The sequence below is a fragment of the Paenibacillus chibensis genome (genome assembly GCF_004001045.1).
Taxonomy (GTDB): Bacteria; Bacillota; Bacilli; order Paenibacillales; family Paenibacillaceae; genus Paenibacillus_AQ; species Paenibacillus_AQ chibensis.
Window position 1 is genome coordinate 1 of the sequence record NZ_BIMK01000005.1, and the last position, 115,343, is coordinate 115,343.

100 protein-coding genes (1 of these 100 running past the window's edge) are annotated in these 115,343 nt (G+C 53.8%); 64 read left to right on the plus strand and 36 right to left on the minus strand.

What is annotated here, in order from left to right:
* Positions 1-133: 133 nt before the first annotated feature.
* The 5 genes from PCH05_RS05050 to PCH05_RS05070 all read right to left on the minus strand — a co-directional run bounded on the left by PCH05_RS05050 (position 134) and on the right by PCH05_RS05070 (position 4,834).
* Positions 134-1,441 carry a sensor histidine kinase gene (locus PCH05_RS05050; protein ID WP_127601281.1) on the minus strand — a complete coding sequence of 436 codons (1,308 nt, stop codon included), beginning with the start codon at positions 1,439-1,441 and terminating at the stop codon, positions 134-136.
* Complete coding sequence (locus PCH05_RS05055; protein WP_127601282.1) at positions 1,434-2,120, minus strand: response regulator transcription factor; 687 nt, start codon at positions 2,118-2,120, stop codon at positions 1,434-1,436. Before PCH05_RS05055 ends, PCH05_RS05050 begins: the two co-directional genes overlap by 8 nt.
* Positions 2,121-2,320: 200 nt before the next feature.
* The gene (locus tag PCH05_RS05060; protein ID WP_127601283.1) at positions 2,321-3,592 is read right to left on the minus strand and encodes an MFS transporter; all 1,272 of its coding nucleotides are present in this window, start codon (positions 3,590-3,592) and stop codon (positions 2,321-2,323) included.
* A 298-nt stretch (positions 3,593-3,890) separates the two neighbouring features.
* Positions 3,891-4,322, minus strand: a complete 432-nt coding sequence (locus PCH05_RS05065; RefSeq protein WP_246049365.1) for a DoxX family protein — start codon at positions 4,320-4,322, stop codon at positions 3,891-3,893.
* On the minus strand, positions 4,316-4,834 hold the full coding sequence (locus PCH05_RS05070) for a cupin domain-containing protein (RefSeq protein WP_246049366.1): 519 nt from the start codon (positions 4,832-4,834) through the stop codon (positions 4,316-4,318). The genes PCH05_RS05065 and PCH05_RS05070 overlap by 7 nt, the downstream gene beginning before the upstream one ends.
* 433 nt (positions 4,835-5,267) lie before the next feature.
* On the opposite strand from PCH05_RS05070, the gene PCH05_RS05075 reads away from it, so the two are divergent.
* Positions 5,268-5,969 (plus strand): Na-translocating system protein MpsC family protein, encoded by a 702-nt coding sequence (locus PCH05_RS05075; RefSeq protein ID WP_127601285.1) that lies wholly within the window; start codon positions 5,268-5,270, stop codon positions 5,967-5,969.
* A 23-nt stretch (positions 5,970-5,992) separates the two neighbouring features.
* Here the strand turns inward: PCH05_RS05075 and PCH05_RS05080 are convergent, their stop codons facing one another.
* On the minus strand, positions 5,993-6,832 hold the full coding sequence (locus PCH05_RS05080) for a lipoate--protein ligase family protein (protein ID WP_127601286.1): 840 nt from the start codon (positions 6,830-6,832) through the stop codon (positions 5,993-5,995).
* 24 nt (positions 6,833-6,856) lie between these two features.
* On the minus strand, positions 6,857-7,654 hold the full coding sequence (locus PCH05_RS05085; RefSeq protein WP_127601287.1) for a GNAT family N-acetyltransferase: 798 nt from the start codon (positions 7,652-7,654) through the stop codon (positions 6,857-6,859).
* Between the two features lie 216 nt (positions 7,655-7,870).
* Here PCH05_RS05085 and PCH05_RS05090 point away from each other — a divergent pair, with 216 nt between their 5' ends.
* Positions 7,871-8,458: a TetR/AcrR family transcriptional regulator gene (locus PCH05_RS05090; protein WP_127601288.1), complete on the plus strand. Its 588-nt coding sequence runs from the start codon at positions 7,871-7,873 to the stop codon at positions 8,456-8,458.
* A gap of 24 nt (positions 8,459-8,482) precedes the next feature.
* Entirely contained in the window at positions 8,483-9,238 is a 756-nt protein-coding gene (locus PCH05_RS05095; RefSeq protein WP_371860514.1) for a glycosyltransferase, read from the plus strand.
* 65 nt (positions 9,239-9,303) lie between these two features.
* Here PCH05_RS05095 and PCH05_RS27885 read toward each other — a convergent pair whose 3' ends face one another.
* Positions 9,304-10,134 carry a methyl-accepting chemotaxis protein gene (locus PCH05_RS27885; protein ID WP_127601290.1) on the minus strand — a complete coding sequence of 277 codons (831 nt, stop codon included), beginning with the start codon at positions 10,132-10,134 and terminating at the stop codon, positions 9,304-9,306.
* A 232-nt stretch (positions 10,135-10,366) separates the two neighbouring features.
* Between PCH05_RS27885 and PCH05_RS05105 the strand changes: the two genes are divergently transcribed.
* Entirely contained in the window at positions 10,367-11,416 is a 1,050-nt protein-coding gene (locus PCH05_RS05105; RefSeq protein ID WP_164766546.1) for a hypothetical protein, read from the plus strand.
* A gap of 266 nt (positions 11,417-11,682) precedes the next feature.
* Positions 11,683-11,907, plus strand: coding sequence for a cold-shock protein (locus PCH05_RS05110; protein ID WP_127601515.1), 225 nt, complete (start codon positions 11,683-11,685; stop codon positions 11,905-11,907).
* A 164-nt stretch (positions 11,908-12,071) separates the two neighbouring features.
* On the opposite strand, the gene ald is transcribed toward PCH05_RS05110, so the two are convergent.
* Positions 12,072-13,199 (minus strand): alanine dehydrogenase, encoded by a 1,128-nt coding sequence (gene ald / locus PCH05_RS05115; protein ID WP_127601292.1) that lies wholly within the window; start codon positions 13,197-13,199, stop codon positions 12,072-12,074.
* Between the two features lie 148 nt (positions 13,200-13,347).
* Between ald and PCH05_RS05120 the strand changes: the two genes are divergently transcribed.
* The 7 genes from PCH05_RS05120 to PCH05_RS05150 all read left to right on the plus strand — a co-directional run bounded on the left by PCH05_RS05120 (position 13,348) and on the right by PCH05_RS05150 (position 23,118).
* Entirely contained in the window at positions 13,348-15,102 is a 1,755-nt protein-coding gene (locus tag PCH05_RS05120; RefSeq protein WP_246049367.1) for a PucR family transcriptional regulator, read from the plus strand.
* 145 nt (positions 15,103-15,247) lie between these two features.
* Entirely contained in the window at positions 15,248-16,249 is a 1,002-nt protein-coding gene (locus PCH05_RS05125; RefSeq protein WP_127601293.1) for a glycosyltransferase, read from the plus strand.
* Positions 16,250-16,345: 96 nt separating this feature from the next.
* The gene (locus tag PCH05_RS05130; RefSeq protein WP_127601294.1) at positions 16,346-18,088 is read left to right on the plus strand and encodes an ABC transporter ATP-binding protein; all 1,743 of its coding nucleotides are present in this window, start codon (positions 16,346-16,348) and stop codon (positions 18,086-18,088) included.
* Positions 18,075-19,982 carry an ABC transporter ATP-binding protein gene (locus tag PCH05_RS05135; protein ID WP_127601295.1) on the plus strand — a complete coding sequence of 636 codons (1,908 nt, stop codon included), beginning with the start codon at positions 18,075-18,077 and terminating at the stop codon, positions 19,980-19,982. The genes PCH05_RS05130 and PCH05_RS05135 overlap by 14 nt, the downstream gene beginning before the upstream one ends.
* A 196-nt stretch (positions 19,983-20,178) precedes the next feature.
* On the plus strand, positions 20,179-21,402 hold the full coding sequence (locus PCH05_RS05140) for an ABC transporter substrate-binding protein (protein WP_127601296.1): 1,224 nt from the start codon (positions 20,179-20,181) through the stop codon (positions 21,400-21,402).
* A 31-nt stretch (positions 21,403-21,433) separates the two neighbouring features.
* On the plus strand, positions 21,434-22,300 hold the full coding sequence (locus PCH05_RS05145) for a carbohydrate ABC transporter permease (RefSeq protein ID WP_127601297.1): 867 nt from the start codon (positions 21,434-21,436) through the stop codon (positions 22,298-22,300).
* Positions 22,300-23,118: a carbohydrate ABC transporter permease gene (locus tag PCH05_RS05150; protein ID WP_127601298.1), complete on the plus strand. Its 819-nt coding sequence runs from the start codon at positions 22,300-22,302 to the stop codon at positions 23,116-23,118. The genes PCH05_RS05145 and PCH05_RS05150 overlap by 1 nt, the downstream gene beginning before the upstream one ends.
* Before the next feature lie 150 nt (positions 23,119-23,268).
* Here PCH05_RS05150 and PCH05_RS05155 read toward each other — a convergent pair whose 3' ends face one another.
* A complete protein-coding gene (locus PCH05_RS05155) occupies positions 23,269-23,925 on the minus strand; it encodes a DedA family protein (RefSeq protein ID WP_127601299.1) in 657 nt (218 codons plus the stop codon).
* 290 nt (positions 23,926-24,215) lie between these two features.
* Between PCH05_RS05155 and PCH05_RS05160 the strand changes: the two genes are divergently transcribed.
* Entirely contained in the window at positions 24,216-24,782 is a 567-nt protein-coding gene (locus PCH05_RS05160) for a hypothetical protein (RefSeq protein WP_127601300.1), read from the plus strand.
* A gap of 91 nt (positions 24,783-24,873) precedes the next feature.
* Here PCH05_RS05160 and PCH05_RS05165 read toward each other — a convergent pair whose 3' ends face one another.
* Both PCH05_RS05165 and PCH05_RS05170 read right to left on the minus strand, forming a co-directional pair.
* A complete protein-coding gene (locus tag PCH05_RS05165; RefSeq protein WP_127601301.1) occupies positions 24,874-25,008 on the minus strand; it encodes a DUF4023 domain-containing protein in 135 nt (44 codons plus the stop codon).
* A gap of 71 nt (positions 25,009-25,079) precedes the next feature.
* Positions 25,080-25,805 carry a MerR family transcriptional regulator gene (locus tag PCH05_RS05170; RefSeq protein WP_127601302.1) on the minus strand — a complete coding sequence of 242 codons (726 nt, stop codon included), beginning with the start codon at positions 25,803-25,805 and terminating at the stop codon, positions 25,080-25,082.
* Between the two features lie 114 nt (positions 25,806-25,919).
* Between PCH05_RS05170 and PCH05_RS05175 the strand changes: the two genes are divergently transcribed.
* The 5 genes from PCH05_RS05175 (at position 25,920) to PCH05_RS05195 (ending at position 30,858) form a co-directional block, all read left to right on the plus strand.
* Entirely contained in the window at positions 25,920-26,624 is a 705-nt protein-coding gene (locus PCH05_RS05175) for a CPBP family intramembrane glutamic endopeptidase (protein ID WP_127601303.1), read from the plus strand.
* Between the two features lie 284 nt (positions 26,625-26,908).
* Positions 26,909-27,862, plus strand: coding sequence for an ABC transporter permease (locus PCH05_RS05180; RefSeq protein ID WP_127601304.1), 954 nt, complete (start codon positions 26,909-26,911; stop codon positions 27,860-27,862).
* The gene (locus PCH05_RS05185; RefSeq protein WP_127601305.1) at positions 27,859-28,803 is read left to right on the plus strand and encodes an iron chelate uptake ABC transporter family permease subunit; all 945 of its coding nucleotides are present in this window, start codon (positions 27,859-27,861) and stop codon (positions 28,801-28,803) included. Before PCH05_RS05180 ends, PCH05_RS05185 begins: the two co-directional genes overlap by 4 nt.
* Positions 28,800-29,558, plus strand: coding sequence for an iron ABC transporter ATP-binding protein (locus PCH05_RS05190; protein WP_127601306.1), 759 nt, complete (start codon positions 28,800-28,802; stop codon positions 29,556-29,558). Before PCH05_RS05185 ends, PCH05_RS05190 begins: the two co-directional genes overlap by 4 nt.
* Positions 29,559-29,886: 328 nt before the next feature.
* A complete protein-coding gene (locus PCH05_RS05195) occupies positions 29,887-30,858 on the plus strand; it encodes a siderophore ABC transporter substrate-binding protein (protein ID WP_127601517.1) in 972 nt (323 codons plus the stop codon).
* 188 nt (positions 30,859-31,046) lie between these two features.
* Here the strand turns inward: PCH05_RS05195 and PCH05_RS05200 are convergent, their stop codons facing one another.
* Both PCH05_RS05200 and PCH05_RS05205 read right to left on the minus strand, forming a co-directional pair.
* Positions 31,047-31,379: a branched-chain amino acid transporter permease gene (locus PCH05_RS05200; protein ID WP_127601307.1), complete on the minus strand. Its 333-nt coding sequence runs from the start codon at positions 31,377-31,379 to the stop codon at positions 31,047-31,049.
* The gene (locus tag PCH05_RS05205; RefSeq protein ID WP_127601308.1) at positions 31,379-32,071 is read right to left on the minus strand and encodes an AzlC family ABC transporter permease; all 693 of its coding nucleotides are present in this window, start codon (positions 32,069-32,071) and stop codon (positions 31,379-31,381) included. The genes PCH05_RS05200 and PCH05_RS05205 overlap by 1 nt, the downstream gene beginning before the upstream one ends.
* A 203-nt stretch (positions 32,072-32,274) precedes the next feature.
* On the opposite strand from PCH05_RS05205, the gene PCH05_RS05210 reads away from it, so the two are divergent.
* From PCH05_RS05210 to PCH05_RS05245, 8 genes are all read left to right on the plus strand, one after another.
* Entirely contained in the window at positions 32,275-33,435 is a 1,161-nt protein-coding gene (locus PCH05_RS05210) for a winged helix-turn-helix domain-containing protein (protein WP_164766547.1), read from the plus strand.
* Positions 33,436-33,492: 57 nt separating this feature from the next.
* Positions 33,493-34,812, plus strand: coding sequence for an MFS transporter (locus PCH05_RS05215; protein ID WP_127601310.1), 1,320 nt, complete (start codon positions 33,493-33,495; stop codon positions 34,810-34,812).
* Positions 34,813-34,922: 110 nt separating this feature from the next.
* A complete protein-coding gene (locus tag PCH05_RS05220) occupies positions 34,923-35,453 on the plus strand; it encodes a cysteine hydrolase family protein (protein ID WP_127601311.1) in 531 nt (176 codons plus the stop codon).
* Between the two features lie 75 nt (positions 35,454-35,528).
* Positions 35,529-35,732, plus strand: coding sequence for a hypothetical protein (locus PCH05_RS05225; RefSeq protein WP_127601312.1), 204 nt, complete (start codon positions 35,529-35,531; stop codon positions 35,730-35,732).
* Entirely contained in the window at positions 35,729-36,745 is a 1,017-nt protein-coding gene (locus PCH05_RS05230) for a S66 family peptidase (RefSeq protein WP_127601313.1), read from the plus strand. The genes PCH05_RS05225 and PCH05_RS05230 overlap by 4 nt, the downstream gene beginning before the upstream one ends.
* A gap of 203 nt (positions 36,746-36,948) precedes the next feature.
* Positions 36,949-37,266, plus strand: a complete 318-nt coding sequence (locus tag PCH05_RS05235; protein WP_127601518.1) for a cupin domain-containing protein — start codon at positions 36,949-36,951, stop codon at positions 37,264-37,266.
* Between the two features lie 212 nt (positions 37,267-37,478).
* Positions 37,479-38,222 carry an ABC transporter ATP-binding protein gene (locus tag PCH05_RS05240; protein ID WP_246049384.1) on the plus strand — a complete coding sequence of 248 codons (744 nt, stop codon included), beginning with the start codon at positions 37,479-37,481 and terminating at the stop codon, positions 38,220-38,222.
* Between the two features lie 3 nt (positions 38,223-38,225).
* Positions 38,226-39,881 (plus strand): hypothetical protein, encoded by a 1,656-nt coding sequence (locus tag PCH05_RS05245; protein ID WP_127601315.1) that lies wholly within the window; start codon positions 38,226-38,228, stop codon positions 39,879-39,881.
* Between the two features lie 65 nt (positions 39,882-39,946).
* On the opposite strand, the gene PCH05_RS05250 is transcribed toward PCH05_RS05245, so the two are convergent.
* Positions 39,947-41,035 (minus strand): glycosyltransferase family 4 protein, encoded by a 1,089-nt coding sequence (locus PCH05_RS05250; protein ID WP_246049368.1) that lies wholly within the window; start codon positions 41,033-41,035, stop codon positions 39,947-39,949.
* Positions 41,036-41,277: 242 nt separating this feature from the next.
* On the opposite strand from PCH05_RS05250, the gene PCH05_RS05255 reads away from it, so the two are divergent.
* Positions 41,278-42,000 carry a YheC/YheD family protein gene (locus tag PCH05_RS05255; RefSeq protein ID WP_281278747.1) on the plus strand — a complete coding sequence of 241 codons (723 nt, stop codon included), beginning with the start codon at positions 41,278-41,280 and terminating at the stop codon, positions 41,998-42,000.
* A gap of 138 nt (positions 42,001-42,138) precedes the next feature.
* The gene (locus tag PCH05_RS05260; protein ID WP_127601316.1) at positions 42,139-42,627 is read left to right on the plus strand and encodes a hypothetical protein; all 489 of its coding nucleotides are present in this window, start codon (positions 42,139-42,141) and stop codon (positions 42,625-42,627) included.
* Positions 42,628-42,758: 131 nt separating this feature from the next.
* On the opposite strand, the gene PCH05_RS05265 is transcribed toward PCH05_RS05260, so the two are convergent.
* On the minus strand, positions 42,759-44,453 hold the full coding sequence (locus PCH05_RS05265) for a methyl-accepting chemotaxis protein (protein WP_127601317.1): 1,695 nt from the start codon (positions 44,451-44,453) through the stop codon (positions 42,759-42,761).
* Between the two features lie 436 nt (positions 44,454-44,889).
* Between PCH05_RS05265 and PCH05_RS05270 the strand changes: the two genes are divergently transcribed.
* The 7 genes from PCH05_RS05270 to PCH05_RS05300 all read left to right on the plus strand — a co-directional run bounded on the left by PCH05_RS05270 (position 44,890) and on the right by PCH05_RS05300 (position 53,310).
* On the plus strand, positions 44,890-46,296 hold the full coding sequence (locus PCH05_RS05270) for a cytochrome ubiquinol oxidase subunit I (protein WP_127601318.1): 1,407 nt from the start codon (positions 44,890-44,892) through the stop codon (positions 46,294-46,296).
* On the plus strand, positions 46,283-47,299 hold the full coding sequence (cydB, locus tag PCH05_RS05275) for a cytochrome d ubiquinol oxidase subunit II (protein WP_127601319.1): 1,017 nt from the start codon (positions 46,283-46,285) through the stop codon (positions 47,297-47,299). The genes PCH05_RS05270 and cydB overlap by 14 nt, the downstream gene beginning before the upstream one ends.
* Entirely contained in the window at positions 47,299-49,035 is a 1,737-nt protein-coding gene (gene cydD / locus PCH05_RS05280; RefSeq protein WP_127601320.1) for a thiol reductant ABC exporter subunit CydD, read from the plus strand. Before cydB ends, cydD begins: the two co-directional genes overlap by 1 nt.
* Entirely contained in the window at positions 49,036-50,805 is a 1,770-nt protein-coding gene (gene cydC, locus PCH05_RS05285) for a thiol reductant ABC exporter subunit CydC (protein WP_127601321.1), read from the plus strand.
* Positions 50,806-50,939: 134 nt separating this feature from the next.
* Entirely contained in the window at positions 50,940-51,098 is a 159-nt protein-coding gene (locus PCH05_RS05290) for a hypothetical protein (RefSeq protein ID WP_164766545.1), read from the plus strand.
* Positions 51,099-51,326: 228 nt separating this feature from the next.
* Positions 51,327-51,914 carry a TetR/AcrR family transcriptional regulator gene (locus PCH05_RS05295; RefSeq protein ID WP_127601323.1) on the plus strand — a complete coding sequence of 196 codons (588 nt, stop codon included), beginning with the start codon at positions 51,327-51,329 and terminating at the stop codon, positions 51,912-51,914.
* Between the two features lie 124 nt (positions 51,915-52,038).
* On the plus strand, positions 52,039-53,310 hold the full coding sequence (locus PCH05_RS05300; protein ID WP_127601324.1) for an MFS transporter: 1,272 nt from the start codon (positions 52,039-52,041) through the stop codon (positions 53,308-53,310).
* A gap of 189 nt (positions 53,311-53,499) precedes the next feature.
* Here PCH05_RS05300 and fumC read toward each other — a convergent pair whose 3' ends face one another.
* Complete coding sequence (fumC, locus tag PCH05_RS05305) at positions 53,500-54,891, minus strand: class II fumarate hydratase (protein ID WP_127601325.1); 1,392 nt, start codon at positions 54,889-54,891, stop codon at positions 53,500-53,502.
* A gap of 302 nt (positions 54,892-55,193) precedes the next feature.
* Here fumC and PCH05_RS05310 point away from each other — a divergent pair, with 302 nt between their 5' ends.
* Positions 55,194-56,459, plus strand: a complete 1,266-nt coding sequence (locus PCH05_RS05310; protein ID WP_127601326.1) for an alkaline phosphatase — start codon at positions 55,194-55,196, stop codon at positions 56,457-56,459.
* Between the two features lie 88 nt (positions 56,460-56,547).
* Here PCH05_RS05310 and PCH05_RS05315 read toward each other — a convergent pair whose 3' ends face one another.
* Positions 56,548-58,092, minus strand: coding sequence for a DHA2 family efflux MFS transporter permease subunit (locus tag PCH05_RS05315; protein WP_127601327.1), 1,545 nt, complete (start codon positions 58,090-58,092; stop codon positions 56,548-56,550).
* Between the two features lie 19 nt (positions 58,093-58,111).
* Entirely contained in the window at positions 58,112-58,747 is a 636-nt protein-coding gene (locus tag PCH05_RS05320; RefSeq protein ID WP_127601328.1) for an HlyD family secretion protein, read from the minus strand.
* A 178-nt stretch (positions 58,748-58,925) separates the two neighbouring features.
* Here PCH05_RS05320 and PCH05_RS05325 point away from each other — a divergent pair, with 178 nt between their 5' ends.
* The 4 genes from PCH05_RS05325 to PCH05_RS27190 all read left to right on the plus strand — a co-directional run bounded on the left by PCH05_RS05325 (position 58,926) and on the right by PCH05_RS27190 (position 61,267).
* Positions 58,926-59,480 carry an NAD(P)H-dependent oxidoreductase gene (locus tag PCH05_RS05325; protein WP_127601329.1) on the plus strand — a complete coding sequence of 185 codons (555 nt, stop codon included), beginning with the start codon at positions 58,926-58,928 and terminating at the stop codon, positions 59,478-59,480.
* Positions 59,481-59,492: 12 nt separating this feature from the next.
* Positions 59,493-59,939: a hypothetical protein gene (locus PCH05_RS05330; protein WP_127601330.1), complete on the plus strand. Its 447-nt coding sequence runs from the start codon at positions 59,493-59,495 to the stop codon at positions 59,937-59,939.
* Positions 59,940-60,144: 205 nt separating this feature from the next.
* Positions 60,145-61,137: an alpha/beta hydrolase gene (locus PCH05_RS05335; protein WP_127601331.1), complete on the plus strand. Its 993-nt coding sequence runs from the start codon at positions 60,145-60,147 to the stop codon at positions 61,135-61,137.
* A complete protein-coding gene (locus tag PCH05_RS27190) occupies positions 61,109-61,267 on the plus strand; it encodes a hypothetical protein (RefSeq protein ID WP_164766548.1) in 159 nt (52 codons plus the stop codon). Before PCH05_RS05335 ends, PCH05_RS27190 begins: the two co-directional genes overlap by 29 nt.
* 130 nt (positions 61,268-61,397) lie before the next feature.
* On the opposite strand, the gene PCH05_RS05340 is transcribed toward PCH05_RS27190, so the two are convergent.
* From PCH05_RS05340 to PCH05_RS05350, 3 genes are read right to left on the minus strand one after another with little or no spacing between them, the layout of a single operon-like run.
* Entirely contained in the window at positions 61,398-63,245 is a 1,848-nt protein-coding gene (locus PCH05_RS05340; protein ID WP_127601332.1) for an ABC transporter ATP-binding protein, read from the minus strand.
* Positions 63,229-64,983, minus strand: a complete 1,755-nt coding sequence (locus tag PCH05_RS05345) for an ABC transporter ATP-binding protein (RefSeq protein ID WP_127601333.1) — start codon at positions 64,981-64,983, stop codon at positions 63,229-63,231. Before PCH05_RS05345 ends, PCH05_RS05340 begins: the two co-directional genes overlap by 17 nt.
* Positions 64,984-64,992: 9 nt before the next feature.
* Positions 64,993-65,412 carry a hypothetical protein gene (locus tag PCH05_RS05350; protein WP_127601334.1) on the minus strand — a complete coding sequence of 140 codons (420 nt, stop codon included), beginning with the start codon at positions 65,410-65,412 and terminating at the stop codon, positions 64,993-64,995.
* Positions 65,413-65,719: 307 nt separating this feature from the next.
* Here PCH05_RS05350 and PCH05_RS05355 point away from each other — a divergent pair, with 307 nt between their 5' ends.
* The 3 genes from PCH05_RS05355 (at position 65,720) to PCH05_RS05365 (ending at position 70,077) form a co-directional block, all read left to right on the plus strand.
* The gene (locus PCH05_RS05355; RefSeq protein WP_127601335.1) at positions 65,720-67,633 is read left to right on the plus strand and encodes a cache domain-containing sensor histidine kinase; all 1,914 of its coding nucleotides are present in this window, start codon (positions 65,720-65,722) and stop codon (positions 67,631-67,633) included.
* Complete coding sequence (locus PCH05_RS05360) at positions 67,630-68,928, plus strand: ABC transporter substrate-binding protein (protein WP_246049370.1); 1,299 nt, start codon at positions 67,630-67,632, stop codon at positions 68,926-68,928. Before PCH05_RS05355 ends, PCH05_RS05360 begins: the two co-directional genes overlap by 4 nt.
* A gap of 75 nt (positions 68,929-69,003) precedes the next feature.
* Positions 69,004-70,077 carry a LacI family DNA-binding transcriptional regulator gene (locus tag PCH05_RS05365; protein ID WP_127601336.1) on the plus strand — a complete coding sequence of 358 codons (1,074 nt, stop codon included), beginning with the start codon at positions 69,004-69,006 and terminating at the stop codon, positions 70,075-70,077.
* A gap of 206 nt (positions 70,078-70,283) precedes the next feature.
* Here PCH05_RS05365 and ade read toward each other — a convergent pair whose 3' ends face one another.
* Both ade and PCH05_RS05375 read right to left on the minus strand, forming a co-directional pair.
* Positions 70,284-72,056: an adenine deaminase gene (gene ade / locus PCH05_RS05370; RefSeq protein WP_127601337.1), complete on the minus strand. Its 1,773-nt coding sequence runs from the start codon at positions 72,054-72,056 to the stop codon at positions 70,284-70,286.
* Positions 72,057-72,080: 24 nt separating this feature from the next.
* Positions 72,081-73,403: an NCS2 family permease gene (locus PCH05_RS05375; protein ID WP_127601338.1), complete on the minus strand. Its 1,323-nt coding sequence runs from the start codon at positions 73,401-73,403 to the stop codon at positions 72,081-72,083.
* Positions 73,404-73,677: 274 nt separating this feature from the next.
* Between PCH05_RS05375 and allC the strand changes: the two genes are divergently transcribed.
* Positions 73,678-74,892, plus strand: coding sequence for an allantoate deiminase (gene allC, locus PCH05_RS05380; RefSeq protein ID WP_127601339.1), 1,215 nt, complete (start codon positions 73,678-73,680; stop codon positions 74,890-74,892).
* Between the two features lie 102 nt (positions 74,893-74,994).
* Here the strand turns inward: allC and PCH05_RS05385 are convergent, their stop codons facing one another.
* Both PCH05_RS05385 and PCH05_RS05390 read right to left on the minus strand, forming a co-directional pair.
* On the minus strand, positions 74,995-76,197 hold the full coding sequence (locus PCH05_RS05385) for an AGE family epimerase/isomerase (protein WP_127601340.1): 1,203 nt from the start codon (positions 76,195-76,197) through the stop codon (positions 74,995-74,997).
* Positions 76,197-77,135: a glycoside hydrolase family 113 gene (locus tag PCH05_RS05390; RefSeq protein ID WP_127601522.1), complete on the minus strand. Its 939-nt coding sequence runs from the start codon at positions 77,133-77,135 to the stop codon at positions 76,197-76,199. Before PCH05_RS05390 ends, PCH05_RS05385 begins: the two co-directional genes overlap by 1 nt.
* A 415-nt stretch (positions 77,136-77,550) precedes the next feature.
* On the opposite strand from PCH05_RS05390, the gene PCH05_RS05395 reads away from it, so the two are divergent.
* The 4 genes from PCH05_RS05395 to PCH05_RS05410 all read left to right on the plus strand — a co-directional run bounded on the left by PCH05_RS05395 (position 77,551) and on the right by PCH05_RS05410 (position 81,582).
* Positions 77,551-78,825, plus strand: coding sequence for an ABC transporter substrate-binding protein (locus PCH05_RS05395; RefSeq protein ID WP_246049371.1), 1,275 nt, complete (start codon positions 77,551-77,553; stop codon positions 78,823-78,825).
* A gap of 146 nt (positions 78,826-78,971) precedes the next feature.
* Positions 78,972-79,856 carry a carbohydrate ABC transporter permease gene (locus PCH05_RS05400; RefSeq protein ID WP_127601342.1) on the plus strand — a complete coding sequence of 295 codons (885 nt, stop codon included), beginning with the start codon at positions 78,972-78,974 and terminating at the stop codon, positions 79,854-79,856.
* A gap of 3 nt (positions 79,857-79,859) precedes the next feature.
* Entirely contained in the window at positions 79,860-80,702 is an 843-nt protein-coding gene (locus PCH05_RS05405) for a carbohydrate ABC transporter permease (RefSeq protein ID WP_127601343.1), read from the plus strand.
* Positions 80,703-80,802: 100 nt separating this feature from the next.
* Positions 80,803-81,582 (plus strand): response regulator transcription factor, encoded by a 780-nt coding sequence (locus PCH05_RS05410; protein WP_127601344.1) that lies wholly within the window; start codon positions 80,803-80,805, stop codon positions 81,580-81,582.
* A 96-nt stretch (positions 81,583-81,678) separates the two neighbouring features.
* On the opposite strand, the gene PCH05_RS05415 is transcribed toward PCH05_RS05410, so the two are convergent.
* Positions 81,679-83,529 (minus strand): LTA synthase family protein, encoded by a 1,851-nt coding sequence (locus PCH05_RS05415; protein WP_246049372.1) that lies wholly within the window; start codon positions 83,527-83,529, stop codon positions 81,679-81,681.
* Positions 83,530-83,931: 402 nt separating this feature from the next.
* On the opposite strand from PCH05_RS05415, the gene PCH05_RS05420 reads away from it, so the two are divergent.
* Positions 83,932-86,142, plus strand: a complete 2,211-nt coding sequence (locus tag PCH05_RS05420; RefSeq protein WP_127601345.1) for a methyl-accepting chemotaxis protein — start codon at positions 83,932-83,934, stop codon at positions 86,140-86,142.
* Between the two features lie 208 nt (positions 86,143-86,350).
* Here PCH05_RS05420 and gdhA read toward each other — a convergent pair whose 3' ends face one another.
* On the minus strand, positions 86,351-87,730 hold the full coding sequence (gdhA, locus tag PCH05_RS05425) for an NADP-specific glutamate dehydrogenase (protein ID WP_127601346.1): 1,380 nt from the start codon (positions 87,728-87,730) through the stop codon (positions 86,351-86,353).
* A gap of 289 nt (positions 87,731-88,019) precedes the next feature.
* Between gdhA and PCH05_RS05430 the strand changes: the two genes are divergently transcribed.
* The 3 genes from PCH05_RS05430 to PCH05_RS27985 all read left to right on the plus strand — a co-directional run bounded on the left by PCH05_RS05430 (position 88,020) and on the right by PCH05_RS27985 (position 91,354).
* On the plus strand, positions 88,020-90,326 hold the full coding sequence (locus tag PCH05_RS05430) for an ATP-dependent DNA helicase (RefSeq protein ID WP_246049373.1): 2,307 nt from the start codon (positions 88,020-88,022) through the stop codon (positions 90,324-90,326).
* A gap of 88 nt (positions 90,327-90,414) precedes the next feature.
* On the plus strand, positions 90,415-90,924 hold the full coding sequence (locus PCH05_RS27980) for a Gfo/Idh/MocA family protein (protein ID WP_307719508.1): 510 nt from the start codon (positions 90,415-90,417) through the stop codon (positions 90,922-90,924).
* Positions 90,824-91,354: a Gfo/Idh/MocA family protein gene (locus PCH05_RS27985; RefSeq protein ID WP_307719509.1), complete on the plus strand. Its 531-nt coding sequence runs from the start codon at positions 90,824-90,826 to the stop codon at positions 91,352-91,354. The genes PCH05_RS27980 and PCH05_RS27985 overlap by 101 nt, the downstream gene beginning before the upstream one ends.
* Before the next feature lie 11 nt (positions 91,355-91,365).
* Here the strand turns inward: PCH05_RS27985 and PCH05_RS05440 are convergent, their stop codons facing one another.
* Positions 91,366-92,046, minus strand: coding sequence for a CidB/LrgB family autolysis modulator (locus PCH05_RS05440; protein WP_127601347.1), 681 nt, complete (start codon positions 92,044-92,046; stop codon positions 91,366-91,368).
* The gene (locus PCH05_RS05445) at positions 92,043-92,417 is read right to left on the minus strand and encodes a CidA/LrgA family holin-like protein (RefSeq protein WP_127601348.1); all 375 of its coding nucleotides are present in this window, start codon (positions 92,415-92,417) and stop codon (positions 92,043-92,045) included. The genes PCH05_RS05440 and PCH05_RS05445 overlap by 4 nt, the downstream gene beginning before the upstream one ends.
* A gap of 123 nt (positions 92,418-92,540) precedes the next feature.
* On the opposite strand from PCH05_RS05445, the gene cidR reads away from it, so the two are divergent.
* The 5 genes from cidR to PCH05_RS05470 all read left to right on the plus strand — a co-directional run bounded on the left by cidR (position 92,541) and on the right by PCH05_RS05470 (position 100,275).
* A complete protein-coding gene (gene cidR / locus PCH05_RS05450; RefSeq protein WP_127601349.1) occupies positions 92,541-93,440 on the plus strand; it encodes a cidABC operon transcriptional activator CidR in 900 nt (299 codons plus the stop codon).
* Between the two features lie 182 nt (positions 93,441-93,622).
* Entirely contained in the window at positions 93,623-94,111 is a 489-nt protein-coding gene (locus tag PCH05_RS05455; RefSeq protein WP_127601350.1) for a MarR family winged helix-turn-helix transcriptional regulator, read from the plus strand.
* Entirely contained in the window at positions 94,105-95,841 is a 1,737-nt protein-coding gene (locus PCH05_RS05460; RefSeq protein ID WP_127601351.1) for an ABC transporter ATP-binding protein, read from the plus strand. The genes PCH05_RS05455 and PCH05_RS05460 overlap by 7 nt, the downstream gene beginning before the upstream one ends.
* On the plus strand, positions 95,838-97,718 hold the full coding sequence (locus PCH05_RS05465; protein ID WP_127601352.1) for an ABC transporter ATP-binding protein: 1,881 nt from the start codon (positions 95,838-95,840) through the stop codon (positions 97,716-97,718). Before PCH05_RS05460 ends, PCH05_RS05465 begins: the two co-directional genes overlap by 4 nt.
* A gap of 292 nt (positions 97,719-98,010) precedes the next feature.
* Positions 98,011-100,275: a 5'-nucleotidase C-terminal domain-containing protein gene (locus tag PCH05_RS05470; protein ID WP_371860515.1), complete on the plus strand. Its 2,265-nt coding sequence runs from the start codon at positions 98,011-98,013 to the stop codon at positions 100,273-100,275.
* Positions 100,276-100,342: 67 nt separating this feature from the next.
* On the opposite strand, the gene PCH05_RS05475 is transcribed toward PCH05_RS05470, so the two are convergent.
* Positions 100,343-100,780: a ferritin-like domain-containing protein gene (locus tag PCH05_RS05475; RefSeq protein WP_218030509.1), complete on the minus strand. Its 438-nt coding sequence runs from the start codon at positions 100,778-100,780 to the stop codon at positions 100,343-100,345.
* 180 nt (positions 100,781-100,960) lie between these two features.
* Between PCH05_RS05475 and PCH05_RS05480 the strand changes: the two genes are divergently transcribed.
* Entirely contained in the window at positions 100,961-101,899 is a 939-nt protein-coding gene (locus PCH05_RS05480) for a DNA-3-methyladenine glycosylase family protein (protein WP_164766549.1), read from the plus strand.
* 24 nt (positions 101,900-101,923) lie between these two features.
* Here the strand turns inward: PCH05_RS05480 and PCH05_RS05485 are convergent, their stop codons facing one another.
* A complete protein-coding gene (locus tag PCH05_RS05485; RefSeq protein ID WP_164766550.1) occupies positions 101,924-102,580 on the minus strand; it encodes a TetR/AcrR family transcriptional regulator in 657 nt (218 codons plus the stop codon).
* 280 nt (positions 102,581-102,860) lie between these two features.
* Between PCH05_RS05485 and PCH05_RS05490 the strand changes: the two genes are divergently transcribed.
* The 3 genes from PCH05_RS05490 (at position 102,861) to PCH05_RS05500 (ending at position 107,047) form a co-directional block, all read left to right on the plus strand.
* Positions 102,861-105,080, plus strand: coding sequence for an MMPL family transporter (locus PCH05_RS05490; protein WP_127601355.1), 2,220 nt, complete (start codon positions 102,861-102,863; stop codon positions 105,078-105,080).
* Positions 105,081-105,187: 107 nt separating this feature from the next.
* Positions 105,188-106,285: a nitric oxide synthase oxygenase gene (locus PCH05_RS05495; RefSeq protein WP_127601356.1), complete on the plus strand. Its 1,098-nt coding sequence runs from the start codon at positions 105,188-105,190 to the stop codon at positions 106,283-106,285.
* Between the two features lie 300 nt (positions 106,286-106,585).
* Positions 106,586-107,047 carry a hypothetical protein gene (locus tag PCH05_RS05500; RefSeq protein WP_246049386.1) on the plus strand — a complete coding sequence of 154 codons (462 nt, stop codon included), beginning with the start codon at positions 106,586-106,588 and terminating at the stop codon, positions 107,045-107,047.
* Between the two features lie 99 nt (positions 107,048-107,146).
* On the opposite strand, the gene PCH05_RS05505 is transcribed toward PCH05_RS05500, so the two are convergent.
* The 3 genes from PCH05_RS05505 to PCH05_RS05515 all read right to left on the minus strand — a co-directional run bounded on the left by PCH05_RS05505 (position 107,147) and on the right by PCH05_RS05515 (position 110,441).
* The gene (locus PCH05_RS05505) at positions 107,147-108,364 is read right to left on the minus strand and encodes an NAD(P)/FAD-dependent oxidoreductase (RefSeq protein WP_127601358.1); all 1,218 of its coding nucleotides are present in this window, start codon (positions 108,362-108,364) and stop codon (positions 107,147-107,149) included.
* A gap of 156 nt (positions 108,365-108,520) precedes the next feature.
* On the minus strand, positions 108,521-108,838 hold the full coding sequence (locus PCH05_RS05510; protein ID WP_127601359.1) for an antibiotic biosynthesis monooxygenase: 318 nt from the start codon (positions 108,836-108,838) through the stop codon (positions 108,521-108,523).
* Positions 108,839-108,893: 55 nt separating this feature from the next.
* The gene (locus tag PCH05_RS05515) at positions 108,894-110,441 is read right to left on the minus strand and encodes an FAD-dependent oxidoreductase (protein WP_127601360.1); all 1,548 of its coding nucleotides are present in this window, start codon (positions 110,439-110,441) and stop codon (positions 108,894-108,896) included.
* A 137-nt stretch (positions 110,442-110,578) separates the two neighbouring features.
* Here PCH05_RS05515 and PCH05_RS05520 point away from each other — a divergent pair, with 137 nt between their 5' ends.
* Positions 110,579-111,517 (plus strand): aldo/keto reductase family protein, encoded by a 939-nt coding sequence (locus tag PCH05_RS05520; protein ID WP_127601527.1) that lies wholly within the window; start codon positions 110,579-110,581, stop codon positions 111,515-111,517.
* A 140-nt stretch (positions 111,518-111,657) separates the two neighbouring features.
* Complete coding sequence (locus PCH05_RS05525) at positions 111,658-112,071, plus strand: MerR family transcriptional regulator (protein ID WP_127601361.1); 414 nt, start codon at positions 111,658-111,660, stop codon at positions 112,069-112,071.
* Between the two features lie 79 nt (positions 112,072-112,150).
* Here PCH05_RS05525 and PCH05_RS05530 read toward each other — a convergent pair whose 3' ends face one another.
* Positions 112,151-113,263 carry a GGDEF domain-containing protein gene (locus PCH05_RS05530; protein ID WP_246049374.1) on the minus strand — a complete coding sequence of 371 codons (1,113 nt, stop codon included), beginning with the start codon at positions 113,261-113,263 and terminating at the stop codon, positions 112,151-112,153.
* Positions 113,264-113,626: 363 nt separating this feature from the next.
* Here PCH05_RS05530 and PCH05_RS05535 point away from each other — a divergent pair, with 363 nt between their 5' ends.
* Positions 113,627-115,343, plus strand: partial view of a methyl-accepting chemotaxis protein gene (locus PCH05_RS05535; protein WP_164766551.1) — the 5' portion only. The gene runs 221 nt beyond the window's last position; 1,717 of the gene's 1,938 nt are visible here — the first part of the coding sequence; its start codon is at positions 113,627-113,629; its stop codon lies beyond the right edge, outside the window.

The window sequence follows — 115,343 nt, forward strand, 5'->3', positions numbered from 1 at the left end:
TTTTTATTATCGCAATGTAAACTTAACGAAACCTTAAGCTTGTTTGCCAGCTCCCCAGAAACTACAAAAAGCCGTCCTTTCATGCCCCTAAAAGGGTGAAAAGACGGCGGTTCATGCGGTTCATGCTCAGGATTTATTTTGGAAGCCGGATCCGGAAAATCATGCCCTTCGGCTGGTTATGCAGCGCCTGAATGGTGCCGTGATGGCTGTCAACGATCCACTGCGCGATGGACAGGCCCAGTCCTGAACCTCCGGTTTCGCGCGAGCGCGCCTGGTCTTCGCGATAGAAGCGGTCGAAGATGCGCGACAAGCCCTCCTCACTGATGCCAATGCCGGTGTCGCTGACCTCGATGTACGCTTTGTTTTCCTTGACGGACGTACTGATGCCGATGCTGTCATGCTTGCCGGTATATTTCAGGGCATTGTCCAGCAGGATCACCAGCAGCTGATGCAGACGGGCCGGATCGGCTTCGATCCGCGTCTTGCTGTGCAGCCTCAGCCACATATGCTTCTCCGACAGCTCGGCGATCTCGGCATACGGACTGCATACCTTATGGACGAACTCATCCAGATCGATGGACTGCTTCTCCAGCTGCGTTTCGGTGGAGTCGGCCCTGGCAAGCGTCAGGAGGTCGGTCGTGAGCCGCGAGAGCCGCCGCGTTTCGGAGAGGGAGAGGGCGATATTTTCGAACGTATCCACAATCCGCTTCTCCGGCGTCGTCTGCATCAGCTCCAGCTTGTTCTGGATAATGGTGAGCGGCGTTCGCAGCTCATGCGAGGCATTTTCCACGAATTCCACCTGTTTGTCCCACGAGCGGATGATCGGCTTCATCATTTTCCGCGACAAAATAAAGCTGGCGCTGATGGACAGCAGGATGAAAATAACCGAGCAGATAATGATGATCTGTTTGAAATTGTCGATCAGGTTCTGCTCCGAGTCCACATTGACCATGAGCTGAATGTAGGCCCCTGCCTGCGAGGGATGGGGCACGGAAATCGTCCGGAAGTGGTAGGAGCCGCTTACTTTCACGTTTGAAATGGCGCCTACGGTCGAAGGGTCGAATTTCATGTCGCTGAAGTAATTTTCATAATTGATGAAGCCGATCTGCTGAATGTTGACGATCTTGCCGTCTTTATCCCATAGGATCGGAATAACCCGCGGATTGAAGACGGGCCGCCCTCCTTTGTCGGGAGGGGGAGGGAAGCCGGTTTTATCCGCAAACGGGTCCTTGTCCGGGCCCGCGCCGTTGCCTTCGCCTTTGCCGTCGGTTTCGATCATCATTTTGTAATTGTTCAGATCATTGTCCGTTTTGGCATACAGCGTGGTCTTGATCTGGCTGAAAATGATGGTGCCGAAGATGCCGAAGAGGAGGGTGAACGCGATCAGGGTATAGACCATAAAGCGCAGCTGCTGACTGCGGATCACCTTGTTTTTATTCATGGTCGTCCTCGCTCTCGGACAGCATGTAGCCCATGCCGCGGATTGTCTTGATGTATTTGTCATAGCCGAAGGCTTTGAATTTTTTGCGCAGGTTGCTGATATACACCTCGATGACGGTGTTGGTGGTGCTCGAATCCATGCCCCAGACGCGGTCGAAGATCTGTTCTTTGGTCAAAATCATATTTTTGTTGTTGATCAGATACTCCAGCAGGTCGATTTGCTTCCCGTTCAAGAGGACTGATTCCTCGCCGATCTGGACGCCGCGGCTTTTGAGGTTCAGCTTGAGGTCCTTGAATAGGAGCGTGTTTTCCTTGAAGCCGCCGAACGAGCGCCGCAGGATCGCCTCCAGCCGGAGCAGCAGCTCTTCGCGGTGGAAGGGCTTGACGAGGTAGTCGTCTGCACCGGACTTAAAGCCGCGGATTTTGTCATCGATGCCGTCCTTGGCCGTGAGAATCAGGACCGGAGTGGAAATGCCCTTTTGCCGGAGCTGCCCGAGCACTTCGTATCCGTTCATGTTCGGCATCATGATATCGAGAATGATGACATCGTAGATATTCTGCTCCGCCATGTATAAGCCTTCTTCCCCGTCAAAAGCCTGCTCGGCTTCAAACAAGTCCCGCGTCGTTTCGCATACCGTATCGGACAGATGTTTATCATCCTCAATGACAAGAAGCCGCATACCGTTTCACCTCTTTTGTAAAATTGTTCCCCGCAGGAAAACGACTGTGGCCGCATCCCAAAGGGATTAGCCGCTGCTTTAGCGAAAGTTGAGCTGCAGGGAGGGATGAAAATTGCCGGGGACCGGTTAAACATCCCTGATATCTAAAAATAAACAATTCCGCTCGAATGTCAAATCTGCCCAAGAAAAAAAGCCCGGCATCAGCCGGGCATTTCCGTTTGGAGTTTATGCTGGAGTTCATGCTGATGCTTTCGGTTCAGCGAAGGCAGCACGATCAGGTAATACACGCTGACGATAAAGATGCAGATGGCCAAAATCCAGTACAGTCCGGCCACAGAGACGATTTTAGGAAAGGCAATGGCTAGGAATCCGAGCGCGATTGCCTGGCCTGTCGTGCCCAAAGGCTCAATCCACGAGCTGACCCGTCCCATGCTCTGCGGTTCGACCAGCTCAGGCATCCACCCGCCGAGCACGACGTTGATCGGTGCGAGAATGATGCCGAGCAGCACCATCATGCCAAGGTATACCTGAATATGGGCAAAGCTGCCGAGTGCGATCGTCAGAAAGCCGATGAGGAAGAGACCGGTAATCAGGACGCCCACTTTGCCGGCTTTTTTAATGACCAGCGTGCTGATGGCGCTGCCGATCAGGTACCCGATGCCGAGGAATACCATGACCAGCGGGGTATAGACTTGATAATGCTCCGGACTGAGCTTGTATTTCATGGTGAAGAGGGGCAGGATCGAGAACACGCCGTTCACGATGCCGAAGAAGAAGAAGCCGAGAATGATCGCGAGCAGCAGCCGGGACCGGACAATATACTTGAAGCCTGAGCCGAAGTCGGCGAGTATGCTTTTCATCCCCAGATCCTTCAGGCTCGCTTTACCGTTGGGCTGGCGGACATGCTGGGGAAAGCGGCAGGCTGCCAGCAGAATGCCTGAGACGATAAAGCTGGCCATGTCGATCATGATGGCACCTTCGATGCCCAGATAGTAGTAAGCGGCCGATCCCATGCTCATACCGAACAGCATGAATATGCCGGCGATCGACATGTTCAGGCTGGAAGCCTGAACGTATTGTTCGGGTTTCATGATCCCCTGCAGCAGGCTCATTTCTGCCGGCGCAAAAAATTTCGAGACGGCGCTTCGCAGGAAGAGCAGCGCAAATGCGGCGAAAATCCAGTCTTCATGCACGGCCAGAAGCAGTACGACGGACAATCCGGCCCGTATCCAGTCGCTGTAAACGGCGATGCGCTTGCGGTCCAGCCTGTCGGCCAGCACGCCGATGAACAGGAATACCGCCAGTGTAGGAAGGGAGTACATCAGCTCGGCGACCGTGGCATAGGCAGGCTGGCTGCTGAAACGGTCAATCAGGTAAAACGCGAAAGCCATGTTGCCGACCATCGTACCGAGCTGCGAAGCAAAGGTGGCCAGAAACATTCTTACGAATAGCGAGTTGCGAAAGAGTTCCATGCGGGGGATGCCTCATTTCTTTTTTATTTGTGGATTATGATCCTTCGAAGGTCGATTCTTAGGATGGGGTTTCGCATGATGCTACATATTTGTATTGTACGAGTGGAACATCCATGTGCAGTTCATCTGAAATCAGTGTACTGCGATTTGCTGCGGTTGAATAACGGCGCAAGAATGATGTTGTTCTCGGTCTCTGGACCGAGGCGGGCAGAATGAGGGGAAACGCCTGGATCCCAGCCAGGCGGCATAAGAAAAGCCGCAGCTTGGGAGCTGCAGCTAACGCGTCTTTTAAAGGTATCTAATATGCCGGGGTTCCGCGTCCGCGCGAGCACCAGAGCACCCACCAGATCAGGAGCGGCTGAAAGATCAGCCGAATCCATAGCGCCGCAGGCGGTGTCGAGCCGAACCCCGGTGCTGGAATATGTTTGACGGCGGCATAGATGTTCGCAGGGAATACGAGGACCAGGTACAGCGCAATCAAGGTGCCGGTCAGCTTCATGGTGCCTGGGATAAGCAGAAGCACGCCAAGCGCAAGCTCCATCACGCCCGTGACATAAATAATAGGCAGTCTCAGCGGGACAAAGTCCGGCAGCATCTGGGCGAAGCCGTCAGCCTCAATAAAATGGAACACGCAGGCAGCAGCAAAGAAAAATGAAAAAAGAATGCGGGCAACCCGTTTGGCGGTTCGGGTACGGGCAAAATCACCTTGGCTTGAAATCGCGATCACCATCCTTCCTTGACGGGTTTCCAAGCATCTTTCAGCGGTCCGCTTGCACCAAACAGCGGGTCGGTGCGGGGAAGGGGCACATGCCGGATTTCTTCCAGCACGCGCGGGCGTTCATCGGGTTTGCCGGTACACATATTATAATCCATGCCATCCGGATACGCGCCGACGACGCTGAAGTCGGGGGAGGAAGAGATTTTTTGGTGTCCGGTGCCTGCGGGAAGCACGACCACGTCGCCTGCACGAAGCTCCACCCTCCGTCCGTTTTCGCCGCCAAGCTGAAGGATGGCCGTGCCACCGGCGACGCCGAGTACTTCGTGCGTGATGCTGTGGTAATGATGATAGCCGAACACCCCGTTCGTCCAGCTGTTCAGCCAGCCGTTCTGATTGAATATGCGCTCCGCTTGGGCAGGGTTATCCCGCAGCACCCCCCTATAGACCAGTACGGGCAAAGTAGGGTTATTGGGAATGCTACCGTCATCCTTGAAATAAAACGTATTGATTTCAGCTCCGTACAATGCAGATCCCTCCAAATTAACCGATATAGGTATGAAATAGGTATAAAGTGGTACAAATGTATGATTGTCATTAAACGGATATGGATGAGCTTGAACCCTTCTGGAACGAAGGACCCTTTTTTTTCTAGGGGCATTTGTGCTATAATGCATGAGGAATATATAACTTTATACTTTGTGGGTAAATGAATGAATATATCCTTGGATAAAAGTCACTTTCATGGCCTAACTTCTCTTCATATGTTAAGGGAATGTTAGGCCTTTTATTGTTTTAAGGCCCGACATTTCCGGTCAAATCAAGTCCGGCAATCAGGGTGAAGGCCCGCCCGCTACTTCGTAATCAGGAGGGAAAGAAGGATCCGTTTCCAGACCGCATGGCAGTTTGTAAGGTTCTGCCTTTAGAAGTGCAACCAGACCATGGAACGGGTCAAATTCAATGGACCAATTACATAATCAATCATTTCAACAAATTATCGCCAGTTACACTGGCAAGCTTTTGCGAGACCATTTTGGCAAAGGACCGGAATCGGTTGTGGTCTCGATCGGGCATACATCGATAACCATTCATTTGCGCAATTTCCTGACTCCGGCGGAAAGGATTCTGCTTGAGCAGCAGCAGGAAGAACTGGTCATAACAACCAGGGACAAGCTCATGCTGGCGGTCACCCCGGAAATCTTGCAGTATCTGCAGGATGTCCTCGGCGTACATGCGGAAGAGTGTTACTATGATTGGAATTTCATTCAGGGAACGGGGATGATCGCGGTCGTTAGCCCGGAGCTGATCAGGTATACACCTGCTCCGGCGTATGATTCCGGCAGACAGGAAATTGAGGCCGAGCTGAACCGGATCAGCGCCCAAGTACAGAAGGAGCCGTGCAGCACGGCTTCATATGAGATGAATCCGCGGACGCTGCTGTTCATCCGGAGCGGCGTGCTGCTGCCGATGGAGCGGGAAATGATCCTCCTCGGCCAGGGGGATACCCTGAAACGGGTGAAACGTAAACTCGAAAAGGAATACATTATGAGCAGCCGTGTCCTGGAGGGCCTTCTTCAACATCGGATCAGCGACTGCTTCATCGACTGGAATTATGCATTGGATAAAAGTATCGTCATGTTAACGTTAAACCCGCACCGGTGATCAGCCGTGCGGGTTTTTCGTCTTTATTTCGGTGAGTACCTCAGTCTGAGCCGTTCCGCCATGTCATGGATTTCCCGGGATCCGGGCAGGACGAGCCGCGCCGCCGAAGCAGCCATACCTTCCGCGGTTTGCCGGCCGCGGATGACATCTTTGACTGCCTGCGCGAACTTCTCGGATGCTTTCGAGCCTATGTCTGTCAGTTCCTCCAGCGAAGCCGTGCTCCCGCCTTCGACGAGCGGGTAGTCCGCTGCATCCGCTCCGGCGCCCGCCAGGTCGTAAAAGTCTCTGACGAGCTGCGCCCGCTCCCGGCCCGAGCCCTCAGCTACGACAAAGGCCTGCACGACAAAGGCATGAGCCTGCCTGCGCTGCGCGATGCCGCAAAATTTAAGCCCGCCAATGCTGAGGTCAAAGTCGCCCGGGCAATAAGCCCCGGCGACTTCGCCCTTATTCACCTCACAACCGGTCGAAGCCAGCGCTTCGCGAATCAGGCTGTACATCCGCTCGAAGTCGCCGTGGAAGCGTTCATCGCCGGGGCCATCCTTCGGCATAATCAGCGACAGGTTCACGACGCCAAGATCGAGTGGCACCGCGGCACCGCCGGAATTGCGGATGGCGGTAGGGTATCCCCTTTGCTCCAGCCAGGCTCTGGCCTTGGCTGCCCCCGGCAGACGGCTGTCGCGGAGGCCGATGATGAAGGAGCGCGGATGACGCCAAATATGGCACAGCGGGGGTCCGCCCCGGCCGGTTTCTTTGCAGAGCAGCTCGTCCAGTGCAAAGGAATACAAGGGATCCTGCTGTGTGTATTCATTCATTCGGTCCAAAATGAGCATGGAACCGTAAACGTCATGGTTTATATCGGACATCGGGATGACTTCCTTTCGCAAGCATTATGTCCGGCCTTCCGCCGGAACGACAAATTGAATGATGGACTGCATGGCACAGGTCTCGTAACCGATCGAGCGGTATAACCGGATGGCGGCCTCGTTATCCGCGAAAACATTCAGGTACACATGCGGTGACACGGCCGCTCCCGCGCGGGTCAGCTCCGCGCATATCAAGGTCCCGAGTCCCTGTCTTCGAAAGGCGGGAATCGTCCCGATATTGCCAAGCTCGACGTACTCCCCGCCGTAAATGTGGTACCCGCCGACGGCTGCCAGCTGCCCGTCCTCCATGACCCCAAAGAAGGGATACTGCAGCTCTTCCACGGAAAAGGCCATGGTGCCGAGCTCTTTCATTATGGCATCGATCCGTCCGAAATGGGATGGTTCCAAGCGGAGCACGCGCGAATCGGCCGGGGGAGGCATCTGCCGGTGCACGTGCTTCATCAGAAGCAGGTTCTCCGGAGGCTTGGCGAATGCCAGCTGTCCGCTCAGACCGGCCATGTCCTCTTCATGCACGATAAAGCTGCCGGTCACGCCGTCCGGCAAACCAAGATCCTCTTTTACGAAAGCGAGCACGGACCGGAAATCAAACGACGCTTGCGCCGGGAACACGGAAAAAGCATGGAAGGACAGCCCCTGCAGATAAGCCAAAACGCCCAGTAGCGTACCCTTCTCGTTAAATTGCCCGTAATGCGTCGCGTTAGCCCGGCGGGACGTCAAATAGGAATAATACAGAAAATGTCTTTCCCGGTCGAGCGAAGCGAGGATGGCTTCCCGTTCTTCCGGTGTAAGTGTGCGAATCATGGTTTTGCTCCTATCCTGGTTCTTTGTTGATGTCCTTTCATTACACTCCCTATTCGACATGATGCAGGGCATCTCCTTGCCGGGAGCCGTCCTGCGCATGGAGCGGAAACCGCTCAAAGTGCAAATAGATCAACGTACGTATTGCCAACAGGTAAAATATGGATTATAATTTAAACAGACCGATCAGTCGGTCTTAAAAATAAGAAGGGTTGTCCCATGAAAAAAACCAAAGATGATGCAGAATTGACGAAACAGGCCATTGTGGAGGCTGCTAAGGGGCTTTTCTCAGCCAAGGGCTACGCCGCGACCTCCATGGCGGATATTTGCTCCGCTGCCGGATGCAGCCGGGGCGGTCTGTACCACCATTTTGACAGCAAAGAGGACTTGTTTATTTATTTGGCCGATCAGGCGTTTACCGTTTCCTGGGAGCAGTGGGGGGAGGTGGCCCGGGATGGGATGACGGCTACGGAGCAGCTGTACCTGTATGCCGATTATTTCGTCGACACGCTGCAGAAGCCGCTGAACAAGGCGGGGGAGGAATTTTTGAGCCGGATTGGTCCGGACTCCGAAGCGGGGCAGAGGTTTATCGGGATTCTTCAAACGTACATGCAGCGCTTTGAAAGCCTGGTGCGTACCGGCTTGGAACGGGGCGAATGGAAGGGCGACAATCCGCAGGAGCTCGCGATGATCATTCTGGGATACTACTCGGGTCTGAGCGACAGCATTCCGATGATGGATAAGGCAGACGCGAAAAAGCTTTATCGTAAAGCAACGATGCTATTACTCGAAGGGATCAAACAATAAATTATTCCTTGAGGAGAGATGTGCATGAGCACGCATTTTGCATCCGATACCGATCCGGAAATCAAATTTTCGATCATTATTCCGGCCAGGAACGAAGAGAAATATATCGGACGCTGTCTGGAATCCCTGGCCGCGGCCGCGTCGGCATTTCCGGGGCAGGTCGAAGCAATTGTCGTCCTGAACCGCTGCACCGACCAAACCGAAGCCATCGCCAAGTCATTTGGGGCGGTTACCCTGGTCAACGACAGCAAAAATTTATCCCTGATCCGGAATGCCGGCATTCGTGCTGCCAGAGGGGAAATCGTCGCGACAATCGATGCGGACAGCTGGGTGGCGGACAATATGCTTATCGAGATCGACCGGATGCTGGCGACAGGCCAGTACATCGGAGGTGGTGTCAGGACGGCGTTTGAACGCAGCTCCCTCGGCATCGCGATGTCGGCGCTGGTGCTGATCGTACCGCTTCTTATCAAATACGGAATGGTATCGGTGGGTCTCTTCTGGGGATATAAAAGGGATTTTGAAGCCATAGGCGGCTTCAATGAGAACATGCTGATGGCCGAGGATGCGGAGTTCGCCTGCCGTATGAAGAAATGGGGCAAGAAAAACGGCAAAAAGTACGGCACCGTCACGAAGTCCGTCATGACGACCTCGTGCCGGAAGTTCGATCAAGGCGGGGACTGGGTGCTGGTGAAGCGTCCTTGGATCGTGCTTGCCTACTTGAAAGGGACGGACCGCAAGCATGCGGACGAAACCTATTACGAAATGGAATATAAGTAATCGAACGTTCAGCCTGAAAACAAAACCGGGACACTTCCATTGAAGTCGTCCCGGTTTTTCCTTAGTTAATGGTGGCCCGTAATCAGCCCGCTGACGAATTTCTTCATGTCCTCGCCCGCATGGTTCAGCTGCTCGATAACCTCCATGAATTCCGTCACCAACACGGCCTGCTCCTGCGAGGAGGAGGCGATTTGGGTGAAATCGGACTCCATCTGACGGATGGAATGCTGCACGCTGCCGAGTGTATCGGAGATTTGCTGCGTTGCGCGCTTGGTGTCCTCGGACAGCTTGCGGACTTCCTTCGCCACCACATGAAAGCCTGCTCCCAGCTGACCGGCGCGCGCGGCTTCAATGGAGGCGTTCAAGCCGAGAATGTTTGTCTGCGACGAAATGTTGCGAATGAAATCGATCGTTTTATTGACCCTTGCGGACTCCTGCACGGCATTTTTGGAATTGTCCAGGATGTGCTCGCTGGTGGCGGACAGCTCTTCGGAATGCGCGGCCACGTTCTGCACCATATCGACCAGACGGCTGGAGATCCCTTCAATCCGCTTCATGTATTCCTCCAGCCGTTCCTGGTTCTCGTAGCTTTGCGCCGTGGCCAGCACCCCGATGACCTGCCCAAGCTCGTCCCGGATCGGAATGGCCGAAGCCAGAATACGGTTGCCGTAGATTTCGGCCGGAAGCTGCGTTGTGGAATTCTTTCCGGAGAGAGCGGTCTTCAAGTTTGCATCCTCTTCCGGGATCGGATCCCCGGCTTTAATCCCGAAATCGATTGTATCCGACGGCTCGTACAGCAGAAACTTATCCCGATCGGTCACTCCAATCATCATTCCTCCGCCGGTAATCTGCTTAATATAAGGCACCGCCGTCATGATGATATCCAAGATGTTCATGTTCTGTACCTCGCTTCCTATTATTTTGTTACCAATGAAATTGCGTCCTGGCATGTAATACGCTACACACTATATCGTCGAAATCCGGCGTAAATGTGAGGAAAACGGCATAATCCAAATGTTTACATGAATAATTCTGGGATAAGGACAGCGGATATTGTATATTTAGGATAAAAAGCTTTGAATGCTAGCATTTGTAAATATTGGCGATGAAAAGGCGGGTGAGTATATTATGACGTCACGGAATTCCCTTCAACGTGCAGCACTGCTGTTTGTAGTCTTCGCGGTCCTCATTCTGTCGGTGGACAGCTACGCTGTGCGGACGACGCCGCTGGGCACGAATCAGGAGATTGTGAATGCTGCGCTGCTGTTCGATGTTGTGATTGTGATTCCTTTGATGTACGGACTGCTGATCGTCCGGAAAAAGGGGCAAAGCATGCTGAAGGTGCTGCAGGCTGTCATTCCATGCGCCGTCTTGGCCTGGATTGCTCTTCCCGATTCCGGGCGGGATTTGCTGACCGAGGCGCCGCCAGCGTTAAAGGCTGCCATGACGGTTCTGGAGGGGCTGTTTGTGATGGTTGAAGTCCGGTTGGCATACGGCTTCATCCGGCGTTTCCGAGGGAATGTAAAGCTTTACGGCAGTGCGGCGGAGGCGATTCGTATGAGCCCGTCCCGGCGGCAGGCCAAGCCCTCGGCATTATCTGCCCTGATGGTGAACGACTTGCTGATGGTGTACTATTTGTTCTTTTCCTGGAAAATGAAACCGACCATTACTGAGCCGGGGACAGCAACCTTCTCCTATCACCGCAAAACAGGCCAAACCGTCTTGGCCGCGGTCTTCACGCATGTGATCTTAATTGAAGCCTTCGGCATGCACCTCTTGGTCAGACAGTGGTCGGACGTTGCGGCCTGGATCCTATCGGCAGCCGACTTGTGGCTCTTATCGCTGCTGTGGGCGGACTGCCGGGCATCGGCGATCCAGCCGCTCGAGGTATGCGGGAATCGGCTCCGCATCCGGTACGGTATGCGCATCCAGGCCGATGTACCTTATAGTCGAATAACTTCGGTGGATACCGCGCTTGAGTTCCATCCGAATAAACAAGAGAGCAGGGCAGCCGCCCTTTCAGGCGTGACGCCGAACGTGCGGATCATTCTGACCGAGCCGATGACGGTGCAGACGCTGCTGTTTCTTCCGCGAAAAGTTACCGCCATCTATCTCGCGCTGGATGACCCTTCCGCTTTTGTGCAAGCTGTACGGCAGAAATGCCAAGATGGTGCATAGAATGAAAATAGGGAAAAAGATATCCCTTTGAGGCGACGCAGCGGTCTGAAGGGGAGAAAGTCATCCATGTGTAAGACTTGAAATCCTGGCAACATAATTCAGCGTTTCCGGGTCATACTAAGGAAACAGCTGGATAAATTGAACTAAAGAAGGCGTAGCTGCTGCTGCTGCTCCTGAATGAGGAAATATAATTCCAGGAGACAAATATCACTTTAGTTCAATTTATAGGGATGCTGCGAAAATATAGGATGAGGACGGGATTTGCGATGTACTTCGGAAAAAAAGCGGTTGAGGAAATTCCTGAGGCGGACACGATGATCTGGTCCTGCTCCAACGAGGACTGCAACGGCTGGATGAGGGATAACTTTGCTTTTGAACAGGAGCCCCTGTGCGTCCACTGCAGCTCCCCCATGATCAGCAGTACGAAGATGCTGCCCTTGGTCGTCAATGACCATCCTATTAAAATGCTGAAGAGGGGCACTTTGATCTAAGCTGCCGGCCATCATATCCAAAGCGTCCATTGACGTACATGCCAGAAGATCAGACCGCGTTTAGATGAAGTTTTTGCTTGCAATCGGATCTCTTAAGAAAGGAAACAGGGCCTCCGCTGAGGGGGCCCTGTTTCTGTACTGCGCTTGCACATGCGCATTGTTCGCTATATGGTAACTTTACTGAGTGCCTTTTCCGCCGGGATGTAGTCGTACCCGAGATCGCGGGCTACCGCTTCATAGGTTACATGTCCGCCAAGCACGTTTGCGCCGCTGCGGATGGCCGGATTGGCGGTCAAAAGCTGCTGCAGATCGGTGTCTGCAAGCTTGAGGGCAAACGGCATCGTTGCGTTGGTAAGCGCAAGCGTCGAGGTGCGCGGTACCGCACCCGGCATATTGGCAACGGCATAATGCACGACGCCGTGCTTCACATAGGTTGGATTGTCGTGGGTGGTTATATGGTCGATCGTTTCCACCACGCCGCCCTGGTCGATGGCCACATCGACGATGACCGAGCCGGGTTTCATCGTTTTGACCATGGTTTCCGTCACGAGCCGGGGCGCCTTGGCTCCGGGAATGAGCACGGCGCAGATCAGGAGGTCGGTTTCGGCGACTGCTTTGGCGATATTGGCGGGACTGGATACGAGCGTGCTGATCTGATTGCCGAAGATATCATCCAGTTGGCGCAGGCGCGGAATGCTCAGGTCGAGCAGGGTCACATCGGCGCCGAGTCCTGCGGCGATCTTGGCGGCGTTCATGCCGACGATACCTCCGCCGATGATGGTCACCTTGCCGCGGGACACGCCGGGAACGCCGGACAGCAGGATGCCTTTCCCGCCGTGCGGACGCTCCAGCAGCTGTGCTCCGATCTGGGCGGCCATGCGGCCGGCGACCTCGCTCATCGGGGTCAGCAGCGGCAACGTGCCGTTCACGTTCACCGTTTCATAGGCGATGGCATGCACGCCGGAGGCCACCAAGGCTTTGGCCAGTTCAGGTTCCGCGGCCAGATGCAGGTAGGTGAACAGGATCAGACCTTTGCGGAAATACCCATATTCGCCCGGCAGCGGCTCTTTGACCTTCATGATCATATCCGCCTGATTCCAGACGTCCTTCGCTTCACTCACGATGACGGCTCCGGCTTCTTTATATTCGTCGTCGGTGAATCCGCTTCCAATTCCAGCGTTATGCTCCACGAGCACGTTGTGCCCATGCTGGATAAATTCCAAGGCACCTGCCGGGGTGACGGCGACGCGATTTTCGTTGTTTTTGATTTCCTTTGGTATTCCGATGTTCATGACAGATCACCTCTAACGTTAGATTGTGGCGCATTACATCCATTACAGAACCATTAAAGCGGTATTCTGTATTTTTTCTCCATGTATCCAAAGTGTACAATCGATCGTTTTCCGCTGCATCATACGTCTTGTCAAGGAAATAGATCACATGACAGGACATAATGTTCACCCGGACGATGGCGGAGCGCGTATTGAAAATGGTTGGCTAAACTTCTATAATGTCTCCATTAAACCAAGGGGATGTGACGGCAAAATGGGCGGTTTTACGCTTTACGTCAAGGATGTGCTGCAGCGTCCCGTATTTCAGAGAGCCCGATTGATCGCTGGCGCGGGCGGCACCGGCCGCAAGGTCGGCTGGGTTCACATTCTGGAGATCGCGAACGTGGCCCCTTTCGTGACGAAAAATGACCTCATCCTGACCACTGGCCTCTGGCTCCGCCATTATGAGCAGCAGCGCCTGTCCTATATGCAGCAGCTCATACGCCAGGAAGCGGCGGGGTTATGCGTCGAGCTCGGTACAAGCATCGAGAACATTCCCGGCGAGATTCTGGAGCTCGCGGACGCATCGGATTTCCCGCTCATCGTGTTCGAGCAGCCTGTCCGCTTCGTGGAAATTACCCAGGATATCCACGGACTACTGATCAACCAGCAGCATCAGATGCTGAAGGATCTGGAGGCATTTTCACGCAGGCTGCAGCAGATTACCCTGCAAAGCACCGACGTGAATGCTGTTCTCCATGTATTATATGAATACACCGGACAGCAGGTTGTGTACCATTCGACCGTCGATACGAATAAATTTGTCCCCCGCGTCGTTACCGCGTCTTCGGCGGATGAAATCACCGCCGTTTACAGACGACAAGTGGAGGCGAGCGAAACGGCCCAGCAGGAAGCGGGGGTGTTTGCCCTGCCGCAGGATCGTTTGCTGCTGACGCAGCCGGTGATTTGCCTCGGCCAGACGCTTGCGCATGTCGGACTCATCATTTCCCCCCACCAGGCGCAGGACCGTATCACGCTGCTGCTGGATTATACGGCGAAATCGCTCGCTTCACTTCTGCTTAGGATGCTTTTTCTCGAGGAAAAAATGCTCCGCGACCAAAATCAGCTCATTCAGGACATTTTGAACCAGCAGGCCCGGGATGAAGAGGAAGCGCGGGCGCGCATGGGACTGCGGCCCTCCAAGCAGGGAGAGATGTGGTTTGCCGCGGGAGTGATTGAGACGGAGGTAACCGGAGGCGACGGGGAGCTGGACCGGGACAAGGTAGAATCGGATCAGCAGGATCTGCTTGTCCGGCTGCGGGCGCTGTTAAAGAAGCATGCCCTGCACAATCTGCTGATGCAGAAGGGTCCCCGCATCTATATGCTTTGCGCGCGCGAGAAGGCTGCGAGGGATGATAAGCCCGCAGAGCTGCAGCAGACGCTGCGCAAAATCGTGGAGCGTCTGCAGCTCCCGGCGGCACCTTCCCTGCGGCTGCAGGCCGGTTTTGGGCTGATCCGCACCCGGATGACGGATATGCATAAAGGCTTTAAGGAAGCGGAGCAGGTGCTGGAAGTATCGGGCTCCGTGGCAGCGGTACAAGGCGGATTATTTTACGACCGGATCGGGGTGTACCGGCTGCTGAAGTCGATTCCGGCCGAGACGCTGGCGTCTTTTATCTCGGATCAGCTGGGGCCGCTGATGGCCTATGACCAGGAGCATCATCTCCATCTGCTGCAGACGCTGGACATGTATCTGAAATGCATGGGATCGAAGAACGACACGGCCAAGGCGCTGTTCATTCACCGGCAGACACTGTACAACCGGCTGGATAAGCTGACGGAAATTTTGGGCGAGGATTACCTGGAGCCGGAACGGCGCGTGTGCCTGGAAATGGCGCTGCTTGCGCTGCCGCTGTTATCGTAAGCAGTGAAAGGGAATCATTCATAAAATGCAAATATAAAGATAGGCTCAGGCAATATGGACAGTGCTTAATAGAGAACAAACCTAGCGACCATACTGTTACATGCTCAGCTTGTTTATGAGCCAGAAAGCAAAGAGGACATCGAATATGAAAAAAGTCGGACTCGTCATGAGAAAAATCCAGTTTAGCGAAAATCAGGGGCCGCGCGTGTTCGCGGACCGGCTGAAGGCCATCGGCGAGGAGCTGGGCGTGGACATCGTGTTCATCTCCCCGGAGCGCCATGTCAGCGGCTATGACTGGGTACCGGGTTACGAGCATGAGAAAGGCGATCTGGTTAACTACGATATCGTGCTGGACCAGATTTACCAGAACAACATTGAGCATGTCATTTATACGGTTTCAGGTTTTACCTATTTGAAGATGTTTCTGGAGAAAAGCGTCCTGTTCCCGCACAGCTTTCCCGATCCCGCGCTGACGGGATATGACATGATGAAGCCTTTTTACCAGATGGTCGATAAGGCGATCGTTCAGACGGAGTTTCTGAAGGAGGAATTTGCCCGCAATTTCGGCGTGACCGATGTGAATGTCATTCCGATCGGGTTCAGCGAAAGCTTGGCGCACAAGCATTTTGATCCGTCGCAGATCGTGGATAACCGCATTCTCTGGATCGGACGCGATGAGGAGAACCGGCGCCCCGACCTGGTACTGAACTACGCGAAGCTAAATCCGGATAAGGAAGTGTTCATGGTGTTCGGCGGCCAGCGGTACCGGGAGAGCATGAAAAAGTACGACATTCCGGATAACGTTCGGCTGCAGTTTGCCCTCAGCCAGGACGAAGTGTTCGCGCTCATGAACTCGGCCAAGGTGTATTGGAGCTGCTCCCGGTTCGATACGTTTGCAATGCCGCTGACCGAAGCGCTCGCGATGGGCAAAATCGTCGTCAAGCCGGAGCATCCGTGCTACCGCCATATTAATGCAAGGCACTCGTTTTCCGGGAATGAGGAGAATTGGTTTGAGCTGGTGAACATGGCTGCCGCAGCGCCGCAGTCTTATTCGATGGATAACCGGCATTATGCGTTCGACCAGTTTTCCAGCCGGGTGATGAAAGAAGGATACAAGAACTTTTTTGATGCCTGGCTCAGAGATTGACGGAAATCAATTAATCGGGGAATATGTATATATATACATAATTACGGTATTCGGGATGTTGAATCCTTAATCTGATGCGCAAAGGTGTGTTCATCCATGTCCTTTCTTGGCAAATACGCCCGCAAGTACGGCAAAATGTTCGCACTGGCGGTGCTGTTCCTGATGGTGGAGGCGTTTTGCGATCTGCTGCAGCCGACGATCATGTCCAAGGTCATCGATGACGGCGTGGCCGCGGGCAGCATGAACAAGGTGTTCACGCTGGGCGGGATCATGCTGCTGGTGACGGGCGTCGGCGCCGTATCGGCGACCATCCGCAATATCGTCTCCAGCCATGTTTCGCAGCGGTTCGGTGCGGAGCTCAGGTCCGACCTGTTCCGCAAGATCCAGTCCCTGTCGTTTGAGCATATGGACCGGTTCGACCGGGCCTCGCTTGTTACCCGCCTGACGAATGACGTTACGCAGGTACAGAATTTCATGAACGGACTCATGCGCTTCTTCGTAAAAGCCCCTCTCCTGGGGATTGGTGCTCTGATTATGGCGCTGCGCCTGGATATTCACCTGTCCGTGGTGCTCGTTGTGGTTGTGCCGGTGGTGGCGATGCTGATCGTGCTGAATATGAAAATCAGCTTTCCGTTTTTTATCCGCGTTCAGCGCGCCCTGGACCGGGTGAACGGAGTCATGAGGGAGTATTTGTCCGGGGTTCGTGTTGTAAAAGCGTTCAACCGGTTCGACTATGAGGTGGATAAGTTCCGGTCGGCCAACGAAGAGCTGTCGCAGCGCTCCACGACGTCGATGCGGGTCATGTCCGTTTTCGGACCGGGCATTTCGCTGGTGGTGAATTTCGGCATCATAGCCGTGCTGTGGCTTGGCGGCCTGCGGGTCGACAATAACCAAATGCAGGTCGGCAGTATCATTGCATTCATCAACTATATGACGCAAATCTTATTCTCTCTGATGATGATATCGAACGTGTTCAATATGTTTGTCCGTGCGAAGGCATCTGCCGGCCGGATCGGGGAAGTCATGGACGAAGAGGGCGGCATGCCGGGTGAAGCGGTCAAAGCAGCTCCCGCGGCGGAACGCGGCCGGATCGACTTCGAGCATGTCAGCTTCGCATATGCAGGTTCGTCGGGGGACCCCGTCATCCGCGACTTTACGCTGACCTGTCTGCCGGGACAGACGATAGGCATTATCGGTTCGACCGGCGCGGGCAAAACCTCGCTGGTGCACCTTATTCCGAGGTTCTACGATGCAACCTCCGGCACGGTCAAGGTGAACGGAGTCGATGTCAAGGAGATGGATCCGAAGGTGCTGCGTGAATCCATCGCCATCGTTCCCCAGAAGATCATGTTATTCTCGGGCACGGTCGAAAACAATCTGAGATGGGGCAAGGAGGAAGCTTCGGACGAAGAGCTGACGCTGGCGGCGAAGATGGCGGAAGCCCATGAATTTATTATGGCTTCCCCGGAAGGCTACAGCAGCCGGATCGGTCAAGGCGGCGTCAACTTCTCCGGCGGCCAGAAGCAGCGCCTCTCCATTGCGCGCGCGCTGGTCAGACAGCCGGAGATTCTGATCCTGGATGATTGCACGAGTGCGGTGGACGTAAATACGGAGTCCCGGATCAAACAGGCGTTGAAGACGTACGCCAAGGGATTAACTTGTATATTGATTGCCCAGCGGATTACTTCCGTTATGGATGCGGACCGGATCGTCGTGATGGACCGCGGGGAAATCGCGGGCAGCGGCACGCATGAGGAGCTTATGCAGAGCTGCCGGGTGTATCAGGAGATCTATCAGTCCCAAATGGGAAAGGAGATGCAGCCGTATGCCGCAGAATAATGCAGCGGGGGAACAGCAGGCTCCGATGCCTCCGGGAGCTCCGGGCGGAAGACCCGGCCCCGGCGGCCCGATGAGGGGCATGATGGGCAGAGGTCCCGGCGGAAAACCCAAGAATTTTGGGGGAACGCTCCGGCGTTTATGGGGTTATATCGGAGGGGAGCGGAAGCTTCTGTCGCTGGTCCTGTTGTTTATTGTCATCGATGCGGGCGTGACCTTGCTCGGTCCCTACTTGATCGGCAGATCGATAGACGCCATGTCTCCGCTGGGCGGAGGCGTGAATTTCAGCCTGCTGCAAATTCTGATCATCGTCCTGGCCGCGGCTTACGTAACGGACGCCGTGCTGACGTTCCTGCAGGGCTGGATGGTGGCCGGCATTTCGCAGCGGATCGTCGCCTCATTGCGGCGCGCGCTGTTTGGCAAGCTGCAAAAGCTGCCGGTCGCCTATTTCGACGCCCGCTCGCATGGCGAGGTGATGAGCCGGCTCACCAACGATATCGACAATGTCAGCTCCACCATATCCCAATCGACCGTACAGCTGATGTCCGGGGGAATTACCATCCTCGGGTCGCTTGTGATGATGATCATCCTGAGCCCGATCCTGACGTTGGCAAGCCTGATTACCGTGCCGATCGTGTTTCTGCTGACACGCACCATTACACGCAGAACCAAAGTGCTGTTCAAGGAGCAGCAGAACCAGCTCGGCATGCTGAACGGGCACATTGAGGAGAGCATTTCGGGCATGGAAGTCGTCAAGGCTTTTAATCATGAGGATAAGGCGATATCGGATTTCGAAAAGGTGAACCAAAAGCTGTTCGAGGTCGGCCTGAAAGCGCAAATCCGCTCCGGCTTTATGATGCCGATGATGAACGTAATCAACAATATCGGATTTGCGGCCGTGGCGATCGTAGGCGGTCTGCTGGCCGTCAAAAGCCTGATTACGATCGGCGTCATCGCCAGCTTCATCAGCTACTCCCGTCAGTTCGGCAGACCGCTTAACGACCTGGCCAACATCTATAACCTCCTGCAATCGGGAGTTGCCGGGGCGGAGCGCGTGTTCGAGGTGCTGGATGAGAAGGAAGAAACCGCGGATGCCGCCGATGCGAAAAAGCTCAATCAGATTGCGGGCGAGGTCGAGTTCGATCAGGTCAGCTTCGGCTACCGGCCGGAGATCCCTATTCTGAAAAATATCACGTTTACCGCGAAGCCGGGAAGCAGCACGGCTCTGGTCGGACCGACCGGGGCAGGCAAGACGACGATCGTGAATCTGCTGACACGCTTCTATGATGTGACGGGCGGATCGGTGCGTATCGACGGGACCGATATCCGCGAATATACGAGGGACAGCCTGCGCCGAAGCTTTGGCTTCGTGCTCCAGGACACGTACCTGTTCTCGGGGACGATCAAGGAGAATATCAAGTACGGCAAGCCGGAAGCGACGGACGCGGAGGTGCGGGAGGCAGCGGCCATGGCCAATGCCGATGTATTCATCCGGCGACTGCCGGAAGGCTACGACACGGTGTTGTCCGAGAATGGCGGCAATCTCAGCCAGGGACAGCGCCAGCTGCTCGCCATCGCCCGGGTGCTGCTCGCGCGCCCGTCCATTCTGATTCTGGATGAAGCCACAAGCAGCATTGACACCCGCACGGAGCTGCATATCCAGGATGCCCTGCTGCATATGATGCAGGGCCGGACGACATTCATCATCGCACACCGGCTGAACACGATCCGCGATGCCGATACGATCATGGTCATCGACCACGGAGAGATCATCGAACAGGGCAGCCATGAGGAACTGATGCGGCAGCAGGGCTTCTACGCCCGCATGTTCGACAGCCAATTCAAAAATCTGGAGCACGCCCCGGAAACGGATGCTTCAAAACTGCATGAAATATAGACCAGGAAGACGCCGGAATACCGGCGTCTTTTTTTATATATTCCTGATCGTACTGCCTCCAAAGCTGAAAAGATGACGGATGGAATCCCCCGAAATCCCGGCACATCTCATTTTCTGGCAGGCGTCATTTAGTTTAAAACGTTTTCGTAAAGGGTATTTCCATAGAGAGAAGCTTACAATTTGAGGGGGGTCCAGCATGAAAAAAGGAAGACTTCTTCTGGCCTGCGTCCTGCTTGTCTCGATGCTGTCGGGATGCGGAAGCAGCGATGGGGCGGAAGGGAAGGTCAAGCTCGAGTTTTTTCAAAACAAACCGGAAGCGAAAGGCTCCTTCGACAAGCTGATCGCGAAATTCAATCAGACGCACCCGGGCATCGTGGTCAGCCAGATTAACCCGCCCGATGCGGAAACGGTGCTCAAGACGCGCGTTGTCAAGAACGATATCCCCGATGTCATCGCCCTCGGCGCGACCGATACGTACTCCATCCTCGCACAGAGCGATATTTTCACCGACCTGACGCAAAGCAAGCTCCTGGATACCATTGAGCCCAATTATATCAAGATGCTGAAGGACATCACCGGCATGGATCGAGTGACGGCGGTTCCCTATGCAACCAACGCCAACGGCATTATGTACAACAAGACCATTTTCAAGGAGATGGGCCTTTCCGTTCCGAGAACATGGGACGAGCTGATTGCTACGGCGCAGAAGGTGAAGGACAACGGCATGATCCCGTTTTATCTTACATACAAGGATGATTGGCAGACGAATCTTCCGTTTAACGCGCTGGCCCCGAACCTAGTCGGCATCGATTTCTTCAAGCAGCTGCGTGAAGGGAAGGTCACGTTCAAGGAGAAATTCCGCGAGGTGGCGGAAAAGCAGCTGAAGCTGCTCGACTACGGACACGGGGACAACTTCGGCAAAAATTATGCCGACGGCAACCGTGCCTTCGCCAAGGGCGAGGCCGCGATGTACATTCAAGGGAGCTGGGCGATTCCGGAGATCCGCAAAGCGAATCCGAAAGCCGACATCGGCTTCTTCCCGTTCCCGACGGGCAATGATCCGGACCAAATCAAGCTGATCTCAGGGGTGGATACGCTGCTGACGATATCGGAGGACACCAAGCATAAGAAGGAAGCAGAAGAGTTCATTTCCTTCCTGCTCGAGCCGGAGAATATCGGGCAGTACATACAGGAACAGACCGCTTTTGCCGCCGTCAAAGGCGTGAATCAGGAGGATCCCGCGGTTGCCGGCCTGCTGCCTTATTTGAAGGAGGGCAAGGTGCTGGATTTCGCCGACCACTATTTGCCTGCCGCGATGCAGCTGAACTCGATCGTGCAGGGATTTTTGCAGAACCGGAATATCGACGGCTATTTGCAGACGCTCGACCGCGAGTGGGACAAGGTGCAAAGCCGCAAGTAAACCAACGCACGGATCAAAGGAGGAAGGAAGAATGACGAAGCGACTCACGGCTTTTTACTGGATGACCGTGCCTGCTGTTATCTTGTTTTTCATCTTCATGACGCTGCCGGCCTTGCAGGGCGTTTATTATTCGTTCACCAACTGGAACGGCTTCGGCAAGCATTACGACTTTGTCGGCTTCAAAAATTACGTCAATATTTTCACGGATAACAATGTGGGCAATGCCTACTGGTTCACGTTCAAATTTGCGATCGTCACCACGATCCTGATCAATATACTGAGCCTTTTGATTGCGCTCGGACTCAATGCGAAGATCAAGTTCAGAAACTTTTTCCGCGGCATTTACTTTTTGCCGAATATTTTGAGCGTGCTGATCGTCGGGTATATTTTCAACTATCTCTTTTCAAACGTCTTTACGATCTGGGGCAAAAACTCAGGTATCAGCGCCTTCTCAACCAATATTCTCGGCAACGAAAATCTGGCCTGGATCGGAATCGTCATCGTGGCGGTGTGGCAGGGGATTGCGTTCAACACGATTCTGTACCTGGCCGGACTGCAGACCATCCCGACCTCTCTATATGAAGCGTCCAATCTGGACGGGGCCAGCCGCTGGCAGGAGTTTTGGAAAATCACGTTCCCGCTGATCGCGCCGTTCTTCACCATCAACATGGTGCTCGCGATGAAAAACTCGCTGATGGTCTTCGACCAGATCATTGCCTTGACGAACGGCGGACCGGGCCGGGCGACGCAGTCGATTTCGCATCTGATCTATACCGGCGGCTTCCAGGGCGGGGAATTTGCCTACCAATCCGCGAACTCGGTCATTTATTTCATCGTGATTGCCGTCATCTCGGTGCTGCAGCTTAAATTCCTCCAGGGAAGGGAGACGGATATGTAATGCGAACGAAAACCAACTGGCTTGTCCTGATCCTGATTGCCGTCGGCACGATTCTGATTTTATTCCCGCTGTACATGACGCTTACGATCGCGCTGAAAAATCCGGAGGAAATGACGCGCTCGGTCTTCGCCATTCCGACGACATTCCACTGGGAGAACTTCCGGAATGCCGTGAACATGACGCACTTCTTTCAGGCGTTCCGCAACAGCGCACTCGTGACCTTGTGCACGGTGGTGCTGACGCTGCTGACCAATTCGCTGGTGGCTTACGCCATCGCCCGGAACATGAACCGGAAGTTTTTTAAAGGGTTGTATTTTTACTTTATCAGCGCGATGTTCATCCCGTTTCCGATCATCATGCTCCCGATCGTCAAGCTGACCTCGGCGCTGCATATGACCAATCTCGTGGGCCTGACGATTCTGCATACGGTGTACGCGCTGGCGTTTAACGTTTTCGTCTACGTCGGCTATATCCGCTCGATTCCGGTCGCGCTGGAAGAGGCGGCTACAGTAGACGGAGCGGGCACGTGGGGCACGTTCTGGCGCATCATTTTCCCGCTGATGGGTCCGATCAATGCCACGGTCGGCATTCTGATCTGCCTGTCGACGTACAACGACTTCCTGCTCCCGCTGATCATTATCAGCGACCAGAATTCGTATACGCTGCCGCTGGTGCAGTATATTTTCCAGGGACAGTTCAATACCGACTTCAACCTGGCCTTCGCTTCATACCTGATGGCGATGCTGCCGATGATTATTATCTATCTGTTCGCGCAGAAGTGGATCATCAACGGGGTGACACAGGGGGCGGTGAAGTAGATTTTAATTTTGAGGGGTACCCCGGTGGCTGCCAGCTGCTGGGATACCCCTTTTGTGTTCTGAGGCGTCGCCTCGTCCTCTACGCTGCTTCGTGCGTATTTCCGCATTCCGATCAGAGCAGAAGAAGAATGTCTTTTTAGATTGTAAATGTTACTCCAGCTCTTTGTCTGGCTTGCTGCCGCTGCCCGCAGAAGAGGATCTGCTCCGTAAACGTCTGAAAATCTTTTCTTTGTTTTTCTTCAGCAGCACAAACAGGGTGATCAGCACCGCCAGCACGACCATCGTGGCCGCAAAATACCGGGAGGCGACATGCAGCAGCTGCTCGATGTTCGGGCCAAAGATTTTGCCGACCGAGACATATACCAGCACCCATGCCAGGCCGCCGATATAGTTCAGCACGAAAAAGGTGCGCTGCGGCACTTTCAGCACGCCGGAGACGTACCCGGTGAAATGACGCAGTCCCGGCACGAAGTAGCTGATCAGAATCAGCTTGTTGCCGTATTTGCCGAACCATGCCGTCACCTTCGCGAGGCGCGCCTGGTTCAGTAATACGTATTTTCCGTACTGCTCAAGAAAAGGCGTTCCCAGCCTGTAGCCGACGAAATACGTAATCGTTGTGCCGATAATGGCACCGATATACGAGTAGAAAATGATAAAGGGAATATGAAAATTGCCTAGCGAGGACATGTGGCCGGAAATCGCCATCGCAAGCTCACCCGGGAAGGGGAGGGCCAGCGATTCCGAAAATAAACCGAAAAACAGCACTAAATAGCCGTATTGTTCAAAGAGATTGCTCATCCATTCCATGCGTATGCTCCTTTACCGGGGGGACTGTATCATGATACGCATCCCACGCCTGTTCATAGATCCATCAGAATACATGATTTCTGGAATCAAAACCTGCATTTTGTTCCATTCTAAAGAAATCAGCACCGGGCCGAAACTGACCGAAGGCTAGGATGGAACTGGACCTTGGTCGTGCAGCAGGTGCTGCTTTGTTATTGATTTAGACGACCGGGGGAGGTTCATCCCTGCAGGGGAATAGAAACACGGGTCATATAGTCATACATCCAAGAACACTGGCTAGGAGGATGGACATGTTTTTTTTGCCAAAAAGAGTAGTTGCGTTGCTGATACTTCTGTTCTTTACCTGTGCGGAGAATGATTGGGTTCAGGCTTCCGCCGATCCGAAGAGTGATAGGGAGAAGGAGGCCGAAGCTCTTTACCGTCAGTACGGCTACACCTCGGTCGAAAAAGCCAAGGCGGACTGCGAAAAAAAATTCGGCTCAACCATGCCGCTGCCCCGCAGTAAGCCGAAAGTCTCCTTTACCCACGCATATGGCCGATGCAATTTTAACGAGAAAGATCCGATGAACAATGAGCTGGAATTGGAATATATCCATATGCATCAGAGCGGCCATCATTACAAGGTAGAAGTGAGGCCTGTCGAATATAAAATTCGAAGTTCATATCCCGAACGTATGCGGACGGTTTCTCTTCACAACGGCTCCAAGGCAGAGTTCTGGATAACTCCGGGTATAAGAGGGTTCTATGTTCTGTTCTTCGATAAATACCAATGGCAGTATATTGTCAGTGTGGACAAACGAATCGGGACGAATACCCCCGAAAAGCTGCTGACGGAAATCGCCGATTCGCTGGAGTAGTCAGGCAGACTTCAACGGATATGAACGCAAAAAGGACCCTCCTTCGAGGGTCCCTGATGTGATGACCGATTTTTCACGATCATTCGACGGGTTACTTATTGGTCCCGTGCTGCTTTGTCGGCAGCTGGGAGTTCGGCTGGCCTTTGCCGTAATGCTCCTGGTTCTTGCGCTGCTTTTCCTGCTGCTCGTGGACTTTCTCCACAAATTCATGCGTGTTGTCCGTCATCCGTGCTCAATCCTCCTTCGTCATCGAAAATGGCATTCCTTGTTACGATGTCCGAATTCGGCGGCTTGGATTCATGCGGGAGAGAGGCATTCCTCCACAAACTGAAGCACTTCCGCCCGGATCGGAACCAGGCCCTGCTGCGCGGAGGCCGGATCTTTCCGAAGCTCCCAGAACTTGTCCATCAGTTCCCGGTCGCCGCCGAAGGTCAGCATGGACAGCCGCTCGATCTCGTCCGCGATGGCTTGTCCCTCCGCCGATGCCGGCGCGATTCCCTCCTTCAGGCACTGCTCGATCCGGGCGATGACCCGTACCCATTCGCGCGTCGCCTCATCGCTATTTTCCAGCCTCGGCATGCGCTCCTTCAGAACCGCGAGTTCCTTTTCGTCAAAATATTCCTCCCAGCTTACCGTCCGTTCCTTGGATTGCTTCACGAGCGGCAGCAGCGCCTCCCAGCGGATTTCGCCTTCCGCCTCCAGCAAATTCAGCAGTGAGTTCGTGTTGTTCAAGCTCTCCTGTAGCTGCGCCTGCTGCTGCCTCAAATGCTTTTGATGCGCTTCCAGCAGTTGACCGATGGACAGCTCGTCCAGCAGCCGCCGGATATCGGCGAGCGGCAGCGAGAGGGATTTCAGCAGTGATATTTTTTCCAGCCGCAGCAGGTCTTCGTCGGTATACATGCGTCTGCCGCCAGCCTCTTTTTTGCTGGGGCCCGCGAGCCCGATCTGGTCGTAATAGCGGATCGTGCGCACGGATATGCCGAGTTTGCCGGCCGCTTGTCCGGTGGTCCATTCATGATTCATAGTTAGTTCATCCTCTTTTTCCTGAAATGATGCTTGCAGGTTACGCTGCGTTACCTTGTAGACTACTCCCTATCGATAGAAAAAGCACGAACAACCATAGGGGGTATACAAAACATGAATGATGCAAAAAACAACTTTTGGCGCAAGGATCCGTGGTCGTACAAGGAGCTGCTGGCCATGCTGGCGTTGGTCTTTCTCCTCGTACCTTGGCTTATTGAGAATCACGTACAAGCTCGGCTGCAGCAATTTTTTCATCATGATTTATACGCAGGGACACTTACCGGGCTGATCATGGGCATCGTGTTTACGGCAGGGGTGTACTGGATTGCGCTCGTTCCGAAAAAAAAGAGCTTGTCCGCCGTCGGCATGCGCCCTTTCCCGGCACGTTACTGGATCTTCGTCGGATTGTGGTCCCTTGCCGTGTTGGCGTCTGCCGTGCTGATCCTGCTCGTGATGTCCTGGTTTGGGGGAAGCTATGAAAACGATAAGACAGAAAGCATTCAGAGCCAGGTTTCCGCATTCAGCATCCTCATCGGCATCTTGTCCGCGGGCGTCGTTTCGCCGGTATATGAGGAAATATTTTATCGTGGTTTCCTGTACCGCTGGTTCCGGACGCGCATGGGAAAGGGATGGGGCTTGATTCTCAGCTCGGCGGTGTTCACGGCGGCGCACATTCCCACCTACAATACCCTTGCCCTCAATTTCGTGAGCGGGCTGATTTTCGCATGGACGTATGAGAGAACGCATTCCATTCTTCCCGGCATTCTCATCCACGGATTGACAAATACGATCGCGGTTCTGCTGACCGCATTTGCATAAATTGTATACATTTTTTTGCATGAAGTCACGGTGCGGACAGGCTGTAATCCTTGCGATTACGGCCTTTTTGGCTTGTTATTAGTTTTGTGTCAAACCCCGGAATCCTTGATTTAATTCACTTTTAGCGGTTGACAATCCCTGGTCAGCTGGTAGAATGATAACTAAATCGATCTAAATGAGAATGAGTATCATTCTTAATATATGTAGTTTTATGCATATAAACTGGATGGATTGCAGCTAGCGTTTCCTTCGTTCAACTTATTATGGAAAGAGTCGAATTCCTTATGAAAATCAGGTACTTGTGGATAGCATTCATACTTTTATCGATCATATCCCTGTTCGTCGGAGTGAAAGACATTACGCCGTGGGATCTTATGCATCTGACTCCGGAACAGCAGCAGGTACTGTGGATCAGCCGGTTTCCGAGGCTTGTGAGCATTATTATCGCGGGTACCAGCATGAGTATTATCGGTCTGATTATGCAGCAGCTGACCCGCAACAAATTCGTCTCGCCAACGACGGCGGGAACGATGGATTCAGCAAGATTCGGCATTTTGGTGGCCATGATGCTGTTTTCCAATGCGACCACGCTGGAGAAGATGCTGATCGCCTTCGTATTCGCGCTGCTGGGTACCTTCATTTTCATGCGGATTCTTGACAAGGTGAAGTTCAAGGATACGATTTTCATTCCGCTGGTGGGACTGATGTTCGGCAATATCGTCAGCTCGATCACAACCTTTTTTGCTTACAAAAACGATTTGATCCAGAACATGTCGGCCTGGCTGCAGGGAGACTTCTCTACCGTGCTGAAGGGACGCTACGAAATGCTCTACATCAGCATCCCGCTGCTGATCATCGCCTATCTGTACGCCAACCGCTTCACGATTGCGGGTATGGGCGAGGAATTCGCGGTTAACCTGGGGCTGAATTACAAAGCCGTCGTCAATATCGGTCTGGTGCTGGTTGCAGCGGTATCCTCGGTGGTCATTCTGACGGTCGGCACGATTCCGTTTCTCGGGCTGGTCGTTCCGAACATTGTCACGATGTACCAAGGCGACCATTTGAAGAAAAATCTCACGCATACCGCTCTGCTTGGAGCCGTGTTCGTCCTGTTCTGCGACATTTTGGGCCGGATCATCATTTTCCCGTATGAGATTTCAATCGGCCTCACGGTCGGCGTGCTGGGCAGCGCGATCTTTATTTTCCTACTCCTGAGAAGAAAGGCTTATGCGTCATGAAAAAAAAGCTGATTTTTCTATCCGTCATCGCGCTTGCGCTGATCGCCGTGTTCATGCTTATCCAGGCCGGCGGCCACTGGGATTACATTCTGCCCCGCAGAGGCAAAAAAGTGCTGGCGATGATCATTACAGGCGGGGCGATCGCTTTTTCCACCGTCGTATTCCAAACCATTACCAACAACCGCATCCTGACGCCGAGCATTATGGGACTCGATTCGCTGTATATGCTGTTCCAGACCTTCATGGTATACATATTCGGTTCCGCCAGTTTGAACATGATGGGGAAGAATGTGAATTTCATCATCTCGGTCGGCCTGATGGCGCTCTTCTCGATGGTCTTCTACAAGCTGCTGTTCAGGCGCGAAGGACAGAATATTTACTTCCTGCTCCTGCTCGGGCTGATCTTCGGCACCTTGTTCCAGAGCCTGTCAACGTTTATGGAGGTGCTGATCGACCCGAACGAATTCCAGATCGTGCAGGATAAAATGTTCGCGAGCTTCAACAACATCAACACCGAGCTGCTCGTGCTGTCGATCGTGCTGATGGCGGGTGTCGCGATTTATTTCGCGCGTTATGCCAAGTATCTCGATGTCATTGCTTTGGGAAAAGACCAGGCGGTCAACCTGGGCGTGGACTACGACAAGGTCGTCAAAAGAATGCTGGTCGTGGTGGCGATTCTGATCTCCATCTCGACGGCGCTGGTCGGTCCGATCACGTTCCTCGGCCTGCTCGTGGCCAACGTCAGCTACCAGTTCATGAAAACATTCAAGCATCACTTTCTCATCATCGGAGCCATGCTGCTCAGCGTCATTGCCCTTGTGGGCGGCCAGCTGCTGGTCGAGCGGGTCTTCACCTTCTCCACCACGCTGAGCGTCATCATCAATCTGGCCGGAGGAGTGTACTTCCTCTACCTGCTGCTAAAGGAGAGTAAATCGTCGTGATCGAGGTCAAAAATGCAACCAAACTGTACAATGGCAAGCCCGTCCTGGATGACGTATCCGTCTCCATCCGCAAAGGGAAAATCACGTCCTTTATCGGCGCAAACGGCGCAGGCAAGAGCACGCTCCTGTCCCTGATCAGCCGCCTGATCAAAAAGGACGGAGGCGACATCCTGATCGAAGGCGAGTCCGTCGACAAATGCAAGAGCAGCGATCTTGCGAAAAAAATATCGATCCTCAAGCAGGCCAACCATATCAACGTGAGGCTTACGATCCGCGAGCTGGTCAGCTTCGGGCGGTTCCCGTACTCGCAGGGCAAGCTGAAGCCGGAGGACTGGGCGTTCGTCGACGAGGCGATCCGCTATATGGAGCTGGAGGATCTGCAGCATCAGTATCTCGACCAGCTGAGCGGCGGCCAGCAGCAGCGCGCTTTTATCGCCATGGTCATCGCCCAGGACACCGAATACGTGCTCCTTGACGAGCCGCTGAACAACCTCGACATGAAGCACTCGGTGCAGATCATGAAGGTGCTGCGGCGCATGGTCGACGAGCTTGGCAAAACCGTCATTGCCGTCATTCACGACATCAACTTCGCATCGGTATATTCCGATGATATCGTGGCTCTCAAAGACGGGAGAGTCATTAAACAAGGACCCGCCGCGGAAATTATAGATTCCCCTGTACTGAAGCAGGTATACGGCATGGACATTCAGATCGAGACGATCAACGATCATCGCATCTGCATTTATTTCTCTTAAAAGCTTCTCCGGCAATATTAACTTTCGGTAATGATATGGGATGTGACGCCAGCATGCCAGGGCCCGGCAGCACGGCTTGCATCGCATAATTTTATAAAAAACTTTAAAGTGATTGAATTATTGCGCATAGGTAGCGTAGGGGACGGAATCGTTCTGAAGAAGCGCAGCGCTCACCTTTGTCTCCGGATTTCTACACCTTTTCAATGACAAATAAAGAAATCTGGAGACAACAGTGATCGGAAGAACGATCCGTCACCGGAGCGGCCGCCGTGCACGAAAGCGAGAACTTAAATAATATGATGAGGTGACCCCTGTGAAGAAAAGAAACATGCTCATGCTGATCCTATCCGCGATGCTGGTGCTAGTGCTGGCAGCCTGCGGTAACAATAACAAAGCGGCCGAAACGCCGGTGAAGGAAAGCGAAGCCAATGCGGCGTCCGCGGCCGAGTCCGAGGAACTGACCATCAAACATAAGCTTGGCGAAGCCAAAGTGAAAAAGAACCCGCAAAAGGTCGTTGTCTTCGACTTCGGCATTCTCGATACGCTGGATAAGCTTGGAGTTCCTGTGACAGGTGTGCCGCAGGCCAACATTCCGCCGTACCTGTCCAAATACGAAGATAAAGCCGCCTACAAAAACGTCGGCAGTCTGAAAGAGCCGGATTTCGAGGCAATCAACGCCCTGGATCCCGATCTGATTATCATCTCCGGACGGCAATCCGAAGCTTACGAAGAGCTGAATAAAATCGCACCAACCGTATTCCTCGGACTGGATACGACCAAGTTCATGGAATCGTTCAAAGAAAACATGAACACTGTCGGTCAAATTTTCGGCAAGGAAGCCGAGATTCAAACTGAGCTTGAAGCCATCGACAAGTCGATTGCTGAAGTGCATGACAAAGCGGCCGCTTCCGGCAAAAAGGCGCTGATCGTGCTTTCTAATGAAGGCAAGCTGAGCGCATACGGTCCAAATTCCCGTTTCGGCATCATCCATGACGTGCTTGGATTCGCCGCAGCGGACGACAAGATCGAAGTATCGACGCATGGTCAAAGCGTAACCTCCGAATATATCGCAGAGAAGAATCCTGATTATCTGTTCGTCGTGGACCGCGATGGCGCGGTGGCAACGGATAAGGACGGGGCAGCCGCCAAGAAAACGGTTGAAAACGAGCTTGTGAAAAACACGAACGCATCGAAAGACGGACATATCGTCTACCTGGATCCGAACTACTGGTACCTCTCCGGCGGCGGTCTGCTGTCTGTGCAGGAAATGGTGAAGGAAGTTGGAGAGAGCATCCAATAAGCTGCAATGAGCCGCAGTTTGGAAATCTCCTGCAGCATGATTCGTAATCCTGCATCAATGGGTCACAAAAGTGCATCGTCACAAAAGCGCATCACAAAAAAAGGCTGTCTGCCATCCGCGAGGGATGGCAGGCAGCCTTTGGTTTTTTCACAGGTTTTCTTGAAACGGGGACCTGACGCTTTCCTTGATTAAAACAAGTACTGCACCATGATCATATACAAAATCGTTCCGCCCCCGATGCTGAGCAGGAGATTATGCTTCCATTTATGGACGGCGATGACGAACAGGCTGGCCAGCAGCTCGGGTATGCCATAAGGCCAGGCGGAAGGGGAGACGGATTTGAAGCAATAAACGATGAGCATGCCGATAATCGCGAACGGCAGCACCTTGCCGAGATAGGCAACGAAGTCCGGAGTCTTCTTATGCGCCGGAAACACGAGAAACGGCAGGACGCGGGTCAGCAGCGTAGCGGCCGCGATGACGAGAATCGTTAAGGCGGCTTCCGTGGTGGATAGAACCATTATTCAGACTCCTTTGCATGCAATTTGCCTCTGAGAAGCGATAGGGAGACCAGGATGCCGGCCATGGCAAACAGAATAAAGCGGTCGGCTCCGAACAGGATCAGACAAAGGGCGGTGATGACGATGCCCAGCATGGCGGGCACATGATTCTTGGCCTGCTCCCACTGCTCCACGAAAATGACGATGAACAGCGCCGTCATCGCAAAATCGATGCCCGTCGAATTAAACGAAATGAGCGAGCCCGCAATATTGCCGATCAGCGAGCCGGCGATCCAGTAGCCCTGATTGAGGAGGGCGATGAAAAACATGAACCATTTCGGGTTTACATGATCAGGTGCCTTCACGGAGCTTAGCAGGGAAAACGTCTCGTCCGTTAACGAGAACATCATGTAGGGCTTCAGCTTTCCGAGCGCCTTGAACCGGTCCAGCATGGAGAGGCCGTAAAACAAGTGGCGCGCATTGACCATCAGCGTGATGAAAAAGGCAGCGGCAAGCTGAAAGGGGCTGACCAACAAGTTGATCGCAACGAACTGCATGGAGCCCGCATAGATGAGAAGGCTCATCATAAAAGCCCATGCGGCATTGAAGCCTTTGCTGTGCAAGAGGACGCCGAAGGCGATTCCGAGGAACAGATAGCCCATGAGGACGGGCAGCGTATAAGGGAAAGCGGTTTTGAGTGCGTTTCTTTTCATGATCTGATTCTCCTGGCTGTAGTCATCTATGGTAGTTGCTTGTCTGTTCAGTAGGGTTGATGCTAGTGTATCGCGATCATGTGGATTCGACAATTGAAACTTGGAGAGAACGCTTCATCGCAGGACGGCCGTATACCCGAATCCGGAAGATGCATTATAATAGAATGACCATATTGAACGGATCAGGGAGGAATAGAAGCAGTATGGCTTACCTGGAGTTTGACCCCAGCGATTATTCGGTTACGTTTCAATCGGACACCATTACGCTGCTGGCCAAGGAATATGCGCTGCTGCAGTTTCTCTACCGGCATGCTGGTCAGGCCTTTACGAGAGAGCAGCTGCTTGATCAGGTGTGGCCGATGGAGTATCCGGGCGAACGCACGGTGGACGATCATGTCTACCGGCTGCGCAAAAAGCTGAAGCGCTGGAGCGCGCGGATTCAGCTGGGTACCGTGCGGGGGCTCGGCTACAGCCTGGCGCTGAAGGGAGCGCCTGCGCTTGCGGTTCCGTCGCTGACGGACAGCGGACTTCAAAAGCAGATCCGGCAGCTGCTGGATACCTACCAGATGCTTGGCCAAAGCAAAGCCATGCTGGCGCTTGCCAATCAGCAGGAACTGCTGGGTGTGAGCATCGATTCGCTGCATTTGCAATTTTTGCGCTTTGTGCAGGCGGATCTGAAAGGTCTGATGCACGCCGCCGAAGCGGATGGGCCCGGCGTATTATATTGGCTGCTCGCATCGTATTATTCCTATTATCATGAGCCGCAGCAATGCCTGAAATATTTTGAGCATACGATTCAGGCGCGTATTCTCCCCTATGAAATGCACCGTGAGCTGGAGCTGCTTAATATATTGGGTCTGTATGCCGATAACGGCCGGACGGCGGAGGATTTGGAGCGCGTGCAGAAGGCTTACCGGGTGATCGACGGGCTGGACGGCGAGCTGGATAGCTTTAGGGTCCACATTGCGTCAGCCGAAATGTACATCCATCTCAAGGCAAAGGACGCGAAGGAAGCCGGTCGCTGCGCGGCGGCCATCGAAGCGATGCTTGCCGAAGCTCCCTACCTGCGCGAAATTTGCACCTATTATGGCCTGAAAGGGAGACTGCTGCTGCTTCAGGGGCGCCGTTCGGAAGCGGCGGCAGCCTTCGAGCACGGGCTTGTCGTCGGCGAAGAAGCGCATAACATGCCGCTGCTCGTGCATTCCATCATCGGGACGCTGGATTTTCTGGAGAACGTGCACCGTGATCCTTTGCTGCAGCGGAAGTTCCGTACACGGCTGAATGAGCTGGACCGGATCTATAATTTTACGGCGAATAAGCTGCCGATGGAGCAGTTGATCGAGCGGATTTTGGGTTCCGTCTGATATTCCTCTGATATTCCTCCGCTAGGATGAAGATATTCTGATTGCGGAGGAATGTTTATGTCCACGTTCACTTCATCATCCCCTTCAAGCCGGCGTCCGGCGTCCGTTTGGGCCAACAAGACGTTTACGCGCATGTTCACCGCTTACGCAATGGCGTCATTCGGCGAATGGTTCGACGCGTTTGCGATTGAAATTCTGGTGGCGTACCGCTGGCACGCCGATCCTTTCATGATTGCCCTCATCCCGGTGATGATGGCTCTGCCGGGAATCCTGCTCGGCTCCTTTGCCGGCGTGATCGCCGACCTGTGGAAAAAGGTCAACCTCATGATGCTGGCTGATGCGGCCGAGACGGTGCTTACCGTTCTGCTGCTGTTCGTTCCGAACATCTACTGGCTTCTACCCGTGCTGGTGCTTCGTTCCGCGGTGGGCGTCATTCGCGTTCCGGCGCATCAGGCGCTGACGCGCCAAGTGGTTCGGGAGGATCAGCTGCTGAAGGCTACCTCTTATAACGGATTGGTCAACCAGTTTTCCAAAATCGCCGGCCCCCTGCTAGGGGCAGTGGCTCTAACGGTAGTTTCGCCGCAAATGTGCATCTTGGTGAATGCCTTTACGCGTCTCTTTTCCGGCGTTCTGCTGTTTACCCTAAGGCACACCGACGAGAATGCGGCAGCCGCACCGAAGCCCGGGGAACCGCAGGGTCTGGGGAGCGGGGAAACAGATAAAACGGGCTTTATCCAATTGTGGAAGCAGGGATGGGGCGTGCTGCTGCAGCGCCGAATCCTGCTCAGCAGCTTTATCGTGAATCTGACGGTGCTGCTGGTCATCATGATGATTGATTTTCAATTCCCAACCTTATTCCGGGAAATTGCTCCGAACAACGAATCGCTGCTGGGATGGACGGTGTCGGCCACCGGCGTAGGAGCCGTCCTCACCATTCTGCTGCTGAACCGTCTGGGCAGCGTGCGTTACGGACTCGGCATCGGCGGCGGCGTGGCGCTGATTGGCGCAGCCTTTGGATTCATGGGGATGCTCGGCCCAGGCACGCCGGAAGCGTGGAGCCTTGTTCTTGGCTTTGTCATCGGCATCGGGAACGGCTTGACCATCGTGACGTATAACTACGTGCTGCAGAAGGAGACGCCTGAAGGCATGACAGGCCGGATCTTCGGCATTCAAAATACGTCTGCCAGCACGATCATGATCGCTGCGCCGTTAATGGGAGGCTTCCTGATCCAGAGCCTGGGCGTGAGCAAGGTTTTTATGATGCTGGGTTTCGCTATTCTCATTATTGGTTCCCTATGCCTGGCTTTACAGCGTGTGCTGTGGCCATCCGGGCAGGCGACAACGGCATCTCAAGAGTACCAAGAGGTTTCAGGCTGACCCGGGCTTCTCTCGATGTGAACGGGAGTTCATGTGCTGCTCGTTCCCGTTACAGAAGGAGATTGACAGATGTTTCCTTTCTCCTTTTAATAGAGATGAGGTGATGTAAAATGACAACCGCTTTACTCATCATTGATATGCAGATTGCGTTATTTTCTTATGAGAATGAACCCCTGTACAGGGATGAACAAGTGCTGGACAACATCCGTGTTTTGATAGAAAAGGCTCGCCGTGCCGGGTCACCGGTCATCTACGTGCAGCACTGCAGCCTAGAGGACGACGAGTTCCGGGAAGGCTGCGAGACGTGGCCGATTCACCCGCGGATTGCGCCGCTGGAGGACGATACCATCGTCAAAAAATATTCCTGGGACGCGTTCCACGGTACGCCGCTTCAGGAATACCTTCAAAAACTGGGAGTTCAGAATCTGGTGATTGCCGGGGGACAAACCGAGTTCTGCCTGGACACCACCTGCCGCAGAGCGTACAGCATGGGATACAAAAATAATATACTTGTACAGGATGCGCATACCACCCTGGACAGCAAGCTGATGACGGCCCCGCAGATCATCGCCCATCATGAGCATGTGCTTGGGGGAAGATTCGTGAAGCTGCAGCCGGCGTCAGAGGTTGCTTTCTCTTAACGCCTAACTTCTCGCCTTGTAAGTTGTCTTACTTATAGGCGGCTGCTTAAAGCAGTAGGAGGTGGGAAGGTCGTTTTGAATTGGTATAAAAGAATGGTTCTGTTTTTTGTACTGTATGTGGCCATGTCACTCTTGGTTTATTTGCTCGGTACGTATACATCGCCGGTTGTATTGATCGTGTGTTGGTTTTTGGCCGTGATCGCGTTTATGCTGATGGTGATGTATCTGATCGATCACTACTTTGTAAAATACAGGAAGAAATCGAGGGATTCAGGATGATCCGTTATCCGATATTGCGCGAGGGGGCCGTCATCGGCACCACGGCGCCCTCATCCGGCGTGGAGGAATCCATGCATGAACGAATCCGGGAGGCGAGCCGCCGCCTGGAAAGCGAAGGGTTCAGGGTTGTGGCCGGGGATACCGTCTGGACGCAGGCCAAGGCGAAATCCGCACCGGCCAAGGTACGGGCCGCGGAGCTGAACCGCATGCTGCGGGACGAAACGATCGATCTGATCGTGCCGCCATGGGGCGGCGAGCTGCTGATCGAGATTCTGGAGCATCTGAATTTCGATCAGCTGCCGGAAAAATGGATTCTCGGGTACTCCGATATCAGCCTGCTGCTGCTGGCGATCACGCTCAAGACAGGTCTGGCGACCGCCCACGGCACCAACCTGGTGGACTTGCGAGGCGAATATTCCGACGAAACGACCGCCATGTGGCGCACAGTGATGTCTACGGAAACGGGCGATTCGGTGGAGCAGCGTTCGTCGGCCTTGTATCAGAAGGAATGGCGGCACGATGCGCCATCGCCATGCGTGTTCCATTTGACGGAGCCGACCGTATGGCAAACGGCATCCGGCGGCAAGGTCAGCTTGAAGGGCCGCCTGCTGGGCGGCTGCATCGACGTGATCCGGCATGTGATCGGTACAAAGTATGGCGATGTCCGCCGTTTCCAGCAGGAGAGAATCGGCGGAGAGCCGATTCTCTGGTACCTGGAAAACTGCGAGATGAACATGGCCGATCAGCGCCGGTCACTGGTGCAGATGAAGCTGGCGGGCTGGTTCGATCACTGCTCCGGCCTGATGTTCGGGCGCAGCCCGGCGAACCGTCCGGTGGAAGGCTATACCGCCGAGGATATGTACCGCGAGCTGGAAGAGGAGCTGCAGGTGCCGGTGATCTATGATATCGACTGCGGACATGTGCCGCCGCAGATCACCTTGATCAACGGCGCATACGCCGAGGTTCAGGTGGAGAACGGGCAGGGACGGATTACGCAGTATTTTAAACCGTAAGCCATACGCAAGTGATGAAGCGAAACGCCGCTGGATCATCCGATCCGGCGGCGTTTTTCTTGTTTAAAACGGAATCTTAAAAAATCACAAGCCGCATCAACGAAAACCATGCATCTTCTTCCTTTTGGACAGTAGTATAGAGTCAAAGGCATTATGTACATAAGGAGGCGATGCAGCTTATGACAACAGGCAAAGGAAGCTTCATGACCAACATTGGCAAGTGGGAAGACGCCGAACCCGGCGTCATTCGCAAAATCATGCGCCCGGGTGAAGCCCTGATGATGATGGAGGTCCATTTTGAAGAAGGAGCGGAAGGCTATGAGCATGCTCATCCGCATGAACAGATGTCCTACTGTCTGAAGGGCAAGGTCGAATTCACCGTTGAGGGGGATAAGACCGTCATTTCCGCTGGCGAAACCATTGTGATCCCGGGCGGTGCCAGACACAGCGCCAAAGCACTGGCGCCGAGCGCGCTGCTGGACTGCTTTACGCCTGTGCGCGAGGACCTGATTCGGAGGTAGATTCAATCCTGTCATAGCGAAGTCCCTTGAAGGGGCTTCTTTTCTGTTTTCATTCTAAAATGAAGCAAAAACGCCTGCTTCCCTTGAAAATATGTTAGTATTTGGAAAGGTGATTATCCTGAGAATCAATGTTAGTACCGAGGGGGAGATGCGAATTGATAGAAACAGCGGGAGCTTCAAAGGAACGCGTAATATCCATCCGCAATTTGGAGATGAGCTACGGAAGCAAGCCGATTTTGAAGGGCATTGATCTGGATGTATATGAGGGGCAAATTATCGGCTATATCGGTCCAAACGGCGCGGGCAAAAGCACGACGGTCAAAATCATGCTCGGCCTGATCGAAGGCTACCAGGGTGAAGTCCATATTTTCGGCCGGGATATCGCGGATGGCGATATGGAATACAAGCGGCGGATTGGTTATGTGCCGGAGGTGGCCGAGCTGTACGACAGCCTGACCGCGCAGGAATATTTGTCATTCGTAGGTGAGCTGTACGGGCTCACGCAGCGGAAGGCTGACCATAAGGCCAGGCGGCTGATGGCCAAATTCGGGCTGGAGGAGGTATACTTCGACCGGATTTCCTCGTTCAGCAAAGGCATGCGGCAGAAGGTGCTTTTGATCTCTAGCCTGCTGCATAACCCTGACATTCTGTTTCTGGATGAACCGCTTAGCGGTCTGGATGCGAACAGCGTCATGATCGTGAAGGAGATTTTGTCGGCGCTTGCGGCTGAAGGCAAAACGATCTTTTATTCGTCGCATATTATGGACGTCGTGGAGAAAATCAGCAGCCGCATTCTCCTGCTGAACGGAGGGCAAATTGTCGCCGACGGCAGCTTCGAAGAGCTGCGGGAACAGTCGCATGAACGCTCGCTGGAGCAGATCTTCAACGATCTGACGGGATTCCATGAATACAAGGATGTGGCGTCGTCGTTCGTGTCGATCGTCCAGGAGGTGTAGCGAATGGGTACAATCCGTTGGTTGCGGATTCTCGATCCGCTGCGGGGGTTATTCGAGAGGTTCGGCGTCGATTATGCGATGATGTGCAGAATTTTGGAGATCAAGCTGCTGATGGATGGGCGCCGGGCACCGACGATTATCCAGAGATCCGGGAAAAACGCGGATCCCGATGCGTTGTCCAACCAGTTCATCAAATCGCTCTGGATTTACGTGCTGCTCAGTGTCGTACTGCTGCCGATTATAGCCATGAAAATCAATTTGATGTTCCAGATGAGTCTCGTATTCGGCATTCTGATGTTCATGGTCACCACGTCCATGATTTCCGATTTTTCCTCGGTCATCCTGGATGTCCGCGACCGCAACATTTTATTTTCCAAGCCGGTCCGGCGTCAAACGATCAATATGGCAAAAATACTGCATGTGATAATCTACCTGCTGCTGCTGACGGGTGCATTAACCCTCTTGCCGCTGTTGGTGGGGCTCTTCACGCATGGCCCTTTGTTTTTCCTGCTGTTTATCGTGGAGATCATCCTGATGGATTTGTTTATCGTAGCGCTGACGGCCGCGCTGTACTGGCTGGTGCTGCGCTTCTTCGACGGGGAGAAGCTGAAGGACATTATTAACTACGTTCAAATCGGACTGACGATCGGGATGACGGTCGGCTATCAGTTCATTTCAAGATTATTTAACCTGATGGATATGAACATCGCATTTGCCCCCAAATGGTGGGAGATTTTCATTTTTCCAGCCTGGTTTGCCTCACCTTTTGAATGGGTGCTGAGCGGCTCGGCCCATACATACATTATTCTGTTTTCGGTGCTTTCGGTTGTCGGACCGCTCGCAGCCATTTGGATGTACTCGCTGCTGATGCCTTCCTTTGAACGGAACCTGCAGAAGCTTGCCAGCCATCAGGCGCGGGGGAGAAAGAGCCGGACTGGGTGGAATGATCGGCTTAGCAAGTTGTTCTGCCGGGGGAACATCGAAAGGCTGTTCTTCCGCTTCTCCTGGGACATGATGGGACGGGAGCGGGATTTCAAGCTGAAGGTCTATCCGCAGCTCGGATTCTCCTTGATTTTTCCGTTTGTCTTCATGTTCAACATGCTTCATTCCAACAGCGGCTTTGCTGAGATGAGATCGGGCAGAAGCTTTTTGTTCCTGTATTTCTGCGCGCTGATGATTCCGACCGTCGTTCAGATGCTCAAGTATTCGGGTAACTCCAAGGGCGCATGGATCTACCAGACGGCCCCGCTAACGAATAGCATACCGGTCTATAAGGGGACTTTGAAGGCGATGATCGCCAGACTGTTCGGACCGGTGTTCGTGTTCCAGGCTATTGTTTTTCTGTTTATTTTCGGGGCGAGAATCATTCCCGATCTTATCGTCATTCTGCTTAGCGTGCTGCTGTATACGATGCTCAGCTTTATGGTGTTCGAAAAAGAGCTGCCGTTCTCCGTGCCTTTTCAGAGCGTCCAGTCCGGCAATGCCTTGATCTTTTTCGGAATGATGCTGCTGCTTGGCGTACTGGCTGGAGCGCATTTGGGATTTACCTTTTTGGCATACGGAAAGTACCTGTGGATGCTGGTGCTGCTGGTTCTGAACCTGATCGCGTGGAAGCTGGCGTTCCGCCAGGTGCGTTCAGACCGGCTCCAGCGTTTGTGAATCCATGCAAAGGATCCCCCTTGACGGGGGATCCTTTTTTTATTACGGGATGTTTTATGTCCTATTTAGGCATAGAGAGAAGCGAGCCGGGAAGCCGTCTGACTCCAGGTAAAGCGCTGCAGGACGATATGACGCCCGGCTTCACCCTGGGAGTTTCGGAGTTGGCTGCTTTTGCTCAGACGGACCAAATATTCTGCAAAATGCTCGGGACGGTGGTATGCGTCCACCAGATACCCGCTTTTCCCATGCATGACAATCTCAGGGATCCCGCCGATTCGGGAAGCGATGACGGGCAACCCGGATGCCATGGCTTCGACGTTGACCAGCCCGAAGGCTTCATGCTTTTGGGAGGGGCATACAAAGCAGTCCGCCATGCGGTACATGCGGTGAATGTTCTTATGGCTGATTTTCCCGGCCCAGATGACGGATATACCCAGCTTTGCGGCTTGAGCACGCAGCTGCTTCATATAGAGGCTACTGCCTTTTCCGGCAATCACTAGCTTCATAGGGGTTTCCTTGCCGGCGATGTGCATCGCTTTGAGCAAGACGGGAATTCCTTTCCGGGGAATGACACGGCCGACGAAGAGAACGGTAAACCGGCTGCCGATACCGTATTTGCTTTTGGCAGCGGCGTGTTCTGCGGCGGTGGGAGGGCGGAATCGGCCGACATCTACACCAAGCTCGGCCGTGCGGATTTTGTGTGATTGAGCTGGAAACCGGCTGGATAGCTTGTGCTTCAGGGAAGCACTGTTCGCAATAATTAGGTCTGCATGCTTCATGCTGGCCGCAACATGGCTCGTAAGCGGTACGAAAGTCAGGGAGTGCAGAAAAAGAGTTACCTTCGTGTGCGGCAGAGCCCTTTTGATAGCCGCCATATAATGGGGACGATTGTCCACTTGAATAACGTCATACGATTTCCCGCGCAGGTAGCGAAGCACGGATGAAAGATAGACTTTTGAACTTCCCGAGCGCACCCGGATGATATGAACGCCTCCTTCCCAGCTGTTTGCGGGAAGTCCGGATGAAGCTCTGCTGATGACGGTTACTTGATGCTGTTTCGCAAGCTGTTTGGCAATGGCAAGGATGCAAATCTCGACCGAACCGTTACCGGGAACGGGGATTTGCTCGGGGGCTACGATCAACAGTTTCAACATGTCTTCCTCCGATCCGTTAGGAGCCTTTTTGATGATTCTCTACTCTACTTGTATGCTAACCTCCGAAAGAAAGTATAGTCTTTCATCCGTATAGGCCGCCTATCCTTGCGAATAGGGTCACAGCAGCCTGTTCCGTGGAAAAAAACGAGCATAAGCTGTACAGACTGAAGGCTACCTTTTTATACTTCCCGGAATGGAGAGATGAGGAGATGACCGTAAAAAGAAAATTGCGTACGACCTTAATGAGCAAATGGATAAAAACGAAGCTTCTTATGGCTCATGATGATGTGAGGCCGGTGATACCGGATACGCGTAAGTTTAGTAAATCGGCTTTGAAGTCGATGCTAGGAGCTTATGGAATGGTATATGTGAAGCCGGACGTGGGGACCTTCGGTAAAGGCGTGATCCGCGTGGAGAAGCGGGGAGCCGGAGGTTATTCCCACCAGCTGGGGACGAAGGCCTTCATAAGCCGCGATATCGATACCCTATACGGATCTCTTGCAAAATTAACGGGAAGTAAGAGTTATTTGATACAGAAGGGGATCCATCTGGTCAAATTCAACCGCCGCCGCTTTGATATTCGTGTGATGGTTCAATTGAGCCCGCAGGGCGTATGGGAGACTACAGGGTTGATCGGCAGGGTGGCGCATCCGGGGAAAATCGTAACCAATTATCACAGTGGCGGTAAGCCGATGGATGTGAAGCGCCTATTGGGAGCGCACTTACACGGGAAGCAAATGAATAGAACGATAGAGAAGCTGGAGCAATTGGGAGTAAAGGTAGCTCGTCATATGCATGCCAAATACCCCGGCTTCAGACAGCTTGGGCTGGATATTGGTTTTGATCATACCTGGACACCCTGGATTCTTGAGGTCAACACCAATCCCGACCCGTATATTTTTAACCAATTGTCCGACAAAAGAATGTACCGGAAGGTGATGAGATACCGTCGCGCTGCGCAATAGATTCCGGCCATGATCTCTTGGGGGAACGCCCGAAAGGCGTTTTCCCATTTGCACTTTACTGCCTATATTTCACACTTTGATTATGACCCGCAGAAGTAGTACATTAATAGATGAAATCATAAGGAGGTTTCTGAATTAATGTTCTATGAAGACAATGAGAATCTGACCATCATGACCTACACCTTGAATAGTGGCATTAAAGGAACTGTACCTTTATCGAATAAGCAAATTCAGGAATGGATCGAGTGCTATCGTACCGATGCAAAATTCATCACAGCTATTGGCAAGGAGTTTTTCGGCCTCAATCCAGAGCTGGTCGCGGATTTTAAAGTGCATAATCGTTTTTCCAATTACGCGGAAGTGCTGAAGCCTGTGGGCAACCCGCCCGCGGCAGAATCGGATAACACCGACCAGCTGTCCAAAGCGTACGAGGAGAACCGTGTGTACTTTAAAGTCGACTGCAAGTGCGGTACTACCTACACGACCTTTTCCCAATACTACACGACGAAATGGTATTGTTCCAAGTGCAAGGAAATCGTGTTTTTGGACAAGAAGAAGGGCAGAGTGTCGACCGACAAAGGCGATGCCTGGTACATGACCAACAAGTATTATGTGTCAAGAGACTAGCATGAGCGAGCGAAAAACGCCCTTCGCCGGGTGAAGACATAGAGGAAGTATGAATAACGATGTGTTAAGGGACTGTCTTTGGGCCGGATGCCGGCTTGGAGCAGTCCCTTTTGTTTGATGCGCAAGGCGCGCTACAGTTTGAATTTTTCGACCAGCTGCTGCAGCTTTTCGGATAAGGTGGAGAGAAAATATGCCGAGGAATCGACCTCCTCCATGGCGGCCAGCTGCTGCTCGGAGGCGGCCGACATCGTCTGCGCGCTGTCGCTGTTCTGATTAGCCACATCGACAATGGTATGGATCGAGGACACCAACTGCTGGGCGTTCTCCGACAGCTTGTGAACGGAGGAAGAAATATATTCGCTCTGCTCGGTAATCCGTCCGGCGGAATGCTCGATCTGGCTGAAGGAGGTACCGGCATCCGCTATAAGTTCGCCCCCCTGGGCGATATGAAGGGCGGTTTGCTCCATGCGGGCTCCGGCCGTTTCCATGATGTCCAGCGTCTTCATGACCATGATGCCGATCGTTTCCGCAGAGCTTGCCGAACGCTCAGCCAGCTTACGGACGGAAGCAGCCACCACGGCAAACCCGCGACCTTCCTCTCCCGCCCTTGCGGCCTCGATCGCGGCATTCAGCGCGAGCAAATGCGTCTCCTTGGCGATCTCCGAAATGACATCCAGCACGCTTTTGATTTCATGGGAATGGCTTGTCAGCAGTTGAATCGTATGGGCAAGCTCCGCAAAGGTTTCGTTCACGAGTCCCATTTGCTGCGCGGTGTTTTCCATGGACAGGCATCCGACGCGCGCTTTTTCCAGATTGCCGTTTGCCGAGATGAGCGCCTGCTCCGCATTCAGTGAAATGTTGAGGATCGATTGGGACATGTCTTGGACAAGCGCGGAGCCCTTCGCGAGAATATCCAGCTGCATTTCGGCTCCGTCGGCCAGCTCGCCCGTGACGATGACCGTGTGCTCACCTGCTTCGCCCGTCTGCCGGGCGCTTTCCGACAGCTGCTGTGCCGAAGCCGAGACATGGCGGGAGGTGGCCTGAACCTCCGTAATGATATTTTTCAAGTTGAGCGCCATCTGATCGAAGCTTCTGGCGAGCCTTCCGATTTCGTCGCGTTTCGTAAAGGAAAGCGGCTCCAGGGTCAAATCGCCTGCGGCGACGAGCTCGACTCGTCCGGTCATGACGGTGAGCGGTTTGACCATACGGCTGACCATGGCATAAATGACGAGGGCGGTGGCAAGCAGCATGGCCGCACCCAAGGCGTAAGGCTTGACGATCATTCCGAGCGTACGCTCCTGAATGATGGAGGCATCAAAAGTCACCGCCATCAGGGCAACGATCTCTTGATTCGGATCATTATTGTGGAAAATGGGGGCGTAACCGGTCTTCAGCCGGGCATGATCGTAGGTATACACCTTCGAGTAAACCGGATGCTTCATCGTCCGGATCCTCTGTACATCGTCGGCATTCAGATAAAAGCGGCTTCCCGCTTCGTAACCTCTTTGCTTCAGCTTGCTGTCCGGCGCTAATATCTCACCGTCCATCGCTACAATAAAGGCTTCTTTAAATATAGGCTTATGTAAGGTAATCCAGATGATGCTTTTCTCCATCCGCTCCCTGCCTGCGCTGCTGCCGGCCGCGAGCGCCTCGATTTCCGCCGGATCAACCAGTCCGGTCGTAATGTTGGCGCAGCCCACCAGCTCAGCCCCGGCGGATTCCTCCACTTGGCGGTATGCCATCCTGTAGCCGAACAGACCGACCGACATGCCCATGATGAGCAGCAGAAAGAGCATGGAGAGTGTGATTTTTTGAGCCAATTTCATTCTCATGAACCTCCATTTAGTAATATTAAGTTTTTGCATAATCCTTTTCAGGAGTGGTACAGCAGGAAAATTCTTTTGAGATTTATAGGGATATTTTGGTAAAGATAGCGCTGATTCTGGGTAATAAATCATGGATTGGCGCCGGTGGGTCGAGTGGATATGTATGTAGATTCATAAGCCGGCGAGGGGTATTGCCTAAAATTTTTAATATTTTGTGACATAATTCACATTATCTTATTTTTGAGACGGAGAATGTGACATTTATCACATTGCCAGCATCGTCCGTCTGCCAGAATACATGAAGAAGAGGTTATGCGATAACAAATGGCCCGCTCCTCAGCGGAGCATGCAGGAGCCTCTGACAAGCAAAAATCATGTGTTCACGAATCCGGGAAGCACGGGGTTCTGAGAATAACTTTTGAAAAGAGGGAAGAAAATGGATGTATTGATGCTGTCTCGGTTTCAGTATGCGGCAACGACGATTTTTCACTTCTTCTTCGTGCCGGTGTCGATCGGACTCGCGTTTCTGATCGCCATCATGGAGACGATGTATGTCGTCAAAGGCAAGGAAGAATACAAGGACATGGCCAAGTTCTGGGGCAAGCTGTTCCTGATCAACTTCGCGATCGGCGTGGTGACGGGCATACTGCAGGAATTCCAGTTCGGCATGAACTGGTCGGATTATTCGCGTTTTGTCGGAGACGTGTTCGGAGCGCCGCTTGCGGTTGAAGCGCTGCTGGCCTTCTTCCTGGAATCGACGTTTATCGGACTTTGGATCTTCGGCTGGGACCGTTTGTCCAAGAAGGTGCACGCGCTGTGCATCTGGCTGGTTGCCATCGGTACCGTGATGTCCGCGTTCTGGATTCTGGCTGCGAACTCCTTCATGCAAAGACCTGTCGGCTTTACCCTCAATAACGGACGCGCTGAAATGAACGACTTCCTGGCACTGATCACCAACGGTCAGCTGCTGCTGGAATTTCCGCACACGATCCTGGGTGCCTTCCTGACCGGAGCGTTCCTGGTCGGCGGCGTGAGTGCCTATAAACTGCTGAAGAAGCAGCATGTAACCTTTTTCAAGAAATCATTTACGATCGCGGTTATCGTGGGTCTTGTGACTTCGATCGGCGTGGCTCTTGTGGGTCACCAGCAGGCGCAGTATCTGGTCAAAACCCAGCCGATGAAAATGGCTGCAACCGAAGCGCTGTGGGAGAACAGCGGGGACCCTGCGGCTTGGACAGTTACGGCATTTATTGATACGAAAAACCAAAAGAATTCGGGCGAGTTCCAGATTCCGTATCTGCTCAGCTTCCTGTCGTACAGCAAGTTCTCCGGCGAAGTGCAGGGCATGAAGGAGCTGCAGGCCGAATATGAACAAAAATACGGTCCTGGCGATTACATTCCACCCGTCCGCACGACGTTCTGGAGCTTCCGCATCATGGTAGCCGCAGGCTCGCTGATGATTCTGTTCAGCTTGTATGGCGTTTATCTGGCTGCACGCAAGAAACTCGAAAACAAAAACAAATGGTTTTACCGTATGATGCTGTTCAGCATCTCGCTGCCGGTCATCGCGAACACATCCGGCTGGCTCATGACCGAAATGGGACGTCAGCCATGGACCGTATTCGGCCTGATGACGACGGCAGACAGCGTTTCGCCTAGCGTCACCGCCGGGCAGGTGCTGTTCTCGATCATTGCCTTCATTGGCGTGTATACCATTCTGGGTGTCGTGATGGTGTTCCTGTTCGTTCGCACGATTAAAAAGGGACCATACGAAGTGAAGCCCGCAATAGAAGAATCCCATGATCCATTCGATAAGGAGGGATACCGTCATGCTATCTCTTAATGAACTCTGGTTTTTGCTCGTCGCGGTGCTGTTCACAGGATTTTTCTTCCTGGAGGGCTTTGACTTCGGCGTTGGGATGTCCACGGGAATCCTCGCCAAGAACGATAAGGAGCGCCGTTTGCTCATCAACTCGATCGGACCGTTCTGGGACGGCAACGAAGTATGGCTCCTGACCGCGGGCGGCGCGATGTTCGCCGCTTTCCCGAACTGGTACGCCACGCTGTTCAGCGGATTTTACACGCCGCTGGTTCTGCTGCTCCTGGCGCTGATCGGGCGCGGGGTTGCGTTTGAATACCGGGGCAAGGTGCAGACCGAATCCTGGAAAAAAACCTGGGACGTCATCATCTTCGTCGGCAGCTTGCTGCCGCCGCTTCTGCTGGGCGTCGTGTTCTCCGACCTGATTCAAGGTCTTCCGATCGACCAGGCGATGGAAATGAAAGCTTCCTTCTTCGGCGATATCGTGAATGTATATTCGGTCGTCGGCGGACTGACGATGGTGATGCTGTGCCTGGTACACGGACTGCTGTTCGCTACCCTGCGGGTGAGCGGCGAGCTTCATGACCGGGCTCGGAAAATGGCCCGCACGCTTATGGTGCCGCTGGCTGTACTGGTCGTTGTCTTCTTGACCCTGACGTACTTTAATACGAGCATTTTTGAAGTTCGCGGCGGCATTTTGGCGGCGGTGATCGCCCTGATGCTGATTGCCTTCGGACTGGCGGCGTTCTTTTCCGGCAAGAAAAGAGACGGCTGGGCTTTCGGCATGACGGGAGCGGTGATCGCGGCAACGATTGCCTTCTTCTTCATCGGGCTCTTCCCGAACGTGATGATCAGCTCGATTGATTCGGCCTTCAACCTGACCTTAACCAACGCGGCATCCGGACATTACTCGCTGAAAGTAATGACCATCGTGGCTTTATCCCTGCTGCCTTTCGTGCTTGGTTATCAGATCTGGAGCTACTTCGTCTTTCATAAACGGGTTCACGAGAAGCATCTGGAGTATTAATGGACCGGAATTTACTGGGCTACAAAGGGATAAAGCCAACACTTGCCGCCGTTTTATTGCTCACGCTCGTGCAAAGCGGTTCGATCGTTCTGCTGGCAAGATGGCTGGCGGAGGTTCTCTCCGCCCTCTTTGCCGGTGAACCGCTTCATACGCAGTACAACAAGCTGACGATGTTCCTGGGCGCGTTTCTGGTCCGGCACATCATGGGCTTCATCCAGCAAAAAATCAGCTATGCCTTCGCGGAGCGGACGGGAGCCAGCCTGCGGCAGCAGACACTTGAAAAGCTGTTCCGGCTCGGACCCCGGTTTGCCAAGCAGGAGGGGACGGGCAACCTGGTGACGCTCGTACTGGAAGGCACGTCGAAATTTCGCAACTACCTCGAACTGATCGTACCGCGGATGGCGGGGATGTCGATCATCCCCTGGGTCATCCTGGTGTATATTTTCATGCAGGATATCACCTCCGGAATCATCCTGATCCTGTCGATGCCGATCCTGATCGTATTCATGATCCTGATCGGGCTTGCTGCCCGCAAGCATACGGAGAAGCAGCTCGATTCGTACCGCACGCTCTCGAACCATTTCGTGGATTCGCTGCGCGGGCTTGAAACGCTGAAGCTGCTGGGGCAGAGCCGCTCGCACAGCGATACGATCGCCCGGGTAAGCGATCGCTACCGGTCGGCCACCATGCGCACCTTGCGCGTGGCCTTTCTGTCTTCCTTTGCTCTGGACTTCTTCACGATGCTGTCGGTGGCCGTTGTTGCCGTCGGCCTGGGTCTGCGGCTGGTCAACGGCGATCTGGCGCTCGTCACCGGACTGACGGTGCTGATCCTGGCGCCGGAGTATTTCCTGCCGGTGCGGATGGTCGGATCGGACTTTCATGCAACGCTCGACGGCAAGGAGGCTGGAGCGGCGATGCAGCAGATCATCGATGAACCGCTGCAGGAAGAAGCAGCTGCGGAGAATGCTGGTCTGGAGAAGAAAGAGCTGAACTGGACGAAAGACAGCCGTTTGCAGCTGTCCGGCGTGGGCGTGCAGCATCAGGAAGAAGGACCTCATTCGCTGAATGAGGTTACCCTGGATATTCGCGGCATGGGCAAAATCGGCATCATCGGCGCCAGCGGTGCCGGGAAATCGACGTTGATCGACGTGCTGGGCGGGTTTTTGAAGCCGTCCGCGGGAAGCATGGAGCTGGATGGACGACGCATGAGCTCCCTGACGACGGATGCCTGGAGACGTTTGACGACTTATATCCCGCAGCATCCGTATATTTTCAGCAGCACACTGGCGGATAATATCCGCTTCTACGCTCCGGACGCGGCGAATTCCGAAGTGGAGCATGCCGTTGCGGCTGCCGGGCTGTCGGAGCTGGCCCACGGACTACCGCTTGGCGCCGAGGAAATCATCGGTAACGGCGGCCGCCAGCTGAGCGGCGGACAGGCGCAGCGCGTGGCGCTCGCCCGCGCATTCTTAAGTGACCGGCCTGTCATGCTGCTCGATGAGCCGACGGCCCATCTGGATATTGAGACCGAATACGAGCTTAAGCAGACGATGCTGCGCCTGTTCGAGAACAAGCTGGTATTTCTGGCGACGCACCGCCTGCACTGGATGCCGGATATGGATCTGATCATTGTGCTGGATCAGGGAAGGGTCGCGGAAATCGGCACTCATGAAGAATTGTTAGCCCGCAGGGGAGCCTATTATGAGCTGATCCAATCGCAGAGGGAGGGAGCATAAGTGAGACACGAAGGATGGCTTTTGCCTTACGTCCGCACGTACTGGGGACGTTTTCTGATCATCATTGCGCTGGGCTGTCTTACCCTCCTGACGGCGTCCATGCTCATGTTCACCTCGGGCTTCCTCATCTCCAAGGCTGCGCTTCGTCCGGAAAATATCCTGATGGTGTACGTACCGATCGTGCTGGTGCGCACCTTCGGGATCGGGCGGGCCGTGGTCCATTATGTGGAGCGCCTGGTCAGCCACGATGCAGTGCTCCGGATCGTGGCGCTGATGCGTACCAGACTGTACCGGATTCTGGAGCCGCAGGCGCTGTTCATCTCCTCGCGGTTCCGTACCGGGGATATGCTGGGCGTTCTGTCAGACGATATTCAATATTTGCAGGATGTGTATTTGAGAACGGTTTTTCCGAGCGTGGTGGCTCTGGTCATGTACATCGGCTCGATCGCCGCGCTGGGCTGGTTCGATGTCCGGTTTGCGCTGTTCATGGCGCTGTATGTGTTCATTCTGGTCGCGGTACTGCCTTGGGTATCGCTCCTCCTCACCAAAGCGAAAAGCCGTCTCTCCAAACAGCAACGCAGCAGATTGTATACCCGGCTGACCGATGCCGTGCTGGGCATGAGCGACTGGGTAATCAGCGGCAGACAATCCCAGTTTCTTGCGGCTTATGAAGCCGAAGAGCGGGAGGCTGCACGCGTGAACGGCCAGCTCAAGCGCTGGGCGCGCTGGCGGCAGCTGATCGGGCAGGCCGTGATCGGGCTGAGCGTCATTACGATGACCGTGTGGGCCGCGCGCGAGTATGCCGGCGGACATATCCCGGCCACGCTGATTGCGGCGTTCGTGCTGGTCGTCTTCCCGATCATGGACGCGTTTATGCCGGTTTCGGATGCAATGGAGAAAATCCCGAGCTATCAATCGTCGCTGCAGCGTCTGCGTGAGATTGAGGCTGCAGCCGGGGAGTACGGCGGAAACGGCAGCACAGCGGCGGGTATATCGCTGGAAGAAGTACGCCGCCTGGCTGCATCCGATGTGCACCTGAAGGTGCAAAACGTCAGCTTCCGCTACGATGATGCGTCCCCGTGGTCGCTGCAGGATGTGTCCCTCGATCTACCGCAGGGCAAGCGGATCGCGATCATCGGCCGCAGCGGCGCCGGCAAATCGACGCTGCTGAAGCTGATCGAGGGTGCCCTCGCTCCTTCGGCAGGCACCGTCAGTCTAAGCGGCGTGGACGCCTCCGCAATCGGCGAGCGCATGCCTCAGCTGGTGTCTGTGCTGAACCAGAGCCCGCATCTGTTCGACACCACCGTGGCGAACAATATCCGGCTGGGCGACCGCGACGCCGAGGATGATCAGATCCGGCGAGCAGCCGCCCAAGTGAAGCTGGACCGGCTGATCGAATCGCTGCCGCTCGGCTACCGAACGCCGATGCACGAGACGGGGCAGCGCTTCTCCGGCGGCGAGCGCCAGCGGATTGCGCTGGCACGGGTGCTGCTGCAGAACAATCCGGTGGTCGTTCTGGATGAGCCGACCGTCGGTCTCGATCCGCGGACGGAAAAGGAACTGCTCGCGACCATACTCGAGACGATGCAGGGCAAGTCGCTCATTTGGGTGACGCATCACTTAGTCGGCGCGGAGCATATGGATGAGATCATTTTCATGGAAAATGGACGCGTCGAGATGCGAGGCTCCCATGCGGAGCTGATGGCTGCGTCGGAGCGGTACCGCAATCTGTACCGGTTGGATCGCCCGGAAGCTTTCATGGTTAAATGATGGATGACAGGAGTCACGCCGGGTATGCGGTGTGGCTCTTTTTGCGTGACCTGCGCTGCATAAAATCCTTCTTCCTGTCGCATCCTATACAGGAGCAAGTTGGTAATGGACACGTGAAGGAGGTGCAAGGAAAGGTGAGCAACAATTCCCAGGAGCCTAGCAAATACGAAGTGCAAACGACAAAGCTGAACCAAATGCCGGTACCGGACAAGCAAAGAGAAGAGTTTGCGGAGGAAATGGTAGAGGACGCGAAAGAAGCGTTCGGCAAGCAGCAATCCAACAATCAAGAGTAAGGATTTGGAAGAACCGGGCAGGTACAAGCGATTCGGTTCGCTCTAACATTTGTGAATACGGCCCTTTGGGGGTGCCTTTCCAGGTCTGCGGGCCGGGTGGGGCACCCCTGTTGCCGTTCAGGCGACAGATCCATCGGATACTCAGCCCGATTTTTCATACGAGGAATTCTAATACTTGACTTATCGTTCAAGAAAAATTATATTATTAGCCATAAGGGAGGGAGCAGGATGGGGAGACATAAGGAATTTGATCAAGAGAAGGCTGTCGATCAGGCGCTCGACCTGTTTTGGGAGAAGGGCTATGAGGGCACCTCGATACAAGATTTATGCGATCACTTGGGAATTCACCGGGGAAGTCTTTATGATACGTTCGGCGATAAGCATGAATTGTTTTTGGCCTGTCTGGACCGTTTCAGCGAGCGCGCCGATGATAACTATAACAACATTTTAAAAGAGGACAGCGATTCGCCCAAGGAGCAACTGGAACGGTATTTCGCCAGAGTCATCGATGTGTCCATGAACAATGCGGCCCGCGGCCGTGGCTGTTTGATGACGAATACGACCCTTGGACCGGTGGCTTACGTGCCGAATGTAGCTCGTCGTTTGGAGGCGTATGCGATGAACATGGAGGGGCTGTTCTTCAGCTTCGTGATGCGTGCGCAGGCAAAAGGCTGTCTGAAAAGCAAGCATAGCGCCAGAGAATTGGCGCGGTTTCTCACAGGAACCAAACAAGGATTGCATGTCATGGCTCGTAATGCGGCAGATCGCAGCATTCTGGAGGACTTTGCCAAGGTGGCGATTTCGACCGTGTTGTAACTTTTTTTGACAAATTCTTGAATGCTTGTTCAAGTATTTTATGAGGATGATCCCAACGAAGCGTGTGAGATATCTATTTTTTGCTTAATTCTTGAACGATAATTCAAAAAAGGAGATGACATGAATGAAACGAATGTTATGGGTGATTCTGATGATGTCCATCGGCGCGACCTTCACCTCACCGTTATTCCCGCTCTATCAGGAGCGTTACCAGTTAACCAGTCTGCAGATTACGATCCTGTTCGCGGTTTATGCGCTGTTCCTGCTGCCCTCGCTGCTCATTGTGGGATCCAGAGGAAGCGGATGGGGATTAAAAAGGGTGCTGCGGGCCAGCATCTGGATTTCCATCCTGGCGACCCTGCTCTTTATGACCAGCCAGCAGGCATGGATGGTGTACGCGGCCAGAATATTGGAGGGAGTGGCTTACGGCACTTTTACCGGGACAGCCGTGGCCTTTCTGTTGAAGCAGAGCTCCAAGGAGCAGGCGAAGAAGGCGATTACCTTATCGGGCATCACCGTGTCGGTAGGTTTCGGCTTGGGCCCGGCAATGACCGGGCTTGTGATTCAATACCTGCATTTCATGCCGCTACGCGTTCCGTTCTGGTTATTGACCCTTCTGCTGGCCAGTGCATGGATCGGCCTGGAAACACTGAAGGATCAGGATTTCATGACGAAAAAGGGCCATGCCAAAGCTGCCAAAACCGCCAAAACCGTTCCTGTACCGATATCGCTTGGGGTGCCTGACCCGATCCGCAGTCATTTTTGGTCGTTCAGCGCGCTGCCGATCTTTACCTTGTTCACGCTGAACGGGATTATCCTTTCCCTGATCCCGTCTTTCGTCAAAAGCGTCATTCATACGTCAAACCTGTCCGTATCGGGGCTGCTGATTCTGCTGCTTCTCGGGGGCGGCGCTTTGATGCAGCTGGCGCCTATCGTTAAACAGCCCGTCAACCGCCTGCGCTTCGGAATTCTACTGCTGTCCGTGGGCGCGTGGCTTGTCGTCTTCTCCGGTTCCACGGGAAGCATCAGCCTGCTCTGGTTCGGCGTGCTGATTCAGGCCATCGGGAGCGGGTGGACGTTCCAGATCAGCCTGCAGCTTGCGGGTGAACTTCCGGATCTTGATGCGCGTCCGAAGGTCATCACCACCTTCTATCTGGCCGGGTATTCCGGATTTATCGTTCCGATTGTCGGTACCGGCGCGCTTTCTTACTTCTTCGACCTGCATGTGTCGCTGATCGTGCTGAATATTCTGGCTTCGCTGCTGGTGCTTTACATGCTCGCATATTCCGTGCGGTTCGCGCGGTATTATCACAATAGAAAAGCAGTGGCTGCAGAGGGTCAAAGCCTGCCGGTGCCCAAATCTCCAAGCGGGAAGGCTGCTGCAGAGCAGTCCTAAGCCATTTATAACAAGCTAATCTAAGGCAAGCAGGGTGTCCCAAGAATTTAGGGGCACCCTTTTTTTATGATCTATATCATGAACAAACACGCACCATCGGAACGTCCGCCGGCGTGCAAACAAAAGCAGCCCATCCAACACGGGACAGGCTGCTTCATAAACTTCATTTTGGAGGAATGACCAATATGCTTAGTCTTCCTTCGGATGAATCATTTGCTCCGGACGCACCACGGCATCAAACTGCTCTTCGGTCAGCAGGTTGCTCTTCAGGGCTGCTTCCTTCAAAGTCAGTCCTTCCTTGTGAGCCAGTTTGGCGACCGCGGCGGCATTTTCATAACCGATATGCGGGTTCAGCGCCGTGACGAGCATCAGCGACTGGTTCAGGTTGCGTTCGATAATGGAGCGGTTCGGCTCGATGCCAACCGCGCAGTGATCGTTGAAGGATACCATCGCGTCTGCCAGCAAACGCGCCGATTGCAGGAAGTTGAAAATGATGACAGGCTTGAACACGTTCAGCTCGAAGTTGCCTTGGCTGGCGGCAAAACCGATCGCCGCGTCATTGCCCATCACTTGGCACACGACCATCGTCATGGCTTCGCTTTGCGTCGGGTTGACTTTACCCGGCATGATGGAGCTGCCCGGCTCGTTGGCAGGGATCGTCAGCTCGCCGATGCCGCAGCGTGGACCGCTGGCCAGCCAGCGTACGTCGTTGGCAATTTTCATGAGATCCGCGGCAAGCGCTTTCAGCGCGCCGTGAACATACACGAGCTCATCATGGCTTGTCAGCGCATGGAATTTGTTTTGGGCGGAGGTGAAGGTTTTGCCGGTCAGCTTGCTGATGTTGGCAGCCGTCATGTCGCCGAACTTCGGATGCGCATTGATGCCGGTGCCGACCGCCGTGCCGCCGATGGCCAGCTCACGCAGGGATTCGATGCTGCTGCGGATCATCCCTTCGCTTTTTTCGAGCATGCGGTGCCAGCCGCTGATTTCCTGGCCGAGTGTCAGCGGAGTTGCATCCTGCAGATGCGTTCTGCCGATTTTAATGATATCCATGAACTCTTCGCTCTTTGCTTGAAGCGTTGCTTTCAGCTTGTCGATCGCAGGGATGACTTGATCCTCAACGGCGATCAGGGCTGCGATATGCATCGCTGTCGGGAACGTGTCGTTCGAGCTTTGCGATTTGTTCACGTCGTCATTCGGGTGGATGCGCTGCTCGCTGCCTTTTTCCTGAAGCATCTGGTTGGCGCGGTTTGCGATGACCTCGTTGACGTTCATGTTTGACTGCGTGCCGCTACCGGTTTGCCATACAGCCAGCGGGAAGTGCTCGTTCAGCTTGCCCTCGATAACCTCGTCGGCTGCTGCTACAATCGCGTCAGCCTTTTCGGCGTTCAGCTTGCCCAGCTCTTTATTGGCGAGAGCCGCACTCTTTTTCAGGATCGCAAATTCGCGGATCAGTTCCAAAGGCATTTTTTCCGTGCCGATTTTGAAATTCTCAAAGCTCCGCTGCGTTTGGGCTGCCCACAGCTTGTCCGCAGGAACCTTAATTTCACCGATGGTGTCTTTTTCAATTCTGAATTCCACTTGCATTTCCTCCTTCACCACACGTAAGTTCATATTCAAATCTGAAGTCCATCCCCGCAAAACGATCCTGCAGGAACAGACCCACCTGATATGAAATATATCATAATCTTTCCGGTATATAAAATGAAATCCAGTTTCACTCCTCGATTTCATTTTATCTCTATAAACTGAAATCCAGTTTCACTCCTCGATTTCAATTTATTTTGTTCAGGCATACAAAAAATTAACATTTAATAGCATTTTGTTTAACAATATCCTTTTATACTGATGTAAGAATCATTCATTCCAAGGGAGGAACTGTAATGAAGAATAAGAAACGGAGTATTGTACAAGCCGCTCTATGCCTGACGGCAGCAGCAAGTTTGGTTATTTCCGGGGGAGTTGTCCATGCCAAAGGCAGCACGGCAGCCGCCAAACCGGCCACGAAAGCCAAAAATGTCATTCTGTTCGTCGGGGACGGCATGGGAGCGGCGCAGCGCGATGCCATTCGCTTGAATACCGTCGGCTTGAACGGCAATCTGCAAATGGACGATATGCCGTATTCCGCGTTGCTTCGCACGCATTCCACCGTAGCCGTGACGGACTCGGCCGCTGCCGGAACCGCCATTGCGAGCGGCGTTAAAACGTATAACGGTGCCGTAGGCGTTGATGTGAATAAAAAGCCTGTCAAAACGCTGCTTGAAGTCGCCAAGGGACTGGGAAAATCTACGGGCCTCGTCACGACGAGCCAAATTACGGATGCCACGCCAGCCGTTTTCGGATCCCATGTCGAAGACCGTTCGCAGCAAAGCAAAATCGCCAAGCAGTATCTGGATAACAGCAAAGTAGACGTGCTGCTCGGCGGCGGCGAGGACTTCTGGTATCCGGCAGGCAACCCGGGCAAGTTCGAGGATCATCCGGCCGAGGATCCGACCGAAGAAAGCAAGGGTACTGAGGGCAATCTGGTGGATCACGCCAAAAAGCTGGGCTATCAATACGTTACGAGTAAGGAAGAGCTGCAAAAAGCGAAATACGGCAAAATTCTGGGACTGTTCGCGAATGAGGAGATGTTCCAGCAAAAACCGGAGGGCGAAGGTGATGTGTACAATCCCGTCGTGCCGCTGAAGGACATGACCCAGAAGGCGCTGGATACGCTGTCCACGAACAAAAAGGGCTTTTTCCTGATGGTCGAGGAGGAAGGAACCGACGAAATGGCGCATGAGAACAATGCCAAGCTGACGATCAAAGCCGGACAGGAGCTGGATAAGGCCGTCGGTGTGGCGAAGGAATTCGCGAAAAAGCATCCGGACACGCTCGTGCTGGTGTTGGCCGACCATGAAACCGGCGGCTTCTCGCTGGAGCCGGTCGATGACAAGGACGAGTCCGGCGACGGCATCTCGCAGGAAGACGGACCGTTCAGCATCTTCGGCTCCAAGGAGCAGTTTTATGTGGATTGGACGACTTCGGGACATACCGGTGTAGACGTTCCGTTGACGGCTATGGGCAGCGGCGCGGAGCTGTTCACCGGAGTGCATGAGAATACGTACGTGCATGATGCGATTCTGAAAGCCTGGGGTCTTAAGAAATAAATCTGTGGAGAGCTTGGATGAAAAAAAGCCGCTATCGCTGAGGATAGCGGCTTTTGCTTATGTTATGAATCGGAGGAGGGAAGCAGCTTTATTTGGCATGCTTGACCTTGACCTTCTTCGGTTTCCGCGCTCTGCGCAGGAACAGGGACAGCACCAACGCTATGATCGCAATCCAGGTGGCGACGATGAAGGCGTCATTGATGCCTTCAATGGTGCCCTTCTCCGAGATGATGCCGAAGACGCTTTGCAGGGCCAGGCTATAACCTGTTTGGACGGGAACGCCTGCGGTCGCCGCTACACTTTGCCCCAGTGTAGCCAAGTCCTCGGTGATGAACGTGTTATCCGACGTATAGTGATTGGCGGCATCTGCGATATGAGTGGTTGCGCGGGTCGACATCACGGTAATGAGCAGGGCGGTTCCGATGGACCCGGCCACCTGCCGCATCGTATTGGACATGGCCGTACCGTGGGCGCCGAGACGCGGCGGCAGCGAATTCAGACCTTCGGTCTGCACGGACATCATGATGAGCGACATGCCAAAGCTCCGTATCGTGTATATGACCATCAGATGCGAGAAGGAAGTGTCTGAGGTCAGCTTGCTGAACTCAAACGTCATCACGGCGGTGATGAACAGCCCGACAATGGCCAGCGGCCTCGCTCCGATCTTATCGAAGATCGCGCCGGAAATCGGCGACATCACACCCATCAGCAGAGCGCCTGGCAGAAGGAGAAGGCCTGACTGAAGGGGCGTGAAGCCGCGGATATTCTGCAGATAGATCGGCAGCAGCAGCATTGCACCGAACATGGCCATGTTAACAAGCCCGCCGACAATGGTGGAGACGGTAAAGATATCATATTTGAACACCCTGAACTCCAGCATGGGAACGTCTATTCTCAGTTCACGCAGGACGAACAACATAATGAAGACAATTCCGACAAACAGGGAACCAAGCACGGTAAAGCTCTCCCAGCCCTTGTCACCAGCGGAGCTGAAGCCGTATAACAGCATTCCGAAGCCCAGCGTTGAGAAAACAACGCCCCAGAAATCGAACTTTGGCTTGGTGAGCTTGTTGACGTTAGTCAGCCATCGGAAGGCGAAAAGGATATCCAGCAGCGCCAGCGGAATGACCATGAGAAACAGGATCCGCCAGGTATAATGTTCAACAATCCAGCCGGACAGCGTCGGCCCGAGGGCAGGTGCGAACATCATGGCGATCCCCATCGTGCCCATGGCGGTGCCCCTTTTTTCGGGTGGAAAGACCGTCAGGAATACGTTCATGACGACAGGCATAATAATCCCTGCGCCGCTGGCTTGGATAATCCGTCCAACGAGCATGAGTACGAAGGAATTACTCAGCGAGCACAGTATGGCTCCGGCGGTAAACAATCCCATGGCGGACATGAAGAGGGCACGTGTTCCGTAGGAATTAATCAAAAACGCCGTAACCGGCACCAGCACGCCGTTCACCAGCATATAGGCGGTGGACAGCCACTGGACGGTCGTAGCCGATACATTGAATTCATTCATCAAATGGGGGATGGCTACGTTGAGCAGCGTCTGGTTCAGAATGGAGATGAACGCTCCAAGCAGCAGCACGGTGAGCGTGCGCCCCATATGAAATTCTTTTTCCATAGCAGGACCTGCCCCCTCGCTAAATGTGAATTCGGACGGTAGCGTTCATGCCAGGAACAATCCCGAGACCTTTATAGCCTTCAATGGTAATGATAATCGGCACGACCTGCGTCACTTTGGTGTAGTTGGCGTTCGAGTTCGTGCTTGGGAACATCGAGAAGGTGGAGGCGGTAGCGAGCCCGATCTGATCGATTTTTCCCGTCAGCGTGGTGTCCGGGAAGGCATCGACGTAGACATCAGCCGTTTGGCCGACCTTGATTTTGTCCAGCTTGGTTTCTTCAATATTAGCGGATATCCACAGGTTGTTCAGATTATACCCTCTGGCGAGAGACGTGCCAGGTGCCACGTAGGAGTGAGGAATCGCGGTTTGCTGAACGATCGTGGAACTGAGGGGCACGGTGATATCCAGCTTGGTTCCTTGCGCCGCCACGCTTCCGATAACATCGCCTGTTTTGAAGTATTGCCCAACCTGGCCGTTCCAGCTGTCGAGTCGTCCTGCCGCCGGTGCGGCTATCGATACGGCTTGTCCCGTGACCTGGGCATTATCCGTCTTGACGTAGCTGGATGTCTGGTTGTAATAGTAGATCGCCGCTCCGCCCAAAGCGAGCACAACAATGACGACGAGTACATTGACAAGAAGTGCGCGTGAGTTCATAAATGTTTGTCTCCTCCTAAATGGTTGCTAGCTGTAGCCAATTACGAAAGAGCATCCCCAAAATGGAGATTTTGTATTCAGCGCCCATGCCTGTGAGGCCAGTCGCCGGAGCCCGGGATAATCGCGAAGCATTTGGGGATAAATAAGGAATCAACGCATGGAAAAGGGGACATTATGCATGAAAATATACGTCGTGTACGACAGTGAAAATGGGCACACCGAAGCGCTGGCACGGGCGGTGATGGAGGGGGCATCCAGCGTGGATGGCGCCGAGGCGGAAATATCGCATGTCAATGATGCTGATATCTACAAGCTGGAGCATATGGATGCGATTATCTGGGGCTGTCCGGGCCATTTCGGCACGATCAGCGCCGGACTCAAAACATGGATTGACCGCCTGGGGTATTTGTGGGCCCAAGGTAAGCTCGTCGGGAAGGTCGGTGGCGTGTTCTGCACGACGGCTACCGTTCACGGGGGGCTGGAATCCACCATGATTAACCTGATCACGCCGATGCTCCATAATGGAATGATCATCGTCGGGCTTCCCGGTAATATTCCCGAGAATGCCCTTTATGGATCTTATTACGGTGTCGGCGTGACTTGCCCCGTCGAGCTGTCGGAGGATGATCCGAAGAATCTGCCGAGCGAAAACGATCTTGTTTTGGGACGGGCGCTGGGCAGACGGGTAGCTGAGGTAACCAAGCAGCTGGTTGCGTCATCTGCGGCAAGGTAGGGTGATCGCTATATGGTTATTGCCTTTGTCGTACTTGCCATCGTGGCGCTTGTTTTTCTGTTCATCTATAACTCCCGTTTAACGAAAAAATCAGCCCGAGCCGAAGAAGCCAGGAAGGTACCACCTGAAGCTTCGACTCCATTGACTGAGCCCGCCGCGCAATTGAGGCCGGCAGAGCCTGCCGAAATTCCGGCAGCTGCGGAGACCCTCAGCGAATTCCGTCCGAGAGCGGCCGTTCCTCAAGCGCCAGACCGGACCGCATTGGTGGAAGCCGAAACGGAAGCGCATCGCTCCGCAAGCGAGGGAGACCGGGCCTATCGGGAGGCACTGCGCAAGTTTGCCGTTCAAACGCCGGCTTCGGCGGAACAAGCCGCTGAGCCCGTCCATAAGCCCGATCCAAGCTCCGATGCAGCCTACCGCGAGGCGCTGCGTTCCATGATGAAGGATCAGAAGAAGTGATGAATGGACAGGCGGACGGAAATAACGAATTAGCAAAAGCAGCCATCGACGGGTCAGCGCCGGAGGCTGCTTTTCTTTTGGAAAGCATTGACCGCGGAAAGTCGAACATTTCATTGTCACCGGACCGCAGCGGGTGTTATTTTAAAATAAGAAATGGAAAATGCTGCACGCGGCAGCGTGACGGCAGAGGCAGTGGAGGGAACCCATGACGGCAGTAACGATAGGCATCGGGTGTGTGATCCTGATTGCGCTGGTTCTCGGGGGAGCCAGCATCTACTTTTATAATGTCGGGATCCGGCGCAGCAAAAAGGATTTTCTGGAGGAAGACCCGACCTTGGTCAAAATCGATCATCCCTGGGAGCAGGAGGAGGAATGGCTGAACAGCCAGCCGCTTGAAACGCTTCATATCCAGTCCGATGACGGACTTCCATTAACAGGCTATTATGTTCCGGCAGCGGAGCCTTCGGACCGGACGGTCATTCTGGTTCACGGGTATTCCAGCCAGGGCAGGGAAATGGGCGCTTTTGCCAAGCTGTATCACGAAATGGGCATGCATGTCCTGATGCCGGATAACCGGGGGCATGGGGCAAGCGGCGGCGATTACATCGGCTTCGGCTGGCCGGACCGCAGGGACATCCTGCAGTGGATTCAGGTTGTGCTTGCCCGGAGCGGGACGCAGACGAAGATTATACTTCACGGCGTCTCGATGGGAGGCGCGACCGTGCTGATGACGAGCGGAGAGAAGCTGCCGGAGCAGGTGAAGTGTATCGTATCGGACTGCGCGTACACGTCGGTAAAGGACATCTTAACGTACCAGCTGAAGCAGATGTACAAACTGCCCCCGTTTCCGCTGCTTCCGGTCACCAGCCTGGTATGCAAGCTGCGGGCGGGATACTTTTTCGGCGAAGGCTCAGCGCTTCGGCAGGTCGCGAAGACAAATCTGCCGATATTGTTCATACACGGGGATCGGGATGCGTTTGTCCCGTTTGAAATGGTACATCGTCTGGCTGCGGCGGCGAGCGGAGACAAGGAGCTGTACATCGTGCCGGGCGCGGTGCATGCCAATAGTTATTTCATGGACAAAAACCGCTACCGTGAGCGGATTTGCGCTTTTGTCATGCGATATCTGGACGGTACGCCGGCCGATCCGCAGCTTCCCGGGAACCGGAGTGAACAAGCCTTGGTTTCTGCGCCTTGATGAAGAAGGCCTGCATGGATACCAGACTCATGAATTCACCGAACGAAATCCGAACCATCTGAAGCTTAGCCATGGGACGGCCTGCGGTGTAAGCTGGATGACCGAGCTAATGGTGATGCTGCGTGCTTGAGCTGGGCCGGCTGGATTCGGTATGAGACCAGATGCAGGGGGAAGCATAAATCTTGGAATGGGATTCAAGTCAAAAAAACGGCAATGCCTGAATGGGCAATTGCCGGTTTTTTTGTTGGACTGAAGCGGGGTCATATCGCCCGCTGAAATTGGCTGGAATACAGCTCGTAGTAGTAACCCTTAGCTTCCAGCAGTTCATGATGGCTTCCCTGTTCGGCAATGGTGCCGTCATGGATGAACATGATGCGGTCGGCATCCTGGATCGTGCTCAGGCGATGGGCAATCACAAAGCTGGTACGTCCTTTCATGAGCGTCTTCATCGCTTCCTGGACGTGCATTTCCGTACGTGTATCCACGCTGCTGGTCGCCTCATCCAGAATCAGAATCGCCGGATCGGCAAGAATCGCGCGGGCAATAGTCAGCAGCTGGCGCTGACCGTGGCTGATATTGCTGCCTTCGGCAGCCAAAACGGTATCGTATCCGTCCGGAAGCCGGACGATAAAACGATCCGCATTCGCAAGCTTGGCGGCCGTTTCCACCTCTTCATCGGTGGCGTCCAGCCTGCCGAAGCGGATGTTCTCCCGAATGGTGCCGGAGAATACGTAAGCATCCTGAAGCACAATGCCTACTTTGGAGCGCAAACTGTTCTTTTCGATGGTTTGGATGCTGTGGCCATCGATGAGAATATCCCCTTCTTGAATCTCATAGAAGCGGGTCAGCAGGTTGACGATCGTCGTCTTGCCCGCGCCCGTCGGGCCGACGAGCGCAATCGTTTCGCCCGGAGCCGCTTCGAAGGATACCTGCTTGAGGATCGGCGTTTCCGGATGGTATCCGAAGAATACCTCCTTGAACTCCACCTGTCCCTTGATGTCTTCCAGCTTGGCGGCGTGGCTTTCTTCCTCATATTCGGTTTTCAGATCAAATACCTCGAATACGCGCTCCGCTCCCGCAATCGCCGATTGCATCAGGTTGAACTGATTGGCCAGATCCGTGATCGGCCGTCCGAACTGCTTGGAGTAATTGAGAAAGCTGACGATGACGCCCACGCTGGTATGCCCGTTAAAGGCCATCCAGCCGCCGACGGCGGCAATAAGGGCGAAGCTGAGATTATTCACCATGTTCATTACGGGGCCGACCAGGCCGGAAACGATTTGCGCTTTGATGCCGACGCGGTTCAGATTGCGGTTGATGCTCCGGAACTGCTCTATGGCGACAGGATCGCGGCGGAAAAGCTTAACGATCTTTTGCCCGCTGATCGTTTCCTCGATAAAGCCGTTCAGCTCGCCCAAATGCTGCTGCTGGGATTTGAAATATTTGCGGGTCACGCCAGTAATCCGGCGGGTGGCCACCAGGACGAGCGGAATGCTGATCAGGCTCACCAGGGTAAGGGAAAGATTCAATCTCAGCATGATGGCCAGCGAGCCTGCCAGCATAATCAGGCTGTTCAGCAGCTGCGTGACGCTTTGATTGAGCGAATTCGATACGTTCTCGATGTCATTGGTCGTCCGGCTCATCAGTTCGCCCGTATTATGGGTGTCAAAGAACCGTAAAGGGAGCTGCTGGTATTTATCAAACAGATCATGCCGGAGCTCGAGCACGGTGCGCTGCGATACGCCTGTCATGACATAAACCTGAATCCAGGATATAAGGCTTCCGAGCGCGTAGATGCCGATCATGAGGAGACACAAGGACCAGAAGCCCTCATGCTTGTTCGGCATAATAAATGTATCGATAGCCTTCCCGATCAGAAAGGGACCGATCAGCGCAATGATCGAGCTGAGGATCGTGGAGGCATAGACCGTAACCAGTCCCCAGCGCTGCCGGTTTAAGTAGGACCATAGCCGTTTCAGGGTAGCCGATGCCTGTTTGGGCTTAGCCTTGCTCATCATCATGGGGCCTCCCCCAGGACCCCGGCCATTACCGACCAGGGGTGGTCCGCCCGAGGGACCGGCAGCTCCGAATTTAGTTGGCTGCGGCATGGGTTTCATCCTCCTTTCGCTGCGACCGGTAAATGTCTTGATAGATCTCGCTGCTGCGAAGCAGCTCCTCATGCGTGCCTTGGGCGGCGATCGAGCCGTTCTCGAGCACCAGAATTTGATCCGCTTCGATCACAGAAGATATCCGCTGGGCAATGATGATGTTGGTGCTATGCTTCATCATGCTTTTCAGCGCGAGCTGGATGTGGGCTTCGGTTCCGACGTCGACGGCGCTAGTGCTGTCGTCAAGAATTAAGATCCGCGGCTGGATAAGGAGGGCGCGGGCAATGGATAAGCGCTGCTTTTGCCCGCCGGATAAGTTCACGCCCCTCTGTCCGATGACGGTATCGTAGCCGTTCGGCGTTTGCATGATGAAATCATGGGCCTCGGCTGCTGTGGCGGCCTCGATAACTTCTTCCAACGAAGCCTCGGGACGACCATAACGGATGTTATCTATGATGGAGCCGCTGAACAGGATCGACTGCTGCAGCGTCATGCCGATCATCCCGCGCAGGTCATCGAGCGGAATGTCGCGCACATCAGTCCCGTCGATACGGACATGACCGCCGGTTGCTTCATACAGGCGCGGAATCAGATGGACGAGCGAGGATTTGCCCGCCCCAGTTTCGCCCAGAATGGCTGTCGTTTGCCCGGGCAATGCCTTGAAGCTGATATTCTTCAGGATGAGTTCGCCGGAATCCTGCTCCTGCGGCGCCCCATAAACGAAGGAAACATCGCTGAACTCAATTTCCCCCGACCATGCGGCCCGCTCCGCATGCACGAATTCGGGATCGTGGATTTCCGGCTCGGTATCGAAAATCTCCTGTATCCGGCCGCCGGATACTTTGGCGCGGGAAATGAAGGTCAGCAGGTTGGTGATCATCAGCATGGCGAACAGCAGCTGCGTCACGTAATTGATGAATGCAATCAATTCCCCCGCCGACAAAGCACCGCTAAGCGTAAGCTTGCCCCCAAACCAGAGAACGGCGACGATGCTCAGGTTGAGGATCAGCGTCATCACCGGCATATTCAGTGCCAGCAGCCGGGTCGCTTTGATGGCAATACCGGTGTAGGCCTCATTGGCCGCCGCGAACCGTTCGCGTTCATAATCGGAACGCACGAAGGCTTTCACGACGCGGATGCCAGAGAGATTCTCCTGCAGCACGCTGTTCACGCCGTCGAGCATGGCCTGCACCTTCGTGAACAGAGGAAAGGATCTGCGGATGAGTACAAACAGAAATCCGAATAACAGCGGAATCGATAGCAGCAGGATCAGCGCCAAACGCGGACTGATCACGAACGCCATGATCAAGCTGCCGATAAACAGCAGCGGAGAGCGGATGCTCCGCAGCATCATCTGAACGAAGGTCTGCATCTGCACGATGTCGTTCGTCAGCCTGCTGATCAGCGATCCGGTTTTCAGCTGATCGATATTGCGAAACGAAAAGGTTTGTATTTTCTGGAACAAGCTGTCCCGCAGGTCCATGCCGACATTTTGGGAGGCATAGCTTGAAAAGACCGTACAGCCCACGCCGCCAAACAGGCCAATCAATGCGACGCCGAGCATGAGCAGTCCGGTATGCTGGATATGGGCCAGGTCGCCTGCCACAATGCCTTCATTTACGATGCTGGCCATCAGGGCCGGCAGCCATAAATCCATGGATACTTCCAGCAGCATGAGCAGCGGGGCCAAAATGACGGAGGTTTTATAGGGTCTCAGATAGGTCCTTAGTTTCCACATGTTCTTTCCTCACTCCGCATCTTGGTGATTGGGACCGGACGAAGCGGATGTGGACGGATCTGCGGCTGGCGGTGTTTCCATTTCGCGAAGCTCGAAGGTTCGGATATATTCCTGCATCATTTGGTCCACAGCCTTGAGCTCGCCCGTGATGATGGGGGCTATGGATTGAAACTCCGGCAGTTTGAGCTGCTGCATCAGCGTGTCCCGCTGCACCTGCAGTCGCTCCAGAAACATGAGCACGCGTCCACGGCGGAAGGTCTGGGCACTTTGGAAGCTGCGTGCATGTTCTTCCTCGAGGCCTTCCCTGCGTCCTCGCCGCTCGTGGTCATGTCTGCCATGCCCTCCATGGTGTCCTCCGCGCCCTCCGCGCCCTCCGTAATCCTGACCATCACGTGATCCCGGTATACCGGTTTGGCGATCATCGCGCATCGTATCACTCCTTCATCATGTATACAAATGAATACAATTCATATTTGTATACAAATGTATACGAATTTTATTGTTGCTGTCAATCCATTCCATTTCCCGGAAAAGAGATAGAACGATTTATACAATGATTGTTATGTTTTTGTTATAATGGCATCAGTCAAAGAACGTAAGAAAATACTTTTTCATCATGCCAATGGGATAAGCGCCATCTCAAGACAAGGAGTCCCCGACGTATTATAATTTATATATTTTATCTAACAAATGAATAACTGGATTCTATTATTAAAGCCATAAGGAGAACCTCGGGATGAAGGCAAACCGGCGTTTGAACCCTCGCATGCGGCTGAGCGACATGGGTATGGAAAAGCGGCTGCTGCTGGTTTTTATCATCATTATTATCCTTCCTCTCTCCATTATCAGCTTGATATCCTACAACAGCTATTCACGGTCGATCCAGGAAAATACCGTCCTTTACTCCCGCAATATGATCGGACAGATGATGGAGAGAGTGGATGATTACATCGACGACATGAAGCGGATTTCATCCATTCCGGCTTATATCGACGATATTAAGCTGAATCTCGTTCGCTCCAATGAATATCATGAGCAGAGGCGTCAAGCCGTGGGCGATGAGGGGAGCCAAGCGTTTCCAAATGATTTCGACCTGCAGTTGTCCATCCAGCGGGGCATCGAGGGAAACATCGCTTTTATCAACAATATCAAGCGAGGGGCGAATTCAGTTTATATCTTCGACGAATACGGCAATGGTTATTATTCCAGCAAGGATGGCGCGGTTAGGCTGGACATCGCGGACAGCTATGCGCTCTGGAAGGACAAAGTGGCGGTTACGCATGGGGAAGCCATGCTCTTTAGCACCCAAGAATACCGCAGCAATCTTAAAAGCAACCGGTATGCGTTTACAGTGGTTCGCAAAATTCTCGACCGTTCGCTGAATCCCATCGGGCTGATCGCGGTGGACGCGAATATCAGCGTCATCGAGGATCAGGTGGTGGAGCTGGATAAGGTAACCCGGGGCACCTCGCTCATCATTGATGAGCAGGGAAATGTGATATATGACAGCGGGCGAAAAATATTGGCCACCAACGCCTCTGAAAATCCGGTGGTGCTGAAGGCCGAGGGGAGCAGTGGGAGCTTCTACGACACCGTGGACAGCAAGCGTCAGCTGTATATCTACTCGACCTCGCCGCAGACGCAGTGGAAAGTCATTATCCGGATCCCGGTAAAGGAATTGACGAAAGAGGCGGACGTGACCCGCAACGTAACCCTGGTGGCGACATTGTTCATCATCGGCATCGCGCTGTTAGCCTCCATTATTCTATCCTTTGCATTTACGAAGCCGATGAAGAAAATGATCGAGCTGATGCGGCGGGTGCAGGCAGGCGATCTCAGCGTCAAGTTCAAGGTCAAGCACCGCGACGAAATCGGCCAGCTTGGGAATCAATTCAACCGCATGCTCAGCCGGATTCAGCATCTGATTGAAGATATATACCAGATCGAGAGTCAGAAGAAGGAGGCGGAGATGCAGGCGCTGCAGAGTCAGATCAATCCTCATTTTGTCTATAACACACTCGAGACGATCCGGATGACCGCCGAGCTTAATGATGACACGGATGCGGCCGACATGATCTCGATCCTGGGCAAAATGCTGCGCTACAGCATTGGCGGTCATATCCATGATGAGGTTGCGATGCGCGAGGAGATGGATCATGTGGTCCATTACGTGCAGCTGCTGAATTACCGTTATCCCAGCCGGTTCAAGCTTCATCTGGACATGCCGGATCCGCTAAAGGATTATGCCGTCATTCGTCTCTTATTTCAGCCAATCGTGGAAAATGCTGTTTATCACGGATTGGATGACCTCAAGCTTAAAATGAACATTTGGATCGAGGCGGAAATGACATCCGGAATGACGCGTATCAAGATCCGTGACGACGGCTGCGGCATGGATCATAGGACGCTGGAAGCGCTGAATCAATCGCTGCAGTCCAAGACTGCGCCGCGCCGCATGGAAGGAAGCGGAGGCATTGGTCTCCGTAATGTCCATGAACGGATCTGCCTGCATTATGGGCGTGCTTACGGAATGAAGGTTTTCAGCAGTCCGGGAGCGGGTACCGAGGTTGTAATCGAGCTGCCGCCGTTTCCGGGTAAACCGGCAAGGCTTGCGAGTAGCCTGGATGTTCACGGGAGGATTGGGCGATGAGAAAACAATGGAGGCGCATCATGCTGATAGCCGTCCTTCTAATATGTCTGCCAGCAGCCGCCGGATGCAGGGACACAAAGGTATCAGACCCGGATGTGACCCCGGAACAAGGCACACAAGAGCCGAAGGGACCGACTGGCGGCACACTCCATGTCATGACCAACCGCGTGGATCTCATCGAAAGCGGCGTCATGGGGAAATACGCGAAGCGATTCGAGCAGAAAAATCCCGGGGTAAAGGTGGAATTCGAAGGCTTCACGGATTATACGAATGACATTATGGTGAGGCTGTCGACGAGGGAAATCGGAGATGTGCTTTTGCTGCCGGTCAGCATTGCCAACAAAGAATTGCCGAGTTATTTTGAGCCCCTGGCTTCATCGATGTTCGCGCATGTCCGATTTCCGGATTTCAAGTCCTACCAGGGAGTGCGGTATGGAATAGCCACCGGCAGCAGCACGATCGGAATCGTGTATAACAAAAAAGCTTTCGCTAAAGCCGGCATACAGGAGATCCCGCATACGCTGGATGCTTTTTACGAGGCATGCGCCAAGCTGAAAGCGGCTGGCGTGATTCCGCTCTACATGAATTACGGTGCCAAATGGCCCCTGCAGCAGTGGGGGGAGAATATGGTGAATTACATGAACGGTTCCGGGGATGCGTTGAATAACATGGTCAACGTCGACGAGCCGTTCCAGTTGAATAACTCCTGGGGACAGGCGGTCAGCATCGCCAAGACGCTGATCAACCGCGGCTATGTAGAGGAGCATCTTTTTTCGAATACCTGGGAAATATCCAAGAGCAAGCTTGCCTCCGGCGAAGCCGCGATGTATTTTCTCGGCAACTGGGCAATTCAGCAGGTGATCGATGCCGGAGCGGAACCCGAGGATATCGGTTTTTTTCCGTTTCCCTATGATAACGGCAAGCAGCGCTACGCGCCGCTGACGCCTGACTGGTTCATCGGGGTCAGCAAATTCAGTGCCAATAAAGAGCTTGCTCGGAAGTGGATTGAATTTTTCGTCAAGGAATCCGGGTACGTGAATGACTCCGGCTTTCTGCCGGTCGACGCGACGCAGCAAACGAACCTGCCGCAGTTTCAGCAGTTTTTGTCGTATAAACCGGAATTTGTCGAGAATAAGCAGCAAACGGATGAATTCGTGAAGATCGCGAATAAAGCGGGAATATCCTTCTGGTCTGGGGATTACATTCAGGAGCTGATCGCTGCCCCCGATCTGGGCGAGGCCTTCCGGGACTTGAACCGCAGATGGAAGCAGGCCCGCAAAGATTCGAAAATATAAAGGGCAGGGCAATGTCCGCTACATTGGCCAGAAGAGCTGTATGCGGAGTATGGCCCTGAACCGGTGGAGGAAGACATGGCTAAAAAAATTACGATGCAGCAAATCGCCGACCATTTGGGCGTATCCAAGTTCGTCGTTTCCAAGGCGCTTTCCGGCAAGGGCGGCGTCAATGAAACAACGAAGGAACGGGTCATTCAAGCGGCATCCCAGCTGGGTTATTTTTCGCAAAAAAATGCTTACATGAGAAGCCCGAAAACAGAACGTCCGGCATCAAAAAACGGCCATAAGCAGTCGGTAATTGTCTTGATGCCCAACATCCGATTCCAGACCAAGGAGTCCCTGTATTGGGGGAGAATCGTCGAAGGCATATCCGGCGGTCTGGAGGAAATGGGCCTCGGCATGGTTATCATTTCAGAGCAGAGCGTTGATAATTTCGTCCATATCCTGAATCCGGAAGGCATCCTCGGGCTGATCGGGGTCGGAGAAATTTCCACGCCGCTGCTGCTGGAGGTGCATCGGATGGGCATGCCCATCGTGCTGGTCGATATGGAGGACCCGCTGATTCCTTCGGATACGGTCTTCGTCAATAACATGGACGCCATGGCCAAGCTCACCAATTATCTCATCGGGATCGGCCACAGGCAGCTGGAGTTCATTGGGAGTGACCGTTTCTCGCGCAGCTTCCGCGACCGTCATACAGGCTTCCGGATTTCGCTGGAGGAACATGGCCTGAGCGCGCCGGTTCAGGAGGGGCTTGCACTACAGGAATTGGAGAAGGGCGATATCGAAGCTGAGGTCAAAAGCTGGTTATCGCGGAAGCTTAAAGCGAAAGCGATGCCGACGGCTTTGGTATGCGCTAACGATTCCATTGCCGTCACGGTTGTGCATGTATTGAATGAACTGGGTTTGAAGGTGCCGTCCGATTTGTCGGTGACCGGCTTTGACAATATCGAGGATTCCATGAAGAGCGTCGTGCGGCTGACCACGGTGCATGTGCCGAAGGAAGCGATGGGGCGCCGTGCCGTGCAGAAGCTGCTCGAGCGGATCGAACATCCCCTGGAGCCGATGGAGAAAATCCTGCTTGCGGGCGACATTGTGTACCGGGATTCGTCGGGAGCGGCTGCGGATAGCCTGGGCGAAGGAAAATAGAAGGAAAATAGAAATAGAAGGAGATTCACTAATCCGCGAAGGGTCAATGGTTTCATTAGCCAGTTCCAGCGCGCGATTCGGAAATAATCCCTAAAAAAATGCACCCCTGAATGGTTCAGGGGTGCTATTGCTTTATAAATAGGATTGTGAGGGTATTTCGTCATAAGTCCGCGGTAACGGTCGGTGTATTCACCGACATTCGCGGCTTATTTGGTCTCGATGATGAGCGGGACAAGCTGCTGCTTATCGACGTCAACCAGGCCGAGATCGGTGATTTTCGCTCTCGGAATGACCGGAAGCGTGACGACGATCATGCGATGAATCGGGTTTTTGCCCGGCATGATTTCCGATTGGATTGTGTCGATGAACTGTCTGATTTTCGGTGCAAGGCTTTCGCCTTCCTCAAGGCTCATGATGCCGGCGAGCGGAAGCGGCAGAAAAGCGATGACCTTGCCGTCCTTCACGGCGATCATGCCGCCGTTGCGCTTGCGGAGTTCATTGGCTGCAATGACCATATCCTCCGTGTTCACGCCGAGCACGGCCAGGTGGTGGCTGTCATGGGCTACCGTCGTGGCTACCGCGCCTTCGATAACGCCGAAGCCGGCGAGCAGCCCAAGCGCCTTATTGTTGTTCAGCCCGTGACGGTGCCAGACGGCAACGCGATTAAGCGGGCCTTTATGGCCGTCGTAGGCTTCGGGCACCAGCTGTCCGTCTTTGACCGGGAGCACGGTTTCGATGAAGCCGGTCGGTACGCCGGGAGCGAAATCATATTCAATGACGCGGACGCGGGCTTCGGAAGCGTTCGGGTCTTCGACGGTAAGCCGCAGATCCTCCGCATGAATTTCAGGAAGATGCACGGTTTGCAGATAGGTTGCCGGCGGCTCCAAATGCTGCTGGCGCTCGATAAGCACGCCTTCCTTAACGATATGCTTACCTCCGATAAAGACGTCGGACACCTTCATGGTCTCCAGTCCGTCGACCAGAACGATATCCGCGAGTCTGCCGGGAGCAAGGGCTCCGATATCCTTGCGGTTCAGGCGGTTCGCGGCATTCAGCGTCGCGTAGCGGATCGCATCGACGGCGGGGATGCCTTCCTCGATGGCGCGGACCACTACGTGATTGATATGGCCGCGTTCGATAAGATCCGATGCGAGCACATCATCGGTGCACAGGGTAACGTTAGGCAGATAGCCTTTGCCGACGATGGCTTTGGAAATCTCAGCCATGTTCAGCGAGAACGAGCTTTCGCGGATGTCGACGATCATGCCGGCACGCAGCTTGGCGATCGCTTCCTCCATCGTGCGGCATTCATGGTCCGAGTCGGGACCGGCGACCAGATAAGCGGACAGCTCCCGTCCGACGACGGTCGGGGCATGTCCCTGCGGGATTTTGCCTGCGCGCTCGTTGGCTTCGAGAATTCCCATCATGCGCGGATCTTCATGAATAACTCCGTGGTAGTTCATCACTTCGGCGACGCCATCGATGCCTTCCCATTCCAGCATGCGTTCAATCACTTCAGGCGTGAAGTCCGCCCCGGCCGTTTCGACGGAGGGAGCGGAAGGCACGCAGGAAGGGGCTAGTGTCATGACGCGCAGATCGAGCACGCGGCTGGCATCAACCATGTAGCGCACGCCGTCCTCACCCAGAATATTTCCGATTTCATGCGGATCGGTCACGATCAGAGTCGTGCCGTGCGGCAGTACGACTTCCGCATAATGGGCGGGAGTCAGCATGCTGCTCTCGATATGCAGATGTGTGTCGATCAAGCCTGGAACGGCGTATTGCCCCTGTCCGTCGATTTCGCGGTTAGCTTCAAGGCGGGTAACTCCCGGTTCCGTCACATGGACGATCGTGCCATCGACAATGCCAATCGCTGCCGGATAGATCTCACCGGTGAAGACGTTTACCAAACGGATATTGTTTACGGCGAGGTCCAAGGGATGATCGCCTCGTGCTGCGGCTATAAGTTTGCGGTTCATGATGTCAGGTCTCCTTTTTCCAGATTATTTGAGCCAGAGGTAGTAAACGAGCGGGATACACAGGATCCAGAGCCCGATATGAATGTCACGGAATTTGCCCATGAATACTTTGATGACGACATAAGACAGGATGCCGAATACGATCCCGTTCGCCAAGCTGAACGTAAGTCCTGCGGCGATAACGGTAAGCAGCGCTGGAAGGGATTCTTCCCAAGCTTCCATATCGATATTCTTCAGCGTCGCAAGCATGGACAGGCCGATCACGATCAGAGCCGGTGCCGTTGCCGCACTAGGGATAAGCAGAATCAGCGGCGTAATGAACAGGGCCAGCAGGAAGACGAGTCCGGTCGTCACCGCCGTTAATCCCGTCCGTCCGCCGGCTTCGACGCCGCTCGCGGATTCGATGTACGTCGTGATCGTGGTTTGTCCCATCAACGCGCCGCCAAGCGTCGCGATGCCGTCAACCAGGAACGGGCGTTTGATATCAGGCAGGTTGCCGTCTTTATCAAGCAGGTTTGCCTTCGCCCCTACGCCGAGAACGGTACCCATCGTGGAGAAAAATTCCCCGGTAAAGAATGTGAACAGGAGCGGGAAGAACGCCAGCTGCAGCGCGCCCGGAATGTCGGCCTGGAACATGATGGACGACGGGTTCGGCGGCAGTGAGAACAAGTCCCCGAAGGAATGAGGCAGCTTCGTAATACCCATCGGAATGCCGATCACCGTGGTAATCAGGATGCCGATGAATACAGCAGCTTTCAATTTGCGTGCCATCAGACCGATGATGATGACCAGACCGATGACGGACAATAGAACGGTGGAGGAATGAAGGCTGCCGAGCGTCAGCGTTCCGGTTTTGTTTTGTACGATCAGTCCGGCGTTGGAGAAGCCGGTGCCGATAATGAACAGACCGACGGCTGCGCCAATAGCGTTTTTAATGTTTTTTGGAATGATTCGCGATATCGTTTCACGCAGTCCAAGGAACGTCAGAAGCAGGAAGAGCACGCCGGAGATGAAAATCATCCCGAGGCCCTGCTGCCAGGTTGCGAGTCCCGCTGCGACAATGGAATAAGCAAAGAATGCGTTTCCTCCCATGCCAGGCGCCACGGCAAACGGGCGTTTGGCATACAGGCCCATGATGATGCTGAACAGTCCGGAAGCAAGCAGCACGGTCACCATGACGGCCCCTTGATCCATGCCTGCTGCCTTCATTAAGTCAGGCTGAACCACGATGATGTAGGCCATCGTAACGAAGGTGGTCAGACCGGCGAGAATTTCCGTCTTGATATTCGTCTTGTGCTGGCTGAGCTTGAAAAAACGATCTAACCAAGATGAATTCGTGTTATCCATGATTGCAAGAAGCTCCTTTTCTTGTTGTATATACGTTCTTGTGCCCTGTAACTATAACATGTGTTTTTTGGAACCGTCAAAGGCAAATCCGAACTTTGTATATTTAAACAAACAAAAATGTTCGTATTTACAGTTGATACAAGGTTCGGAGCGTGAGATGTAAAGGTCCCCGGATGGCCCGTGGAAATTTTACATATTCAGTGATATGGTGTATAGAAGCAGAGTTGATATGGACAGAAATCAGCATGATGGACAGAGATGGGAGCGAAGCGGTATGCAGACGGTAGAGCAATGGATTCAATGGTTAGGCAGCTTTGGCAGCGATTCGGACGGCGGGGTGACCCGCCTTTTATATACGCCCTCTTGGAAGGAGGCGCAGGAAGCTTTAAAGGGGGAGATGGAAACTCTTGGGCTCCTGACCTTCTACGACGATGCGGGGAACCTGTTCGGACGGCTGGAAGGTACCGGAGGGGAACGTTCGTGTATTTTAACAGGGTCGCATGTCGACACGGTGAAGCATGGAGGCAAGTATGATGGCGCTTATGGTATCGTCGCCGCAATCACGGCGTTGTCTCGGCTTCGCGAGCGGTACGGTGCCCCGAAGAAAAGCATTGAGGCGGTAGCTTTCTGCGAGGAAGAGGGTAGCCGCTTTCCCTATAACTATTGGGGCTCGACCTTTATGACAGGGACGGCATCTTATACGGCCATGGAACAAACCCGGGATCAGCAGGGCGTGTCCTTCATGGAAGCCATGGCCCAGGCGGGTTTCGGACCGGGAACGCATGGCCGGGGTCCGCGCCAGGACATCGACACCTTCATCGAGCTTCATGTGGAGCAGGGCGCGATTCTGGAGCGGGAGCAACGGTCGATCGGGATTGTGGAACAAATCGTGGGCCTGCATCGGTACACGGTGCGCGTCCACGGGGAGGCGAATCATGCGGGCACGACGCCGATGGCTTACCGCAAGGACGCGGTCCGGGCGGCAAGCGCAATGATCGTGGACATCATGAACGAAACGGAGCGCTTTGGGGCGCCGCTTGTAGCGACGGTTGGCCAGATGGAGCTGGTGCCGAACACGCCTAACGTCATTCCCGGAGAGGTCATCTTCACGATCGACATTCGCCATCCGGATGCGGAGGCCTTGCAAGTGGCGAGCGAGAGCCTGGTGGCAACCGTTCAGCGGGTTGCTGATTGTATGGGGATGCAGGCCGATACGGAGCGCTGGATGAATGTTGCGCCGATCGCTATGGATAAGGCGCTTACCGATGCGATTGAGGAAATCTGCAAGCAGCAGGGGCAGTCTTACCGGCGGATGCCGAGCGGCGCGGGGCATGACGCGCAGATTTTTGCTGCGCACTGCCGTACGGCAATGGTGTTTGTCCCAAGCCGCGGAGGCATCAGCCACTCGCCTCTGGAATATACCGAGCCGGAGCAGCTTGAGGATGGCGTTCGCGTTTTGATGGATTTACTGTATCGGCTCGCCTACTAGAGCTATCATAAAGTGCTGATTCCTGGTTCTCCGGGGATTGGTTTTTTTGTGTCTTGGGAGCAGAAACGGCCCTCTTGGCGGAGGGCCGTTTCCGGGGAGTCCTTAACCGAGCCGCTCCAGCATTTCCATGCAAGCGCGGCCGTTGTGGTACGGGCATTTCCAGGCACTGACCTTTGGTTGGCATCGGTTCGGACGCCCGTCCCGGTCGGCGTTCCAGAACCATTCGCCATGCTCATGGTCGATGAGGCTTGCTTCGATGAACTGCCAGGAGCGGTAGGATGCATCGCGGAACCGGTTTTGGCCGGTCAGTTGATACGCGTTGTAGAAGCCGACCATCGCTTCCGCCTGCGGCCACCAATCCTTTCGGGCATCGATAACCCCCGCGGGGTCCGCTTCGTTCACCATGCCTCCATCCGGGTCGACGCCGCACGCCAGCGCATGCTCCGCCATGGCGATTGCCGTTTGCTTAACACGCTTGAGAAGCGTAGCATCCCCGAGCACTTCAGCAGCTTCGACCAGCAGCCAGCTGCCTTCGATATCATGGCCATAGGAAATATGATCTGATTTGGACGCCCAAGCCTCGTCGAAGAACAAGAGGAAACGGCTTCGGTCGGGATGGACGATATGATCCAGCGTCACCTCAATCAATTCGGCCAGCGTTCGCCGGAGTTGTTCGCTCTGCCACACGCGCAGCAGATTGGTGTAAGCCTCCATCACATGCAGGTGGGTATTCATCGATTTGTGCTCGTTCAGGTCTTGATCGCTCAGGCTGAAATCTTCTGTTGGCTGCCATTCCCGTGACAGGGCTGCGATATACCCTTTATGCACGGCGTCGTAGCTGTGCTTCTCCAGCATCCTGAACAGGTCGACGGCAAGCTCGAGGGCCTCCTCATGCCCGGTCGCCCGGTGATACTCCGACAAAGCATAGATGGCAAAGGCTTGCCCGTACACCTGTTTTTTATCATTGGATACGCTGCCGTCCGCATGGAGCATCCAGTACATGCCGCCGTGCTCACGGTCCACGAAATAGCGAAGGAGGTAGTCGTACGCACGCTTCGCGGTTTGCCGGTAAGCTTCCACCCCATCAAGGCGGTAAGCCGCCGCAAACGTCCATAGGATGCGGGTATTCAGCACCAGGCTTTTGTCGGCTTGCGGGGTCACCGTAAGATCCGGCATAATTTCGCCGAGAAATCCCCCGTGCGTCTCATCCGGCGCGTGTTTCATCCAGAATCCGAGAATGCCGTCGGTCAGCTCCTGTTTCAGCCTGGATTTCCATGTCGCGGCTGGCTTTGTTTCAGCGTGCATCAGGCAAGGCCTCCTTCCGACAAATGCGTTTTGGTCTCGTAAAATCCGCGAATGATCCGCTCGGCTTGTTTGCCATATGGACAATAGTCGTCATTAGCGGCGGCTGCATCAGGCGAATAAAGCGAGGCAGGCCAATCCCATAGCATAAAACCGGAAATCCAGCCCCGCGGTCCGCAGCTGTCGAACATCCGCGCATAGTATTCGGCCTGCTCTTCTTCGCTGGGGTCTCCCGCCAGTCCCCAGTCATTCGGGATTTGGCTGGAGCCGGTGCGGCTGGGGCAGCCCGCTTCCATGAAAAAGAAGGGCTTGCCGTGCTTCTTCACTACCGGCTCAATCCGGTTGAGCTGCTCCTCCCAGGCTCCAACGGGATAATATCCGCTAGACGATATCACATCCACGGCATCCCACCACCGGACCTGCTCCTCTTGATACTTATCGCAGTTATACGTAATGAGACCGGAATAAATCTTGCGTACCTCCTGGATCAGCTGGCGCCATTCCTTTTCCCGGCGGTCGGTCTGAACCATCTCGCAGCCGACGCACAGCATGTCGCATCCGGCTTCTTCGGCTATATTCGCATAGTGAAGAATGAAGCGGGTATAAGAGGAAAACCAGTCGGACCATTTCGGCTCGCAAGGCACGTCGATATCGAAGAAATTGATGTGGGCCCTCCATGTGCCGTCCGCACAGTTGACAACAGGCTTCAGACAGACGCGGAGCCCGAGCCTTTTCGCTTCACGAATCGCCTGTTTGACTTCGCCGTCGGTGACGGTCGGCTCCTTTTCAAAACGGATTTCTGTAGACTGCGCCGTATCCTGAAGCGCTCCGAGCGCGATGGCCGTCCAATTGACCCCCAGCGTGCGCTTCATCTCCTTCATGGAATGCTCTGCCGCCGGCGTACTCCATGTACCGCGAATGCCGGTCCATCCCCAGGTCATCCCCGCGATATAACCGAATCGTTGTTGTGATTGCACTTCAAACGCCTCTTCTCCAAATAAATTGTTAGTATATAATTTATTTTGTTATGATAACTTCTTATATTTTTTATAATACGAATCTGAAAATATAGCAACATTTTAAATTTAATGGAAAAATAAAGTGCTATTTTTCAGTTTGAATACGTCATTGCAAATAAAAAACACAATGAATAGAAGTATTAGGCTCTGTAAAAACATTTTTATAAATAAAAGTTAGCTTTTTGTTATTAATGACAATGTAAGACCAGAAATAAAAATGTAGACCATTTTTTAGCATATTTACATCCTCTATAATCAAATTTGTAAACGCTAACAATAAAGAAATGAGGGGAAGTTCATGAAGAAACTATTTTCGTTATCATTGATTATGTGTTTAATGATAACAGCATTGGCTGCGTGCGGCGGCCAAGACAATGCGACAAAGGGAAAAAATGGAGCGGATACGGCAGGTTCGGACAAAAAAACGGAAACGACCGATACCGGCAGCGCCAAAGACGACGGCCCCAGCGGCAAGCTAGTCTTCCTGACAAACCGTACGGACATGATCGGCAAGGAGTATGACGACTATAAAAAACGCTTTGAAGAGAAATATCCGAATGTGGATTTGCAGTTCGAAGCGATTACCGATTATGACAAGAACGCGAAAATTCGTATTTCCTCCGGTCAATATCCGGATGTGCTGTTTGTTCCGACCATTCCGAACGCAGACCTTCCGAAATATTTTGAGCCGCTCGATGACATCCAGTTCTCGGGAGATCTTTATTTCAAGGATGCGAAAGTATTGGATGGCAAAATGTATGGTGTTTCTTCCGGCGCCTCGACCGTAGGGATCGTATACAACAAGAAGGCGTTCGAGAAAGCGGGCATCACTGAAATGCCGAAGACCTACGATGAATTCCTGGCACTTTGCGAAAAGCTGAAGAATGCCGGCATCGTGCCGCTAGCCTCCAACTTCAAGGATAAATGGCCGCTCGATACCTGGGTGTATGACGTTCCATCCATTATCAGTGGTAAAACGGATCATGAGATGAAACGGGCCGAAACCGATACGCCATATACGATGGACAATGAATACGGCAAATCGTGGAGCATTTTGCGTGAACTGCAGCAGAAGGGATACCTTGAGAAGGACGTTAACTCCACGAACTGGGAGCAGTCCAAAAAGGATATTGCGCAGGGCAAAATGGCGATGTACCTGCTCGGCAACTGGGTCATTAACCAGGTCATCGACAATGGAGCTGCTTCAGAGGATATCGGCTTTTTCCCGTTCCCGGCGGACAACTCCGGGCAATATAAGGCTCCTCTGAATCCGGACTTTTTCTACGCTGTCAACAAAAACGGCAATGTGAAGGCTGCAAAAGCATTCATTCAATGGATGGTGGAGGATTCTGGGTATGAGGATTTTGCCGGATTCATCCCGGTGCTGAAAAACAAAGAACCGAAGCTGCCGCAGCTGGCGGAGTTTAACAATTACAAACCGCAGTTCCTGGAGGCTGTTTTCGGGGATGATACGGCAACGGCGATTCAAAATAAGGCCCAAATCGATCAGCAGGCCATGGTGCAGGAGTTCGTATTGAGCAAGGATCCGCAGAAGGTGCTGGACAAGTACGACGCCGCCTGGGCGAAGGCGAAGAAGAGCTTAGGCAAGTAATCCTCGCTTGAGGATAAAGACAACCGATCGCTGTTTGTAACGCAACGGACATGCCGCTGCGGCTAGTCGGATAGATGCCCGGCAGCTGCGCGGCTGGTCTGTTTGCGCGGGGTGCAGCCATCATTCATGTAGGAGGAAGGGATACCATGCTCAGCCATCTTTCGTTTCGCAAGCAGAAGACCATCGTCATGATTTTGTTTATCATCATGCCGCTGCTGCTGCTGCTTACCTTTGCCTATTATCCGGCCCTGGAGCTTATACGGCTCAGTTTTACCAATTGGGATGGACTCAGTCCGGACAAACAATGGATCGGATGGGAGAATTATAGAGAGGTCTTTTCCAATCCGGAAATTTTCGGCGTGTTTAAGCATAATCTGGCATACTTCGTTGTGGGGATTGTTCAGAACATCCTAGCGATCTATTTTGCGGTCCTGCTGAACAGCAAGCTGAAAGGAAAAATGTTTTTCAGGCTGCTGTTATTTTTGCCCTATATTCTGAACGGTGTTGCCGTGGCTTATCTGTTCGGATATGTATTTGATACGACGCAAGGTTCCTTGAATACCCTGCTCGGAGCGTTAGGCCTTCCATCCGAAACGAGCTGGCTCGGAAGCGAATCCTTCGTGAACTACACGCTTGCCTCGATCGGGCTATGGCGCTTCATGGGCTTTAACATGGTGGTGTACCTGGCTGCGCTGCAGTCGATTCCCAAAGACATTTATGAAGCGGCGGCCATTGACGGTGCCAGCGGCTGGCAGTCCTTTACCCGCATTACGCTTCCCAACATATATCAGATCATAGAGCTGAACCTCTTCCTGACAGTGACCGGGGCGCTCGAGGTGTTCGATATTCCGTTCGTGCTGACCCATGGCGGCCCGGCAGGAGCGAGCGAAACCTTCGTCATGAAAATTCTGGAGACGGCGTTCCAGTTCAATAACTATGGGTTGGCATCTGCCATGAGCGTCGTGCTGCTGGTGATCGTCATTGCCGTGTTGGGCGTGCAGCGGTATTTCTTGAACAGGGGGAGGGCTTAAGGCATGGTTACGCAAAAAAGTGGCGCCAATTACGCGCTTCAAACGCTCAAATACATCTCTTTGCTGATTGCGGTGTTTGTCATTCTTTTTCCGCCGTACATTATTGTGGTCAACGCCTTTAAAACCAAGGAGGAGTTCCTGGGCAAGCCGACGTTGTCCCTGCCGGACAACTTCCTCAATTTCAGCAATTTCATTCATGCGTTTAAGCAGGCGGATATGGGGCTGGCCTTCGGCAATACGATCCTCATTATCGTGCTGACGCTTGTATTGAACATTTTTCTCGGCTCCGCGTTCTGCTACGCGGTAGGGCGGTTCGATTTCCGGGGCAAGGGACTTATCGTGGGATTGTTTCTGTTTGCGACCATTATTCCGCAAATTACGACCCAGGTCGTGAATTTCAAAACTATTCAAGGGATCGGCCTGACCAACAACCTGCTGGGTCCCGTGCTGCTGTATATCGGAGCGGACATTATGCAGATCTACATTTATCTTCAGTTCATCCGGAATATTCCCGGCGAACTGGACGAAAGTGCAATGCTGGAGGGGGCTTCGCTGTTCCGGATTTACCGCTCCATCATCTTTCCGCTGCTCGCTCCGGCGACCGCGACGATTGTGATTCTGAAGACCATCGGCATTTATAACGACATGTTCACGCCGTATTTGTACCTTCCGAGACAGGAGCATGTGGTGGTATCCACGTCGCTGATGCGCTTTTTCGGCGTCAACAGCGGCGATTGGCAAATGGTATCCTCAGCGATTATGATTATCATGATCCCGACAACCGTCCTGTACCTGTTCTTGCAGCGGTATATTTTTGAGGGAGTCACCAGCGGTGCCGTGAAGTAGTCGGGCTTCGTTCCCTTAAGTGCTGGACCGATGCGACCGGGGACGTGCCAGGCAGCTTGGCGGGCAGCGTTGTGGCAGCAGCGAAAGGTTGTGATAAGCCTTGAATATCATCATTGTGGACGATGAAGAAATCATCCGGCTAGGCCTTGAAAGAATCATATCTCGAATGGATTTGGACGTAAACGTCATCGGGTCTTATGGAAACGGGATGGATGCACTCAATCAGATTATGAAATTGAGTCCAGACGAACTGGATTGTATCATTACGGATATTAAAATGCCGATGATGGATGGGCTGCGCTTCATTGAGCATGCCAGGGAAAAGATGGACCGGACGCCGGTCGTCGTGCTGAGCGGCTTCAGCGAGTTTGAATATGCCCGTCAGGCACTCCGCTTCGGCGTGATGGATTATTTGCTGAAACCGATCGACAAAAAGCAGCTTTACGAGCTGCTGCGAAGCCTGAAGCATAAAGGCGTGGATGAGAGCGGGGAGGAAGAGTCGCCGGTTGAATCTGCAGAGGGCGGGAGCGGTTGCTCGGATCCGCAGGCTGGGGAGCATTACGTCGTCGATCAGATCAAGGCTTTTCTGGATAAGGAGTATGACCGGAACTTTGAGCTGGAGCGTCTCGCCGATACGACCGGTATGAGTCCGAGCTATATCAGCCGCCTGTTCAGTGCCCAAACCGGCCAGACGATTACCGATTATCTGATCGAAGTGCGGATCGAAAAAGCGAAGCAGTTCCTGGTCGATCACCCGGATCTGAAAAATTACCAGATATCGCAGCTGGTCGGTTATAGTGATCCGGTGTATTTTAATAAGCTGTTCAAACGGATGGCCGGGATGACGCCGAAGGATTACAAGAAGCGGAATGCCAAATAAATATGAACAAAGAAAAGTCCCGCCCGGATGGCGAGACTTTTCTTGTTTTATGGAAAGGGCGGGTAAATTACCGCTTATGCATGAGGCAGGCCGCTGCTATTTCTTCGGCTGCTGGTTAACGTAGCTGTCGGACAGCTGGAGCAGCTTCAGTGCGCGGTCATATTCCTCTTTGGTCGTGCCTTGGCCGATCGAGCTTTTGCCGCTGAGCGGATACTGGGTTCCGTCCTCATAACCGCTGCCCGACATGAACATGGCATTGTCGTTCAGGAAGGAGCCTGTCGGCAGATAATAGCGTTCCGGCAGCAGATTGTACGTCTGATTGAGCAGATCCTGGCCGAAATGAATATGGTCCTTCATGGAAATCCCCAGCAGGTTGGCCACGGTCGGCATAATGTCCGACTGGGCGCCGACCTCTTCCCGGATTTGCTCATGCGAGATTCCGCTGCCGGTAATGATAAGCGGGATATTCAGCATATCCGTATAGGAATATTCATGACCGTAGATTTCTTCCATCAGCTTCTTGTCATCATGGTCAAGTGAATAGATCGGCAATCCCATGTGGTCGCCGTAGACGACGATCAGGCTGTCATCCCAGAGCCCCTTCTGCTTCAGCTCATCCATCAGTTGGCCGAAGGCGTAGTCGGCGTAGTTTTGGGCCCGGATATAGTCCCCGACGAAGGTGCCTTGATAACGTTCAGGCAGATCCATTTTATATTTGTTCGCCGGAATGGTGAACGGGTGATGCGCCGACATCGAGATGATCTGGGCGTAAAATGGCTTGCCTTCCTGGTCCAGCTCCTGCAGCTTGTCGGTAGATTTCTCGTACAGCACTTCGTCGGAGGCACCAAAGAACACCATGTCGTCCGTGCCGAAGAAGGTCTGATCGTAGTAATGCTGAAAGCCGAGGGATGAATAGAGCTCACCGCGGTTCCAGAAGTGCACGTTGTTCGTATGGAGCGTGAGCGTATTGTACCCGTTCGCTTCCATCAGACGCGGCAGGCTCGGAAGCTTTTTGTCGACATACTTCTGGGTTGCCGCGCCGTCTGGCGGAATGTAAAAGGACGTATTCACAACGAACTCCGCATCCGAGGTGTTTCCCTGTCCGACCTGCTGGTTGAAATTCGAGAAGTACAGGTTCTCGTTGGCAAGCTTGTTGATGTTCGGCGTAATTTCCTTGCCGTCGATTTTCAGGTTGATGAGGAAATTTTGGAATGATTCGAGCTGTACGATAATCAGGTTTTTGCCTTTGGCGTTTCCGAAATATTTCGGGGTTTCAGGCACGGTGATTCCCTTCAGCTTATCGATGGAAGCTTGGGTGATATCCTTCAGAGGCACAAGCGGTTCCTTTTTAAGCGATAAGATCGTATAGGCTTCATAATTCAAAATCCCCATTTGCTGAGCTTTCTTGATCTCGTTCATGCTGGCCCGGTTCGGCAGGATATTAAACAGGCAGATCACCAAACAAAGCATAAATACGACCGACACGATGCTTTTGCGGGTTTTTTGCTTGATGCTGATGCGCCAGCTTTTGACCCTGCGGCTTTTGAACAGCAGGACGAACAGCAGGATGATATCCGCGAATACAAGCAGGTAGTAGGGGTCCATCAAGGAAAATACGCTGCTCTTCACCTCGGTTACCTGGCCGACCTGGGCTAAAGCGTGGTAGGTCACGATCACGCCGTAATATTTGAAATACATAATGACCGCAAAAAAGACCCCGGTAAGTATCAGGTTCACGATGGTGTAATTCATTAATTTCCGTTTGGAAGAAAACCATTCAATCAAGCAAAACAGCAGCCAAATAAACGGCAGCTCTGTAATGAGCACCTTCCAAGGCAGCCAGTCGCCGAACGTAACGGCCCAGGCTAAGTATCCTTTTAAAAGCAAAATGATCGTAAACAGAACGAACGGCTTTTTTAAAAAATGGGCAATAGATTCACGTGACACGATACAACTTCCCTCCGTTGTCAAAAAAACAGCTGAAAAACCGGCAGATTTGCAGCAATCGGTTAAACAACTTAGCTGATAAGCTATTATAGTCCATGGAACGAACTAAAGAAAAGGAAAAAATCAGTTGGTTTACCGGAAAATAAATACAGAGATCGCAGCAGCGGCAGTTCCGTTTATAGCAATAAAAATATTATGACCTTGGGAGGTAGAGAAGTCAAAGTTCGATAAATACCTATATGGGTATGCAAAATAATAATGTGAGAATATTTAACATTATTTTTGTTTTATTTACTTTATTTGCATTGTGGTGGTCGGATAATTTGTGTAAAATAGCAAAAATACATTAAATGGTAAAATAAATAACAACACATGTGAGGTACATGAAGGGGATGGAGCGGAATGTTTGACTGGCTGGGGTTCAGAAAAGGGTTGCCGCTGTGGTGGTCGTTTCGATTGAACCGGGATTGGAAGGAAGACACCGGGCATGTATTTGAAGGAATCGCTCAACATCGAATGCACATCCTGCAGGGCTGGGCGGAGGATTATTGGGAGCATATGCAGCGGTTGCGGAGCCAGCTGCTGGAGGACAGGGAGGACCCTGCTGCGCTCGCAGCCTTGAGCCCGGGGGAGTGGGACGAAGCATGCGCAGCGGTGCGGAAGCGGGGAAAGGATTTCTCCGAGCTCTGCTTGGTGGACGGGCAGATGCGCGTCGTCTGTTCGACTTATCCGGAGCATGTAGGCAGCTTCATCACGGCCGGCGATGCCCTTTATTCCGGCCTCGAGGCGACCCGGGAAGGGGCACCCTGCCTTTTTGGGCCCTATGCCGATCCGCTAACAGAAGCAATCGGGCCGAGCACATCCGAATTTCATGACGCCATGACGATGATGTTCTTGCTGCCGGTCGCTGAAAAGGGAGTATGGGCCGGAGCCCTGTGCGGACGCGTTCCAAATGATGTGCTTGGAGACTTGATTCAGCGGGAATCGGGGCATATATATCCGGACTCCGGCGATAACTACATCTTTATGGCAAAGCCTGGACTGAACCGGCAGGTTGAGCCGGGGACGGCACTATCGCGCAGCCGCTTCGAGGATATTACGTTTACCCATGGCGACAATTTGAAGGATGGCGTCCGGACGGAATACGGCATCGTGCGCGTCGAGCGTCACACCGAGCTGGAGCTGGTCTTCAAGGATCCGGCCACCGGTGAACTGCATCCGGGCGTCAGGAACACCATTGCGAGCGGAGAGAACCTGTTTGTGGAGTTTCCCGGCTATCCCGATTACCGTCATGTTCCGGTGATTGGAAAAGGGGTTACGTTCCGGATGCCGCATTGCCCGGATATATGGGGAATGATGTGCGAGGGTGACCTCGAAGAGGTATACCGCATACGCAGTATCCGCTGGAAGCTGAAACGGATGCATTTGGGCGCTGCTGCAGCGGGGACGATACTGAATGCGGTGATGTTCGGCTTGCTGGCAAAGGGGCTTCCGCTCGCATTGGGCATCCTTATCGTGCTGATCGGAAATCTGCTGCTGGGCGCGGTAGTCGTCGGGATCCTTGAAAGAAAAGGCTCGAGGCCGACTGCCGCGCATTTGAGGGTTCTCAACCGCTTTATCCGGATCAATGCCGAGGGGAAGGGGGATTTGACCCAGAGGCTGGATCTCGGGCGTTTCGCGGACGATGAAGTGAAAGCGATCGGAAGATGGGTGAACAATATGATCGACTCGTTGGAGGCGATCATGCTGCAAGTGAAGCACGCGGCGGAGGATGTGCAGATCAGCCAGCTGGTCCAGCATGAGGGGGCCCGTTCGACGGGAAGCTCCGCCGAACGGGTCAGCGGCAGCATCCACAGCATGGTGAAGGGACTGCGTGCGCAGCTGAAAGATATAGACGTCGCCAAAGACGTTTCTGCGAAGATGAGCCATACGCTGCGGGAGCTGGAAGAGGCCGCTTCCCGGCAGATTGCCGTTGCCCAGGGCGAGGTCATGCAGATCGGCGGCAAAATGAAAGAAATTGAGGCGAAGATCGGCGAAAGCCACGAAACCATCCGCGGCTTTATGGAAACCACCCGCAGCGTCGGCAGTCTGCTGCAATCCATCGAGAACATATCCAACCAGACCAATCTGCTGTCGCTCAATGCCTCGATCGAGGCCGCGCGTGCCGGGGAGCATGGGCTTGGCTTCGCCGTCGTCGCCGGGGAGATCCGCAAGCTTGCGGAGCTGACCCGCCAGTCTGCGCTGCAAATCCAGAGCGCCCTGCAGCTGATATACGGACAGGTCGAAGTCTCGTTCCAGTCGATGAACGAAGGCTCCCAGGTCATCGCGGAAGGGACAGAGAGGGTGGCCACGGCAGCAGCGATGCTGGGAGAAGCAGGGGCGAACGAGAACTTGAAGCAGCAAATGGCTGTCGAGGTCGCCGCCCTGATGGAGCGCGTGGCCGCCGTCAGCGTCGAGAATCGGCAGATCTCCCTCGATGTGGAGGGCATGCTGCGAGAGCTGCAGGAGGATATCGGCAGGGTCAGGAGCGCATCGATCCATGCCGAATCCATCACCGGCGCGCTGCTGAAGTGGGTGAACCAGTTCCGGCTGACGGAGTCGCAGAAGCGATAGAGAATTCGGAACGGGGGTTAACTCACAAGGGAGCATGAATTGGAGAAGCTTTCTATATAATATAGAAGATAAAATAGAAGAAAGACGCGGAAGGCCGCTTGGAATATCGAAATGAGGGTCTCCTGCAGCCGCGCTTACGATACGGGCAAAAGAAAAAGCATCCGGTTACCCGGATGCTTTTCTCGTTTATATAGATTAATAACCGATATTAGATCACGCCTTGAGCGATCATCGCGTCAGCCACTTTGACGAAGCCTGCGATGTTGGCACCAACCACCAGGTTGCCTGGGTAGCCGTATTGTTCCGCCGCTTGGGCACTGTTGTTGTAAATATTGATCATGATCTGATGCAGCTTCTCGTCAACCTCTTCGAAGGACCAGGAGGTGCGGATGCTGTTTTGGGACATTTCCAGCGCGGATACGGCTACGCCGCCTGCGTTGGCTGCTTTGGCCGGTCCGAAGAGCACGCCGTTTTCGAGGAATACGTCGATCGCTGCGAGCGTTGAAGGCATGTTTGCACCTTCGGCAACGGCTTTCAGGCCGTTGGATACAAGCAGCTTCGCGGCTTCGGCGTCGATTTCGTTTTGCGTTGCGCAGGGCAGCGCGATATCGCAAGGGATCGTCCAGATATCCGAGCAGCCCTCGAAGTACTGCGCGCTCGGATGCTCGTTTACGTATTCGCTGATCCGTTTTCTTTCAACTTCCTTCAGCTGCTTCACCGTTTCGAAGTCGATGCCTTCCGGATCGTACACATAGCCTGCGGAATCGCTGCATGCCACGACTTTGGCGCCGAACTGGGTCGCTTTTTGGATCGCGTAGATGGCTACGTTGCCGGAGCCCGATACCACGACCGTTTTGCCGGAGAGGCTGTCGCCTTTCGCTTTCAGCATTTCGTTCACGAAATAAACTGTGCCGTATCCGGTAGCTTCCGGACGCGCGAGGCTTCCGCCGTATCCGATGCCTTTGCCGGTCAGAACGCCGGCTTCATTGCCGCTGCGGATGCGTTTGTATTGTCCGAACATGAAGCCGATTTCGCGTGCGCCTACGCCGATATCGCCGGCTGGAACGTCGGTGTCCGGACCGATGTATCTGTAGAGCTCGGTCATAAAGCTTTGCGTGAAGCGCATCACTTCAGCGTCCGATTTGCCCTTCGGATCGAAGTCGGAACCGCCTTTGCCGCCGCCGATGGGCTGGCCAGTCAGGGAGTTTTTCAAAATTTGCTCAAAGCCTAAGAATTTGATAATACTGGAGTTTACAGAGGGGTGAAAACGAAGACCGCCCTTGTACGGGCCAATGGCACTGTTGAATTGAACGCGGAAGCCGCGGTTGACGCGCACGGTTCCTTGATCGTCGACCCAAGGTACCCGGAAGGTAATTAGACGTTCAGGCTCAACCAGTCTTTCCAGGATACCGTTCTCCATGTACTTCGGTTCCTTGGCAAGCACGGGGACAAGCGAGTCGAGAATTTCCTTCACGGCCTGATGAAATTCACTTTCATTCGGGTTCCGTTTACATACCGTTTCGAAGACTTCATTGACGTAAGCTTTTGCTTTCTTTTCAGCGGGCAATTCTACATGCAAAAATGTCATTGGCTTCTCTCCTTATTCCCTAGATTCAAGATTACAGAATGCTGAAGCATTTAGGGTACTAAAGGCTTACGCATTCTGTAAGCATGAATCTGTATTTAAACAAGAATTATACACGAGAAGTTTGGAAATCTTCAACCCTTTAATACTTTAAATAGGCATTGAATTTTAACTTTTTTTATTTTCTGAAACATTTCAGACATTTTTTTGGAATATTTAACCTGAAATTGGCAGGGGGGTTAGGCTCTATTTTTAGGTTATGGTATGATGGGTAAAAATAAAAGGGGAACGGGTGATCTTATTGTCTGGCGATGATCTGGAAACGAATTTCGTCCGTATATCCGTGAGGCCGCTTGTGGAATATGTATTCAGCAGCGGGAGCATCGATTCCGGGTTCCGTACCGCAAGCACGATGCAGGAAGGAACGAGAATTCATCAGCAGGTGCAGCGGAACTACCGGGAAGGGGACGAGAAGGAGCTGTATCTCCACACCGAAATGCCGCATAACGGCATCCGGTACCGGATCGAAGGGCGGTGCGACGGGCTGATCCAAACCGCAGAAGGCTGGATGGTCGACGAAATCAAATCGACGGCGGCGGGCCTGGACACGCTGGAAGGCGGGCGCCCCGTGCACTGGGCTCAAGCGCAGGTCTATGCCTATATGGTAGCGCAGGAGCGTCAGCTTGAGCAAATCGGTGTACAGCTGACTTACGTGGACACGGGGACCGGGGAAGAGCGGCGCTTCAAGCGCGCATGCACGTTGGCCGAGCTGACGCAATTCGTGCAAAGCGTCGTGGAGCGGTATGCGCCTTATGCCTCCCTGCGTCTCGCGAATGCCGCTAAAAGAGACGAGAGCATCAGGTCCCTGCCCTTTCCGTTCGATGCGTACCGCGAAGGACAGCGCAAGCTGGCAGGAGCGGTTTACGGCGCGATCCGGGAGAAGAAAAAGCTGTTCGCCAAGGCGCCGACCGGGATCGGCAAAACGATGTCGACCTTGTTCCCTGCGGTGAAGGCCATCGGGGAGGGGCTGCTGCAGCAGATGTTTTATCTGACGGCCAAAACGATTACGCGCACCGCCGCGGAGCAGGCACTCGGGTTGATGAAGGAGAAGGGGCTGTTTCTGCAAGCGCTCACCATCACCGCCAAGGACAAGGTGTGTTTTCAGGAGGAGACGCTATGCGCCAAGGAGGCATGTCCGTTTGCAGACGGTTATTATGATCGCATCAATGGAGCTGTTCTGGATATCTTGTCCCATGAAACCCTCATGACCCGGCAGGTTATTGAACAGTACGCCCGCAAGCACAAGGTCTGTCCTTTTGAATTTTCGCTGGATACGGCTTACGCGGTCGATGCGGTGATATGCGATTATAACTATATTTTTGATCCCAGGGTCTCCTTGAAGCGGCTGATCGAGGAACAGAAGAAGCGGACGGTGCTGCTGGTCGACGAGGCGCATAATTTGGTGGACCGGGGCCGGGACATGTTCTCCGCAGCCATCTCTAAAGCGGGCTTCTTACAGCTGAAAAGGGAGTATAAGGCAGTGAACCGGGGGATCGCGGATGCGGCGGATGCCGTGAATAAATATTTTATCGGACTCAGAAAGGCGTGCGGCGAGGCGCGGATGCAGCTTTCGAAGGAAGCCCCGCAGGAGCTGGCAGACCTGCTTGAAGCCTTTGCAGGCGAAGCGGAGCGCGCACTGGCCGCGGGAGGCGATAACGAGCCGCTGCTGCTGGACGCGTATTTTGCCGCCCAAAACTTCATTCGCATGGCCAAGCTCTATGACAGCCGCTATATCACCTATGCCGAGGTCCAGCACAGCGACGTCACGATCAAATTACTCTGTCTGGATCCGTCGTACCTGCTGACCCAGGCGGCGAAAGGCTTTCGATCGGCCGTGTTTTTCTCTGCGACGCTTTCCCCCTTGTCGTACTACAGGGACATGCTCGGGGCTGATCCGGAGGATTACAGCGTCTCGGTCGCTTCGCCGTTCCGCCGGGAGCAGCTTGATGTGCGGATCGTGCCGGTATCTACGCGATACCGCGACAGGGAGCAGACGCGCGAGCAGCTTGCCGATTTGCTGCATGGCCTGGTTTCGGAGCGAAGCGGCAATTATATGATCTTTTTTCCTTCTTATCAGTATTTGCAGAGCGTGTATGAAGTTTTCACAGGCAAGTACCCGGAGATTCAAACGATTGTGCAGGGTTCAGGCATGGGAGAGGAGGAGCGGGAGCGGTTTTTGGACGCCTTTCAAGCCGATAATCGCAAGACGCTGGCCGGGTTTGCGGTGCTTGGCGGCATTTTCTCGGAGGGCATCGACCTTCAGGGCGACCGACTGATCGGCGTAGCGGTGGTCGGCGTCGGTCTGCCGCAGCTTGGGCTGGAGCGCAACTTGATCCGCGACCATTTTAACGGCGAAGGCAAAAACGGTTACGACTATGCTTACGTGCTGCCGGGCATGAACAAGGTGCTGCAGGCCGGAGGCCGTCTGATCCGCTCCGAGCAGGATGAGGGGGTGCTGTTGCTGATCGATGACCGTTTCCTGCAGCCGCATTACATGCGGCTGCTGCCCGAGGAATGGAAAGACGACGCGTCCGAGTAGCAGCCTGCGGCGTACCGAAATGAGAGATAGCCGCACATCTTGGCGTTCGGTATAATGGACGGTAAATATGCGCAAAGGTGGGGTTGTCATGACGCTTCAGATCGGAATCATCGGGACGGGCTGGTTCAGCCGGGTACACGCCGACATACTTGCTGCGGCCGAGGACGTAAAGGTACGGGCTTTTCTTGGAACGAGCAAGGAAAAGGGAGAGCGAATGGCTGCGGCCTATGGATCCGCCGGATATGGCGATTTACGGGACATGCTGGACGCGGAGCAACTTGATGCGGTTTATGTTTGCGTCCCGCATTCCTTTTTTGGTGGAAAAGCCGCTTGGCGTCGACCAGGAACTTCCGCGCCGCATTTCATCCGCTATTCAAGAAGCCGGGCTGATCACCTCGGTCGGGTATCATTTCCGCTATCAATCGAGCATGGACAAGCTGAAGGAGCTGCTGCAAGGGCAGAAGGCCGGCATGGCGCTCGGCCGCTGGATGGACAGCATGCCGGGCGTATCCTGGTGGAGACGGCAGGACGGATCGGGCGGCCAGTTCATCGAGCAGACGACGCATGTGGTGGACCTGCTGCGCTATACGGCCGGTGAGGTGGAGGAAGTGTATGCGCTTTACGGCAGCCGCATCAAGCATGAGCAGGTCGAAGGCGTGGAGGTTGCCGATGTAGGCACGGTCACGCTCCGAATGGCAAGCGGCTTGGTTGCGAACATCTCCAATACCTGTGTACTGCCGGAGGGAGCGGGACTCAGCCAGACCGGGCTGACTTTCTATACCGATCAGGGCGTCCTGGACTGGAATCCGCAGCGGCTGCGGGCATCGCGGCCCGGTGAACAGACGGAGTATCTGGAGCGGGCGAACCCCTATGTACAAGAAACGGAAGCCTTCCTCCATGCGCTGCGCACAGGGGACGGCTCCCGGATTAAATCGAATTATGCGGATGCGTTCAGGACGCAGGCGGTTACCTGCGCCGCCCTGGAATCGGCTGCGACCGGCATGCCGGTCCGCATCCGGTATGAATAAACGCCAAACCTTTAATGCATCAGAACCGACATCATGAGCGGCGCGACCCCGAGCGTGAACAAGGCGGCCAGGATCATGGAAATGCTGGATATGGTCCCGGACAGCGAGCTCATCTCAAAGGCCTTGGAGGTTCCCGTTCCGTGAGAGCTGGTGCCGAACAGGATGCCGCGAGCGATATCATTGTCGATCTTGAACATGCGAAGCACCATCGGGCCAATCATCGAGCCGAGAAGCCCCGTAATAATGACGAAAACGGCCGTAATGTTCGGCACGCCCCCGATGACCTGCGACACGTTCATGGCAATCGGGGTCGTAATGGAACGCGGGATCAGGCTGGTCACGAGCGAGGAGCTCAGGTGCAGCCATTTGGCGAGAAACGCCGATGAGATCATGGCGACGCAGGAGCCGGTGAGCACGCTGACGATAATTTCGACGGCGTGCTTTTTGAGTATTTTGAAGTTCTTGTACAGCGGTACCGCAAACGCGACCGTAGCCGGCTGCAGCAGGCTGCTGAGCCATTTGCCGCCGGAGTTGTAGGATTCATAAGGAACCTGCGTCCAGATCAGAATAAGGATGACGATCGCGGGCGTGATGAGAAGCGGCGACAGATAAACCTTGGGCCGCTTTGCGTATATGCGTTTGGACACGGCATAAATGCCGAGGGTGAATATAAGGCAGATGAGGCCGATCATCGGGAAGCCCTCCGTTCTTTCTGTTTGGCAATCCGGGATGCGAGCAGTCCGGAGCTGGCCATGACGGTAAACGTGCTGAAAAGAACAACGATCAGGATGCGGACCCCGTCGCTTTCAAGCATCGGAATATATTTCATGACACCGACGGCCGCGGGAATGAAGAATAACAGCAGCTCAGCGAGCAGCCAGTTAGCTCCGATCTCAATCCATTCCAAGCGGATAACGCCGGTCTCAAGCAGGATAAATACCACGATGATCCCCAGAATGCTGCCGGGTAACGGCAGGTGCAAAAGTTCGGCGAGCTTGTTCATCAGCAGCGAAAACACCATCAGCACCGCTACCTGCACCGTACCTTTTACAATATTGTTCACAGGGATTCTCTCCTTTCATTTATATGAAAATTTTACATCAGTTATTTTCATGGGTAAAATGAATAAATCGAATAATGATCATTCCATTTTTCTATAGGGGCAGTTGGAAAGGAGAAGGTGGAGATGGATATCCGGCATCTGCAGTATTTTATGGAGGTGGCCCGGCTGCAGAGCTTCACGAAGGCGGCCGAATCGCTCTATATCACGCAGCCGACAATCAGTAAAACAATCCGCAACATTGAGGACGAGCTCGGAGTGACGTTGTTTGACCGCTCTAACAAAAGAATCGAGCTTACCGATGCGGGGAGAATTATTTATGAGCAGGCGCAGCCGATCGTCAAATCCTTTCAAAGCCTGTCGGCCGAGCTGGGTGATTTGAAGAATCTGCAAAAAGGGCATATCCGGCTCGGGCTGCCGCCGATGGTCGGTTCCAGCTTTTTTCCGGAAGTCATTGGACAGTTTCATAAAAAATATCCGCAGGTGACCATGCAGGTATTCGAGGACGGAGCAAAAAAGGTGGAGAAGGACGTGGAAAGCGGGCTGCTAGACGTTGGCGTAGCGGTGCTGCCGATTGATGAGGAGCAGTTCCACTCGTTCTCCTTCGTCCGGGAAAAGCTGATGCTGCTGGTGCATCCCTCCCATCATTTATCCGGGCGAGGCGCTGTTCCGCTGGCGGAGCTGGCAGGAGAGAGCTTCGTGCTGTTCCGGGAGGATTTTGCGCTCCATGACCGGATCATCACCGAATGCGTCCGCGTCGGCTATCAGCCGCGCATCGTGTACGAAAGCTCGCAGTGGGATTTGATCAGCGGCATGGTGGCGGCCAATCTGGGAATCGCGCTGCTGCCGGAAACGATTTGCCGCGAGGTGGATCAGGAGCGGATCCGCATCATTCCGCTGATTAATCCGTCGATTCCCTGGCAGCTCGGCATGATCTGGCGCAAGGACCGTTATTTGTCTTTTGCCGCGCGGGAGTGGATATCCTTCGCGAAAAGCATCCTGATGGTGGACAAGCCGGTCAGCTGATGTTACCTTGTTTGCAGACCTGGAACCGGCACCATATGTATACATTGACATTCATTTTTGCGGAGCGATATAATTAGGTATCCTAATAAATTGCTTAACCAATTTAGTTACTTAACTATTATTTTGAAGTCGATAACCAAAGGACCTCGAATCAATTCAATGAAAGGAGATGCTACCTTGAAATGAGTGATTATGCATCGGTCGAAAACGCGTCGGCTCTGAAGCTTATGCAGGCCACCATGCGCTTTAACAAGGCGGAATTCCGGCAGCGGAAAATCGTGGGCATCAAGATGAGCGAGCTGGGGCTGTTGTTCAGCATAAAAAAGAATGTGAAAACAGGTACAACCGGGCTGATGGTTTCGGAAATCAGTCATATTTTGCGCGTCACCTCTCCAACCGTGACCCAGCTCATCAAGACGATGGAGAAGAAGGGATGGATCGAGCGCACCATGGATGAGCTGGACCGCCGTGCGGTTCGGATCAGTCTGACGGACGAAGGAGAGGCCGTCGTGGAGAAGGCGATCGAATCTACGATGGAATCTTTCGCCGGACTGATTGAGTACTTAGGGGAAGAGGAGGGCAACCAGCTGGCTGAATTGTTAACCAAAGCGTACACCTATTATGAATCCCAAGCTGAGTCATCTGCAGGAGGAGCGATCGAACCATGCTGAAACTGTTTCGGACGTTGAAGCCTTTTAAGCTTCCGATTCTGTTTGTATTTTTACTGGTCTTTTTCCAATCGATGTCGGACTTATATCTGCCTACGCTCATGTCCGATATTGTGGATAAAGGCATTGTGAACGGAGATATCCCTTATATCTGGAAAATCGGCGGCTTCATGCTGCTGGTCGCCCTGGGCGGTGCGATCTGTTCCATCGGGGCCAGTTATTTATCGGCGAAAGTGGCCGGAGGGTTCGGCAAAAATCTTCGCAGCCGCGTGTTTCACCATGTCCAGAACTTCTCGCTGCAGGAGTTCGACAAGCTGGGAACCGCCTCGCTGATTACCCGGACGACGAATGATATCACTCAGATGCAGCAGGTGCTGACGATGATTCTGCGGATGATGATCAGCGCGCCGATGATGTGTATCGGTGGCATCATCATGGCGGTGTCCAAGGACGCGAAGCTGTCTCTGGTCATCGTCGTCGTTGTTCCGGTGCTGGCAGGCGCCATCGCCATCATTGCCGGCAAGGGCATACCGCTGTTCAAGGCGATGCAGGTCAGACTGGATAAGCTGAACCGCGTGCTTCGGGAAAACCTCACGGGCATCCGCGTCATCCGTTCCTTTAACCGCATCGAGCACGAACAGAAGCGTTTTAATGAAGCGAACTTTGACCTTACGCAAACGGCGGTCAAGGTCAACAAAATCATGGCGGCAATGATGCCGATCATGATGCTGGTCATGAACTTCTCCACCATCGCCATCGTCTATTTCGGCGGGATCCGGATCAGTCACGGACATATGCAGGTCGGCGACTTGATGGCCTTCATCCAGTACGCGATGCAGATCATGTTCTCGCTGATCATGGTATCCATGATCTTCGTTATGGTGCCGCGCGCATCCGCTTCGGCTACCCGTATTAACGAAGTGCTGGAGATGGAGCCGCAGATCCTTGATCCGGAACGCACCGGAACATCGGCACCGGTCTCGCAGCAGCGGGGTTATCTGGAATTCCGGGATGTCACGTTCAGCTACCCGGGCGCCGAGCAGCCGGCCATTCACCATATTTCGTTCAGCGCCGCGCCGGGCGAAACGACAGCGATCATTGGCGGCACCGGTTCCGGCAAATCGACGCTGCTCAGCCTGATTCCGCGCTTCTATGATGTAGACAGCGGCAGCGTGATCGTCGACGGGCAGAACGTGAAGGAGATGACGCAGGAAGAGCTGCGCGCCAAAATCGGCTTTGTGCCGCAGAAAGCCGTCCTGTTCACCGGAACGATTGCCGACAACCTGCGATACGGCAAGACGGACGCGACCGACGAGGAGCTGCGAAAGGCGGCAGATATTGCGCAGGCCACCGAATTCATCACCAAGATGAAGGACGGCTTCCAGTCCGAAATTTCGCAGGGCGGCAGCAATGTGTCCGGCGGTCAGAAGCAGCGTCTGTCCATCGCGCGGGCGCTTGTGAGAAAGCCGGAAATCTACGTATTTGACGACAGCTTCTCAGCGCTGGACTTCAAGACGGACGCGAAGCTCCGGTCCGCGCTGAAGGAAGTAACCGCTGACGCGACGGTTCTGCTGGTGGCGCAGCGGGCCAGCACCGTTATGGACGCCGACCGGATCATCGTTCTGGATGAAGGACGGATTGCCGGCATCGGCAAGCACCGCGAGCTGATGGATACCTGCGACGTATACCGCGAGATTGTATCCTCGCAGCTGTCAGAGGAGGAGATCGCATGAGTGAAGGAAGAAAGCATCCCGGCAGCCGTCCGGCGGGTCCGCGCCATCCGGGCGGGCATCCCGGGCAAATGATGCCGGCCGAAAAGGCGAAGGATTTCAAAGGCTCGTTAAAACGGCTTCTTGGTTATTTGCGGCCGCGCCGGGTGACGCTTGCCGTCATTTTCCTGATGGCCATCCTCAGCACGGTGTTCAGCATCGTGAGCCCGAAAATTCTCGGAAAAGCGACGACCAAGCTGTTTGAAGGCATCATGGCTAAGGCCAAGGGAGTGCCGGGCGCGTCGATTGATTTCCATTATATATCGGAAATTTTGCTGATCCTGATCGGCCTATATCTCTTCAGCGCGCTGTTCAGCTATTTTCAGCAGTATCTGATGGCGGGGGTTGCCCAGCGAGTCGTGTACGATATGCGCGACCAGATCAACAGCAAGCTGTCACGGCTACCGCTGAAATATTTCGATTCGAAGACCCATGGCGAAATTCTCAGCCGCGCGACCAATGATGTGGATAACATCAGCACGACGCTGCAGCAGAGCTTGACGCAGCTCATTACGTCTGTCGTGACGCTCGTGGGCGTCATCGTCATGATGCTGACGATCAGTCCCTGGATGACGCTGATCCTGATCGTGACGCTGCCGCTCAGCTTTATCGCGATCCGGATGATCGCTTCCCGTTCCCAGAAGCATTTTATGGGCCAGCAGCGTTCGCTGGGCCAGCTCAACGGGCACGTGGAGGAGATGTATACCGGACATAAAATCGTGAAGGCGTTCGGACGCGAGGATGAATCGATGGCAGCGTTCAACGAGATTAACGACAAGCTGTACCACTCGGGCTGGAGAGCCCAGTTCATCTCCGGCATCATCATGCCGATGATGTCGTTTATCGGCAACATCGGATATGTGCTGGTGTGCGTGGTCGGCGGTATTTTCGTCACGAATAAGACGATTACCATCGGGGACGTGCAGGCGTTCATTCAATATGCCAGACAGTTCACGCAGCCGATCATGCAAACGGCGAACATCGCCAACATCATCCAGTCCACGATTGCTTCGGCTGAGCGCGTTTTCGAGCTGCTGGATGAGAAGGAAGAGGTTCCAGAAGCGCTTGAGCCGGTCGTGCTTGAAGATCCTAAGGGCGCTGTCCGCTTCGAGCATGTGAAGTTCGGATACAAAGAGGATGAGCCTCTGATCGAAGACATGAACATCAACGTGCAGCCAGGCCAGACGATCGCGATCGTCGGACCGACGGGCGCCGGGAAAACGACGCTCATCAACCTGCTCATGCGGTTCTACGAGCTGAACGACGGGGCCATCACGATCGATGGCGTAAATATCACCGAAATGAAGCGGAGCAATTTGCGCAGCATTTTCGGCATGGTGCTTCAGGATACATGGCTCTTCAACGGCACCATTAAGGAGAATATCGCCTACGGCCGCAGCGGCGTAACGGAAGAGGAAGTCATTCAGGCGGCCAAAGCCGCGCATGCGGATCACTTCATCCGCACCCTGCCGGACGGTTATGAAACCGTGCTGAACGAAGAAGCCTCCAACATTTCGCAGGGTCAGAAGCAGCTGCTCACGATCGCGCGTGCCATTTTGGCTGATCCGTCGATCCTCATCCTGGATGAAGCGACCAGCAGCGTTGATACACGGACCGAGGTCTACATCCAGAGAGCCATGAACGATCTCATGAAGGGCCGGACCAGCTTTGTTATCGCCCACCGCCTTTCCACCATCCGCGATGCCGACTTGATCCTTGTCATGAACAACGGCAGCGTGATCGAGCAAGGGACCCATGAAGAGCTGCTGGCGGAGAACGGCTTCTACGCCGATCTGTACAACAGCCAGTTCACGGGCGGAGGTGCTCAGGAAGCGGGTTAAGGGACTTGAGCCTAGGCGGCTGTCGAACGAAAAAAATTATTCCATATTGCAATTGATATCGCAGTAAAGAAAGCAAGGACGCCACCCGTAACCCGGGACCGGCGTCCTTTTTTATGAATCCAGAGAGCATGAAATCCGAAGCTAAGCCAACCTGATATCGCAAGGCAAATTACATCTACATGTTTACGGATGGAATAATTTAGATTACAATAGCTTTTTGGAAAAGAGTTGACAGCGTTACCATCTTCCAAAAAAAGGATATATATTTTATTTATAAGGGGAAAGTAATGACATGATGAAGATGAAGGGCAGCTTCAAGAGGCTGACGGGAATGGCTCTGGCCGCCGCATTGACGGTATCCGGAGCGTTGACCTTCCAGCCGGCTAGCGTCAAAGCCGCAGACGATCAGGAAACGCATATCACACTTCTGGCCACTTCCGACGTGCACGGCCGGTTTATGCCATGGGACTACGCCATGGACACGGCTAACACGAACGGGAGCTTTACGCAGCTGTATACGCTGATTAAGCAGGTCCGTGCCGAGAATCCGAACACCATTCTGCTGGATGCGGGAGACGTAATTCAGGACAACTCTGCCGAGCTGTTCAATGACCAGCCGAAATCGCCGATGATGGTTGCGATGAACGAAATGGGTTACGATGCCTGGGCGATGGGCAACCACGAGTTCAACTTCGGCATCGACACCTTCAATAAAGTGACGGGCCAGTTCAACTCCACCAAGCTGGCGGGGAATGTGTACAAAGAGAACGGGGAGCGGTTTCTTCCTGCCACCAAAATCGTGGAAAAGGGCGGAATCAAGGTTGGCATCATCGGGATGACTACGCCGCTCATTACCGATTTCGAGAAGGATACCGATCATCTGAAGGGTCTTGTTGTTAAAAATCCGGTCGATGAAACGAAAAAGGCCGTCAAAGAACTTGAAGGCAAAGCCGACGTGATGATCGGCCTGATGCATATGGGTCTGGACAACGAAAACTCGCTGCCAGGGACCGGCGTGTCCGACATCGCGAAGGAAGTACCGCAGCTGACCGCGATTTTTGCCGGACATATGCACAAGCTCGTGAAGAGCGAAACCGTAAACGGCGTTCTGATCGGGGAGCCGGACAAGTACGGCACGCATGTGTCCCGCATTGACCTGACGTTCGTGAAGCAGGACGGCAAAATGGTGCTGAAGGATAAAGTGGCTACCGCCATCCCGGTAAAAGGCGCGGACGGCACACCGGCCGTTTCCGATCCGGATCTGGAAAAGGAGCTTCTGCCGTACCATGAATTTGCCCGGAAAGATGCCAACATCGTCGTCGGCGAGCTGACAGGCAAAAACAATTTGGTTCCTGCTAGCGAGATTAACGGCATCCCGGCCGTGCAAATCCAGGAAACGCTGTTGTCCGATTTCTTCAGTGAAGTCATGCTGTATTACAGCAAGGCTGACGTGGTCGCGCATCAGATCGACAATGACAAAGCCAAGCTGGACGTAGGCCCGATACGCAAAAAAGACATCGCCTACAACTATCAGTTTGCGCTTGGCGAAATTACCAACTATAAAGTGACCGGCAAAGATCTGAAGGATTACATGGAATGGTCGGCAGGGTACTTTAACAGCACCCGTCCGGGCGACGTGACCGTCAGCTTTGACCCGAAACGCAGATCCTCCAAATACAGCACCGATGATTTCTTCGGCGGCGTGAAATACGAAATCGATCTGTCCAAGCCGTACGGCAGCCGCATTACCAACCTGCGCCATATGGACGGCACGCCGATCCAAATGAACGAAACGCTCACATTGGGCATGAACTCGTACCGTATGGATGCCCTTGTCGCAAAAGGCGGCGCGCTGGAAGGCCGCAATTTCGAGAAGCTGTGGACATCCAAGGCGGAAAGCGCCTTCGGTGAAACCGGCGGAACGATCCGCAACCGTGCGATCGCGTACCTGAAGGACGTCATGAAAGGCAAATACGAGCCGAAGATCCAGGATAACTGGAAAATCATCGGCGTGGACACCGCTTCCAAGGAACGCGCAGACGTGGTGGACCTGATGAACGCAGGCATTTTGACCGTACCAACGACGGAAGATGGCAAGTACACCAACATCGCTTCCATCAACATTCTGGATCCGGTCAAGGCGGAAGACGCTGCCAAGCTGGCTGAAAAAGCGGGCGTGGATGCTTCGCTCCTTGCGGATGCGAAAACAACCGGCGAGCTGTACCACAAGCTGAATGCGGCGGTCAAAGCGGCAGCCAAACCGGAAGCTACCAAACCGGAAACGCCTGCCAAACCTGAGACTGACAAGCCGACTCCTGCCAAGCCTGTCACTCCGGCTCATCCCGTTCCTACCAAACCGGCTGTAAAACAAGCAAAAATTACGGCGGACTATCTGAACGTGCGTACCGGCGCCTCATCGGCATCCAAAGTGATTGCAGCCGCTCCGAAAGGAACGGTTCTGGAAGTGACGGGCACCGCACCATACGGCTGGCTGAAGGTCGTTTATCAAGGCAGAACGGCATTTGTTTACGGAAAATATGTAACGATGCTGCCATAAGCTGCATTTCATAGAGACCAGAAAAAGAGGCTGCCCTTTAAGGGTGAGCCTCTTTTTCGTTATGCCGTTAGCGGTGGCTCATCAGGTACAGGAACCAGACGGCATGATTCTGCTCATCCATGGCGATGCGCCGGAGCTGGCTTTTCAGGTAAGGGTCCTGCGCCCGGTCAGACAAGCTCAAATAGAAATCCACCGTAGCTTGTTCATCCATGAACGAAGACTCCAGACCGGCTTTGTACTCCTTGGGGCAAGTTTCCGTTTGTACGGGTTGATGGGTCTGCCCCGTCAGATGCGTGTATACATTCATGAAAAACTGCAGATGCTTCTGCTCATCCTCGCGAATCTCCAAAATACGCTTCTTGGCTTGTTCGGTGGGTGCGAGCTTTGCCAGCTGTTCATAACAAATGACTGCGCTGTATTCCCCATCAATGGATTTGATAAGGTCTTCGGCCAAGGCTGCATCGGGATTCGTCGCCGGGCGGAAATATAATCCGTGTGGAATCAAGTGATAGCCTCCTCCTTCTTCTTCTGAAATTGGGCTGCTATACCCTATGCTTTGGAGGAGAAAAGGGTGACAAGGCAGGCCGGGCTTGCCAAGCGGGAAGGTGTAGGATAAGTTATGAAGTACATCACATACGGCGGATCATATCAGGGTTTGAAAGTCTTGAAAACGGGAGGTTGTCTGATGAAAAAAATCATATCTCTGCGCGAGCCCTTCAATGCGAAGCTGGTGATGAGATCGGTAAGAAGCCAGAACCCGCTGCTGGTTCATGCGCATTCGGAGGAGCCGGTGTTTTCCAAGGTCGTGCCGGCCGGTACGCGCAAAATGCCGGTGACCGTCACGCTTGTTCACAGCAGGAAAGGACAGGTTGCGGAAATTGAGTTTTTGGAGGCTTGTTCGGACATAGAGCAGGAGGAAGCCGTCGCTTTTATCAGCCGCATGCTCTCCAATCACGTGGATTTGATTCCTTTCTACAGGCAGCTGGGGGATGAACCGGTGCTCGGTACGATTCTGCCGGAGCTTTACGGAATGAAAATTTTGCTGGAGCCGAATCTTTATCAGAACCTGGTGCGCACCATCATTGGGCAGCAGATGAACCTGAGCTTTGCCGCCGCCCTGGTCAGCCGGATTACGGAGCGGTACGGTTCTCCGTTCCAGGTGAAGGACTCCGTCATTTACAGCTTCCCGGAGCCGGGGGCTTTGGCTCGCCTGGAGCCTGAAGAGCTGATGGAGCTGCAGTTCAGCCGCCGCAAGGCGGAATATGTCATCGGTCTGTCACGGCTCGTGGATGAAGGAACGCTGGATTTGTACGCATTGCCTGCCTTGGACGACGCGCTTATCTTTGAGAAGCTGCTCCCGATCCGCGGTATCGGCAAGTGGACCATTGAATGCTTCCTGCTGTTCGGCGTTGGCCGGACCGACTTCTTCCCGGCCGATGACATCGGCCTCAAAAACGCGATGAAGCAGCTATGGGGCATGGGTAGCCAGCCCTCCTCGCCGGAGATGCTCGCCATCAGCAGCGGCTGGTCGCCTTGGCGCAGCTATGCGGCCTACTACTTGTGGGCATGGCTGGATGAATGGAAGCTGCAGAAAAAGGCCGCCGCTGCGCCTAAAAAGAAGTAGGGCACCGTATCACCCGGCATGTCCTCACGCCTCGTCGGTGCGTGATTCACGGCTGAGTCCGACGCCGTTCCAGAACATATCGATGATGTCATGAGCCAGCTCCGTCGGAGAAGGAGCGAACTCCTTGGCGACCTCCCGGTTGCCGAGCATCAGCATCGACGCGAGCGTGTGCGCCATCAGCAGCGGATGCAGCGGCCGCACTTCTCCCTTTTCGATCGCCTCCGTAAAGCTGACGGTCAACACATGATGGATGCTTTCCTCGCTACGGCGGATGCTTTCCATCTGCTCCTTGGACAGCGAATCGGAAGCTTCGCGCAAAATAGTCTCAAAATCGCCGTGCGGAAAGCGCAGCTTTCGTTCGGCCAGCATGACGAGACGGTCGTACAAGGGCATGCCCTGCTGCTGCATGATTTGCTGCGACGAGGTTTTTGCCTTGTCCATCATGGCAGAGACGGCCGCGGTAAACAGCTGTGCTTTATTTTCGAAGTGATAGTATATGGATGCCTTGGTCACACCGCACACCTTAGCGATTTGTTGAAGGGATACCGGTTCATAACCAAACTCCATAAACAGGTCGGAAGCGGTTTTCAGAATATACTGGTTGGTTGTGCCTTCCTGCTCCTGCCGTTTAGGCCGGCCTGGAGGGCGCTTCAGTTTGGGCCCATGCTGGGAAAAATTCATGTTTACTCCTCCACTGTATAGATCGAACGAAAGTTTATTGCACTGAAATCCATGTCGTAACAAGTATAAATCCATGCCTTAACAAGTATATCTATTTCAGACCAAGCTTTCTTTCATTCGTTCTAGAAATTTTCAAAAAAACTTGTTTGATAATTAACCTTCCGGTATATATAATTATTATAAACCGCATGAAGGCGGATTATACCTTCTGATTTTTATACTTCAAGGCAATACATATACTATACCATGTACACCCGGGCAAAGGGTGAGGAGGAGAATCATGCAGCAGGAATCAGGATTTGGACGTTTTGTGGCTGGAAAGCGCAGCAAGTGGATCACGCTGGCGGTCTGGATTATTGTCGTGGGAGTTCTTAGCGCGCTGTGGCCTATGGTGAACAAAGAGGTTCAGAATAACGCCGCCGACCTGAATGAAGACACGCCGTCCGTTCAAGCCGAGCAAGTGGCAGCGGAGCAGTTCAGCGGCGGTTCCAGCATACCGGCGCTGCTCGTATGGCACCGCGACGGCGGAATGAAGGATGAGGATGTGCAGCATGTGCAGAAGCTCTTCGGCGATTGGGGCAGCAGTCCGCTACCTTACCAGGACAGCGTCCCGCCGTTTGACAAGATGCCGGCTCAGGCGCTCAAAGCCCAGCTGTCCAAGGATCAAAGCACGCTGGTTACGCCGGTTCTTTTCAAGAATGACGCGGATAGCGACCAGTTGAAAGAAGGCGTGGAGAAGCTGAAGGAGCAGGCTGCCAAGGAATTCGGGGCGGATCCGTTCGCGGTGAAGCAGAACGCCGCCGGAGAAATCAGCGCCCGTGTAACGGGACCGGTCGGCATTTCCATCGATGCGGTTGGATTGTTTAAGAATGCGGACTTTAAGCTGCTGATGGCTACCGTCGTTCTCGTATTGGTCATTCTGCTGCTCATTTACCGTTCGCCGATTCTAGCGCTGATTCCCCTTGTCGCCGTCGGTTTCGCTTATGGAGCGATCAGCCCGCTGCTCGGGCTCATGGCCAGCAAAGGCTGGATTACCGTGGATTCACAGGCTGTTTCGATCATGACCGTGCTGCTGTTCGGGGCGGGGACGGACTACTGCCTGTTCCTCGTGTCCCATTTCCGTCACCTGCTGCAGGCGGAGGAGAGCAAGGGCAAGGCATTGCTGCGGGCCATTACCGAAACCTCGGGCGCCATCGCGATGAGCGGATTTACGGTCGTGCTGTCGCTGCTTGCGCTGCTGCTCGCCAAATACGGTGCATATCACCGCTTTGCAATTCCGTTCAGCGTCTCGATCCTGGTGATGGTGATCGCGAGCTTGACGCTGGTTCCCGCGCTGCTGGCGATTTTCGGCCGGATCTCCTTCTTTCCGTTCATTCCGCGCACGCCGGAGATGGAAGAGGAACGTGCCCGCCGCAAAGGCAAGAAGGCACATACGCATCGCCGTAAAAAAGAAAGCTTCGTTGGCAAATGGGTCGTGACCAAGCCGTGGCTGATTGTTATTGTGACGCTGGTGGTGCTTGGCGGTCTCGCTTCTTTTTCGAGCCAGGTGAAGTTTACCTATGATATTATGTCGTCCTTCCCGAAAGACATGGCGTCGCGAGAGGGATATGACACGATCGGCAAACAATTTTCTCCGGGTGAGCTTGCGCCCGTCAAGCTGATGGTGGATACGGGAGGCCAGGATGTGCTGGGAGCGAAGCTGGCTGAGCTTCCTTCTGTCAATGAAGTCTCCAAGCCGCAAGCGGGCGAGAAAAACGCAAACATCCTTGCCTACGATATTGAGCTGAAGATGAATCCTTACTCGAGTGAGGCTATTGATCTTATTCCACAGCTGCGCGCCACTGCCGAGCAATCGCTCAAAGAGGCGGGAATTGCTTCCCCTGCCGAGAAGGTATGGATTAGCGGTCAAACGGCTACCCAATATGATACGCGGGAAACCGGTGACCGGGACACGATGGTGATCATTCCCGTCGTCATCGGCATGATTACGCTGCTGCTTCTGCTGTATTTGCGCTCAATCACGGCCACCGTCTATCTGGTGCTCACGGTGATCTTGTCTTACTTCTCGGCGCTTGGGCTCGGCTGGATTATCATCCATTACGGACTTGGAGCCGATGCGATTCAAGGCGCGATTCCGCTGTATTCCTTCGTGTTCCTGGTCGCATTGGGAGAGGACTATAACATCTTCATGATCTCGAGCATCTGGAAGAAACGCAAGGAAATGCCGCTCAAGCAGGCGATCAAGGAAGGCGTCGGGGAGACCAGCTCCGTGATTACATCGGCGGGCCTGATTCTGGCCGGAACCTTTGCGGTGCTGGCATCACTGCCGATTCAAGTGCTGGTGCAGTTCGGGATTATCACTGCGGTAGGCGTTCTGCTGGATACCTTCATCGTGCGTCCGTTTCTGGTGCCGGCGATCACGACGCTGCTCGGCCGGTTCGCTTTCTGGCCATCGAAGCATGCCGAAGTGAAGGAAGGGGCAGTCCGTAGGGAGGCCTAGGAGGAAGGGTTCACGAAGATATCAAGTTTGATGCAGCCCGGCACCTCATTTTATGGCTATAATATTACAATACGATGATGTTATAGCTTCACAGCATAGATGAGGTGATGGACATGATAGAACATAGCAGTCTACTGCTGCAGCAGAAGGCGGAAGAATATATAAGCATTTGTTATGCTGAACTCGAGAAAACGGAGCGGGAACTGCATGACCGCCTGGCGGCAGTCCGCCAAGAAATTAACGCAACCGGAACGTATGAGCATACCTTCGAGGAACTGGAGCACGGGGCGAAAATGGCGTGGCGCAACAGCAACCGCTGCATCGGGCGCTTGTTCTGGGATTCCATGGTGGTGCTTGACCGGCGGCACCTGGATCGGCCGGAGGACATTTACGCGGCGCTGCTAACGCATATTGAACAAGCGACCAACGGCGGCAAAATTATTCCGACCCTCTCGGTGTTCAAGCCGGATGGCCCGATGAGCAGAGGAGTGCGCATCCGCAATCACCAGGTAATCCGGTATGCCGGCTATGAGACGGAGAGCGGGATCGTCGGCGATCCCGCTTCCGTGCTGTTCACGAAGGATTGCATGCAGATGGGATGGCGCGGGGAAGGCACGCATTTTGACGTGCTGCCGCTGGTGATCGAGTCGGGAGAGGAGGAGCCGCTGCTCCTGCCGATCCCGGACGAGCTGGTGCTTGAAGTGCCGCTGACGCATCCGGATTATCCGGCCTTTGGCCATCTTGGCTTGCGCTGGTATGCGGTGCCGATTATTTCGGACATGGACATGATCATCGGCGGCATTCGCTATACGGCAGCTCCCTTCAACGGCTGGTATATGGCGACGGAGATCGGCGCCCGGAATTTGGCTGACACGAACCGTTACAATGCCCTGCCGCGCGTGGCTGAGTTGATGGGCTTGTCCACGGCAAGCGAAACCTCTCTCTGGCGCGACCGTGCGGTGGTGGAAATGAACGTTGCGGTGCTGCATTCCTACAAGCGGGCAGGCGTCAGCATGGTGGATCATCATACGGCTGCGGCGCAGTTCCAGCTGTTTGAACAGAAGGAAGCCAAGTGCGGGCGACCGCTGACCGGATACTGGAACTGGCTTATTCCTCCCGTATCTCCGGCCACGACGCATATTTTTCACCAATCGTACGATAATACGGTGCTGTATCCGAACTTCTTCAGAAGGGGCGAGGGCTGAAGCTGCGCGGGTCATTCGACATCATCTGGAGCATGCCCATTCCGAGCCGACCGATGCTCCAACGAATCTTGGAAGCAGATTTAAGGCCGGAATGGAAATTGCTTGCTGTCTTGTTGCATTTTTGCAAATTCCTCGTATACTCGTATAGTGGATTAATTGTAAGAAATGCTTGTCTTTCTTTCTTGCAATATACATGGATCAACGGTAAGAAATGCACGTTATTCTTTCCGCTATCTTTTTTCAATTTATATAGCAATAGAATTTGGATGCAGAGGAGACCAAGAAACAGCGTTGGAGAAAATGAAATGGAACCAAGTCGTAGACCGGCTCCTGCAGCGTTCAGGACTTGATATTACAGTTGGATTGGAACCGCGTTTTGGAGATGGACGTTTGATCGGCGGCAAATACGGAATGAACTCCAAATCCGTCACAATGTATACAGAAGTGATCCAGGAGCAGTGCCTGCAAATGTTCGGAACATTGGAGCGGGAAGAGGATTATTTCACGGTGGTGCTGGCCCATGAGCTCGGCCATGCGGCCGATGCTGAGCTGCAGCGACTCTGCGAAGAGCTGGAGGATGCTTCGGTCAGCGGAGAGAGACGGACCCGAGTCGCCCTGCAGATTGAAGAGAATGCCTGGAACTATGCGCTCGCTTTGGTTCCGGAGGTGGATGCCGCCTTTTTCAGCACCGTGATAGACGAATCGCTTCTGGCTTACCGGATGCAGGTGGAGGAAGCGGCTGCTGCAGCTTATACGGCGTAATTGAACTGATTTTCATACATGAAAAGGATAGCATGGCAGTGCGCGAATCGAGCGCGGCCCGGCTATCCTTTTTTGAATATGTCATCACTTCTATGAGCATCAGTGGATGGGCACAGGCCGGGTTTGCAGGTACAGCTCCGCATCCTTGCTGCGGCCCGTTGTAATCATATCCGCGATGATTTCAGCCAGCACCATGCTGTACACCATCCCGTTATCGCCATATCCCATCAGGAAGTAACAGCCGGGATATTCCTCATACATGCCAATCATCGGCAGACCGTCATGGGTTCCCCCGTAGAAGGCTCCCAAGTAGTACTCGGCTTCCACCGGAATGTCCGGGAACAGCTTGCGGAATTCACCCAGCAGCTTCTCTTGATTGTGAATCACCTTTGAATCGCGGACATCCGCGTACGGGGTGTCCTTGTCGAGGCCACCGATGATTACACGATCGTCTGCGGTCGTACGCATGTAAATGTAAGGACGGGCCGATTCCCATATGAGGGTGCGTTTGTACCAGGTTCGGAAATCGGCTACGGGCTTCGTAATAACGGCGTATGAGGAGGAGAGGACGGCGTTTTTGTCCCGTTTGACCTCCAAATTCTCATATCCGGCGGCGAAAATGACATGCTTCGCTTCGATCCGTTGGCGGCTTTGGGTGTAAAAAACCGCTTTGCCGTTCTCGAACGTTTTGCCGGTAATTTCGGTTTCGGCATGAATGCGGGCTCCGTCGCCACGCGCTTTCTCCAGCATGCCGATCGTGAACTTAAACGGATTGATCTCCGCATCATTGTTATAGTAGAGGGCTGCCGGCTTGCGAAACGGGTAGCGGGCGGCGATATGCTCCTCGTTCAGCAGCAAGGCCTGAAAGCCGTACTTTTGCAAAAGCGAGAGTTCTTGCTCCAGCTTATGGACATCCTCCGGATAACTTGCATAATAGAGGCTGTCCCGCCGGGTAAAATCCGGATTGACGGGGAGCTTGGCGCTGATGGCTTCCATTTGGTTGATAGCCGCCTCACAGAGCTTGAGGTGGCGGACAGTCCGCTCTTCTCCGAACGTATGGGCCAGCTGTACGAAGGTTTTCTCGCCGGCATACTGGATGAGCGCGGTATTGGTGGCCGTGCTGCCGCTACCTGGCTGCCTTTTGTCGACAACCAGCACATTCACACCCCGCTCCGCGAGAACCGAGGCGCACTGCGCCCCGGAACTGCCGGCGCCGACAATCAGAACGTCGCAGGCCGTATCTTCGGACAAGGGAGAATAGACGGGCGCCTGTTCCAGCGTCGTGGGCCAGTAAAATTTGCCGCTTTGCAAGTCCATCGTAATACGCCTCCTTCATGGCAATAAGATCGAACACTATTATGTTCCATCACAGGACGGATCATACAGCCGGGGTCCAAGCGTTAAGCAAAAACGCCCCGCCCGCACAAGATGTTGGCGGGACGGAGCGCTTTTCTAACATGCAGGAGGTGGTCCTTACTCGGCTTCGTTCAGCGGGCTGACGACCAGTTCATACTGATTCAGCGACGAACCGAGAATGGCGTCATTGCCGCCTTGTCCGCGATGGGATTCGCGGAAAGATTCGCTGGAGGTCCAGTTCCGGAAGGAGGCTTCATCCTGCCATACCGTGGATACCTTCAGTTCCTCACCTTCACCTTCCTTGCTTTTGCCGAGCCATACTTCCATACGTACGAACCCGGGCATTTCCTTGACGCTTTGGGCATGGGCGAACCGTTCGGACATCGCCTTGCCGAAGCCCTCCTTGACCCGAATCGTATTCGTAATTACGATCATTGCTGCATCGCCTCCGCTTGGTTGAGTGTGGATGATAATACCATACCCCTCAAGTCTACGCGTCTCGATCCAGTTTCTCAAGCGGCTCGGTTGCCGGGCCTTCAATGACGGAGCCTTCATAATTGAAGCGGGAACCGTGGCAAGGGCAATCCCATGTGCGCTCGGCTTCATTCCATTCGCACTCGCAGCCCAGATGCGTGCAGGTGGTGTCCACCAGGTAGAGATTGCCCTGCGCGTCTTTATAGCCGCCGGCCCGTTTGCCGTCATGCGTGATGACGGCGCCCTCGTCGGGCTTCAGATCCTCGGCGCTCCGATGCGTCAAGCCAACCTTGCCCGCAACAAAATGCTTGGCGACGTCGGCGTTCTGAACGACGAAGGTTTTGACCGACGGGTCAGCCTTGAAGCGGGACGGCGTGTAAAGCGGCGTGTAGGCATTATCCTTGCCCAGAATCTGATCCGAGAGGATCATGCCCGACAAGGTACCTTGGGTCATCCCCCACTTATTGAAGCCGGTTGCCACGTAGATGCCCTCGTCTCCCGACGTGATCTGTCCGATATACGGTACTTTGTCGAGTGTGACGAGGTCCTGTGCAGACCAGCGGAAGGGAATGTTTCGGATACCGAACAGCTTCGCGCCGAAGCTTTCCAGCTCCTCGTAATGGTTATGCGTGCATAGGCTTTGTCCGGTTTTATGATTCTCCCCTCCGGCGAGCACCAGCTCCTGACCGTTCCACGAAGCCGTCCGGAGCGAACGCTTCGGCTCGTCTGCGCTGAGGTACGTACCGCCGGCAAAAGCGGTTTCCGGCTGGAAAGCGACCACGTAGGAACGCTCGGCATGAAGCCGGGTGAAGTACAGGCCGCCCCCGTCATAGAACGGGAAATGGGAAGCCGACACGACATGGCTGCAGCGCACCTTATGCTTGCCCCGGTAGGTAGTTAGCGTAAACGGGCCTTCTTTTTCCAGCGTGGTGATGGTCGTATGCTCAAATATTCTCCCGCCGGCCTTAATGATCTCATTCACCAGCGGCTTCAGGTAATGGAGCGGATGGAACTGCGCCTGGTCCGGCATTTCGATGGCCCCGCTGACATGCAGCGGGATCGGTAGCTTATCCCTCCACTGCCCGGGAATGCCAAGCTTGATGTAGGCATCGAATTCCTTCTGTAGCTTCTGCAGCTCATCCTCGGTCTCCATGTACAAATAAGCGCTTTCCGGTTTAAGGTCGCAATCGATGTTCAGGTCGTTCACTGTTTTTTGAATAAAAGCCATAGCCTCGCGGTTGGCTTGATGGTACATTTGCGTTTTTTCCTCGCCAAAATGGTTCAGCAGCTCATCATACAGCAGCCCATGCTGGGCGGAAATTTTGGCGGTGGTATGTCCGGTCGTACCGTTCAGGATGCTTCCCGCCTCAAGCAATGCTACCTTGCAGCCTTGACGCGACAGCAGGTAAGCAGTCGTGATGCCTGCGATGCCGGCACCGACGATCGCGGCGTCCACCTCAATGTCCTCGGTCAGCGGCGGAAAGGATGGGAGCTCGGTGGATACTCTCCATAAGGATTCGGGATACTGCGGCAAATGCCGGGAAACGGAATCAGGTTGTTGCATGGCATATCCTCCTCGTCGTATTCACTTTCATTTATTACCACTTCGAACCAAAAAGAAACGAAGCCTTTTCTTGTATCTCTCCGTTGTTTACAATAATGGAGGAAGAATATTCTAACGAGGAGGCTTTGCCTGTGACTATGAAATATCGGAGACTTGGCAAGAGCGGACTGAAGGTAAGTGAAATCAGTCTTGGCAGCTGGTTGACCTACGGGGGTTATGTGGAGCAGGACAATGCGGTCAAGGCCATACAGACAGCCTATGATCAAGGGATCAACTTCTTCGACACGGCGAACGTATATGAACGCGGGGCGGCGGAGGAGCTTCTGGGAAAAACGCTTAAAGCCTATCCGCGCGAGTCTTACGTGCTGGCAACCAAAGTATTCGGCAAAATGGGGGACGGCCCCAATGACATGGGATTATCGCGCAAGCATATTATGGAGCAGTGTCACGCGAGCTTGAAGCGGCTCGGGCATGATTATATTGATTTGTATTACTGCCATCGGTACCATCCGGAGACGCCGATCGAGGAAACGCTGCGCGCGCTCGATGACCTGGTACGTCAGGGCAAGGTCTTATACATAGGCGTGAGCATGTGGACAGCGGCGCAGATGGAAGCGGCACTGGGTACAGCCGACCGCTACCTGCTGGACCGGATCGTGGTGAATCAGCCGGTTTACAACATGTTCAACCGCCATATCGAGGCAGAAATCATTCCCCTTGGCGTGGAAAAAGGAATAAGCCAGGTTGTTTACTCCCCACTCGCCCAAGGCTTGCTGACCGGGAAGTACAGTACAGTCGGACAAGCGCCTGAGGGCAGCCGCGCCGCCAAGCTGAACTGGAAGGAAGACCAGATCAGCGAAGAGAAGATCATGAAGGTGCAGGAGCTCAGCGTCATTGCCAATGAGCTCGGCATCAAGATGAGCCAGCTGGCGCTGGCCTGGATTTTGCGCCAGCCTAACGTAGCCAGCGCCTTGGTCGGCGCCAGCCGTCCAGAACAAGTGACCGAGAACGTGCAGGCTTCGGAAGTCACGCTGACAGCAGATGTGCTGGAGCGGATCGAACGCATTCTTTCATAAAATGAAATGAACTGAGAAATAAGCCGCCCGGGAAACCGGGCGGCTTTTTGCCGTAACGGATGAACAGGGAATTGCATTGGCGTTACGCGGCAGGGAAAGCTATACTTAAGCTATACCTTTCATTTTAGGGGGAGACAGGCATGGCATGGCTTAAGATAGACGATGTGGCCAAAGAGACCGGATTAACGAAGCGTTCAATCCGGTATTACGAGGAAATCGGTCTCATGAAATCGCCCGAGCGATCCGACGGCGGCATCCGGCTATACACCGAGGAAGACGTAGAGCAGCTGAAAAATATTATTCTTGCCAAGAAGGTTCTTGGCTTTTCCCTACAGGAAATTCAGGAGTTCCTGCAAATTCATGATCAGGTCATAAAGCACCGCAGCAACGCATCCTCTTCCATGGACGATTCGCTGCGTCAAGCGGAGCTTACGCATATGGCGGAAGCCGTGAACAAGCAGCTGGAGCTTGTGGATTACAAAATCGCGGAAATGAAGAAGGTCAGGGAAGAATTGGCCAGTCTCAGCGGACGGATTAACAAAGCGATGGATTAACTACAGAAGGGACAGCCCCGGGTCAAGCGGGCTGTCCCTTTTTAATGTGTTCATGGATGGATGGACGGTTCTATAGTTTTCACTTTTCTGCAGGAAGGGGCGCGGAATGTAACGATTGCGAGGCAGCGCATACTTTGTTGCGTCCGCTGTTCTTCGCATGGTACAGCGCCTTGTCGGCTTGTTCCACAAGCGTGCTGCCGCTCTCCGCGATGCCGGTGTCATGGGGATACGTTGCGACACCGATCGAGACGGTAATACGCAGCTTTTTTTGGAGGGAAGGCAGTTTGAATATATGGGCTTGTACGGCTTTACGGATTCGTTCGGCTGTGGCGGCAGCCAGGACAGAGGAGCAGCCGGGCAGCAGCACGGTGAATTCCTCCCCGCCGTTTCGGGACACGATTGCGGGAGGACGGGCCTGCTCGAGCAGGATTTGTCCGAGACCGCGCAGAACCTCGTCGCCTGCGGCATGTCCATACGTGTCATTCACAAGCTTGAAATGGTCGATGTCAATAACGAGCAGGGACAGCTCCTGTCCGTGCAGCTGTGCCCCCGCCCATTCATGCTGCAAGGACCATTCGAACTGCCGCAAATTATTGAGCTGGGTCAAATGGTCGGTGGAGGCCCGTTTCTCAAGCTGGGCAAAGAGCATGTTGGACGAATCGATATGTTCCGTAATGAGATATAGAAACAGGCAGGCAATCACCGAGATCACCAGCTGGGTCGGATAATAACGCATCACGGTTTCCATGTTCTCCAGATTCAGGCTGAGCGTGATGAAAATAACGAGCATGCAGGCTGCATTCATCACGTTCATTTTCGTGAGCCGTGACCACGGGAAGGTGGACAAGTAGGCGCACAACACGCCAACCACCAGCATCGCTACGCATGCGATCAGAGCGGCGGAAGACCATCCGTACAAAGCGATCCGGCCGATGCCAATCACGACGCCGCATAGAAGAGCAGGCAGCCATCCCATGTAAACGCCGACCACGACCACCGTAAGATGGCGCATATCGGCAATGACATGCGGTCCGACCGGGAAGCTGTAATTCATCAGGATGATGCCGTACAGGCCGAACAGCAGTCCCGAATTGACCTTGACCGGCATGGTCAAGGGCCGGGAGCCGATGACGTATTTTTTGGAGAGGACACCCGAAAAGAATAGAAATGTCACAAAGATACAAATGTTCACGAAGAAACTGTTCAGCATGCCTTTCAGATACCCTCCAACCCAATATCTTGCATTCTGCTTCTTATATTAGCGGATTTGAGAGAGATATGTTAGCTTTCAAGTGAAATTTTCATCGGATTTTGAAGAAAGAAAGCAGTTTTTCAAAGCTTAGGCCTCTATGCCTAAGAAATGGATGATGATAGAATAATTTAAGGGAAATGGATATTAGTTGAAAAAAATTGTGAGAAAATTCCGATATAATATGAATAAGTACCCAAAAAAAACGGTGTCCATGGTATGATTTTTTGGTAGCGTGAACCAAAATAACTATGCAGGAAGGAAAATGCCATTGTGAAACGATTATCTTTCACCATCAAAAGGAAATTGTTAGTTACGTATCTTATCGTTTTGCTCGTTCCAAGCTTCATGATCGGCATTTTGTCCTATCAATCGGCCAAGAAAGCGAATGCGGACGATATGATGAATAGTGCGCTTGAAAGCACGAAATCGGCGGACAACATCATTACCCAGAACATCCAGGCCAAAATAGATGATCTTGCATACCTGCTGAGCCAGCCGTTCGTTGAACGTGCAATACAGGACCCGATGAGCAAGGGGGGGGAATTGAAGCTGCAGCTAAGGCAGTATATGGAGCTTCATAAAGATGTCAAGGATGCCATATTGGGCGTAGACGGCGGCTCTTTTATACGCGCATCCGAGGATCCATTGCCTCAGCAGTATGACGTAACGAAACAGGATTGGTATGTACGCGCGCTGAAGCAGGGCAAGACGCCGACGATATCGCCGGTATTCAAGGCAGCGAACGGGAAAATGGCGGTGTCCATTTCGCAGGCGGCTCCGTCAGGCAACGGCGTCCTTTCGATCGAGCTGAATCTGGATAACATCCGGACGCTGACCAATATGAAGCTGGGGGAGCAAGGTTATATTTTCATCACGGACCAGGCCAAAAACTACGTGGTTCATCCGAAATATACGGGTCAGAAGGCGGAGGGCGACTATCTTAAGCCGCTGTATGCCAGCGCTGAGGGACAATTTTCATACATATTTGAAAAAGAGAGCAAGCGGATGGCCTTTACGACCAATAAACTGACGGGCTGGAAAATTGCTGGCTCGATGTATGAGAAGGAGATTGAGGCATCGGCTGCGAACATCCGTAAGTCGGTCATGATCGTCATGATGATTTCCATCCTGGCGGCGCTTGTCATTATCTACCTCAATATCCGCTCGATCATCCAACCGATCACGAAGCTGACCAAAGCGACGGAGCGGATCAGCCAGGGCGATTTGACGGAAAATATTGATACCACAAGCAGGGATGAAATCGGCAATCTGAGCCGCCATTTCCAGGTGATGGTGGACAACCTGAGAACGATGATCGTCCATGTGCAGGAAATTACGGCACAGGTCAGCATGTCGGCCAAGGGCCTCTCGACCGGTGCCGATCAAACCACGCGGGCGATCGAAAGCGTGACCGAGGCGATTCAGGAGGTCGCGGTCGGAAGCGAGCAGCAGCTTCGCAGCGTGGAGAAAAGCATGGAGAGCATGGATGTCATGTCCACCCAATCCGAGAGCATCCGCAGTCATATGGACGATGCCTCAGCCAAAATGTCCCGCACTTCCGCATCTGCGGAAGAGGGGCACGCCGCCGTCGTGGACGTCACCGACAAAATCCAGGGCATTCACAATACGGTCAGCGACCTGGACGACGTTGTATCCCATATGAATGAACGCACCGCACAAATTGGCGGGATCGTGACCATGATAGCCGATATATCCAAGCAGACCAATCTGCTGGCGCTGAATGCTTCGATCGAAGCGGCCCGTGCCGGAGAGCATGGCAAAGGGTTTGCCGTGGTTGCCGTCGAAGTTCGCAAACTGGCCGAGCAGTCGGGCCATTCGGCGAAGCGCATTGACGAGCTGGTGGAGGGCATGCGCACGGAGATGCAGCGCGTGCTTGCCGCAATGGATGATGCCAAAGGCCGGGTATCCGAAGGGATCCAGGCCGCGGATGTCACGGGTAAATCCTTTACCCGCATCCGCAAAGCCGTGGAGGGAGCGGCTGCCCGCATCGAATCCGCAG

Coding starts and splice junctions, on each gene's coding strand:
- PCH05_RS05395 (WP_246049371.1), top strand. CDS start 77,551: ATGATAACAGCATTGGCTGCGTGCGGCGGCCAAGACAATGCGACAAAG.
- PCH05_RS05060 (WP_127601283.1), bottom strand. CDS start 3,592: ATGGAACTCTTTCGCAACTCGCTATTCGTAAGAATGTTTCTGGCCACC.
- PCH05_RS05230 (WP_127601313.1), top strand. CDS start 35,729: ATGATCCGTTATCCGATATTGCGCGAGGGGGCCGTCATCGGCACCACG.
- PCH05_RS05500 (WP_246049386.1), top strand. CDS start 106,586: ATGAAATGGAACCAAGTCGTAGACCGGCTCCTGCAGCGTTCAGGACTT.
- PCH05_RS05150 (WP_127601298.1), top strand. CDS start 22,300: ATGCGAACGAAAACCAACTGGCTTGTCCTGATCCTGATTGCCGTCGGC.
- PCH05_RS05470 (WP_371860515.1), top strand. CDS start 98,011: ATGATGAAGATGAAGGGCAGCTTCAAGAGGCTGACGGGAATGGCTCTG.
- PCH05_RS05155 (WP_127601299.1), bottom strand. CDS start 23,925: ATGGAATGGATGAGCAATCTCTTTGAACAATACGGCTATTTAGTGCTG.
- PCH05_RS05170 (WP_127601302.1), bottom strand. CDS start 25,805: ATGAATCATGAATGGACCACCGGACAAGCGGCCGGCAAACTCGGCATA.
- PCH05_RS05195 (WP_127601517.1), top strand. CDS start 29,887: ATGCTCATGCTGATCCTATCCGCGATGCTGGTGCTAGTGCTGGCAGCC.
- cidR (WP_127601349.1), top strand. CDS start 92,541: ATGGATATCCGGCATCTGCAGTATTTTATGGAGGTGGCCCGGCTGCAG.
- PCH05_RS05055 (WP_127601282.1), bottom strand. CDS start 2,120: ATGCGGCTTCTTGTCATTGAGGATGATAAACATCTGTCCGATACGGTA.
- PCH05_RS05495 (WP_127601356.1), top strand. CDS start 105,188: ATGGACATGATAGAACATAGCAGTCTACTGCTGCAGCAGAAGGCGGAA.
- PCH05_RS05520 (WP_127601527.1), top strand. CDS start 110,579: ATGAAATATCGGAGACTTGGCAAGAGCGGACTGAAGGTAAGTGAAATC.
- PCH05_RS05260 (WP_127601316.1), top strand. CDS start 42,139: ATGTTCTATGAAGACAATGAGAATCTGACCATCATGACCTACACCTTG.
- PCH05_RS05350 (WP_127601334.1), bottom strand. CDS start 65,412: ATGCGCGATGATCGCCAAACCGGTATACCGGGATCACGTGATGGTCAG.
- PCH05_RS05175 (WP_127601303.1), top strand. CDS start 25,920: ATGAATGATGCAAAAAACAACTTTTGGCGCAAGGATCCGTGGTCGTAC.
- PCH05_RS05440 (WP_127601347.1), bottom strand. CDS start 92,046: ATGATCGGCCTCATCTGCCTTATATTCACCCTCGGCATTTATGCCGTG.
- PCH05_RS05335 (WP_127601331.1), top strand. CDS start 60,145: ATGACGGCAGTAACGATAGGCATCGGGTGTGTGATCCTGATTGCGCTG.
- PCH05_RS05080 (WP_127601286.1), bottom strand. CDS start 6,832: ATGTCCGATATAAACCATGACGTTTACGGTTCCATGCTCATTTTGGAC.
- PCH05_RS05315 (WP_127601327.1), bottom strand. CDS start 58,092: ATGGAAAAAGAATTTCATATGGGGCGCACGCTCACCGTGCTGCTGCTT.
- PCH05_RS05130 (WP_127601294.1), top strand. CDS start 16,346: ATGTCCTTTCTTGGCAAATACGCCCGCAAGTACGGCAAAATGTTCGCA.
- PCH05_RS05310 (WP_127601326.1), top strand. CDS start 55,194: ATGAAGAATAAGAAACGGAGTATTGTACAAGCCGCTCTATGCCTGACG.
- gdhA (WP_127601346.1), bottom strand. CDS start 87,730: ATGACATTTTTGCATGTAGAATTGCCCGCTGAAAAGAAAGCAAAAGCT.
- PCH05_RS05455 (WP_127601350.1), top strand. CDS start 93,623: ATGAGTGATTATGCATCGGTCGAAAACGCGTCGGCTCTGAAGCTTATG.
- PCH05_RS05345 (WP_127601333.1), bottom strand. CDS start 64,983: ATGTGGAAACTAAGGACCTATCTGAGACCCTATAAAACCTCCGTCATT.
- PCH05_RS05210 (WP_164766547.1), top strand. CDS start 32,275: ATGGCTTACCTGGAGTTTGACCCCAGCGATTATTCGGTTACGTTTCAA.
- PCH05_RS05460 (WP_127601351.1), top strand. CDS start 94,105: ATGCTGAAACTGTTTCGGACGTTGAAGCCTTTTAAGCTTCCGATTCTG.
- PCH05_RS05510 (WP_127601359.1), bottom strand. CDS start 108,838: ATGATCGTAATTACGAATACGATTCGGGTCAAGGAGGGCTTCGGCAAG.
- PCH05_RS27985 (WP_307719509.1), top strand. CDS start 90,824: ATGCCGGGCGTATCCTGGTGGAGACGGCAGGACGGATCGGGCGGCCAG.
- PCH05_RS05480 (WP_164766549.1), top strand. CDS start 100,961: ATGAAAAAAATCATATCTCTGCGCGAGCCCTTCAATGCGAAGCTGGTG.
- PCH05_RS05405 (WP_127601343.1), top strand. CDS start 79,860: ATGGTTACGCAAAAAAGTGGCGCCAATTACGCGCTTCAAACGCTCAAA.
- PCH05_RS05320 (WP_127601328.1), bottom strand. CDS start 58,747: ATGAACTCACGCGCACTTCTTGTCAATGTACTCGTCGTCATTGTTGTG.
- PCH05_RS05365 (WP_127601336.1), top strand. CDS start 69,004: ATGGCTAAAAAAATTACGATGCAGCAAATCGCCGACCATTTGGGCGTA.
- PCH05_RS05185 (WP_127601305.1), top strand. CDS start 27,859: ATGAAAAAAAAGCTGATTTTTCTATCCGTCATCGCGCTTGCGCTGATC.
- cydD (WP_127601320.1), top strand. CDS start 47,299: ATGGACCGGAATTTACTGGGCTACAAAGGGATAAAGCCAACACTTGCC.
- PCH05_RS05270 (WP_127601318.1), top strand. CDS start 44,890: ATGGATGTATTGATGCTGTCTCGGTTTCAGTATGCGGCAACGACGATT.
- PCH05_RS05300 (WP_127601324.1), top strand. CDS start 52,039: ATGAAACGAATGTTATGGGTGATTCTGATGATGTCCATCGGCGCGACC.
- ade (WP_127601337.1), bottom strand. CDS start 72,056: ATGAACCGCAAACTTATAGCCGCAGCACGAGGCGATCATCCCTTGGAC.
- PCH05_RS05240 (WP_246049384.1), top strand. CDS start 37,479: ATGAGCTACGGAAGCAAGCCGATTTTGAAGGGCATTGATCTGGATGTA.
- PCH05_RS05265 (WP_127601317.1), bottom strand. CDS start 44,453: ATGAAATTGGCTCAAAAAATCACACTCTCCATGCTCTTTCTGCTGCTC.
- PCH05_RS05390 (WP_127601522.1), bottom strand. CDS start 77,135: ATGACCTGGGGATGGACCGGCATTCGCGGTACATGGAGTACGCCGGCG.
- PCH05_RS05090 (WP_127601288.1), top strand. CDS start 7,871: ATGAAAAAAACCAAAGATGATGCAGAATTGACGAAACAGGCCATTGTG.
- PCH05_RS05160 (WP_127601300.1), top strand. CDS start 24,216: ATGTTTTTTTTGCCAAAAAGAGTAGTTGCGTTGCTGATACTTCTGTTC.
- PCH05_RS05325 (WP_127601329.1), top strand. CDS start 58,926: ATGAAAATATACGTCGTGTACGACAGTGAAAATGGGCACACCGAAGCG.
- PCH05_RS05085 (WP_127601287.1), bottom strand. CDS start 7,654: ATGATTCGCACACTTACACCGGAAGAACGGGAAGCCATCCTCGCTTCG.
- PCH05_RS05095 (WP_371860514.1), top strand. CDS start 8,483: ATGAGCACGCATTTTGCATCCGATACCGATCCGGAAATCAAATTTTCG.
- PCH05_RS05490 (WP_127601355.1), top strand. CDS start 102,861: ATGCAGCAGGAATCAGGATTTGGACGTTTTGTGGCTGGAAAGCGCAGC.
- PCH05_RS05105 (WP_164766546.1), top strand. CDS start 10,367: ATGACGTCACGGAATTCCCTTCAACGTGCAGCACTGCTGTTTGTAGTC.
- PCH05_RS05330 (WP_127601330.1), top strand. CDS start 59,493: ATGGTTATTGCCTTTGTCGTACTTGCCATCGTGGCGCTTGTTTTTCTG.
- PCH05_RS05360 (WP_246049370.1), top strand. CDS start 67,630: ATGAGAAAACAATGGAGGCGCATCATGCTGATAGCCGTCCTTCTAATA.
- PCH05_RS27980 (WP_307719508.1), top strand. CDS start 90,415: ATGACGCTTCAGATCGGAATCATCGGGACGGGCTGGTTCAGCCGGGTA.
- PCH05_RS05515 (WP_127601360.1), bottom strand. CDS start 110,441: ATGCAACAACCTGATTCCGTTTCCCGGCATTTGCCGCAGTATCCCGAA.
- PCH05_RS05140 (WP_127601296.1), top strand. CDS start 20,179: ATGAAAAAAGGAAGACTTCTTCTGGCCTGCGTCCTGCTTGTCTCGATG.
- PCH05_RS05180 (WP_127601304.1), top strand. CDS start 26,909: ATGAAAATCAGGTACTTGTGGATAGCATTCATACTTTTATCGATCATA.
- PCH05_RS05145 (WP_127601297.1), top strand. CDS start 21,434: ATGACGAAGCGACTCACGGCTTTTTACTGGATGACCGTGCCTGCTGTT.
- PCH05_RS05420 (WP_127601345.1), top strand. CDS start 83,932: ATGTTTGACTGGCTGGGGTTCAGAAAAGGGTTGCCGCTGTGGTGGTCG.
- PCH05_RS05120 (WP_246049367.1), top strand. CDS start 13,348: ATGACAGGACATAATGTTCACCCGGACGATGGCGGAGCGCGTATTGAA.
- PCH05_RS05245 (WP_127601315.1), top strand. CDS start 38,226: ATGGGTACAATCCGTTGGTTGCGGATTCTCGATCCGCTGCGGGGGTTA.
- PCH05_RS05220 (WP_127601311.1), top strand. CDS start 34,923: ATGACAACCGCTTTACTCATCATTGATATGCAGATTGCGTTATTTTCT.
- PCH05_RS05340 (WP_127601332.1), bottom strand. CDS start 63,245: ATGCCGCAGCCAACTAAATTCGGAGCTGCCGGTCCCTCGGGCGGACCA.
- PCH05_RS05485 (WP_164766550.1), bottom strand. CDS start 102,580: ATGAATTTTTCCCAGCATGGGCCCAAACTGAAGCGCCCTCCAGGCCGG.
- PCH05_RS05255 (WP_281278747.1), top strand. CDS start 41,278: ATGAGCAAATGGATAAAAACGAAGCTTCTTATGGCTCATGATGATGTG.
- PCH05_RS05505 (WP_127601358.1), bottom strand. CDS start 108,364: ATGGACTTGCAAAGCGGCAAATTTTACTGGCCCACGACGCTGGAACAG.
- PCH05_RS05250 (WP_246049368.1), bottom strand. CDS start 41,035: ATGTTGAAACTGTTGATCGTAGCCCCCGAGCAAATCCCCGTTCCCGGT.
- PCH05_RS05400 (WP_127601342.1), top strand. CDS start 78,972: ATGCTCAGCCATCTTTCGTTTCGCAAGCAGAAGACCATCGTCATGATT.
- PCH05_RS05135 (WP_127601295.1), top strand. CDS start 18,075: ATGCCGCAGAATAATGCAGCGGGGGAACAGCAGGCTCCGATGCCTCCG.
- PCH05_RS05375 (WP_127601338.1), bottom strand. CDS start 73,403: ATGGATAACACGAATTCATCTTGGTTAGATCGTTTTTTCAAGCTCAGC.
- PCH05_RS27885 (WP_127601290.1), bottom strand. CDS start 10,134: ATGAACATCTTGGATATCATCATGACGGCGGTGCCTTATATTAAGCAG.
- cydB (WP_127601319.1), top strand. CDS start 46,283: ATGCTATCTCTTAATGAACTCTGGTTTTTGCTCGTCGCGGTGCTGTTC.
- PCH05_RS05065 (WP_246049365.1), bottom strand. CDS start 4,322: ATGGTGATCGCGATTTCAAGCCAAGGTGATTTTGCCCGTACCCGAACC.
- PCH05_RS05110 (WP_127601515.1), top strand. CDS start 11,683: ATGTACTTCGGAAAAAAAGCGGTTGAGGAAATTCCTGAGGCGGACACG.
- PCH05_RS05385 (WP_127601340.1), bottom strand. CDS start 76,197: ATGCACGCTGAAACAAAGCCAGCCGCGACATGGAAATCCAGGCTGAAA.
- PCH05_RS05125 (WP_127601293.1), top strand. CDS start 15,248: ATGAAAAAAGTCGGACTCGTCATGAGAAAAATCCAGTTTAGCGAAAAT.
- PCH05_RS05200 (WP_127601307.1), bottom strand. CDS start 31,379: ATGGTTCTATCCACCACGGAAGCCGCCTTAACGATTCTCGTCATCGCG.
- PCH05_RS05465 (WP_127601352.1), top strand. CDS start 95,838: ATGAGTGAAGGAAGAAAGCATCCCGGCAGCCGTCCGGCGGGTCCGCGC.
- allC (WP_127601339.1), top strand. CDS start 73,678: ATGCAGACGGTAGAGCAATGGATTCAATGGTTAGGCAGCTTTGGCAGC.
- PCH05_RS05205 (WP_127601308.1), bottom strand. CDS start 32,071: ATGAAAAGAAACGCACTCAAAACCGCTTTCCCTTATACGCTGCCCGTC.
- PCH05_RS05215 (WP_127601310.1), top strand. CDS start 33,493: ATGTCCACGTTCACTTCATCATCCCCTTCAAGCCGGCGTCCGGCGTCC.
- PCH05_RS05165 (WP_127601301.1), bottom strand. CDS start 25,008: ATGACGGACAACACGCATGAATTTGTGGAGAAAGTCCACGAGCAGCAG.
- PCH05_RS05295 (WP_127601323.1), top strand. CDS start 51,327: ATGGGGAGACATAAGGAATTTGATCAAGAGAAGGCTGTCGATCAGGCG.
- PCH05_RS05050 (WP_127601281.1), bottom strand. CDS start 1,441: ATGAATAAAAACAAGGTGATCCGCAGTCAGCAGCTGCGCTTTATGGTC.
- PCH05_RS05075 (WP_127601285.1), top strand. CDS start 5,268: ATGGACCAATTACATAATCAATCATTTCAACAAATTATCGCCAGTTAC.
- PCH05_RS05525 (WP_127601361.1), top strand. CDS start 111,658: ATGGCATGGCTTAAGATAGACGATGTGGCCAAAGAGACCGGATTAACG.
- ald (WP_127601292.1), bottom strand. CDS start 13,199: ATGAACATCGGAATACCAAAGGAAATCAAAAACAACGAAAATCGCGTC.
- PCH05_RS05235 (WP_127601518.1), top strand. CDS start 36,949: ATGACCAACATTGGCAAGTGGGAAGACGCCGAACCCGGCGTCATTCGC.
- PCH05_RS05355 (WP_127601335.1), top strand. CDS start 65,720: ATGAAGGCAAACCGGCGTTTGAACCCTCGCATGCGGCTGAGCGACATG.